We start from the raw sequence: 111,253 nt of genomic DNA, 5'->3' as shown, positions 1-111,253 counted from the left end.
CACGATCGGTGAGCGAGAGAACCGTGAGCGGCCCGCCGACGACGAGCACGAGCACGGCGGCCGCCGTCGCCAGCCGGATCACCTTGCGCCGGCGGCCCGCCTTGGCGGCGTCCGCGAGCAGCATCCGCAACACCCGGGGGCCCGGGCCCTTCACGGGCGGGTCGGGCCAGCTCTTCTTGACCATGTCCAGGATGTCGGGCAGGTGGTACATCTCCACCAGCTCGACCTGACAGTCGGGGCACTCCAGCAGATGTGCCTCGAACCTGGCGTGATCCTCCTCGCCCAGGACGCCCAGCACGTAGGCGGCGATATCCGTGTGGACCGCTCCGGACACCTCGCTCACCCCCGCTCCTGCAGCGCCCTGCGCAACGCGCGCACAGCATGGTGGATCCGCGATTTCACCGTACCCGGCGGAACCCCCAGCGTCGCCGCGACCTCGTTCACGGTGCGGTCACGCAGGTAGGTCTGCTGGACTGCTTCACGTTGTTCCGGGGAAAGATTGCGCAGGGCCTCGTAAACGATCATGGCCGCGAGCGTCTTCTCCGATTCGTCCGGTACTCCGATCGAATCCGACTCCAGTTCCTCCACCTCTTGAGGGCGGGCGCTCCGGCTCCGCCAGCCGTCGATGACGATGCGCCTGGCCACGGTGAACAGCCAGGCGCGCAGCATTTCCGGCTGCCGGTCGAGTTTGCCGGCGTTGCGCCACGCCTTGATGAGCGTCTCCTGGACCACGTCCTCGGCCCACTGACGATCGTGGCCGGTCAGCTTCAGCACGAACGCCATCAGGCTCGATCCGAACTCCTGGTACAACGCCCTGACGAGGTCGTCATGCCCGTTCGACGCGGGTTCATGATCGACCATTGGTTGCAGTATCCGAGAGTGGCGTCCCACGCGGCACATCTTTGTGGGATCAGGGGCGATAAGTCCAGTACCAAAACCGTTCCGGCCCGGCTCACCGGGCGGGGGAAAGTTTTTTGAACCGTTCTCTCCCCGTGACCGTATCCCCTACCGAAGACCCCGACCCGGCGCTGTCCCCCGCACCGCCGAATCCACTGTGGATCTTGACTGTCCACAGTGGAATTGAAGCTGCCTGCACACCATCTCCCCGCGGTGATGGCGTTCTCCTCTGCCCCGACAGGAGGATTTCCGTGAACCCCGTGTCACGCTCGGTCATACCCCTGCCCTACATCCTGGCCGCGGTCGCGCTGACCGCCGCCTGCACCACCGGTACCGCGGGACCGAACGGCTCGCCGGGAGCGGCCTCCACCGCCGGAACGGCGCAGATCCCGGGAATGCCCGACCCCGCGGCCGAACCCGCCCCCGGTGTCACGGCGGCGACCCTGTTCGACCTCGGGCCGATCGTCACCGACACAAACGGCTTCACGCTTTACCGCTACGACAAGGACACGGTGAATCCGCCCAAGTCGAATTGCACCGAAACCTGTGCGCGGACCTGGATTCCCGCCAAGGCGGGCGCCGACCTCGTGGTGACCGGGATCGATCGTGCCTTGGTCGGCACCGTGACCAGGGACGACGGCACCGAGCAGATCACGCTCGCGGGCTGGCCGCTCTACCGCAACGCCAAGGACGCGATGCCCGGCAACACCGGCGGGCAGGGTGCCGACGACGCGTGGTTCCCCGCCAAACCGGACGGGACGAAAGTGCTGCTCACCGCCGAGACCTGGCAGGCCGATGACCTCGGCATCTGACCTCCCCAGACTCGCCCGCCCGCTGATCGTCCTGCTGACCGCGGCCGTGGTGAGCCTTTTCGGCGCGGTAGGCGACGCGCACGCCCAAGACCTCTCCGCGGCGGACAAGAACCTGATCGTCAACGTCAAACTGGCCGGGCTGTGGGAAATGCCCGCCGGGATGTGGGCGCAGGAACGCGGGAAGAGCAAGCGGACCCGCGAAGTCGGCCGGACGTTGATGATCGACCACGGCAGGCTCGACACCGCGACGCACGCCATCGCCGACCGGTTCGGCATCGCCCTGCCAGCCGAGCCGTCGGATCAGCAGTCCGCGTGGCTCGGCGAGATGAAGGCCGCCCGCGACGACACCGAGTTCGACCGGATCTTCGCCAACCGGCTCCGGTACGCGCACGGCGTGCTGTTCCCCATCATCGCGCAGGTCAGGGCCGGTACCCGCAACGACGTCGTCCGCGACTACGCCACCACGGCCAACCAGGCGGTGCTGCGGCATATGACCCTGCTGGAGAGCACCGGCGTCGTCGACCAGTCGCTGATGCCGGAAGCCCCGGCGCCGCAGTCGAATTCGGCCAACGCCGCGATGGACGTCGGCTTCGGCGATCTCGTGCTCGGCCTGCTGCTCGCGGTGGTGCTCGGCGGCGGACTGTTCTTCGCCATCCGGACCCTGCGCAGCAAGAACACCCGGACCCGCAAACGCGCGGCCGCCCTCGAACCGGATCCGGTTCCCAGTGCCCCAGGAGAGATCAATGTATGACCAGTGGTCCGAGGTGGTGATCGTGCTGACCCAGAAAGCGGACACCGACCCCGGCATCAAGGGCATGGCGCAGACCTCCGCCCGGATCTCGTACGGCTTCATGTGCCTCACCCTGTGCTGGGGCGTGTTCACCGCGACCGGCTGGATCAAGTCGCTGACCGGGCGAAAGGCGCTGCGCAACTCGCATATGGTGCTCGGCATCCTGACGCTGTCGTTCGGCGTCGTGCACGCGATGTCGTTCCTGTTCCTGCCCGACGGTTTCACCCTGGCGCAGATCACGATCCCGCTCCTGCCCGGCACACTGGCGCGGCACGAGCTCGGCGTCGTCGGGCTCGAGGTGATGCTCGCCGTCGCGCTGACCGGCGGGATCAGCCGGTTCAGTTCCTATCGGCGCTTTCTGTGGATCCACCGCCTCGCCTATCCGGCGGTCGCGATCACCGCGCTGCATTCGTTCTTCGGCGCCATGGCCAACGGACATCTCGGCCTGTTGTGGTTCGGCGGGATCACCCTGCTGGTCCCCGTGGTGCTGCTGACCGCGCTGCGGTTCACGCCGACCCGGTACCTGGAACGGCTGGGCCTGGTCGAAGAACTGGTCTGAAGACTTGGAGAGACGAAAAATGATCTTCGGAAGCATACGGCGTGGCACCCGCGTCAGCGTCGACAACGAGCGGTGCGAGATCTTCGGCTTCTGCGAGATGGAGGCGCCGTCCACCTTCAAGATCGGACCGGACGGCAAGCTCCGCATCCGCCGGATGGTCGACCGGGACGGGCTGGACCAGGCCATCTCCGCCGCGCGGCTCTGCCCGAAACAAGCCATCAGAGTCAAGGGAGAAGGGGCGTACGACGATGAGTGACGGAGATCGGATCGTCATCGTCGGCGCGGGCGTCGCCGGGCTCCGCTCCGCGGAACGGTTGCGGGAGCTCGGTTTCGACGGCGAGATCGTGCTGGTCGGCGACGAGCCGCGGAAGCCGTACCACCGGCCGATGGTGTCGAAGGAGCTCATCACCGGCGGGGTGAAACCGGTGGCCGCGAGCCTGGAGCCCTACGTCGACCTGGACGTCCACTGGCGGCTCGGCACCCGCGCGACCTGGCTGGACAGCAAGGAACGCACGGTGCATCTGCCCGGCGGGGAATCCCTTTGGTACGACGGGTTGATCATCGCGACCGGCGTCTACCCCCGGCATCTGCCCGGCTCGCCGCGCCACGATCCCCGGGTCCGGGTACTGCGCACAGTGGAGGATTCACTGGCCGTCCGGAGGGCTTTGGGCAACAGCAACAAGTCCGTCGTGGTGATCGGCAGCGGCCTGATCGGGAACGAGTTCGCCGCGTCGATGCGGTACATGGGCCGGGACGTCACGCTCATCGGTCACGCGAAGGCGCCTTTGCACCGCTTCGGGGAGCGGATCGCGTCGGCGCTCACCAAGGAGCATCAGCACCATCGCGCCAAGCTGGCGATGAACACCGAGGTGCGGAACTGGATCAGCACCAAGGAGACGGTCGGCCTGCACTTGACCAACAACCAGTTCCTGGTGGCCAGTTGCGTGGTGCTTTCGATCGGCAGCGTGCCGGCCGTGGACTGGCTGCGCGGGTCGGAGCTGACCATCGACGACGGTGTCCTGTGCGAAGCGACCCTGTTCGCCACCGGGGCGGAGGACGTCGTGGTCGCCGGTGACGTCGCGAAATGGCCGAACCTGCGGATCGACGAGACCCCGCGGCGGGTCGAGCATTGGATGAACGGCGTCGAATCCGGGCGCGCGGCGGCGGAAAGCCTGATGCTGGGCCGCGGCAACGCGCGGCCGTACACGCCGCTCCCCCGCGCCTGGTCGTCCCTCTACGACGCGCGACTGCAGACCGTCGGGATGCCTTCGCTGGGCAAGGACACGATCGAACTTTCCGACGGGGTCACCGGTTTCGTCCGCGACGGCAGGCTGATCGGCGCGGCGGGCTGGGACCGGCCGAAGGCGATGATCCACTGGACCGCCGAACTCGACCGGCGGCTGCCGGTGCCCGAGCCGGTGTTCCCCGCGCCCGCCGAACCCTCGTTGGCGGCTACACCCATCGGCGAGGACATTCTCGCTCCCTTCGAGCGGGACTTCCTGTCCGAGACGCCGACCGAGGCCGTCCCCGTACTGGAAAGGATGCCCTGGGCTCGCGTTCCCGCCGGGTGACCCGGGAGCGTGAACGGACCGGGGCCGCGCGCGGCGGCCGCGGTCCCCTCAGGTGGCGGTGGGTAGCTGGGCCTCCGCACCCACCGCCACCCCCTGGGGACGCCGGGAGGTACCGGGACCGACGGTGATTCGGGCTCCGTCGGGTACCGCCCTCCGGGCTCCCCGTATCCGGTCGGGGCCCTTCCAGGCTTGACTCACCTGGGAGGGCCCCACTCACGAGGACGGCGGCTTCACGACCACCGTGTCGTCCGGCCCGACCACACGCCCGTCGGAGGCGTGAATCTCCAGCCCCCGCAAGGGAAGCCGGCCGTCGCGGTCCACCAGTTCCGACCGCGGCTCCCCCTCGGCGAAGAAGTGCGCCTCCCCCCATTGCCGCAGCGCGACGATCACCGGGAACAGGTCTCGCCCCTTCGGCGTCAGGACATACTCGCTGTACGTGCTCCCGTCCGAGGCCGGGACCAGGTCGAGCACTCCGTGCCCGACGAGCGCCCGCAGCCGGGCGGACAGGATGTTCTTCGCGACACCGAGGCTGCGCTGGAACTCCCCGAAGCGGCGGACGCCGTCGAAGGCGTCGCGCACGATCAGGAGTGACCACCAGTCGCCGATCGTGTCGACCGAGCGCGCCACCGGGCAGGAGGCTTCGTCGAACGTCGTCCGCTTCACCATGGTTGCATCTTACAACCGCAGTGCTCTACCGTCAGAGTGGTAGCAAGTTGAAACCATCTGGAGGATCTGTGCACCGCGGTGTCGTCCTGTTGTTCGCCGTGGCCGCCGGGACGGCCGTCGCCACCATCTACTTCGCCCAGCCGTTGCTCGTCACCATGGGCACCGACCTCGGCATCGCGTCCTCGACCGTGGGCGGCATCGTCACGCTCACTCAGTTCGGCTACGGACTGGGCCTGTTCCTGCTGGTCCCGCTCGGTGACCTGCTCGACCGGCGGCGGCTCGTCGCCGGCCTGCTGACGCTGCTGGCGATCGCCGAACTGGTCGCCGCGACCGCCCCGACCGGGATGGTGCTGTTCGCCGGGATGGCGGCGATCGGCGTGCTCGCGGTGGTCACGCAGCTCCTGGTCGCGTTCGCCGCGTCGCTGGCGGAACCCGGCGAACGCGGACGCGTGGTCGGCCTCGTGACGACCGGCGTCGTCCTCGGGATCCTGCTCGCGCGCACGGTGTCCGGCGCGCTGGCCGACCTCGCCGGCTGGCGCGCGGTGTACGTCGTGTCCGCGGGTGTGACCGTGGTGATCGCGATCGTGCTGTATCGCGTCCTTCCCGCCACGGCCCCGGGAAAGGCCATGGGCTACGGGCGGTTGCTGCGGTCCACGTTGTCCCTTTTCGCCGAGGAGCCCGTCTTCCGGACACGCGGCATACTCGCGCTGCTGATCTTCGCCGCGTTCGGCACGTTGTGGAGTTCGGTCGCCTTGCCGCTCAGCGAGGACGGTCTGTCGCATACCGCCATCGGCGCGTTCGGGCTGGCCGGGGCCGCGGGCGCGCTGGCGGCGGCACCCGCAGGACGGCTCGCCGATCGCGGCCGGGCGCGGTGGACGACCGGGCTCGCGCTCGGTCTGCTCCTGCTTTCCTGGGTGCCGCTGGGTTTCACCCGCACGTCATTGTGGGCGCTGGTGGTGGGCGCGATCCTGCTCGACCTGGCCGTCCAGGCCGTGCACGTCACGAGCCAGACCCTGATCTACCCGCTCCGGCCGGACGCCGGAAGCAGGTTGATCGGCGGGTACATGATCTTCTACTCCGTCGGCAGCGGCCTGGGCGCCATCGGCTCGACCGCCGTTTACGCCGTCGCCGGCTGGACGGGCGTCTGCCTGCTCGGCGCGCTGTTCAGCGCGTCGGCACTCGCCGTGTGGGGAGTCAAAGCCGCTCGATGATCGTGACGTTCGCCGTACCGCCGCCCTCGCACATCGTCTGCAACCCGTAGCGGCCGCCCCGCCGCTCGAGTTCGTGCAGCAGGGTCGCGAACAGTTTCGTCCCGGTCGCGCCGATGGGATGACCGAGAGCGATCCCGCCGCCGTTGACGTTGACACGGTCCGGATCGGCGCCCGTCTCCTCGATCCACGCCAGGACGACACTCGCGAACGCTTCGTTGACCTCGAACAGGTCGATGTCGTCGATGCTCAGCCCGGTCTTCCGCAGCGCGTGCGCGGTCGCCGGGATGGGCCCGGTCAGCATCCACACCGGATCGGCCGCCCGCACGGAAAGGTGGTGGATCCTGGCGCGCGGGGTCAGCCCGTGTTCCTCGACGAACTTCTCCGACGCGATGAGTGCCGCGCTGGCACCGTCCGAGATCTGACTGGCCACGGCCGCGGTGATCCGGGAACCCTCGCTCAGCGGTTTCAGCCCGGCCATCCGTTCCCTGCTGGTGTCGCGCCTGGGCCCCTCGTCCAGGGCGGCACCGGCGAACGGGGTGATCTCGGCGGCGAAGCGGCCTTCGTCGATGGCCGCGATCGCGCGCTGATGGCTGCGGAAGGCGAACTCCTCCATCGCCTCGCGGGTCAGGTCCCAGTGCTCGGCGATCATGTCGGCACTGCGGAACTGCGAGACCTCCACGCTGCCGTACCGCTCCTGCCAGCCCTTCGAGCCGGAGAACGGATCTTCGAAGCCGTACTCACGTCCGGCCAGCATCGCCGCGCTGATCGGGATGGCGCTCATGTTCTGCACGCCACCGGCGAGAACGAGGTCCATCGTCCCGGACAGCACCGCCTGTGCGGCGAAATGCACGGCCTGCTGGCTCGAACCGCACTGCCGGTCGATCGTCACGCCCGGCACGTGGTGCCCGAAACCCGCCGCGAGCCACGCCGTGCGCGCGATGTTCCCCGACTGCGGTCCGAGCGTGTCACAGCAGCCGAGGATGACGTCGTCGACCAGGTCGGCCTCGACGCCCGCTCGTTCGACGACGGCCTGGATGACGTGGGCGCCGAGGTCGGCGGAATGGATGCCGCTCAGCGCTCCCCCGCGTTTGCCGACCGGGGTCCGGACCGCGTCCAGTACATACGCCTCACCCACGTTTCCTCCTTTTGGTTGCGATGCCGTCCAGCAGGATCCCGAGGTACTGCTGCGCGACGTCGTCCGCGCTCAGCGTGCCGCCGGGGTTGTACCAGCGCACCGCCACCCAGACGGTGTCGCGGATGAACCGGTAGGTGAGTTCGACGTCGAGGTCCTCTCGGAACACGCCGGCCGCGATGCCGTCGGTGAGGATCCCGTTCCACAGTTTGCGGAATTCGGTGTTGCGGTCGTTGAGGTAGTCGAACCGCGGCAACTGCATGAGGTGCTTCGCCTCGGATTGGTAGATCGCCACCTCGGCCGGCCGCCGGTGAATGGATTCGAACGACGCCACGACGACGGCTTCGAGGGTTTCCCGCGGGCCTTTCCCTTCCGCGACGATCTCGGCGTAGGCGCCGAAGAGTTCGTCGAGAAATCCGGTGAGGATCTCGTCGGCCATCGACTCCTTCGAGTCGAAATGGTGGTAGAGACTGCCCGAAAGGATGCCCGCCGCGTCCGCGATGTCCCGCACGGTGGTGGAGACGTAACCGCGCTCGGCGAACAGCTTCGCCGCCAGGGCGAGCAGTTCGGCGCGGCGGGACCCTGGACTGGCTTTCATTGCTACCTCACGCATGCTGGGAACTCACGGACACGACCTCGCCGGTGAGGTACGACGAGTACTCACTGGCGAGGAACACCATCACATTCGCCACTTCCCACGGTTCCGCCGCCCTCCCCGAGACCTCCCGCGCGGTGAGTTCGGTGAGCAGTTCCTCGCTGGTCACCTTGGCCAGGAACGGATGCATCGCCAGGCTCGGCGCGACCGCGTTGACCCGGATGCCGTGTTCGGCGACGTCGACGGCCGCACACCGGGTGAGCGCCATGACTCCCGCCTTCGCGGCCGCGTAATGGGCCTGCCCGGCCTGCGCGCGCCAGCCGATCACCGACGCGTTGTTGACGATCACGCCGCCGTCACCTTGCGCGATGAACCGGTTCACCGCGGCCCTCGTCGCGCGGAACGTGCCGTTGAGGGTCACGTCGATGACCCGGGCCCATTCGTCGTCGGCCATGTCCACAATGGACTTCGTGCCGCCGAGCCCGGCGTTGTTGACGAGCACGTCGATCCGGCCGTAGTGCGCGGCGGCGCCGTCGATGAGCGCCTGCACCTGCTCTTCTTGCGTGACGTCGCAGGGAATCGCGTGGACGTCACCGAGCTCGGCCGCCTTCTCGCCGAGACGCCGCTCGTGCCAGTCGCTGATCACGACCCTGGCACCTTCCTCCAGCGCGCGTTTCGCCACCGCGGAACCGATCCCGGTGCCGGCCGCCGCCGTCACCACGACCACCTTGTCCCGCAGGAGGTTCGCCCCCTCGGGGTACTTCGGTACCGGGATCACGGGCGTACCTCCCTTGGCAGGCCGAGCACCCGCTCGGCGATGACGTTGCGCTGGATTTCGTTGGAGCCGCCGTAGATCGTGTCGGCGCGAGTGAAGAGGAAGAGCCGCTGCCAGGGGTCGAGCCCGTCTTCCGCGAGCATTCCCCGCGCGCCGCGGACGAGCATCGCGAGCTCCCCGAGGTCACGATGCCAGTTCGCCCAGACCAGTTTGGACACTTCGGCCACGCCCGGTGAAGCGTCGCCGAGAGTGCGGATCGCCTGCGCCCGCATGACCTCCAGGCCGACCCAGGCGCGGTCGATCCGTTCGGCGATCACCGGGTCGTCCGGCGCGATCCTGGTGAGTTCTTCGAGTTCCCGGCGGAAGCCGACCTGCTGCCCGAGCGTCGCGACACCACGCTCGAAGGCGAGGGTGCCCATCGCCACGCGCCAGCCGTCGCCGGGTTCCCCGACCACGAGGTCCTTCGCCGTGCGGGCGCCGTCGAAGAAGACTTCGTTGAACTCCGAGGTCCCGGTGAGCTGCCGGATCGGCCGGACCTCCACTCCCGGCTGTCGCATCGGGACGAGCAAATAGGACAGTCCTTTGTGGCGTTTCGAGCCGGGCTCGGTGCGGGCCAGGACGAAACACCAGTCGGCGACGTGCGCGAGAGACGTCCACACCTTCTGGCCGTTCAGCACCCACTCGTCGCCTTCGAGGGTCGCCGTGGTCGCCACGGCGGCGAGATCGGAGCCCGCGCCGGGTTCGGAATAGCCTTGGCACCACAGTTCTTCGACCGCCACGATCGGGGGCAGGAAACGCTTCCGCTGCTCCGGAGTGCCGAACGCGAGGAGAGTGGGGCCGAGGAGTTCCTGTGCCAGGTGACTCACCCTCGCGGGCGCGTTCGCCCGCGCGTACTCCTCGTGAAAGACGACCTGCTGTTCCAGCGTCGCGCCCTGGCCGCCGTGCTCGACCGGCCAGCCGACGCAGGTCCAGCCCGCCGCCGCGAGGCGCCGCTCCCACTCCACGCGTTCGTCGAAGGCCTCGTGCTCCCGCCCCGGACCGCCCAGGCCGCGCAGTTCCGGCGGCAGGTTTTCCGCCAGCCAGGTGCGCACACGGTCACGGAAACCGTCTTGAGCCACGCCTGCCTCCTCTAGCCAAACCAGAGCCTGGTGCGTAGGCTACCCTACCAAGCACTTGCTAGGGAGACTTCGATGACTGAAGGAACCATCCCGGCGGCGCTCGACAGGGCCGCGGAGCGCTTCACCGGGCGGGAAGCGCTGGTCGACGGCGAAGTCCGGCTCACCTATGCCGAACTCGCCCGACGGGTACGGCAGGCCGCGCGGTTCTTCGAGGGCCACGAACGGGTCGCGATCTGTTCCCCCAACACCTGGCACTGGGTCGTCGCCGGGCTTGGAGCGCTGTACGCCGGTGCGACACTGATCCCGGTCAACACCCGTTTCACCGCGCGCGAGACCGTCGACGTCCTTGAGCGCGCGAAGGTCTCCGCGCTGGCGATCACCGGCACGTTCCTCGGCACCGACCGGCTGGCGGATCTCGGCTCTTCCCGGCCCGGCACCATATTGCGCATCCCTGTCGAAGGCACCGAGGAACCCGTCGACGGCGTCACGGAATGGGACGCTCTCTCCGGTCTTGACAGTGAGTTCGTCAGTCCTGCACGACCCGGCGACGTCAGCGACATCCTGTTCACCTCCGGGACCACCGGCCGCAGCAAGGGCGCGATGAGCAGCCACCGGCAGGCGCTGAGCGTCGCCGAAGCCTGGGCGGAGTGCGGTGGCTTGACCGAAGAAGACCGGTACCTCGTGATCAACCCGTTCTTTCACAGCTTCGGGTACAAGGCGGGGATCCTCGCGGCGATACTGCGGGGCGCGACCCTGCTGCCGCAGCGCACCTTCGACGTCCGGGAAACCCTGCGCCTCGTCGAAGCCGAGCGCGTCACGGTGCTTCCCGGCGCGCCCACGATCTACCAGGTCCTGCTGGACGCGCCCGAACGCGGGAACCACGACCTGTCCAGCCTGCGGCTCGCCGTCACCGGCGCCGCCACCGTACCGGTCACGCTCGTCGAGCGGATGCGGACCGGCCTGGGAATCGACACGGTGCTCACCGCGTACGGCCTCACCGAAGCGGTGGTGGCCACGATGTCCCGCCCCGAGGACGACGTCGAACTGGTGGCGAACTTCTCCGGCCGCGCGACGGCAGGCTTCGAGGTGAAACTCGGCGAGCACGACGAAGTCCTGCTGCGCGGGCCGAACGTGATGCTCGGCTATCTCGATGATCCGGACGCCACCGCGAAGGCCGTCGACGCCGAAGGCTGGCTGCACACGGGCGATGTCGGCGTGCTGAACGAACGCGGGTATCTGAAGATCGTCGACCGGATCAAGGACATGTACGTCTGCGGTGGGTTCAACGTCTACCCGGCCGAAGTCGAGCAGGTGCTGAGCCGCCTGGCCGGCGTCGCCGAAGCCGCCGTCGTCGGTGTGCCGGACGAACGGCTCGGCGAGGTCGGCAAGGCCTTCATCCAGCTCAGTCCCGAGGCTTCACTGTCCACAGAGGACGTACTTGCCCATTGCGAAGGCCGGTTGGCCAACTACAAGACTCCTCGATTTGTCGACTTCGTGGCGGAGCTTCCGCGAAACCTGTCGGGGAAGGTACTGAAACGCGTGTTGCGGGAGGAGAACGGATGACCGTCGAGTACGAGCGGCGCGGGCCGGTGGCCGTCGTCACGATGAACCGGCCGGAGTACCGGAACGCGCAGAACTCGGCGATGACCTACGCGCTCGACGCCGCGTTCACCCGCGCCGTCGACGATCCCGAGGTCAAGGTGATCGTGCTGGCCGGGGCGGGCAAGCATTTCTCCGCCGGGCACGACATCGGGACACCGGAACGGGACGTGGACGTCTCTTTCGAGCGCAAGGCGGTGCTGTGGTGGGACCACGTCGGCGCCGAGGGCGGTGATCAGCGGTTCGCCCGCGAGTCGGAGGTCTACCTCGGCATGTGCCGCCGGTGGCGCGAGATCCCGAAGCCGACCATCGCGAGTGTGCAGGGCGCGTGCATCGCGGGGGCGCTGATGCTGGCGTGGGTATGCGACATGATCGTCGCCTCCGACGACGCGTTCTTCGCGGACCCCGTGGTGCGTATGGGGATTCCCGGTGTCGAGTACTTCGCGCATCCCTGGGTCCTCGGTCCGCGCGCGGCCAAGGAGGTGCTGTTCACCGGTGAGCGTTTCACCGCACAGCAGGCCAAGGAGTGGGGCATGCTGAACCGGGTCGTCCCGCGCGCCGACCTCGAAACCGAGACGATGGCGCTGGCGGAGAAGATCGCGGTGATGCCGCGGATGGGGCTCGCGCTCGCCAAGAAGGCCGTCAACCAGGCCGAGGATCTGATGGGTCTCCGGTCCGGAATGGACTCCGTGTTCGGGCTGCATCACTTCGCGCACGCGCACAACGCCGAGGTTTCCGGCGGCGACTCGCTGGGCGGGCAGGACGCGCGGTCGATGCGGGACGCGAGTTCGTGATGAACCTCGAACTGGACGAGCGGACACTCGCCTTCCGCGACGAAGCACGTGCCTGGCTCGCCGCGAACGTCCCGGCCGAGCCCTTGAAATCGTTCGACACCGCCGAAGGATTCGCTCAGCACCGCGAGTGGGAGTCCCGGCTGGCCGACGCCCGCTGGTCGGTCGTCTCGTGGCCGCGCGAACTCGGCGGGCGGGACGCGAGCCTCCTGGAGTGGGTGCTGTTCGAGGAGGAGTACTACGCGGCGGGAGCGCCGTCGCGGGTCAACCAGAACGGCATCTTCATGCTCGCGCCGACGTTGTTCTCCCATGGCACGGAGGAACAGCAGGCCCGGATCCTGCCGAAGATGGCGCGTTCGGAGGAGGTCTGGGCGCAGGCGTGGTCGGAACCCGAGGCGGGCAGCGACATCGCCGCCCTCCGGAGCACCGCGACCCGCTGCGACGGCGGCTGGCGGGTCAGCGGGCAGAAGACGTGGAGCTCGCGGGCGGCGTTCGCCGATCGCGCGTTCGGCCTGTTCCGCAGCGACCCGGAATCGGCACGGCACAAGGGCCTCACCTATCTGATGGTGGATCTGCGGTCCGAAGGTGTCACCGTGCGGCCGATCCCCCAACTGGACGGCGAACCGGGGTTCGCCGAGATCTTCTTCGACGACGTCTTCGTCCCCGACGAGGACGTGATCGGCGAGCCGGGCGAAGGCTGGCGGGTCGCGATGACCACGGCGAACAACGAACGCGGCCTTTCCTTGCGCAGCCCCGGCCGGTTCCTCGCCGCCGCCGACCGGCTGGTCTCGCTCTGGCGGGACGCCGGGCGCCCCGCGCACACCGCGGACCGGGTCGCCGACGCGTGGATCGGCGCACGGGCCTACCAGCTGTACACCCTGGGCACGGTCACCCGGCTCTCCGGCGGCGCCGAGCTCGGGCCCGAATCGAGTGTCAACAAGCTGTTCTGGTCACATCTCGACGTCGCGCTCCACGAAACCGCGCTCGACATCCTCGGGCCGGACGCCGAACTGCGGGGCGCCTGGAGCGACGGCTGGCTGTTCTCCCTCGCGGGCCCGATCTACGGCGGGACCGACCAGATCCAGCGGTCCATCGTCGCCGAACGGTTGCTCGGCCTGCCGAAGGGGGCTCGATGAGATTCGCACTCTCCGGCGAGCAGGAGCAGTTCTCCCGCAGCCTGAACGATCTTCTGTCCGGTGTGGACACCGACTCGGCCAACCGCGCCTGGGCGGCGGGCGATCCCGGCCCCGGGCTCAAGATCTGGCGGCGTCTGGCGGAACTCGGCGTGACCGCGCTGGCGGTCCCCGAGAAGTACGACGGGCTCGGCGCCACACCGGTGGATCTGGCCGTCGGCTTCGAACGACTCGGCTACCACTGCGCTCCAGGGCCGTGGACCGACACCGTCGCCGTCCTGCCGTCCTTGCTCGACGACGAACTGCTGACATCGGTCGCGTCCGGTGAGACGCTGGCATCGGTCGCCTATGCGCCACACGTGCCGTACGCCTTGGATTCCGACGTCGCGGACGCTCGTCTCGCCGTCGAGAACGGCAGGCTGCGCGCGTTCACCCCCGGCTCACTTCTGTCCTCTGTGGACAGTTCACGGCGGCTGTTCCCGCCGGTGGCCGGGGACGATCTCGGCACGGCGTTCGACGCGGACCGCGCGTTCGAACTGGGCTGTCTCGCCACCGCCGCGCAACTCCTCGGCGCGGGACGGTGGCTGCTCGACACGTCGGTCGCCTATGCCGCGCAACGCAAGCAGTACGGCCGCGAGATCGGCGGCTATCAGGCGGTCAAGCATCTGCTCGCCGATGTGGCGACCGCGCTCACGCTGGCGGAGCCGCTGCTGTTCGGCGCGGCCGTCACGCTGGACCGGCGGGACGTCTCCGCGGCCAAGGTGGCGTGTGGCGACGCCGCGCACCTCGCCGCCCGGACGGGGCTGCAGGTGCACGGCGCGATCGGCTACACCGCGGAACACGCGCTGGGCCTGCGCCTGACCAGGGTCCGCGCGCTGGTCGGCGCCTGGGGCACGCCACGGTTCCATCGGGAGCGGGTGCTGTCATGACGTTCACCGCCGAGCAGGACGCGCTGCGGGACAGCGTCCGGAAACTGCTGGACCGGGAAGCGGATCCCTGGCCGGAACTGTGCGAACAGATCGGTGTGGCGGCGCTGGCCGTACCCGAGCGGTTCGGCGGGCTCGGCGCCGGGACGGCGGAACTGCAGGTGGTCGCCGAAGAACTGGGCAGGGTCCTCGCCGACGTCCCGTTCCTCGGCTCGGCCGTGCTCGCCGTGCACGCGGTACTGGCCACCGGGAACGATGAAGCCTCCGAGCGTCTGCTCCCCCGCCTCGCCGAAGGCACCGTCGGCGCGGTGGCCTGGACCGACGCCGACGGCCGGTGGGACGACACGCCTGCCTGCCGTGTCGTCGGCTCCGCCGTCGAGGGTGAGGCGCACTATGTCCTCCACGGCGACGAGGCGGAGATCCTCCTGGTCGTCGCCGACGGCTCGCTGTACGAAGTCTCCGATGCCCGGCGGGTGCGGACTCCGGCGATGGACGAATCCCGGCGGCTGGCCCGCGTGAGCTTCGAGCGCGCTCCCGCCCGGCTACTCGGCCCCGTCGACCTCGGCGCGCTGCGAGATGTCGCGTGTGCCGTCCTGGCCGCCGAACAGGCCGGGGCCGCGGCGCGGGCGTTCGAGTTGACGGTGGAGTACAGCAAGCAGCGGCACCAGTTCGGCAGGCCGATCGGCGGTTTCCAGGCGTTGAAGCATCGGATGGCGGATCTTCACGTCCTGGTGGAGACCGCGCGTTCGGCGGCCTACGCGGCTCCGGAGTCGAGCAGGCTGGCGGCGGTGGCGAAGGTGCACTGTTCGGAGGCGCTGGCGACGGTGGCGGGCGAGATGATCCAGCTGCACGGCGGGATCGCGATCACCTGGGAGCATCCGGCGCATCGCTATTTCAAACGGGCGCATGGCGCGGCGCGGTTGTTCGGCTCGCCCGGGGAGCACCTCGGGAGGGTGCGGCCGCCGTTATCGTGACGCCCCTTCGTCTAATCCAGGAACCGGGTGACGGCGCGGATCCGATCGCCATCGAGGGTGAGGACCATCAGTCCGGCGGGGGTCTCGCCGTGGCGGCAGCGGAAGGCGGGCTGGTTGTTCGCCCGTGCCGGCGTCATGGTGAAACGCTCCACGGGAACGGCCATGGTGACACGGAGGAAACCGGCGATCGCTTCGAGTCCGTGGTACTCGTGCGGGGCCGGCGGCATGGCGAGCCAGGCGTCGTCGGTGAGCAGGCTGAGGACGCCGTCGAGGTCGCCCGCGGTGAAAGCGTCGGCGAATCGCCTGGTCAGCTCGCGTTCCTGAGGTGACGGCCGGTGCCCGGCGCGCTCGCGATGCTTGTCGAGGGAGGCGCGGGCGCGCTGAAGGATGCCTTTGACCGCCGTCTCGGTGGTGCCGAGCATGCTCGCGACCTCACCGGCGGGAAAGCACAGGACGTCACGCAGGACGAGCGCGGCGGCTTGTCTCGGCGGGAGGAGCTGGAGGCCGGTGATGAAGGCGAGCTCGATCGCCTCCCGGGTGCCGTAGCGTGCTTCGGGCCCGGGCTCGCTGTCGGCGACGCGCTCGAGGAGCTCGTCCGGGTACGGCTGTAACCAGGTCATCTCGCCGCGACGGCTCGGCTCGGGCGGGTCGAACGGCGGCACCGGCTCCAGAGGGCGACGGCGGCCCGCGTCCCTCAGTGCGTTGAGGCAGCGGTTGGTGGCGATGCGGTACAGCCAGGTGCGGAGCGACGAGCGTCCCTCGAAGCCGTCGAGGCCTCGCCATGCGGCCAAGAGCGTCTCCTGAACGGCGTCCTCGGCGTCGGTGAGGGAGCCGAGGATCCGGTAACAGTGCAGGTGGAGCTCGTGCCGGTACGTCTCGGCGAGCTCGCGAAACGGCTGGTCGTCCGTTGCTCTGGTGCTCACAGGCCGATCCTTTCGCGGCGCACCGTTCCGTTCGGGGCGGGGGTGGTGTCTGACGAGGTGAAGACCGACGAAAGGAACCATCATGACCAGTCCAGCCTTGGCTGTCGCGCTCTCCTACCACCGCGCGTGGACCGGCAAGGACTTCGAAAAGGCGATGACCTACGTCGCCGGCGACATCGTCTGCCACACACCCGGCGGGCCGCTGGCCGGTGCCGAGGCGTTTCGCGGGTTCATGGGCCCGTTCACCGAGATCCTCACCGGGTCGACCCTGCTCTCGGCGTTCGGGGACGAGACGACGGCGTTGCTGATGTACGACACGGCGACCCTGCCGGTGGCGAGCGCGCCCGGGGCCGAGTTGCTGACGGTGCGGGAGGGAAAGATCGTGGAGTTGCGGATCGTGTTCGACCGAGCTCCTTTCGATGCGGCGCGGGAGGCTGCTGCGCGGTCCTAGCTGCCGCGGTCACCTCAGTGGCGCGTGAAGGACTCCTTCCCTCGGCTCAGCGAAGGGAAGGGGGCCTTCACGCGCAGGGTTTCCGGGCGAACGCTCCCTGGGTGTCATCAGGACCCGCCCGCCTCATGGCTCCCACGGGGACAGGCGCCTGGGCGCGCCGGTGTCGCCGCCCGGCGGGTTTCCGGGTGGCCACAACGCACGGTCACCGCAGGGCTCTCAACCGGACGAGCTCTGGGCAGGCCGCGGCGACAGCCCGGAGTACGTCGGGATGGCCACAGGACCTGCCCAGCCCCTTGGCTCCCCGACCGGGCCGGACCTTGGGCGTGCCGGTGTCGCCGCCCGGTGTGTTTCCGGGTGGCTTCAAGGGTGTGTGTGGGTTAGAGGGGTGGGGTGTTGTCGTCCGGTGGTTGGGGTCGTGGGTGGTGGAGTGGTTCGGGGGTGGTGGTGTGGGTGTGGCCGGTGGGGGTGGTGATGGTCATGCCGCCGTTGCCGGTGGGGTCGGTGGTCCAGCCGGGTTCTTCTTTGAGCATGTTGTGGATTTTGCAGGCGGTGTGGCAGTTGTGGTGGTCGGTGTTGCCGTGGGATGCCCAGGTGGTGATGTGGTCGATCTCGGAGAACGCGGCGGGGCGGTGGCAGCCGGGGTGGGTGCATTCTTGGTCGCGGGCTGTGATGAGTCGGGCGAGTGAGGCTGGTGGCCGGTAGGTGCCGGGGCTGGCTTCGAGGAGTTGGCCGGTGGCGGGGTCGGTGATCAGCCGGGACCAGGTCGAGGTGGGGTCGGTGGCGATCTCCCGGGTGAGCCAGCCGGGGATGGGTCCGTAGCCTGCCAGGGTGGCGGGGTCTTCACGGGCGCCGGTCAGGGTGAGCAGGTCGACGTAGACGTGGATGTGCGCGCGAGGGGTGCCGTGCCCGTCCTCGGCCAGGAGCCGTTCGGCGAAAATGTCCGCACGGTGCTGATCCAGCGTGCGGGACTTGTCGGAGTGGCGGCGGGCCTTGGCCGCGCGGGACAGCGAGGCGTACACCGAACTCGCCACTTCGGCGGGAAGATAGCCAGACAGCTTCGACATGGTCTCGTCTTCGTGTTCCAGCGAGACATGCCGCAGCGCGCGTTTCCGCTCGGCGCGTTCACGGTAGCCGTCGGGGTCGAATTTCTGCACCGCGTGATCCACCGATTTCCGGATCGCCGTGGGATCACGGTCGGCGAGCCGTTTGGTCATGAACGCGTCCACCAGTGCGGCGACCTCGTCGGAGACCTCACGGGTCAACTGGCTGACCTTCGACGCCTTGTACAGATCGATGTCACCCTTCTCCAGCGCCGCCAACGTGTTCGGCAACCGCGCCACCAAAGCACACGAGGTCTCGACCAGTAGATACGCCTGATTACGAGAGACCGAGAAGGCCAAAGCGACCTCCTCGGTCACCGATCTTCGCGAGCCACCCACCGCGGCGAACCCGGCTATCGAATGCACCTGCCGCCCCTGCGCACGACGAAGCACCACCTCTTCGTCGTACGCGGCATCGAGAAGACGAGCGGCTTTCGGATTGAAAGCAAGAGACTGGGTCATAACCATGATCATACTCGAACGTAAGTTCGATCACCACTGAATCCGCGGGGGTGGTTTCAACTGGTGAGTGCACCACTTCTAGTCTGGCAACACTTTGCTGAACGCTTCGATCGGCTTAAGCCAGCCCAGCGTCTGCCCGTGGCCGGTCGTCGAGTTCGTCTGCGATGGCATCGAGTTCGTCCTGTGAATACCCGGATAGGTCGGTTCCTTTGGGAAGGTACTGGCGCAGCAATCCATTGGTGTTCTCGTTGCTGCCGCGTTGCCAGGGCGAGCGCGGATCACAAAAATACACCGGCATGCCGGTGGTCATGGTGAACTTCCTGTGGCCGCCCATCTCGCCACCCTGGTCCCAGGTGACGCTGTTCTTGACAACGTCAGGCAAGGTGTTCATCTTGGCGGCCAGCCGAGGGGCCACATTCTCGGCCATGCGATCATGAGGAATACGCACCAGCATGACAAAACGAGTGCGCCGTTCGACCAAGGTCGCGATCTGCGACTGATTGTTCGCGCCGACGATCAAATCGCCTTCCGGAAGCCCGGCACGGCACGATCCTCGACCACCTCCGCCCGCAACGTCCCTTCGCCTGTACGAACAACGCCTGATAAATCGCTTCATGTGACACCCAGCGAGAATGATCCATCGGATGGTCGAGCCGCAACCTGTACGCGATCTGCATCGGCGACCACTTCTTCCGCAGCCCCTCAAGTGGTTTCAACTGGGTGACTGCACCGCCTCTAGTCTAGTAACACTTTGCTGAACGCTTCGATCGGCTTAAGCCAGCCCAGCGTCTGCCGCGGCCGGTCGTCGAGTTCGCCCTGTGAATACCCGGATAGGTCGGTTCCTTTGGGAAGCTACTGGCACAGCTATCCATTGGTGTTCTCGCTGCTGCCGCGTTACCAGGGCGAGCGCGGATCACAAAAACACCGGCATGCCCGTGCCAGGCACGGTGTTCATCGGCCGGCATCACACAGCGCCGTATGCCACTTCCTCTCGCCGACAGGCGCCGACGGTTCATTCCCCTCGAATCGGTTCTTCAGCTGGCCAGGCGGGCACGCAGGACGTCGAGTTCGGTCTCGGACAGGCCGTTGCCCAGGAGGAAGTCGGGCATCGTCAACGACGTGATCGTCGAGGTCAGCGATGCTTCTATGGTGGTGTTCCTGGTGGCGAGCAGCTCGGTCACCGCGGCCAGTTGGTCACGGGCACCGAGTTCGTCGTACCGCGGTTTCATTCGGTCGTAGGTCAGCAGGTAGTCGGCGATGATCTCTTCCGGAGAGGCTCCGGCCAGTCTGAGCAACACCAGGGCAAGGAGTCCCGTCCTGTCCTTGCCGCCGGCGCAGTGGAACACCACGCAGCCTGGAGCGGCATGGGCGATCGCCCGCACGGCGGCGACCACCGGCTCGGGGTGTTCGGCGAGCATCGCCGGGAAGTACAGCGGCGAGGACAAGTGGTCGATGTTCTTCCAGTGCTCGTAGAAGGGGGTACCGATCGGGTCGAGCGGGGCATGCACGGTCGTGATCCCCGCCGGTCTAGGCGCACGGTCCGGCTCGCGCTCGTCGGAATCGCGCAGATCGACCACCGTGCGGACCCCGTAGGCCCAGGCCGTCGCCCACCCGGCCTCGCTCAAGCGTGTCGGCGCCTCCATCCGGACGACCGCCCCCGGCCTGACTCGCCCCAACCCGCTCAAGTCGCGGACATTGACACACCCATCCCAGGAAAGCTCTCTGTCACCGGTCATGGTCATAAGACGCGTCACGCCTGCTCTCGGTTGACACACTCGCTGGTTCATTGCCCACCGAGCGCCCGCCTCCACACCCGCTCGAACTCCTCACCACCGATCCTCGACGCCACGAACTCCCGCTGCGCGTTGATCTCGGCAAGAGGCGGAACAGGGATCTCTCCCAAACCTGTGCCGCCGACCTCGCGCTCCTCGTCGGCCCAACCGAGCCTGCCGTCGCGGAATCGCTCCACTTTCCGGCGCTCATAGCCGTCGAGGCCGACCTCGCTGAGGATCTCCACAGGCTCCTCGGCGAATTCGTGCACCCACACGACCCGCAGGTACCACAGCCGCGCCCTGACCATCACGACCCCAGGGTAGGGCCAACCCCCGCACCAACCCACCGGCGCACCGCATTCACCCCGGCCCCGCCCGGAACCAGACTCACAACGGTGACCGCAAACCTCCGCACAGGCAGCGATTTCGCCCGCCTGTCCCGCCGCGTCAGCGAAGCGGGCCTCCTCGACCGCCGCCCCGGCTACTACGTCTTCCGCATCGGCCTGGTCGCCACCCTCTTCGTCGGCGGCTGGATCGCCTTCTTCGCGATCGGGGATTCCTGGTGGCAACTGGCGATCGCCGTGTTCCAGGCGGTGATGTTCGGCCAGATCGCCTTGCTGTCTCACGATCTCGCGCACCGCCAGGTGTTCCGCACCCGCCGTCCGAGCGAGATCGCCGGCCGGATCGCGGGCAATCTCGGTGTCGGCATGAGTTACGGCTGGTGGATGGACAAGCACACCCGCCATCACGCGAACCCGAATCACGAGGATCTCGACCCCGACGTCGATCCGGACATCCTCGTGTGGTCGAAGGACCAGGCGCGCGCCAGCAAGGGACTTCCGCGGTTCATCGGCCGCTACCAGGCGTTCCTGTTCTTCCCGTTGCTCACCCTCGAAGGCCTGAACCTGCACTTCTCCGGTATCCGCGCGGTGTGGAAGCCGGGCCTGCGACGGCGCGGGCTCGAAGCGGCCCTGCTACTGACGCATTTCGCGCTCTACTTCAGCGCGCTGTTCGTGGTCCTCTCGCCAGGCAAGGCACTCGTCTTCTTCATCGTCCACAAAGCACTGTGGGGTGTCTACATGGGATCGATCTTCGCGCCCAACCACAAGGGGATGCCGATCCTGTCCGGCGACACCGAGCTCGACTTCCTGCGCAAGCAGGTGCTCACGTCCCGCAACGTCCGCGGTGGCCGGGTCGTCGACGTCGCGCTCGGCGGGCTCAACTACCAGATCGAGCACCACCTGTTCCCGAGCATGCCTTCACCGCATCTTCGCCGTGCCCGGCCCATCGTCCAAGAGTACTGCGCGGAAATCGGCGTCCCGTATCACGAGACCGGCCTCATCGAGTCGTACTCGCTCGCGTTGCGGAGTCTGCACGAAGCGGGTGAGCCGATCCGACTTTCGTCGGGTTCACCGGCTGAGACGCCCACCGGACGCCGTTGACACTCCAGATACGGCTTCTTACGTTCAGTGCATGTCGCCCCCGAAGATCTTCCCCGGCGCCACCCTGCATCCAGAACCGTTCCCGCGGGCCCTGCGCGCGGCGATCACGGCCAGCGGGCTCCCGCTGGACCGGATCCGCCATCGTCTCGAACTCCGCGGCGTCTCCATCAGCGTGCCGACGCTGAGCCACTGGCAGTCCGGCAGACGGAGACCGGAACGCCCGGAATCGCTCCGGGCGCTCGCCGAACTCGAACAACTGTTGTCCTTGCCGCCGTTGGCCTTGCGCTCCTTGCTCGGCCCGCCCCGGCCCCGCGGACGAAAGAGCTCGGTCCCGGCGCAACGCCGGGACCGAGCCACCACCGAGGGAACCTACCCGACGTAGAGCGTGCGGTTCGGGCTACCGCTACCGGGGTTGGTGACCTTCCCCGGAGTCGAAGCGCTGATCAGCGCCTGAGCGACCTGCGCCGCGGTGGCGCCGGTGTGCGAAGACAAGTACAGCGCGGCGGCACCGGCCACATGCGGCGCGGCGAACGAGGTGCCGTTACCGGTGTAGGTCGCGGTGTCGCTGTCCTTCCAGGCCGAGGTGATCGAGACGCCGGGCGCGAACAGGTCGATCACCGAGCCGTAGTTGGAGAAGGAAGCGCGGCGGTCGGTGCGGTCCGCCGCGGCGACCGTGAGCGCCTCGGTGACCCGGGCCGGCGAGGTGTTCGCGGCGTTCACGTTGGAATTACCGGCGGCGATCGCCCAGGTGATACCCGCCTTGATGGAGTTCCGCACCGCGGTATCGAGCGCAGTCGACGCGCCGCCGCCGAGGCTGGCGTTGGCCACGGCGGGCTTCGTGGCGTTCTTGGTGATCCAGTCGACGCCCGAGATCACGCCCGCGGTCGTGCCGCTTCCGTCGGAACCGAGCACGCGCACCGGATACAGCGAAGCGCCCTTGGCGACACCGTATTTCGCACCGGCGATCGTGGCCGCGACATGGGTACCGTGACCGTAACCGTCGTCCGCGTTCGTGTCATTGTCGACGAAGTCGTAACCCTGCTTCACCCGGCCGCCGAAATCGGTATGCGTGGCACGGATCCCGGTGTCGAGAACGTAGACGTTCACATTCGAAGCGGTCGTCGAGTAGTTGTACTTGCTGTCGAGCGGAAGATTGCGCTGATCGATGCGGTCGAGCCCCCACGACGGCGGATTAGTCTGCGTCGCCTCGGCGCGCAGGACCTTGTTCTGTTCCACGAAGGCGACCGCCGGATCGGCCGCGAGGCGTTTGGCCTGCCGTTCCTTCAGCGCCACCGAGAAACCGCTGATGCCCTGCGTGTACTGCCGTCCGATGGCGCCCCCGAACTTGCTTGCCAGCGAAGGCTTGTCGGCGGTCGACCCGTCCTTGAGCACGACGATGTAGCTGTCGGCGACGGTGCCTTCCGCGCCTGCGCCGACGATCGCACCCTCGGCCGCCTGTGCCGGCGTCACGCCTGCCAAGACCGTGACGACGGCGGCCGCCAATCCGATTCCGGTCAGTCTGCGAGAATTCACGTTGCTGTCCCCATTCCTTGGTGAGCTTCCGCCGAAAACGCTAAGCGGAAGCCACGGGAAAGGACAGCTTTACATTTTTTCAGTTTTACATTTTTACAGTTCCAGTTAAAGCCAATCGTCCGGACGCGGCCACGGCATGAGCGCGGCGAGCGCGTCCGTCACCGGTTCGGTCACCGTGTACCGCCCGCGATGGAACAGCAGCGGCCGATCGTCCGAAGGTTCCCCGAGCGCGGTGACCCGGCCGACGACGACGTAGTGGTCCCCCGCCTCGTGCACGGCTTCGAGCGTGCAGTCGATCCACGTCAAAGCCCCGGTCAGCAAAGGAGATCCGGACGGGGCGGGCGTCCAGTCGACCGACGCGAACTTGTCCGCGCCCCGCGCCCCGAACACCGCGCTGACGTCTTGCTGGTCTTCCGCGAGCACATTGACGGCGAACCGGCCGGACTCGGCGAGCACCGCCCACGTCCGGGAAGTCTTGGCAGGACAGAAAAGCACCAGCGGAGGATCCAGCGAAAGCGCCGCGAACGACTGGCAGGCGAAGCCCACCGGCGCCGTGCCGTCGTGCCCGGTCACCACCGCGACGCCCGTGCAGAAATGCCCGAGCACCGTGCGGAACCGCGCCGGATCGATGTCCGCGCCGAGGTCCGTCACCGGGGTCACGACTGCCCTGATACTCGATGTGCGCCGACTGAAAAGTCGTGTCCCCACAACGAAACCGCCGTACTTTCTCGGGCGATCCAGCTCTCGTCGTCCACCTGACGCCCCTCGCAGCCGTATTCGACATCGAAGCCGCCGGGGGTCTTCATGTAGAACGAGAGCATCAGATCGTTGACGTGCCGCCCGAGGGTCGCCGACATCGGCACCTTCCGGCGGATGGCCCGATCGAGGCAGAGACCGACGTCGTCGGTGTTCTCCACTTCAACCATGAGGTGCACGATGCCGCTCGGTGTCGGCATCGGCAGGAACGCGAGACTGTGGTGACGCGGGTTGCAGCCGAAGAACCGCAGCCAAGCCGGTGCGCCGTCGGCGGGCCTGCCGACCATCTGCGGCGGCAGCTTCATCGAGTCCCGCAGCCGGAATCCGAGCACGTCACGGTAGAAGCGCAGGGAAGCCTCATCGTCGTGTGTGGACAGGACGACGTGCCCGAGCCCCTGCTCGCCGGTCACGAACTTGTGCCCGTAGGGGCTCACCACCCGCCGATGCTGCAGCGCGACCCCGTGGAACACTTCGAGCGTGTTACCGGAAGGGTCCTCAAAGGACACCAGGCCGTCGACCCGGCGATCGGCCAGCTGATCCGGTGTACCTTCCTTGTACGGCACCGAATGCGCGTCGAGCGACGCCCGGATCTCGTCGAGTTCGCCGGCGTTGGCGACCTCCCAGCCCGCGACGGCGAGCCTGTCGCGCTCGCCGGGGAACACCACCAGCCGCGCCGGGAAATCGTCCATGCGCAGGTAGAGCGCTTCCGGATTCGTGCCGGAACCCTCGACCATGCCGAGGACCTTCAGCCCGTACTCACGCCACGCGGCCATGTCGGTGGCTTCGATACGCAGGTAAGCGAGCGAACGGATACCCATCAGGAGGCTCCCAGGAAGTCGAGTGCCAGCCGGTTGAATTCGTCGAACTTCTCCAGCTGCGCCCAGTGCCCGCAGCCGCCGAACACGTGCAGCTGGGCCCGCGGGATCGTCTTGAGCGCGAGCAGCGCGCCGTCGAGCGGGTTGACCCGGTCTTCCCGCCCCCAGATCAGGAGCACACGTTGGCGCAGGCGATGTGCCTCGCGCCACAACATGCCCTCTTCATAGGTGTCGGGCTGGGCGAACGACTTCCCCATCGCCTTCATCGCGGCGAGGGACTCGGGCGCGCTCGCGGCGGCGAACCGCTCGTCGATCAGTTCGTCGGTGATCAGCGACTGGTCGTGCACCATGATCCGCAGGAAGGCTTCGAGCTTTTCGCGGCTCGGCCCCGGCGGGGCACTGAACCGGCCGAGGTTCTTGATGCCCTCGGTCGGATCCGGCGCGAACAGGTTCACGCTCAGGCCGCCCGGCCCCATCAGGACCAGGCGCCCGGCCCGCTTCGGATGGTTGAGCGCGAGCCGCACGGACGTCCCGCCGCCGAGCGAGTTCCCGACGAAATGCGCCCGCTCGATACCGAGTTCGTCCATCAGCCCGACCACGGCGTCCGCGCTGTGCCGGAAGTACTGCGGATGCTCGGTCGGTTTGTCCGACCGGCCGAACCCGGGCTGGTCGATGGCCAGCGTCCGGTAGTTCTTGCCAAATACCGGCAGGTTCCGGCCGAAGTTGCTCCACGCCGACGCGCCGGGCCCGCCGCCGTGCAGCAGGATCACCGTCTCCGGATGTTCCGCGCCCGCCTCGTGGTAGTGCAGCTTGAGTCCACCTTGGACGGTGACGTACTTGCCTTCGGTCATCAGACCATCGCATTCTCGACGGGCAGCCCGAAGGCGCCGGTTCCGAACATGACGTAGGCGCGCTCGGCGTCGTTCGCCGCGTGCACCCGGCCGGCGTGGGCGTCGCGCCAGAACCGCTGGATCGGGGTTCCGGCCTGCAGCGCACGACCGCCGGAGTTCTCGAAAAGCCTGTCGATCGCGAAGATCGCGCGTTCCGTGCCGCGGACCTGGTCGCGGCGGACCCGCAGCCGCGTCGGGAACGGGAGCTTCTCCCCCTTGCACGCCAGCTGGTACAGCTCGTCGATGTTGTGCGTCAGCTGGAGCCAGGCCGCGTCGATCTCGCTGGCCGCCTCCGCGATCCGCACCTTCGCGAACGGGTCCTCTTTGGACTGTTCGCCCGCGTACGCCGCACGGACCCGCTTGCCCTGGTACTCGACGTGCGCGTCGTACGCGCCCTGCGCCATCCCGATGATCGGCGCGGTGATCGTGCTCGGATGCACCGAACCGTACGGCAGCTTGTACAGCGGTCCGGGGTTGATCTCCTGCCCGGGCGTCTTGCACTTCGACGTCGCGATGAAGCTGAGCGCGCGGTGCTTCGGGACGAACACGTCGTTCACGATGATGTCGTTGGACCCGGTGCCACGCAGGCCCACGGTGTCCCAGACGTCTTCGATCGTGTAGTCGGAGATCGGCACCAGATAGGTGCAGAAGTCGACGGGTTTCCCGTCCTTGAACGTCGGACCGCCCAGCAGCACCCAGGTCGCGTGGTCGCAGCCGGAGGAGAAACTCCAGCGCCCGCTGAGCCGGTAGCCGCCGTCGACGACGTCCGCCTTGCCCATCGGCGCGTACGACGAGGAGATCCGGACGTCGGGGTCGTCACCCCAGACGTCCTGCTGCGCCTGCGCCTCGAACAGGCCGAGGTGCCACGGGTGGACGCCGAGGATGGAGGCGACCCAGCCGGTGGACCCGCACGCGCTCGCGACGAGTTTGACCGCGGTGTAGAAGCTCACCGGGTCGACTTCGATGCCGCCGAACGTCTTCGGCTGCAGCATTTTGAAGAACCCGGTCTCCTGCAGGGATTTGACGGACTCCTCGGGAACGCGCCTGGCGTCCTCCGCCTCCTGCGCCCGTTCCCGCAGGACCGGCAGCAGCTCCCGGATCCCCGCGATCACGTCCTGCGCGGCGTGCTCGCTCATATGCGTTCCCTCTCTCGCCATACTCCGTGAACCGGATCCAAGACTAGAACACGTTCTCGTTTTTGTCGACCGATCCCCGGTCGAGCGCACTGTGCAGTCCGGCACGCCGACCGGAAAACACACAGTCGGCCAGCGACAGACCGCTCACATAGGACCTAGAACAGATTCCCACCGCGGTCCGGCCCGCCGCGTACAGACCACGAATCGGGACACCCGCCCCGGACCGGACCGCGCCGGTCTCCTCGTCCACGACCAGACCGCCCAGCGTCAGCATCGGGCACGGGTAGCCGAGATTCGGCTTGATCGAGACGTCGATCAGCGAATACGGCGCCCGGTCCAGCGGCCGCGCGAACTCCGCGGGTTTGCCCGCCGGATCCGCACCGGAACGCGCGGCCTCGACACTGGCGGCCAGCCCGCCCGGATCCACGCCCGCCTTGCGCGCGACCTCGTCCAGCGACCCGGCGACGACCCGTTGCCGCAGGAGATAGCGCACCTGAAGCCCTTGGAACCATTGGCTTTGCCCGCGTGCGTCCCGTTTGACCTCTTGGACGATGGCGTCGTCGACCAGCAGCCAGCCGCGTCCGCCGTGCTCGGCGATCATGCGTTCGCCGACGGCGGCGCCGTACCGGGATTCGTCGATGATCCGGCCGCCCGTCTCGTCCACAAGGAGGCCGCCGAGGAACGCCGACGGCGGGGTGATGAACCGCCAGGCGGAGATCCGCCCGAGTTCGGCGGTGGCCCCGCCCGCTTCGACACCCATCCGGATGCCGGATCCGTCGTCGGCGGAGGTCCCGAGCGCCAGCCCGCCCCGGTACGCGGGCGCGTGCTCGCGCACCATCTCGCGGTTCGCGATGAATCCGCCCGCCGCGAGAACAACCCCGCGAGTGGCGGAAATCCGCAGCTCACGACCGTATCGGCGTTCGATCCGCTCCACCCGCCGGTGCAACGACTTCCGCAGCGACGGCACGTAGATCCCCGGTTTCGCGGCATACGCGGACAGCTTCCGATGCGTGGCCCGCACGCGAGCGGGAGCGTCCCGCAAGGTGGACACCACGACGCCGGTCACGGTCCCGTCGGCGTCCACGATCAGGCTCCGTGCCGCCGTCTGCGGCAGCACCTGGATCCCGCGGTTCCGGACGGCGTCGGCCAGGCGTTTCATCAGCAGTTTCCCGGAGGTGCCGGGCCCCTTGACACGATGCCCGCGCGGCGCCGGCTTGGCCGCGTCGCGGAAGCCGCCCGCCGCCTCGCTGCCCGAGTAATACAGATAGTGCTTGTCGCTCGGATAGGAGGTCTTGTAGGGACAGAGGCTGCCCTCGAAAGGGACACCTTCGCCTTCCAGCCAGGAGATCATCTCCGTACTGCCCGCGCAGAACCGCCGCAGGGTCTCCTCGGAGACGACGTCGCCGACCTCGAGCCGCAGGTAGTCGTACATCGCGTCGACGCTGTCGTCGACACCCGCGTCCCGCTGCTGCGCCGTCCCGCCACCGGCGTAGACGACACCGCCGCTGACCGCGCTCGCGCCACCACCGGAGAACCGGTCCAGCACGAGCACCCGGGCACCGGCGTCGGCCGCTTCGATCGCCGCGCAGGCGCCCGCCGCACCGAAACCCACGATCACCACATCCGCGACGAGGGAGTCCATGGCCCCACCCTAGAACTAGAACACGTTCTCGTCTATGGTGACTGGAGCAGCACGGATGCTGCTACCTGCTTCCTACAACGTGTTTCAGGTGAGGGGCGTATGGAGTACGACGTGATCGTGGCGGGCACGGGTGCCGCCGGGATGACCGCCGCACTGTCCGCAGCCCACCGGGGACTCTCGGTCCTGGTCGTGGAGAAGGCCGCCCACTTCGGCGGCTCCACCGCACGCTCCGGCGGCGGCGTCTGGATCCCCGGCAACCACGCGCTGCGCGCCGCCGGGATCTCCGAACCCCCGGAGCGGGCGCGCGAATACCTCGAAGCGATCGTCGGTGACGTGGTCCCCGCCGAACTCCGGTCGGCCTTCCTCGACCGCGGCCCCGAGGTCCTGTCCTTCGTCTGCGACAAGACGCCGTTGCGCTTCCGCTGGGTCCGCGGCTACTCCGACTACCACCCGGAGGCCCCCGGCGGGCGCGCCGGCGGACGATCGGTCGAACCGGTCGCGTTCGACGGCAACCTGCTCGGCCCGGAACTGGCGAATCTGGAGCCGCCGTACAGCGCTCCCCCGCTGGGCGCGCCGATCACCCAGGCGGACTACCGGTGGCTGAGCCTGCTCGCCCGGCATCCGCGCGGCATCCTCCGCGTGCTGAGCCTCGGCGGCCGCTGGCTCGCGGGCCGGATCCGCCGTCAGCGGCTGCTGTCCATGGGGCAAGCGCTTGCGGCCGGGCTGCGCGAGGGGCTCCGGCGGGCGGAAGTCCCCGTCTGGCTGAACACACCCCTGGTGGATCTGGAGATCGAAGGCGACCGGGTGACCGGCGTAGTCGTACGCCACGAGGGTGAGGACAAGACGATCCGCGCGCGGCTCGGGGTCGTCCTCGGCGCGGGCGGGTTCGAGCGCAACGAAGAGATGCGGGTCAAGTATCAGCGGGCGCCCATCGGTACGGAGTGGACCGTCGGCGCGGAAGCCAACACCGGCGACGCCATCGACGCCGGGCTCAAACTCGGCGCGGCCGTCGATCTGATGGACGACGCCTGGTGGGGTCCGTCCATCCCGCTCACCGGCGGCCCGTGGTTCGCGCTCGCCGAGCGGTCACGGCCGGGCTGCCTGATGGTCAACGCGCGGGGCGAGCGCTTCGTCAACGAGTCGGCGCCCTACGTCGAGGCCGTGCACGCAATGTACGGCGACGGGGACGGGCCCGGTGAGAACATCCCGACCTGGCTGGTGTTCGACCAGCGCAACCGCAACCGGTACATGTTCACCGGCCTCGGGCCCCGCCAGCCGCTGCCCGGCCGCTGGTTCAAAGCGGGCATCGCGGTCAAAGCGAGCACCATCGCGAAACTCGCCGAGCGGATCGAGGTCCCGGCCGACGCGCTGGAGAACACCGTGCGCCGGTTCAACGGCTTCGCGAAAAGCGGCGTGGACGAGGACTTCCACCGCGGGCGCAGCGCGTACGACCACTACTACGGCGACCCGCGGAACAAACCCAACCCGAGCCTGGGCCCGCTGGACGTCGCGCCGTACTACGCGGTGAAGATCGTGCCCGGCGACCTGGGCACCAAGGGCGGATTGAGGATCGACCCGCACGCGCGCGTCCTGCGCGAGGACGGGTCGGTGATCGACGGGCTTTACGCGGCGGGCAACACGAGCGCGGCGGTGATGGGCCGCACCTACGCGGGCCCCGGCGCGACGATCGGCCCGGCGATGGTGTTCGGCTACCTTGCGGCCGAGCACCTCGCGCAGCAAGATCACACCAAAGCGGGAGGCAGCCGATGACGACGGAATCCGTACGGCAGATCGACGCGGGCGCACCCCCTGCGCGGTTCGCGCGCGGCTGGCACTGTCTCGGCCTCGCCGAGTCGTTCCGCGACGGGAAACCGCACGCCATCACCGCGTTCGGGACGAAACTGGTGGTCTTCGCCGATTCGTCCGGCAAGCTGAACGTACTCGACGGGTACTGCCGTCACATGGGCGGCGACCTCACCCAGGGCGAGGTCAAGGGCGACGAGATCGCCTGCCCGTTCCACGACTGGCGCTGGAACGGCAACGGCAAATGCGTGTCGATCCCCTACGCCAAACGGGTTCCGCTGCGGGCGCGGACGAAGTCGTGGCAGGTGCTGGAGGAGAACAAGCAACTGTTCGTCTGGCACGACCCGGAGGGCAACCCACCGCCGGAAGGCGTCGTCATCCCCCGGATCGAAGGCATCTTCACCGGCGAGTGGAGCAACTGGACCTGGGACTCGGTGCTCATCGAGGGCTCCAACTGCCGCGAGATCATCGACAACATGGTCGACATGGCGCACTTCTTCTACATCCACTACGCCTTCCCGACCTACTTCAAGAACGTGTTCGAAGGTCATATCGCCACGCAGTACCTGAACACGAAGGGCCGCCCGGACAAGGGCATGGCGTCGAACTACGGCGGCGAGGAGAACCTGCTGCGGTCCGAGGCGTCGTACTTCGGCCCGTCGTACATGATCAACACACTGCTCAACACCTACCAGGGTTTCGAGATCGAGAACGTGCTGATCAACTGCCACTACCCGGTCACCGAGAACTCGTTCGTGCTGCAGTGGGGCGTGAGCGTGAAGAAGTTCGAGGGCGTCTCGGACGAGCACGCGGACAAGATCGCCGGGAAGTTCGCCAAGGGTATCGGCGTCGGTTTCCTGCAAGACGTCGAGATCTGGCGTAACAAGACCCGGATCGACAACCCGTTGCTGTGCGAGGAGGACGGGCCGGTGTACCAGCTGCGCCGCTGGTACGACCAGTTCTATGTGGACGCCGCCGACGTCACCGAGGACATGACGCGGCGGTTCGAGTTCGAAGTGGACACCAGCCGCGCCAACGAGGTCTGGGCGGCGGAGGTGGCCGAGAACCTGGCACGGCAGCAGGCGGAAGAGGCCGGGGTGTGAAGCCCGAGACCGTCGAATTCCTCACCGCCGGGCTGCGGCCGCTGAACTGCCGCTCGTGTGGGACGTGCGTGCTGGTCAAGAAGAACAGCATGCAGCACACCAGCATCCAATGGACGAGTGACGCGTCCCGGAGCTGCCCGGTGTTCGCCGAGCAGAAGGCTTCCGGGGCGCAGACCGCGTTGCTCGACACCTGCGGCAATCTCAGCGAAAGCATCGACGCCGCGTTGAAGGACGGCCTGCTGGAGGTGCCCGAATGAGCGGTCCCGTCACCGTGACCGTGGCCGAGGTGATCACCGAGACGGCCGACGCGCGCTCGATCGTGTTCGAGATCCCGGCCGAGCACGCCTCCGTTTTCGCTTACGCCCCAGGGCAGTTCCTCACCGTACGGGTGCCGAGCGAGCGGACCGGGTCGGTGGCCCGTTGCTACTCGCTCTCCAGCGCGCCGCACGAGGATCGGGTGCAGGTCACCGTCAAGCGCACCGCCGACGGCTACGGGTCGAACTGGCTGTGCGACAACCTCCAGGCCGGGCAGGAGGTCCAAGTCCTCCCACCGGCCGGGGTGTTCAGCCCCGCGTCGCTCGACGAGGATTTCCTGCTGCTCGCGGGCGGCAGCGGTATCACGCCGGTGATGTCGATCCTCAAATCCGCGCTGGAGCGCGGCACCGGCAAGGTGGTGCTCCTGTACGCGAACCGCGACGAACGGTCGGTGATCTTCGCGCGCGAACTGGCGGACCTCGCCGCGAAACACGCGGACCGGCTGGTCGTCACGCACTGGCTGGAGAGCCTGCAGGGGCTGCCGGCCGAGGCGCATCTGCGCGCACTGGTGGCGCCGTACACCGCGTACGAGGCGTTCATCTGCGGCCCTGGGCCGTTCATGGACGCGGCGCGCACGGTGCTCAAGGAGCTCGGGCTGCCGCGCAAGCGGATCCACCTGGAGCGGTTCCTGTCGCTGGGCGGGAACCCGTTCGAGGTGGCCGAGCCCGTCGCCGTCGAAGAGGCCGAGACCCCGGCGTCGGTCGAAGTCACCCTCGACGGCGAGACCAGGAACCTCGCGTGGCCGCGCCGGACGAAACTGCTGGACCTGTTGCTGGAAAAGGGTTTCGACGCGCCGTACTCGTGCCGCGAGGGCCAGTGCAGCGCGTGCGCCTGCCGGATCACCTCCGGCGAGGTGAAGATGCTGAACAACGAGGTCCTCGACGGCGACGACATCGCCGAAGGCATCGTGCTGGCATGCCAGTCCCTGCCGCTGACCGACGAGGTCACCGTCACCTACGAGTAGGAGTTCCCCCGTGCCCATCGATCCTTCGGTCGCGATCGGCGCCGACCTCGGCGAGGTGAGTTTCGCCTGGACCGCGTCGGACGTGCAGCTCTACCACCTGGCACTGGGCGCCGGCGCCGACCCGATGAGCCCGCGCGAACTGCGCTACACCTACGAAGACGGCCTCCAGGTGCTGCCGACGTTCGCCACCGTGGCGGCGAACCTGCGCGTGTTCGAGCCACCCGCTGTCTCGTTCCCCGGCGTCGAGGTCGACCTCGGGAAGGTGTTGCACGGCAAGCAGGAAGTGATCGCGCACCGGCCCATCCCGGTCTCGGGGAAGGCCGTGGCGCGGACGCGGATCGTCGACGTCTTCGACAAGGGCAAGGCGGCCGTGATCGTGAACGAGACGGTCGCCACCGATTCGGACGGGACTCCTCTGTGGACACTGCGGTCGAGCATCTTCGCTCGTGGTGAAGGAGGTTTCGGCGGCGAACGCGGCCCGTCCGACCGGGCAGAACCCCCGTCGCGGGAGCCGGACGCCGTCATCGACACCCCGACGCTGCCGCAGCAGGCGCTGCTCTACCGGCTCTGCGGGGACCGGAACCCCCTGCACGCCGATCCCGCGTTCGCCGCGGCGGCCGGGTTCGACAGGCCGATCCTGCACGGTCTGTGCACCTACGGCGTCATCGCGAAGGCGGTCACCGACGAATTCCTCGACGGCGACACCGCCCGCGTCGCGTCGTTCTCGGCCAAGTTCGCCGGTGTCGTCTTCCCCGGCGAACCGCTGCGGACCCGGGTCTGGCGCGAGCCCGCCGGGCTGCTGATCGCGACCACGGCGCCGGACCGGGACGACGCGCCCGTCCTTTCCGACACTTTCTTGACCACGACAGACTGAATCATCGTTCCCGCAGGTAGCGGCTCTGGCTAGACTCGGCCGAGTGCGCCCCTTGATCTCGGACCCGTATGCCGAACTCGGCCGGGACTACGCGCGATCGAGACGGCCGGACCCCCGTGTCGCCGCCGCCATCACCGCGGCCCTCGGCGACGCCCGCTCGGTGGTCAACGTCGGGGCCGGAGCCGGTTCCTACGAGCCGGAAGACCGCGACGTGGTGGCCGTCGAGCCGTCACGGCGGATGATCGCGCAGCGTCCGGCCACGGCGGCCCCCGCCGTCCAGGCCTGCGCGGAAGGGCTGCCCTTCGCCGACTGCGCCTTCGACGCCGCGCTGGCGGTGCTCACCGTCCACCACTGGACGGACGTGACCGCCGGGCTGGCCGAGTTGCGGCGCGTCTCCCGTCGCCAGGTGATCGTGACCTGGGATCAGGCGGTGTTCGCGCGGTTCTGGCTGGTGCGGGACTACCTGCCGGAGATCGCCGAACACGAGAGCAGGCTGGCCTGCCTGGACCGGGTCGTCGAAGAACTGACCGCGGCGGGCCCGGCACCGGCGGTGGCTCCGCTGCCGGTGCCGTCGGACTGCGTCGACGGATTCCTCGGCGCGTATTGGCGCAGGCCGGAGGCCTACCTGTCCGAACGCGTGCGCGCGGGGATGTCCGGGGTGGCCCTGCTGGACCAGAACGTCGTCGCGACGGCGGTCGAGCGGCTGCGCGCCGATCTCGCGGACGGGCACTGGCACCGGCACCACGTCGGGCTGCTCGGCCGGACGGAACTCGATCTGGGCTACCGGCTCGTCATTACGTGACCGAGTACACAGTGGACACTCTCGCGGCGTGAACGGCGGTCGACCTCGGGAGCGAGGCATGGTATTCATGGCTCTCGTGACGGCAGGGACGGGAGCGGCATGACGACGGAGTACTTCGTGGTCCGTGGCCAGGTGGAGAAGGGCGATCAGCGGGGCAGGGAACTGGGCTTCCCGACCGCCAACATCGCGCTGCGCGACCAGGACGGCCAGGTCGGCGACGGAGTGTGGGCGGGCTGGGCCGAACGCGCCGACGGCACCCGGATCGCGGCTGCGGTCTCGGTCGGCAGGCGGCCGACCTACTACGGCGCGGACGGCTACCGGCTCGTCGAGGCGCATCTGCTGGACTTCAGCGGCGACCTCTACGGCGAGGTGCTGACCGTATGGCTGGGCCACCACCTGCGCGAGCAGGAGGCATACCCGTCGTCGGAGGCGCTGATCGTCGCGCTCAACAAGGACATCGCCGACGCTCGCAAGTGGGCCGAGGAGAATCCGGCCGGCGGTTTGCCGGACGCGGGTGCCGCGGAAGCCGGTGTCGTGCGGCGCGTCCCGCTCGGTTCCTAGACCGCCGCGCCCAGCAGCATGTAGCCCATGCCGAGCCCCATGATCACCCGGCACACCCGCCGCGACGTCTGACCGGAGGCCGAGGCGCCCCGCGTCGCCAGCACCCCGGCGCGCACGGCGTCCGCCGCGAAATACGCGGCCACGGCACCGAAGATCAGCGAAAGCCACAACGCGGAAGTGCCACCGGGGCCGGACATCACCAGCCACGGCCCGTGGGTCACCTCGCTGTGCGGCATGAACGTCACCATGAACAGCATCGCGACGGCGGAGACGGCGTGATGCCCGCACGACGAGTGCCCAGAGCGCCGCCCCTTCCACCACGAGACGGCGAACCAGCCGGCGGTCAGCGCCAGCACCGCCTGCCAGCCCGCCGCCGGGATCGGGCCGCCCACCGGGGACAGCATCGCGACCATGGCGACGACGAGCAGCAGTTCGGCCAGGTCGCCGTTGCGGACCGCCGCGCCCTGCCTGCCGTAGTCCAGCCGGACGAGTCTCAGCACGCAGGGCAGGACGAGCGCGGCGAACACCGCGGTCAGGGTCCACGCGACGACGATCGGTCCAGACATGGCACCTCCCGGCCGGTAACCCTTTCACCGTGGCAGGTACCGCTCTAGTACACCATCGGGCATTGAGGTGATCTCAGCCCGCGGTCAGGACCAATCCGCTCGTGGGTACGCCGGTGCCGGCGGTCACCAGCACGCGCGCGGCCCCGTCGACCTGGTTGACGGCGTCGCCCCGGAGCTGCCGGACCCCTTCGGCGATCCCGTTCATCCCGTGGATGTAGGCCTCCCCCAGCTGCCCGCCGTGCGGGTTGAGCGGGAGCTTCCCGTCCAGTTCCAGGGTGCCCCCGCCGATGAAGTCCTTGGCCTCGCCCTTCCCGCAGAAGCCGAGTTCTTCCAGCTGCATCAGGACATAAGGGGTGAAGTGGTCGTACAGCACGGCGAGGTCCATGTCGCCGGGGCCCAGCCCGGACTGCTCCCACAGCTGCCGTCCCACCACCCCCATCTCGGGCAGCGCCGGCAGATCGTCGCGGTAGTAGCTGGTCATCACGTACTGGTCCGGCCCGCTCCCCTGCGCGGCCGCCGCGATCACGGCGGGCCGGTGCCGCAGATCGCGCGCCCGCTCGGCGCTGACGATCACCAGGGCGACCCCGCCGTCGCTCTCCTGGCAGCAGTCCAGCAGGTGCAACGGTTCGGCGACCCAGCGGGAGGCCTGGTGCTCTTCGAGCGTGATCGGCTTGCCGTAGAACCACGCCTGAGGGTTGGTCGCCGCGCGGGCGCGGTCGACGACGGCCACCCGGCCGAAGTCCTCACTGGTCGCGCCGTACTCGTGCATGTAGCGCCGGGCGAGCATGGCGACGGTCGCCGCCGGGGTCGCGATGCCCATCGGATAGTGGAACGCGTTGTCGACGCCGGACGAGTTCACCTGCCCCGCCGCGGCCGAGGACACCTGACCGAACCGCATCCCCGACCGTTCGTTGAACGCCCGGTACGCGACGACGACGTCCGCGACCCCGGTCGCGACGGCCATCGCGGCCTGCTGCACGGTCGCGGCCGCGGCCCCGCCGCCGTAATGGATCCGGCTGAAGAACTTGAGTTCGGGGATGGCCAGTTCCCGCGCGACGGCGATCTCACTGTTGCCGTCCATGGTGAACGACACCAGACCGTCCACATCGGACGGATCGAGCCCGGCGTCGCTCAGCGCGCTCGAAACCGCTTCCGCCGCCAGCCGCAGTTCACTGCGCCCGGAATCCTTCGAGAACTCCGTCGCACCGATCCCGGCGATGGCCGCCCGTCCGGAGAGGGTCATCACTCGCCTCCCAACGTGATCGCCACGGTGCCCACCACGTGCTCGCCGAGACCGTCCACACCGGACACCGAGACCACGACGTCGTCACCGTCCCGTTCCGTGACCCGGCCGGTGAAGGTCAGCGTGTCGTAGGCGTAGCAGGGCACACCGAGCCGGATCTTGATCGATCGCACGAACGCCTCCGGGCCCGCCCAGTCGGTCACGAACCGTTGCACCAGGCCGGTGTCGGTGAGGATGTTGAGGAAGATGTCCTTCGAGCCGCGCTGGACGGCGGCGTCGCGATCGTGGTGGACGTCCTGGAAATCCCGCGTCGCCAGCGCGGTGCTCACCACGAACGTCGGGGTGGCCTCGATCGTCAGGGGCGGCAGCTCGGTGCCGACCGAACAGTCCTTCATCGCGCGACCCTCCAAGCGGGCAACGTCAGTTCCTCGTCGATCTTCACGAAGGCCGCCTCCACCGGGAGTCCGATGTGGACGGTCTCGGGATCGGCGTCGAGCAGCTCGCCCATCACCCGGACGCCCTCCTCCAGTTCGACGAGCGCGACCACGAACGGCAGATCCTTGCCGGGGACCTTCGGATGGTGGTGCACCACGTAGCTGTAGACCGTTCCGCGGCCGCACGCGACGACATAGTCCGGCTTGGCGTCGAAATCACCGTCCGGCGGCATGGGCCCGGGCGGATGCCGCAGCGTCTCGCCCCACCGCTGGATCCGCAGCTCCCCTTCCCGCAGACCCGCCCAGAAGAACTCCGTGTCCTTGCTGATCACCGGCCGTAGCACGGGCGCGGCCGCCGCCTTGGCGGGCGCGGCACCCGGCGGACGGAACTTCAGCACCCGGAACACCATGTCCGCGACGGCCTCGTCGCCGACGTACCAGGTGGTCTTCGTCGTCACGAACCAGCCTTCGCCCAGCGCGGTGCGTTTGGGCCCGACCACGCTTTCGAGTTTCGCGGTCGCGGCGACGCGTTCGCCGTGCCGCAGATACCGGAAGTAGTTCTGTTCGGAGTTCGTCGCGACGACCGAGGTGAACCCGGCCTCGTCGAGCACCTCCATCATCGCACCGAGCGGATCGTCCGACGCCCTCGTCCCGTGCAGCCCGCCCATCGTCCACACCTGCGCCATCGCGGGCGGCGCGACGAGTCCCTTGTGGACACTCGTGGCGGCGAACTCCTCGTCGACGTACACGGGATTGCGGTCGCCGATGGCTTCGACCCAGTTGTTCACCATCGCCTGGTTGACCGCGTCACGCGCGGCCCTCGGCGCGGATTCCCCGCGCGCGGCGATCCGTTCGGCCGCCTCTTGGATGCTCATCGCGGCACCCTCGGCAAGCCGAGCCCCGCGGTGGCGATCAGCTCGCGCTGGATCTCGCTGACGCCGCCGCCGAAGGTCAGCACCAGATTGCGTTTGGCCACCACGTCCAGCCATTGCGCCAGTTCCGCGGTTTCGGCGTCGGCCTGGTCGCCGTGTCGCGCCACGATCTCCTCCAGTTTCCTGGTCAGCCGCTGGATGCGCTCGGAGCCGACGATCTTGGTGGCCGACGCGTCGGCCACCGCCACCGGTCCGGTCGCCGACGACGCCGCGACCTGCCAGTTCAGCAGTTCGTTGATCCGGGCGGTCGCCAGGGTTTCGGCGAGTACGGCCCGGACGTCGGGCAGCTGGAGCAGCGGCGTCCCGTCCGGGGTCTTCCTCGACGCCGCCCACTCGCGGACGCGGTCGTGGAGACCGCCGATCCGCCCGGCGGGGCCGAGCATGACGCGTTCGTGGTTCAGCTGCGTGGTGATCAGCCGCCAGCCCTCGTTCTCCTTGCCCACCAGCATGTTCGCGGGCACCCGGACGTCCGAGTAGTAGGTGGCGTTCACGTGGTGGGCGCCGTCGCAGGTGATGATCGGCGTCCACGAATAGCCCGGGTCGCGGGTGTCCATGATGAGGATGGAGATCCCCTTGTGCCTGGGCGCGGCGGGATCGGTGCGCACGGCCAGCCAGATGTAGTCGGCGTCGTGCCCGCCGGTGGTGAAGATCTTCTGGCCGTTGACGACGTACTCGTCCCCTTCGCGCACCGCCGTCGTGCGCAGGGCCGCCAGATCCGTTCCCGCGTCGGGTTCGGTGTAACCGATGGCGAAATGCACCTCACCCGCGAGAATCTTGGGCAGGAACAGGGATTTCTGCTCCTCGGTGCCGAACGCCTGCAAAGTGGGCCCGACGGTTTGCAAGGTCACCGACGGCAGCTGGACGTCGGCCCGGGCGGCCTCGTCGACGAAGATATGCTGCTCGATCTCGCCGAAGCCCCGGCCGCCGTATTGTTCCGGCCAGCCGACGCCGAGCCGGCCGTCACGGCCCATCCGGCGCACGATCTCCCGGTACACCGGCCCGTGCCGCTCCCGCAGCATCGCGCGCCGCTCGTCGGCGCTCACCAGCCCGGCGAAGTACTCACGCAGTTCGGAGCGCAACTCGTGTTGCGCCGCGGTCAGTTCGATCAGCATTCTCACCCCGCCACCAGTTCGCCCAGAGCGGCCAGCCGATGCGAGGCGCCGCCGAGCGTTCGTCCCAGATCCTTGACCGCCGACGAGAACCGGTGCAGCGGATACGTTTCGTCCACGCCGATCCCGCCGTGCAGGTGATGGCAGACGGCCAGCGCCGCGGGCGCCTCCTCCGCCAGCCAGTAGGCCGCGATGTCGAGCTCCGCGTCGGCGTCGAGCCCCGCCGCGAGCCGCCAGACCGCCGACCGCGCGGCCAGCTGGACCGTCCTCGAAGCGACGTAGACGTCCGCGATCTGTTGCGCCACCGCCTGGAACGCCGCCAACGGGCGCCCGAACTGCTCGCGTTCGCCGACGTGTTTCGTGGTCAGCGCGAGCGCGCCGGCGAGCAGCCCGTCGCCGAACGCCACGGCGCCCGCGAGCGCGAACCGGTGCAGCGTGGCGATCGACTCGCCAGGGCCGTGCCCGTTGAGGAGATCGGCGTCGGTGACGGTCACCGAATCCAGCGTCATCGTGTAGTCCGGTGTGCCGGAAGAGGTTCTCGTCGGACTCAGGGTCACGCCGTCCGCGCGCGGATCGACGAGGAAGACTCCGGAGCCACCGGGCAGCGAGGCGGGCGTCAGGATCCGGGTCGCTTCCGCCGCGAACGGCACGCCGACCTTGACCCCGCTCAGCCGCCAGTCCCCCGCCGATTCCGCGACGGTCGCGGGCCGGGCGGTGAACGGCGCGGAAGGTTCGTGCAGCGCGGCGGTGAGCACGGATTCACCGGCGGCGACCGGCGGGAGCAGCGCCGAACGCTGGTCCGGCCCGCCGAGCGCGGCGACCGGCAGGACACCGAAGGCCAGCGACGCCAGCCCCGGCGCCGTCGAGGCGACACGGCCGAGTTCGGTCAGCACCAAGGCGACTTCGGCGACGCCCAGGCCGTCGCCGCCGAGTTCGGCGGGCAGCGCCAGTGCGAGCAAACCGGCGTCGGCCAGCGCACGCCACGCGTCCGCGGGCTCACGCTCCTTGCCGAGCACGCGCGCGGCCAGCGCGGTGACCTCGGTCTGCGTCTCGTCGAACTGGAAGTCCACACTGGCTCCTCACCGGGGCGAACGGGCACAATATTGAAACCTGTTCTAGTCTTAACCGGAAGGAGCCGCGACGGCAAGGGGGGAGGATCTAGGAGGTGGCCTCGATCAGTTCCGCGAGCGCGTCGGCGAAGTGGTCGGCGAGCGGCCACAGATCACCGGTGAGTTCGCGCGCGCCGAGCAGGCCGACGTCGACCCTGCCCGCGTTGGACAGCACGGTGATGTTGAGCCCGGCGCCGTGGAACACCGGTCCGAGCGGGTAGAGCCCGGTGATCCGGCAGCCCAGCAGGTACAGCGGCATCGGCGGACCGGGCACGTTGGAGACCACCAGGTTGTGCACCACCGGATGCCGTTCGGCCAGCCGCAGCGCGGAATACGCGCGAACCGCGAGCCCGAACATGGTCGCCGCCGAGAACTGCGCCCAGTCCTGGAGCATGTCCGCGTCGATGTCGTGGTGATGGTCCTTGGACAGCCGGTTCGACTCCGCGAGCATGAACACGCGCGCGGCGGGATCCTCCAGATGGGTGGGCAGCGACGCGAAGAACGCCGAGACCTTGTTGTTCCCGTGCTCGCGTTCGGTGCGTCCGTGTACCGAGACCGGAACGGTCGCCACCAGCGGATCCTCCGGCAGTTCGCCGCGATCTCGCAGGAACTGCCGCAGGGCGCCGGCGACCACGGCGAGGACGACGTCGTTGACGGTCACCCCGAAGGCGTTCTTGATCCGCTTGACGTCGTCGAGGTCGAGAGAGGCATAGGCGACGCTGCGGTGCGCGGTGATCGTCCCGTTGAACGACGTCCGCGGCGCCGTGAACGGGACCGGCATTCCCTTGCCCTGCAACGCTTTGCCCAGCCACCTCGGCACGAGTTCGAGCAGGCCGGGGAGCAGTTTCGCCACCTCGACCGGACGTTTCGCGAACGACGTCAGCCCAGCGCCGAACAGCGCGCGCCTGCCGGGAACGTCCGCGTTGCGGCGTTCGTCCTGTGCGATCTCCGGCGGCGGGGCGTCCGGTTCGAGCCCGGCGAGAGAGGCGATGAGGCTGGCGCCGCCGACCCCGTCGACGCTGGCGTGGTGCATCTTCAGCAGGACCGCGATCCCGCCGTCCGCCAGGCCTTCGATGACGTACAACTGCCAGAGCGGCTGCGTCCGGTCCAGCCGTTGTCCCGCGATGTGGGCGCAGAGTTCGGCGAGTTCCCGCCGGTCACCGGGCGCGGGTACGCCGATGCGGTGAACGTGGGCTTCGAGGTCGAAGTCGTCGTCCTCGACCCAGACCGGATGCGCCAGGTTCCAGAGTGGATTGTGCAGCTTGCGCCGGAACGCCGGGATCAGCTCGACCCGTTCGGCCAGTTTCTCCTTGAAGCGCTCGAAATCGTAGCCACCGGGCATGGTCGAACCGTCCAAGGTGAGCAGCCCGCACACGTGCAGTACCTGGGCAGGTGTCTCCAGGTAGAGAAAACTCGCGTCCAGACCACTCAATCTCTGCATGAGAATCACCTTAAGTGAACTTTGCAACCCGTTCTAGGTGGTCACCCGGCGGTAGGATCGGTGGCCATGCAGCCGAGTTTCGTCCTCCGCCAGGCACTCCAGCTCGCGCTCACCGCGAACGCGCTGAAGCCGCCGAGAGGTGCCCGGACGGCGGTCCCGGCGTTCTTCGCGGGCTGGCTCACCGGGGAACTCGCCCCGCATCTGCTCGCGCTCACCGCGGCCGACGCGGCGGCACACGTCGCCCGGCACCGCGGCGGGTCGAGCAAGATCGGGCTCGCCCTCGCGGCGGCGTCGGCGGCCGGGCTCGGCACGCTGATCGCGCAGTCCCAGCGAGCGCGCGGCGAGATCGAGACAGCGCTGACCGAAGGCATCGGCGAGGCGTACGCCGACGAACTCGAGCACCCGCCGAGCCCGACCGACCTCGCGACTCCGTGGGGCCAGCTGGCCATGCCGTTCCGCATGCGCGACCCCGAGGTCCGGCGGACCCGCGACATCGCCTACGCGCCCGGCGGGAAGCGGTTCCTGCTCGATGTCTACGCCCCGCGCGAACCGGTCACCGGCGCGCCGATCCTGCTCCAGGTGCACGGCGGCGCCTGGGTGATCGGCAACAAGGACCAGCAGGGCCTGCCGCTGATGCTGCACATGGCCAAACGCGGCTGGATCTGCTTCGCGATCAACTACCCGCTCTCCCCCGCCGCCCGCTGGCCCGCGCATATCGTCGCCGCGAAACGCGCGCTGGCCTGGATCCGGGAGAACGCCGAGGCCTACGGCGGCGACCCGTCCTTCGTCGCCGTCACCGGCGGATCCGCGGGCGGGCACCTCGCCGCGCTGCTGGCACTGACCGCCAACGACCCGGCACTGCAGCCCGGCTTCACCGAAGCCGACACGAGCATCCAGGCGTGCGCCCCGCACTACGGCGTGTACGACTTCGCCGCGACCAGCGGACGACGCTCCAGCCAGACCCGGCTGAAAACGCTCATCGCCCGGCACGTCTTCGAGGCGGACCGGGATCCGGTGAACTTCCTCGACGACTACATCGCGGCATCCCCGCTCGACCGCATCACCGAGGACGCGCCGCCGTTCTTCGTCATCCATGGCGTCCACGATTCGCTGGTTCCGGTGGGCGAAGCGCGCGAATTCGTGCGGCGCCTGCGGGACAAGTCCCAGCATGAGGTCGCGTATGCGGAGATCTCCGGCGCGCAGCACGCCTTCGACGTCTTCCCCTCGATCCGCAGCGCCCATGTGGTGCGTGGGGTGGAACGGTTCCTGGAATGGAGTTACCGCACCTGGCGGCGGCGCCAGGGCACCTCGTAGTGGGTCCCTCCAAGTACATGAAGGCCCCCTTCCTTGCGCTAGACGCAAGGAAGGGGGCCTTCATGTACTGCAGCTGCGAGCGAAGGGCAGCGGTGGGGCATGAGGTCAGGGTGGATAGATCACGTCGGTCGGCCGGGCGGAAGACGGGCCGTCGACCCGCCAGCCTTCGCCGTCGCGCACGAACCGGTACCACCGTTCGTCACGGCCGTAGCGCAGTTGCAGATCGCCCTGGGTGATCCGGTTCCGCCAGGTCTTGGGCTCTCCCGGCAATCCCGACTCGGCGAGGTCCGCCCTGGCCTGGGCGAGCGGCGCCTGCCCCGGCCGCCACACCTCCCGGACCACCGTCATCCCGCCCCTGCCAGCCTCACGCCAGGCCTGCGCCCACAGGGCCAGATCCCGCACCGCCACCCCGGCCGCTTCGGCGAGCTCGGCGACCAGGTGCGGCTCGCTCGCCGCCGCGCGGCGCGCGAGGTCTTCCTCGAACGTCAGCTCCACTTCCCGCTCGGGCCCCATGACCAGCAGCTCCCAGGCCCTCGCGGCGGCGTCGGCGGCCAGCTCGACGAACATCTCCCCGCTCCAGCCGGTGCGATGCGGCGGGTCGAGGTCGAGGACCGCGGGCGGCCCGACCGTGCCCGGGACGGCGGGCCGCGGCGGCAGCGCGGCGATCCGCCGGGTGTAGGCCCGCCTCGGGTCCACCCCGGGCGCTGCGGGGGCGCGCACCCGCTTGCCCGGCTCGCTCGCGGGCGCGCGGCGGGACCGCAGTTCCGCGAGCACGGCCTCCCTCGGCCTGCCGCGCAACAGGAACAGCACGAACGGATCGGCGTCCACCTCGTCCGCGACCAGGTAGTACACCGCGGCGACGTGTTTGCACGGGTTCGCGCTGTCCGGGCAGGAGCACTTCGGGCGCAGATCGCCGGGGCCGGGCAGCAGATCCGCGCCGGCGGTCCGCGCGTCCTCGGCCAGCTCGCCGGGCAATTCGCCGTCGAGGAGGGCGGCGACGTGCCCGAGCCGCGAGCCGACCATGCCGAGCAGGCTCTCCCACTGCGGCTCGGTGAACGCCCGCATGTGGATGGTCACCCGGTACGGCACCGCCCGGCTGCCCTGCACCCAGGCCGTCACCTCGCCCGCGCCGACCGCGAGCTTGCTGACGGTGCCCTTCCGCGCGTACGTCCGGCCTCGCGGCAGGCGGTTCGGGTCGAGTTTGGCGCGCTCCTCCAGTGCCTCGACCCACGCCTTGCCCCACCACGTGTTACCGAAGGTGCGCCGTTTCCGGCCGGTCACGCCGGGCATCACGTTTCCCCGAGCCGGACCAGATCGGCCAGTTCGTCGTCGGACAGCTCGGTGATCCAGTCCTCACCCGCGCCGATGACCGCGTCGGCCAGCCCGCGTTTGGTCTCCAAAACCTTGGCGATGCGCTCTTCGAGCGTGCCTTCGGCGATCAGCCGGTGCACCTGGACCGGCCGGTCCTGCCCGATCCGGTACGCGCGGTCGGTGGCCTGGTCCTCGACGGCCGGGTTCCACCAGCGGTCGTAGTGGATCACGTGGGTGGCCTTGGTCAGGTTGAGCCCGACCCCGCCCGCCTTGAGCGAGAGCAGGAACACCGGCACCTCGCCGGCCTGGAACCGGGCGACCATGTCCTCCCGGACCTTGGGCGTGCTCGATCCGGACAGCAGCATCGTCGGCAGCCCGCGTTCGGCCAGGCGTTTCTCCAGCAGGCGGCACAGCTGGACGTACTGGCTGAACACGAGCACGCTGTCGCCCTCGTCGAGGATGACGTCGAGCAGCTCTTCGAACGCGGCGAGTTTGCCGGACCGGCCGTGCAGCACCCCGGGTTCCTTGAGGTACTGCGCCGGGTGGTTGCAGATCTGCTTGAGCTCGGTGAGCAGTTTGAGCACCTGCCCACGCCGGGCCACCCCGTCCAGTTCGCGGATCATCGCGAGGTTCTCCCGGACCACGGCCTCGTACAGCGTCGTCTGTTCGGCGGTGAGCGGGACGAACCGGTCGGTCTCGGTCTTGCGCGGCAGCTCGGGGGCGATATCCGGATCGGTCTTCTTGCGGCGCAACAGGAACGGCCGGACCGTCGTGGCCAGCCGTTCGGTGGCGGCGACGTCACGGTCGCGTTCGATCGGGCGGGCGACCTTGCGGCGGAACCCGTCGAGCGAACCGAGCAGGCCCGGCGTCGTCCAGTCGATGATGGACCACAGTTCGGTGAGCCGGTTCTCCATCGGCGTCCCGGTCAGCGCGACCTTCGCGGCGGCCGGGATCTTCCGCAATTCCTTGGCGGTGGCCGAAAGCGGGTTCTTGACGTGCTGCGCCTCGTCGGCGGCGATCATCCCCCAGTCCACTTCGGACAGTGCTTCGCGATCGCGGCGGAGCACGCCGTACGTGGCGAGCACGACCTCGTCCGGCGCGACCTCGTCGAGATGCCGTCCGCCACCGTGGAACCGGCGCACCGGGATATCCGGCGCGAACCGGGCGAACTCGCGTTCCCAGTTGCCCAGCAACGACGTCGGGCACAGGACGAGCGTGGGGCCCTCGCCGCGCGGGCGGCGGTGCAGATGCAGGGAGATGAGCTGGATCGTCTTGCCGAGCCCCATGTCGTCGGCGAGGCAGGCGCCGAGACCGAGCCCGGTCATCGTCGCCAGCCAGCCGAGTCCCGCCTTCTGGTACGGCCGCAGGGTGGCCCGCAGTCCGGCCGGCTGCTCGATCGGTTCCGCGGCGCTTTCGCGGATTCGCTGGAGCAGCCCCGTCAGCGCCGAAGGGGCGGTGAACTCGACCTTTTCGCCGTCCAGCTCCAGTTCCCCGGTGAGCGCCGCGGCCAGCGCCTCGGCCCCGGACAGCTTCTTCGCCCGGTGGGCGCGCACCTTGGCGATCAGCCGCGCGTCGACCTTGACCCATTTGCCCCGCAGCCGCACCAGCGGCCGCTTCGCCTCCGCGAGCGCGGTGACCTCGGCGTCGGTGAGGTCCTCGCCCCCGAGACTCATCCGCCAGCGGAACCGCAGCAGGCTCTTGAGCGTGAACTCGGGCCCGGTGACGCTGCCCGGAGCCTGCGTCGCGCTCGCCTTCGCCTTGAGCTCGCCCGCGAAGAGGTCTTTCGGCCACTGCACCTCGATGCCGGCACCGCCCAGCGCCGCGTCCCCGTGGGTCAGCAGGTCGACGACCTCGTCGTAGTCCAGCGCCAGTCCGGTCGGCGCGGCGGACTGGAGCATGCGGCCGAGCGGCGCCCATGCCCTGGCACCTCGGCGCAGACCGAGCAGCAGTTGCGTCTCGACCTGCTCACCCATGCGTTCCAGCACCGCCTCCGGCGCGTCCCACAGTGTCGCCGCCTCGACGATCAGGCTCGGGTCGGCGGCGCTCCGCACGGCGAGGACGGCCTCGAACGCGGGCTCGTCCTCGGGGTCTTCAGGTTCATGGACCTCCATGCGCAGGACGAGATGCGCGCCCTGGGCCTGCCGGGCGCTCAGTTCCGCCAGCCACGCGGCGCCGTCCGGCCCGACCAGTGTCGGCTGGGCGGCCGCGAACGCCGGACCGCCCGCCGCGACGCTCGCGGCGGGCGTGCGGACCAGCACGTCCGCCGTCGCGTCCCAGAGCGCGCGGATCAACGACTCCGGCGAATGCAGCCGGATCCGCTTCAGCCCGGACAACGGCAGCGCGTGCGCCTCGGGCGGCAGCGCGGCGGCGAGCCCGCGCAGCATCTCCTCGTCGGCGACGTCGAGCGGGCCGACCCGCCACGAATCCACCCCGCCGGGTGAGGCCGCGGGCAGCAGCCTGCCGCGGGCGATGAGGTTCACCCCGGCCTCGGCGACGGCCGACCACGCGGCGATGGCCGGGCTCAAGTCGCCCTCCGCGGTGAGCAGCCGCGGAATCGCGCGTGACAACGGGACGAGCGCCGCGTCGACCTTCGTGCGCCGGAAGACCTTGCCCGCCGGAAGCACGAGTTCGATCGCGGTGTCACCCGCTACGCCGTCTCCCCAGAGCGCCAGCACTCCGTCCCGCGGGGGATCCGAGGGGACGAAGGTGGCTTGGGTTCCTGTGCCGAACTCCACGACCCGCACGCTAGAGCACGGGACCGACATCCCTCGGGCGGCGGTGCTATGAACGGTCCGTTCCTTGCAAATTTTGCAAGGAACGGACCGTTCATAGCGCGCGGAACGGGCGTGACAGGGACGTTCAGGACCGGGGCAGCCCCAGCAACCGCTCGGCCGTCAGCGACAACAGCACCTGAGTCGTCCCGCCCGCGATGCTGAGGCACCGGGTCAGCAGGAACTCGTGCTGCGCCGGGTCGCCGTCCACGAGAGCGCGCTCACCGAGCGACTCCAGCGCGAACTCCGCCACCGCCTGCCGATGCCGCACGCCCAGCAGCTTGCGCACACTCGACTCGGCGCCCGGGTCTTGCCCGTCGAGCCGCCGCAACGTCGCCCGCAGGTCCAGCACCGAACACGCGCTGCCGTCGGCGATCAGCGCACCGAGTCCCTCCAGATCGGCGCCCTCCCCCGAAGTGGCGAGCAGGTTCTCGACGCCCTCTCCCACCGCCGAGCCGCTCCCGAGGGCGACCCGCTCGTTCGCCAGCGTCGTCCGCGCCAGCCGCCAGCCGCCGTCGACCTCCCCGACCACCATCTCGTCCGGGACGAACACGTCGTCGAGGAACACTTCGTTGAAGACGGCGTCGCCGGTGATCTCGCGCAGGGGCCGCGTACTGATCCCGTCGGCGGTCATGTCGACCAGGAAGTAAGTGATCCCCTTGTGTTTCGGCGCGTCCGGATCGGTACGCGCCAGGCAGATCCCCCAGTCGGCTTCGCGCGCGAGCGAGGTCCACACCTTCTGGCCGTCGAGCAGCCATCCGCCCTCGACGCGCCGGGCCGTCGTGCGCAGCGACGCGAGATCCGAACCCGCCCCCGGCTCGCTGAACAGCTGGCACCAGGTGATCTCACCGCGCAAGGTGGGTACGGCGAACCGTTCGCGCTGCGCCGGGGATCCGTGTTCCAGCAACGTCGGCACGGCCCAGCCGCCGATGACCAGATCCGGACGGCGGACACCCGCGCCGTCGAGCGCGGCGTCGATCCGCAGTTGCTCGGCGGCCGTGGCTCCCCTGCCGTACGGTGCCGGCCAATGCGGGGCCAGCAGCCCCGAATCGGCCAGCGCTACCCGCCGCTCCGGCTCGGGCAGGGCGGCGATTTCGCCGACCAGGTCACGAAGTCCGGCGTCCTCACCGACGTCGACGCCCAAGGTCCGGCGATCACCGCGCAGCGCGAGTTCGGCCGCGCGACGGCGCCAGCGGGCGGAACCGCCGAGCCACTGCCGCAGGGCGACGGCGCGGCGCAGGTAGAAGTGCGCGTCATGCTCCCAGGTGAATCCGATGCCACCGAGGACCTGGATGCAGTCCTTCGCGTTGGCCACGGCCGCGTCGAGCGCGTAGGCCGCCGCCGTCGCGGCCGCGAGGGAGTGCTGCGCGGGGTCTTCGGCCGCCCTCGCCGCGTCCCACGCGAGCGCGTCGGTGGCTTCGGCCCGGCACAGCATTTCCGCACACAGATGCTTGATCGCCTGGAACGACCCGATGGGACGGCCGAACTGCTCCCGGACCTTCGCGTACTCGACAGCGGTCCGGAGGCACCATCGGGCGATCCCCGCCGCTTCGGCGGCACCGAGCGTGGCGGCGTAGGCGTCCACCGGCAGTGCCTCGAAAACCGCTTCGGCCCGCACCTTTTCGCATTGGACCCGGCCGACCGGCCGCGAGAGGTCGAACGGCTCGCTCCGCTCGATGTCCATTCCGGACGCTCCGGGCGCGACGAGCGCGGAGACGGCGCCGTCGGAAACGAGCGTCCACGCCGACGGGTGAACGTCGAGCGATGGCCCCGACTCGCCGTCGACCACCGAATCCGCGATTCGGAAACCGTTGCCGAGCACCACGGCCAGCTGTTCGGTCCCGTCCGCGAGACCGGGCAGGATCTCCTTGGCGGTCTGGGGAACCGTCGCGAGCAACGCTCCACCCAGCACCGTCCCGAGAACAGGGCCGGGTACGAGCGCTTCGGCCGCTTCGGCGAGTCCGGCGGCCAGATCGGCGAGCGTGCCACCGGCGCCGCCGACGTCTTCGGGAATCGCCACGCCGAACAGGCCGAGTTCGGCCAGCCCTGGCGGCGGCTCGGCGATCCGGCCACTTCGGACGGCGTCGACGGGACGGGCCGAGGCCGCCCAGGCGCGGATCGACGCGGCCAAGGCCGCCTGTTCTTCGGTGAGCGCGATCGACACGGGTGAGACCTCCTCGCCGGACCTACCCGCGAGTGTAGAACGTGTTACAGTTTCTTGCCCAGTGGGTCACGTCTTGAACAGTTCGTCCGCTTAGGTACGCTACGTGAGGAAAGTGGAACAAGTTCCGGCGAAGGGGGACGTGGCGATGCCAGGGAAGGCCAAGACGCCCACGAGCGCGAAGGCGCGAAGCGGCAACGGTCTCTCCGCGCTGGGCGGCGAGGAACTCGGCTCCGCGGCCCAACGCGACCGGCGGCGCCGCATCATCGACGCGACCCTGACGCTCGCCGCGAAGGGCGGGTACGACGCCGTCCAGATGCGGGCCGTCGCCGAGAAGGCGGACGTCGCGCTCGGCACGCTGTACCGCTACTTCCCCTCGAAGATCCACCTGCTGGTTTCCGGGCTGGCCAGGGAATTCGAGCGCGCGCAGGAGAAACTCGACCGCGCGGCCATCCCCGGCGACACCCCGAGCGAGCGGCTGATGTTCGTCCTCGGCCGCAACACCCGGCTGATGCAGCGGGATCCGCACCTGACCGAAGCGATGGTCCGCGCGTTCATGTTCGCCGACACGACCGCGGCCGCCGAGGTCGAACAGGTCGGGCGGCTGATGGAGAACATGTTCGCCAAGGCCATGGGCATCGAGGACCCGACCGAGGCCGATCGCGACATCTTCCACGTCATCGCCGACGTCTGGATGGCGAACCTGGTCGCCTGGGTGACGCGGCGCGCGTCGGCGGCGGATGTCGCGAACCGGCTGGAACTGTCGGTGCATCTGCTGCTGGACAAGAACGTCTGAACGCTATGAACGGGACGTTCCTTGCAAATTTCGCAAGGAACGTCCCGTTCATAGCGCACGCTAGGCGGTGAGCTTCGGCAGCACGTCCCGCCCGAAGGTCTCGATGAACTCGTCCTGGTTCCGCCCCACGTTGTGGATGTAGATCCGGTTGAAGCCGGCGTCGACGTATTTCTGCAGCGCCGCGCGGTGCACGTCCGGGTCGGACGAGACCACCATGCGCCCCTCGAAGTCCTCACGCCGCACCAGTTTCGCCATCTGCGCGAAGTCGAACGGCGAGCGGATGTCGGCCTTCGGGAACTTCATGCCGCCGTTGGGCCACTGGTCGAGCGCGTTGGCCCATGCCGTCTCGTCGTCCTCGGCCCACGACAGGTGCACCTGCAGCAGCTTCGGCATCGAGTCCGGGTCCTTGCCCGCCTTGCGCGCGCCGGTGCCGAAGTTGTCGAGGATCCCCGCCAGCTTCTCGATCGACGCGCCCGGCGTGATCAGCCCGTCCGCGAGTTCGCCGGTCTTGCGCGAGGTGTACGGACCGGCCGACGCGATGTAGATCGGCGGCGGCTCGTCCGGCAGCGTCCACAGCCGGGTCGTGTGCAGCTTGAAGAACTCGCCGCTGTGCTTGACATCCTTTCCGGTGAACAGCTTCCGGATGACCTCCAGCGCCTCGAACATCCGCCGCACACGCTCCGGCGCTTCGGGCCAGTAGCCGCCGATGATGTGCTCGTTGAGCGCTTCGCCGGACCCGATACCGAGCCAGGTCCGGCCCGGGTAGGTCGCCTCCAGCGTCGCCGCGGCCTGCGCGACCATCGACGGGTGCAGCCGGAACGACGGGCACGTCACGCCCGGCCCGAGGTCACCCGTGGTGTTCTCCGCCAACGACGCGAGCACGCTCCACACGAAGGACGCTTCACCCTGTTGAGGGACCCACGGCTGGAAGTGGTCGGCCGCCATCTGCCCGGAGAACCCGTGCTGTTCGGCCAGCGCGGCCAGCCGGATCGACTCGCGAGGCGAGAACTGCTCCAACGCCGCGGCCAAGCCGATTTGAACCTCAGTCACGCCTGCTGCCCCTTTCGAAAGCTCTCGGCGACCTTCGCGAACTGGTCGAGTAGTTCCAGTGTCGCCGCTTCGGGCTCGGTCGGCAGGAAGAGCGTCGCCTCGTCGACGCCGCCCTCGACGAGCTTGGCCAGCGCGTCCTCTTCCGGGGTGGCGCCGAAGGCCGAGAACTTGATGTCGCCGCGCCCCTGGTCGGCCAGCCACTGACGTGCCCGGCGGAGCTCCTCCGGCGGGGTGTGCGCGTGCGGCAGCCACCCGTCGCCGTACTTGGCGATCCGCTCCATCGCCTTCTGCCCCGCGCCACCGATGTAGATCGGCGGATGCGGTTTCTGCACCGGCTTCGGCCACGCGAAGATCGGGTCGAAGTCGACGTGCTCGCCGTGGAATTCGGCCTCGTCCTTCGTCCAGATCTCCTTCAGCGCGGCGAGTTGCTCGTCGACGAGCGCGCCGCGGGTGCGCGGATCCGTGCCGTGATTGCGCATTTCCTCCCGGTTCCACCCGACGCCGACGCCGAAGACGAACCGGCCTCGCGAAACCAGGTCCAGCGAAGCGACCTCTTTCGCCGTGTGGATGACGTCGCGCTGCTGAAGCAACGCGACGCCCGTCCCCAGCTTCAGGGTCGACGTGGCCCCGGCGGCCGCCGTCAGCGCGACGAACGGGTCCAGGGTCCGGTAGTACACGCGCGGCAGCTCGCCGCCGCCCGGGTACGGCGTTTCCCGGCTGACCGGGATATGCGAATGCTCCGCGATGTGGAGCGAGCTGAATCCGCGCTCTTCGGCTGCTGCGGCGAGGACGTCCGGCCTGATGCCTTCATCGGTGACGAAGGTGGCGATTCCGATCTCCATGTCCAGCAACTACCCGGACACGCCCCGCGATATTCCCGCGCCGCTACACGTTGCGCCGGTACTGCCCGCCCACCTCGAAGAACGCCTCGGTGATCTGGCCGAGCGAGCACACCCGGGCCGCGTCCATCAGGACACCGAACAGGTTGCCGCCGCGGGTCGCGGCCTCGCGCAGCGTCTTGAGCGCGACCTGTGCCTCGGCCTGGTGGCGGTGCTGGAAGTCCTCGAGCCGCTCCAGCTGCGAACGCTTCTCGTCCTCGGTCGCCCGCGCGAGTTCGACCTCGACGTCGTTCTCGCCGCCGTTCGGGTTGCGGAAGGTGTTGACGCCGATGATAGGCAGCGTGCCGTCGTGCTTCTGGCGTTCGTAGAGGATCGACTCGTCCTGGATCTTGCCGCGCTGGTAGCCGGTCTCCATCGCGCCCAGCACGCCGCCGCGCTCGGAGATCCGGTCGAATTCCAGCAGCACGGCCTCTTCGACCAGGTCGGTCAGCTCGTCGATGATGAACGAGCCCTGCAACGGGTTCTCGTTCTTCGACAGGCCCCACTCCTTGTTGATGATCATCTGGATGGCCATCGCGCGCCGCACCGAGCTCTCCGACGGCGTGGTGATCGCCTCGTCGAAAGCGTTGGTGTGCAAGGAGTTCGCGTTGTCGTAGAGCGCGCACAGCGCCTGCAGCGTGGTGCGGATGTCGTTGAAGCTCATCTCCTGCGCGTGCAGCGACCGGCCGGAGGTCTGCACGTGGTACTTGAGCTTCTGCGAACGCTCGTTGGCGCCGTAGCGCTCCCGCATCGCGACCGCCCAGATCCGGCGCGCGACCCGGCCCAGCACCGAGTACTCGGCGTCCATGCCGTTGGAGAAGAAGAACGACAGGTTCGGCGCGAAGTCGTCGATGTTCATCCCGCGCGCGAGGTAGCTCTCGACGTAGGTGAAGCCGTTCGACAGGGTGAACGCCAGCTGCGAGATCGGGTTCGCCCCGGCCTCGGCGATGTGATAGCCGGAGATCGACACCGAGTAGAAGTTCCGGACGCCGTGCTCGATGAACCATTCCTGGATGTCGGCCATCATGCGCAGGCTGAACTCGGTGGAGAAGATGCAGGTGTTCTGCCCCTGGTCCTCCTTGAGGATATCCGCCTGCACGGTGCCGCGGACGTTGCGCAGCGCCCATTCGCGCAGTTCGGCGGCCTCGGTTTCGGACGGCTCGCGGCCGTGTTCGGCCTTGAACGCCTCGACGCGCTGGTCGATCGCGGTGTTGAGGAAGAACGCGAGGATCGTCGGCGCCGGCCCGTTGATCGTCATCGACACCGACGTGCTCGGCGAGGTCAGGTCGAAGCCGTCGTAGAGCACCTCCATGTCCTCCAGCGTCGCGATGGAGACGCCCGAGGTGCCGACCTTGCCGTAGATGTCGGGGCGGGTGTGCGGGTCGTGCCCGTACAGCGTCACCGAGTCGAAGGCAGTCGAAAGGCGCTTCGCGTCGGAATCGGCCGACAGGAGCTTGAACCGCTTATTGGTCCGGAACGGGTCGCCCTCGCCGGCGAACATCCGCGCCGGGTCCTCGCCCTCGCGCTTGAACGGGAAAACGCCCGCGGTGTAGGGGAAGTATCCGGGCAGGTGCTCGCGGCGCAAGAACGACAGCAGCTCGCCGGATTCGGTGTAGCGCGGCAGCGCCACGCGCGGGATCCGGTTGCCGGACAGCGTGTCGCGCCAGAGCTGGGTGTGCAGTTCCTTGTCGCGGATCTTCACGACGAGCTCGTCGGCGCGGTAGGACTCGGCGAGCTCCTGGAAGCGGGCGAGCAGGTTCGCCGATTCACCGTCCACATCGGACTCGGCGGCGGCGAGCAGGCCGTCGAGCGCGTCGGTGCTCGCGTCGACGGCGGTCAGCGCCTCCTTGGCGGCGGCGAGGTGCTCGCGTTTGCGCAGCGCGGCGACCTGCTGCTCGGTCTTGGCGTGGTAACCGCGGACGGTCTCGGAGATCTCCGCGAGATAGCGCGTCCGGTTGGCCGGGATGATCGTGCTGGCGTCGGTGGAGACCTTGCCTTCGACCTTCGGGAGCACACCCGCCGAAACGGTCAGCCCGCGTTCGGCGAGGGTGTCGCGCAGGTGCTGGTAGAGCGCGGTGACACCGTCGTCGTTGAACTTCGCGGCACTGGTGCCGTAAACCGGCATGTCCTCGGGCGAGGAGCTGAAGGCCTCGCGGTTGCGCACGAGCTGGCGCGCGACGTCGCGACGGGCGTCTTCGGCGCCGCGGCGCTCGAACTTGTTGATCGCCACCGCGTCGGCGAAGTCGAGCATGTCGATCTTCTCCAGCTGCGACGCCGCGCCGAACTCCGGCGTCATGACGTACAGCGACTGGTCAACGTAGTCGACGATGCCGGCGTCACCCTGGCCGATACCGGGCGTCTCGACGATCACGAGGTCGAAGCCCGCCGCCTTGCAGGCGAGGATGGACTCGGAGAGCCCGGTGGGGATCTCGCCGCTGGTGGTCCGCGTGGCGAGGGAACGGAAGTAGACCGGGCTGCCGTCGAGGCAGTTCATCCGGATGCGGTCGCCGAGCAGCGCTCCCCCGCCCTTGCGGCGCGACGGGTCGACGGCGAGCACGGCGATGCGGAGCTTGTCCTCCTGGTCCAGCCGGAAGCGGCGGATCAGCTCGTCGGTGAGCGACGACTTGCCGGAACCACCCGTCCCGGTGATGCCGAGCACCGGCACGGTCCGCGACTTGGCGGCCTCGGTGATCTTGTCGAGCAGGTCCCGCGGCAGCGACTCGCGCTGAAGCTGGGTGATGACGCGGGACAACGCCGGGATGTCACCCGAAAGCAGTTTGTCCAGCGAACCGGGCGACTGCGCCGCGAGGTCGGTGTCGCAGGCCTTGATCATCAGGTTGATCATGCCCGGGAGGCCCATCTCGTAGCCGTCCTCGGGCGAGAAGATCCGCGCGACACCCCGCGAGTGCAGCAGGTCGATCTCCTCGCGGACGATGACCCCGCCACCGCCGCCGAACACCTTGATATGCCCCGCGCCGCGCTCGTTGAGCAGCTCGACCAGGTAGCTGAAGTACTCGACGTGCCCGCCCTGGTAGGCACTGATGGCCACCCCCTGGACGTCCTCGGCGATGGCCGCGGTGGCGACCTCGTCGACCGACCGGTTGTGCCCGAGGTGCACGACCTCCGCGCCCTGCGACTGCAGGATCCGCCGCATGATGTTGATGGACGCGTCGTGCCCGTCGAAGAGGCTCGACGCCGTCACGAAGCGAACGGGGTTCACGGGCCGGTGCAGGTCGCTGCTCATCCCTCCAAAATACTAGGACTTCCTACTGTTTTAAACCCATCCTCTTGCGTGACGGCGCTCTCACTCGTCCTTGACAGATCAACTCGCACCAGTATATTCAACCTAAAGGTTAAACAACCGATTGATTGAGCAGCGATGACCACTGATCAGCTCAGCGCCACGTTCGCCGCCTTGGCGGACCCCACCCGGCGGGCGATCCTCGCCCGGCTGGCCACCGGCGAGGCCAGCGTCAACGAGCTGGCCGAACCCTTCTCGGTCAGCCTCCAAGCCGTCTCGAAACACCTCAAGGTCCTCGAACGCGCGGGCTTGATCAGCCGGAGCCGCACGGCGCAATGGCGGCCCTGCCGGCTGGAGGCCGCCCCGCTCGGCGAAGTCTCCGACTGGGTCGAGCACTACCGGCGCTTCTGGGAAGGCGGCTTCGACCGCATGGAAGAACACCTGGCCGAACTTCAGAAAGGCGAAACCGATGCCTGAGACCACCACACTGCCGTCGATCGTCTCGGCCGACGAGTGGCAGATCGCCCGAGACGCGTTGCTGGCCAAGGAAAAAGAACTCACCCGTGCCGCGGACGCGATCGCCGCCGAACGGCGACGGCTGCCGATGGTCCGCTTCGACAGCGGATACGAGTTCGAAGGCCCCCAGGGCAAGATGACCCTGCTGGACCTCTTCGAGGGACGACGTCAGCTGATCGTCTACCACTTCATGCTCGGACCCGGGCAGAAGGCGGGCTGCCCCGGCTGCTCGATGCTCGTGGACAACATCGGTCACCCCGCCCACCTGCACGCCCGCGACACCACGCTGTACGTGGTCGCGCCGGCGACGCTGCCTGAGATCGAGCGGTACAAGGAGCGAATGGGCTGGACCATGCCCTGGGTCTCGACCCTCGGCGACTTCAACCCCGACTGCGGTGTCGACGGCGGGTTCGGCATCAGCGTCTTCCTGCGCGACGGCGACGACGTGTTCCGGACCTACTTCACCACCGGCCGCGGCGCGGACCAGTTGGTGGGGACGCTGCGCTACCTGGACCTGACGCCACTCGGACGGCAGGAGGCCTGGGAGGAGGCCGGTCAAGGGACCGACGGCCCCGGGCACTGGTGGAAGCGCCACGACGAGTACTGACGCATTCAGTCCTCTGAATCCGGGGAGGGGATGTCGAGAACCCCGCGTCCGCTCCGACCCCTCGGTGTCCGGCGCCCGGAAGGCAGGCGCCACACCGAAGGGATCAAGCCATGCGCAAGCTCGTCTACGCCGTCCACACCTCGCTCGACGGCCGCATCGAAGGCCCGGGCGGCGAGTTCGACTGGGCGGAGATGGGCTCCGACCTGTCCGGCCACTCCAAGGAACTCACCGACCGCGCCGACACCCTCGTCTACGGGCGGCGGGTCTGGGAGATGATGTCGTCGTACTGGCCGGAGGCCGAGACGATCTCGGACCACCCGCACGACCTGGAGTACGCCCCGATCTGGCGTGAGACGCCGAAGATCGTGTTCTCCCGGACGCTGGACAAGGCCGGCTGGAACACCGAGGTGGTCGGCGGCGACCTCACCGAGCGGGTCACCGAACTCAAAGGCAGGCCCGGTAAGGATCTGCTGCTGATGGGCGGCGCCGGACTCGCCACCGCGCTGTCGGACCGCGGCCTGATCGACGAGGCCCACGTCGTCGTGCACCCGGTGGTACTCGGCGGCGGCAAGCAGGTGTTCGCGGGCGGAGTGCGCACGGACCTGCGGCTGACCGGCACCCGCACGATGGACGGGCGCGCGGTACTGCTCACCTACGAAAAGGCGTGAAACCTGGGCGGCAGCCCCTACGCTGCCGCCGTCAGGATCACCTCGCGTTGCTCGCCCGCAACGCGATCCACTGCCGCATCGCGTATTCGACCAGCGTGATCAGCGTCTGCTTCGTCGACTCCCGCTCCCGGGCGTCACACCGGACGATCGGGATGTTGGGGTCGATCGACAGCGCTTCACGCACGTCGTTGATGTCGTGCTCGAGGATGCCGTCGAAGGTGTTCACCCCGACGATGTAGGGCAGGCCCCGGTCCTCGAAGAAGTCGATCGGCGCGAACGAGTCGGCCAGCCGTCGCGTGTCGGCCAGCACCACGGCGCCGATCGCGCCGCGGACGAGGTCGTCCCACATGAACCAGAACCGCTGCTGCCCGGGCGTGCCGAACAGGTAGAGGATCAGGTCCGCGTCCAGGGAGACCCGGCCGAAGTCCATCGCGACCGTGGTGGTCGATTTGTTGGGCGTCTGGTCGAGGTTGTCGATCCCCCGACTGGCGTCCGTCATCATCGCCTCGGTGGTGAGCGGGACGATCTCCGACACCGAACCGACGAAGGTCGTCTTACCCGCACCGAAGCCACCCGCCACGACGATCTTCGCGGATGTCATGGTCGGGGGCGCGGTTTCCCGCGGTGCCTTAAAGCCGACGGAGTCCACTCAAAACCCTTTCCATCAACACCAGATGTGCCTCGGCGCCGTCATTGCCCGAAATCGTCTTGTGCACGCTGACCAGTCCCGCGTCCGCCGCGTCGCTGATCAGCACGCGTGCCACACCCAGCGGTACACGCAGGGTCGCCGCGATCTCGGCGACCGAACGCGGGGTGCGGCACTCCTCGATGATCGAGACACACTCGATCTGGTCCGCGGCCACCGCGGGGAGGCTACCCGCGACGACATGGTCCTTGGTGGAGATGAGGGTCTCCAGCTCGAGAGCGTAGTTCGCCTTGGTCCGGCCCCCGGTGAGGGCATAGGGCCGGACGATCGCCGTCTCTTCGAGCGGCGACGGCGTCTGCTCGAAGACGGCGGGCATGATGAACTCGCCGCTGGGTGGGCCCGGGTCGAAAAGGCCACCTGGTCTCGGCCCGACGGCACCTGCGCCGCTGTCGGGTGGAGAGGCAAGTGAGGTCACGCGGTCTCCTTGATCGGTCGGCTGCGGGACTGCCGATTCCCCGGCGGCGTGTGCTCCGCCCGGCTGGGAATCCTCTGACTGCTTGTTCTTCTTGCGCTTCCGACGACCACGGCCCGAATCCAAGGTGAAGCCGTTCAGGACGTCGGCGAAGGTGCCGTCGTCCCGTGAACCGGCAGGATTGGCAGCCCCCGCGTGCGGAGGCTGGTGCTCACCCGTCTCCGGCGGTTCGCCGAAGGATCCGGATCCGGTGCTCATCGGGACATCATCCCACCGGTTCGCCGATCAGCGACCCACCGGCGCCCTGCAATTGTGCGCGGAGTTCCGGCGTGAGGATCTGGCCGACGCGATCGACGAGCATCGTCATCTCGTAGGCGACCTGTCCGATGTCGCAGTTGGGGGCGGCGAGGATGGCCAGGCAGGAGCCGTCGCTGATGGACATCAGCACCATGATGCCGAGTTCCATCTCGACGACGGTCTCGTTGACCGCGCCCGCCTCGAAGCAGCGCGCGGCACCCTGGGTCAGGCTCACCAGGCCGGAGGCGACGGCGGCCAGCTGATCGGCGCGGTCCAGCGGGAGCCTGCTGGACGCCGTGAGCAGGAGGCCGTCCGCCGACACGACCACGGCGTGCGCCACTCCGGGTACCCGCTCGGCGAAGTCATTCACCAGCCACCCGAACTGGTTCTGCTGGGGCTGGGCCGGGTTCGGCGAGGTCATTCACCCTCCAGGGTTTCGTGGTTGGCTTCGGTCGCCTGGGCTGTGTGGTGCCGTCCGCGCTGGATGCCCTGCTGGAAACTGCTCAGGCGACCGCGCACGTCGTGCGCGTCTCGCTGTGGTCGGGGGGTGACCGCCCCGGCGGGCGGTCCCGCGCTGCCCGGGAGCAGCTGCTCCCCGCGACGGCGCCTGGGTAATCCTGCCGAAGTCGTCCGCGAGGGCACGGACTGGGACACCGCTTGGGCGGCTTTCCAGCCTTCGTCGGAGCCGAAGTTCCAGGCGTCCGTCCGCTCGGTGGCGGCGACCGGCTCCGGTTCCGGGCTCGCTGCCTGCGGTTTCCGGCTGGGCAACGCGGCGGGCGGGGCCGCCGGACGCTCGGCCGTTTCCGGCGCCTTCGCGGGCTCAGGTGTCTTCGACGACTCCGGGGCCTTCGAGGGCTCAGGTGCCTTCGCGGGTTCCGTGGCCGCTGCCGGCTCGGGCTTCGTGTCCGGCTCGGCGGCGACAGGCTCGGCGGCGACCGGGGTGGCCTTGTCCGCCGCTTCCTTGCGGCCTCGTTTGACGCCCTGCTGGAAGCTGCTCAGCCTGCCGCGCACGTTCGCCGGGTCGCGGACCGGCAGTTCCGATTTGGCGGCGGGTTCGGCGGCCGGTACCGACGACGCCGCGCTGCCCGGCAGGAGCTGCTCGCCCTTGCGGCGACGCGGCAACCCGGCCTGGGTGAACGTCGACGGGGCGTTCTGGGAGACCTCCTGCACCGTGCGGAAGGCCTTGTCGCTGGCGAAGTCCCAGCTGCGGGCCTCTTGCTCGGCGGTGGGGGCGGCCTCGGCCTTCTTCTCCGCTTCGGGTTCCTTCGCCCCCGGCTTCTCCTTCTTGGCCGCGGGTTCGGCCGCGGGCTTTTCCGGAGCGGGAGCGGGCGAACGGAACCACGCCGAGAGCATCTCGTCGAAGATCGGGGTCGTCTCCGATTTGGGCGCTGCGGTGGGGGCGGCCGGGGCCGGGGCGGGGGTGGCCGCCTGGTTCCACCACTCGCTCAGCGTGGTGTTGTTCTTGGCCTCGAACAGTTCCTTGCCGCTGGGCAGATCGCCTTCCGCCGGGGCGGGCTTGTCCGCCTCTTTGGCGACCGGCTCGGGCTCGGCGGCGGGTTCCGGTTCGGGACGGCGGGGCTCCGGCGCGGGCGGCTGGGCGGGCGGCGGTGTCGTCTCGTCCTTGGGGATCGGGCTGAACAGCGCCGTTCCCGAGATCTCCAGATCGGACGGCGGCCGCGGCTCCTGGGAGCGGCTGTGCCCGTTCACCCCCGGCTTGGCGTGACCGGCCAGGTCGTTCGCCGACGGCCACCGCTCGCCGCCCTGCGAGGGCACGCTCGGCATCGCCGGGCGTGAGCCGTTCGTGGGGCGCTGGCGGCGGGGCAGGCCGCCCGGCTGCTGCGGCGGCAGCGGCGCGAGGCGCTGGGTGATCGGGCCGGTCGCGGGGCCGGGGTCTCCGCCGGGCGGGACCATCACCAGATCCGCCGGAACCGAGACGGTGGCGCGCACACCGACGATGTCCTTGCCGCCGTGCAGCGAGACACCGATGCGGTGCCTGCTGGCCAGCCGTCCGACGACGAACAGGCCCATCCGGCGCGAAGTGGTGAGGTCGACGTTGGGGGCCTCGGTGAGCCGGGCGTTGGCCTCGGCGACCTCGGCCTCGTTCATCCCGATGCCCTTGTCGAGGATGTCGATGCCGAACGAGCCGTCTTCGACGAGCCTGGTCGCGACGGTCACCTGGGTCTCCGGCGCCGAAAACGCCGTGGCGTTGTCGAGCAGTTCGGCGATCAGGCGCATCAGATCGTTGGCCGCGTACCCGACCAGCCGCACCGGCGGCGGGTTCTGCACGGTGACCCGTTGGTACTGCTCGATTTCGGAGACCGCCGCGCGCACGACGTCGGTGGCGGAGACCGGCTGACCGGACCGCCTGCCCGGCTCGGCGCCGGAGAGGACCATCAGGTTCTCGTTGTTGCGGCGCATGCGGGTGGCGAGGTGGTCCAGCTGGAACAGCGTGGCCAGCTGGTCGGCGTCCTCTTCGTCGCGCTCCAGCCGCTCGATCAGCTGCAGCTGCCGCTGCACGAGGCTCTGGCTGCGGCGGGAGAGGTTGACGAACACGTTGCTGTAGCCGGTGCGCATCGAGGCCTGCTCGGTGGCCAGGCGCAGCGCCTGGTGGTGCACCTTGTCGAAGGCCCTGGCGACCTCGCCGATCTCGTCGTCGCCGCCGACCGGGACCGGCAGCACGTCGGTGCCCTGCGAACGGCCCTCCTGGATGTTGCGGACCGCGTCGGGCAGCTGCTTTTCGGCGACGTCGAGGGCGCTGGTGCGCAGCACCTTCAGCGAGCGAAGCAACTGGCGGGTGATGAGGAAGACGACGGCGACGGCGAGCACCATCGCACCGAACAGCAGGACCGCGAGCAGGCCCGCGCCGCTGCTGGCGTCGTCGACCAGTTCGGCCGACACCGCGCTCGTCTCGGCGCCGAATTTGTTCGCGACCTCGCCGACCTTGCCGATCACCGCGGTCGACGCGTCGGTCCAGCCCTGCGCGGACAACGTGCGGAACGCTTGCGCCGAAGGGGTTCCCTGCTCGCCGAGCGCGGTTTTCGCGAGCCTGTCACGGTTTTCCATCGCCTGGTCGGTGACGGCGGCGCTGAATTCCTGTCGCTGCTGTTCCGAAGCGGCGGCGCGGAAGTCGGTGAGCCGGTCGGTCAGCCGGAGTTCGGCGGTGCGCAGCTGGTCGAGCTCGCTCGGCGCGAGGCTCGACCGCGCGATGCCGAAGGAGACCAGCGCCTGGCTCAGCGACAGTTGTTCCTTCATCACGGCGAGGTCGTGCAGCGCCGTCGGGGTGCCGCCGAGGTCGTCCTGGCTGGCACCGGCGGCCAGCGCGGTGTCGAGGGCGAGCAGCGCGGTGGTCACCTCGGTGTACTCGCCGATCGCCTGGACGGGGTCGAGCTGCCCGGAGGACGCTCGCTGCCGGATGTCGGGCAGCCGGTCGAGCTGGGCGGCCGCCGCTTCACGCGCCGGACGGAGCGACGGCTCGTTCTCCACGGCCCGGGACGCGGCGGCACCGTAGAGCGGGATGGCGGTGTCGACGTCGGCTCGGGCCGAGCCGAGTTCCAGGGTCCCGCCGACGGTGCCGGTGGTCAGCCCGGCGGCGGACTGGGTGCGTTCGCGGCCGAGGCCGTCGGCGAGGGTGCGGATGTGCCCGCTCAGCGCGACGAAGCGATCGAGCCGCTGGTAGCCGTCGGACCGGCCGACCTGGCCGGCGATGGTGGCGATACCCAGCGCGAGCGCGATGAGGATCGGCACCAGCGTCACGGCCGACAGCTTCACCGGCAGGCTCCAGTCCCGCCAGCGCACGAGCGTGCGCCAGCCGGTGGCCCACCGAGATGGCCGGGGAGTGCGTCCCAGCAGCTCCCCGACCGGCACTTGGCCTTCTCCTGCAACGGTCACGTAGGTGACTCCCTGTCCGGCGTCCTGGCACGGTCTGAGGCGTCCGTTCCCGCGAGATACCTGCCTGCGGGGAACTCGACCCCGGCCTGACCACGTGATCGATCGCGACGTGAGGGACCCTGTCCGGCGATCCCAATGTTCCCAGTGTTCCCAGTGTGCCCGGGAGCACCGGTCCGCTTCGGGAGGTCTTGCACCTGCACGTGCAGGTCGCAACCTGCGAAGTGCATGGTCGTCGAGATCAACTTTTCTTTGCCAATCGATCACTGCGGGTCGGCCGGGCCAAAGAATCGTACACCAATCCGGGTGCCGTCAATTCCGTTCAGTACACGGGTGCTGACCAGCGAAAAGTGTGCTTCCGAACGATCTGTGGGGCCCGAAAACCGCCCGAGCGTCACAAACGAGGGAATTCCGGTTACGGGTTGCGCGGATACACAGGGTGCCCTAATCACCCGATCAGCCTACGTACGGTAGCCACGTCGCCCGGTCGAACTACTTTCCGTGCCCCCAACGGGTGGGTCAAGCCCAAATATGTGCCCGATGTTGTGGCCTTGCCACCCACGCCGGTTCGATGTCGCCCGACATGGTGATTTCTTTCGAGGCACCCGGTGAAGCGGGGGATCTTCCCCGGTCCGGGATGGCGGGCACGGTATCGAAACCCGGTGCCGCCCGGTAGCGAAACTACGATCTGTCACCAAATTGAGGGACAGAGCGTGGTCGTCGTCCGTCGTTTGCCGCAGTGGGCCGTTCGGGCGACGACCCCGTGTGACAACCCTGCTCACTATTACGAGTGATAAAGCCCGGTCATTCCGGCCGAAACGATTTCCGGGAACACTAATACGAGGGGAAACCGAAATACCGGCTCTTGCCTTCGTGGAACCGGGGTCGCCTATTCAGAGCGGGTGTAGCCGTAGTTAGTATGTGCGCTCCCCGTACCGCGCCACGGATGCAAGCCCCGGAGGAACCCATGCCCGACGTCGCGCGTCCCTACGCGGCGAGCAACGCCCTGGAGGACACCGGGCAGATGCCCGCGCTGTTCGTCCGCGAGCGCCAGTCCACTCCCCCGCCGCCGCGCCCCGCCGGCCCGGACTTCGACCGGATCCAGCACGGCAAGGAGTTCGTCGCGCTGCGCAAGACCTTCCGGCGGTTCGTGTTCCCGATGAGCCTGCTGTTCTTCACCTGGTACATGACGTTCGTGCTGCTGGCGGCCTACGCCCACGACTTCATGAGCCGGAAGGTGTGGGGTGAGGTCAACGTCGGCATGCTGCTGGGGCTGGGCCAGTTCGCCAGCACGATCCTGATCACGGTCGCGTACCTGAAGTTCGCGAAGAAGCGGCTCGACCCCAAGGTCGAGGCGCTGCGGGCCGCCGCCGAGGCGGGTGGGCGATGAGCATCCCCGACAACAACCCGGCGCTGAACATCGCGGTGTTCGCGCTCTTCGTCGCGATCACCCTGTACGTGGTGTACCGCGTCAGCACGCGTAATTCCTCCACTTCGGACTACTACGCGGCGGGAAGCGCCTTCACCGGACGCCAGAACGGCATCGCTCTTTCGGGTGACTTCCTCTCGGCGGCGTCGTTCCTCGGTATCGCCGGGGCGATCGCGATCCACGGCTACGACGGCTTCCTGTACTCGATCGGGTTCCTCGTCGCGTGGATGGTCGACCTCCTGCTGATCGCGGAGCTGCTGCGCAACACCGGCCGCTTCACCATGGGCGACGTGCTGAGCTTCCGGATGAAGCAGCGCCCGGTCCGTGCCGCGGCCGCGACGTCGACCCTGGTGATCTCCTTCTTCTACATGCTCGCGCAGATGGCGGGCGCCGGTGGCCTGGTGGCGCTGCTGCTGGACATCCACGGCGGTATCGGCCAAGCGCTCGTGATCGGCGTCGTCGGCGTCGTCATGGTGCTGTACGTGCTGGTCGGCGGGATGAAGGGCACCACGTGGGTGCAGATCATCAAGGCGACCATCCTGCTGCTGACCGGCGCGCTGATCACCGTGTTCCTCTTCGGCAAGTTCGGTTTCAGCTTCTCGAACCTGCTCTCGGCCGCCGCCGACAACAGCCCGCTCGGTGACGAACTGCTGGAGCCGGGCGGCTCCTACGGCAAGAGCGAGGTCACGAAGCTCGACTTCGTCTCGCTGGCGCTGGCGCTGGTCCTGGGCGCCGCCGCGCTTCCGCACGTGCTGATGCGCTTCTACACGGTGCCGAACTCGCGCGAGGCGCGGCGCTCCGTGGTGTGGGCGACCGCCTGTATGACGATCTTCTACCTCTGCACGCTGGTCATCGGCTTCGGCGCGGCCGCGCTGGTCGGCCCGGAGGCGATCAAGAACGCGCCCGGCGGGGAGAATTCGGCGGCGCCGCTGCTCGCGCTGAACATCGGCGGCACCCTCCTGCTCGGCATCGTCTCGGCGGTGGCCTTCGCGACCATCCTCGCCGTCGTCGCCGGGCTGACGATCACCGCTTCGGCCTCCTTCGCCCACGACGTGTACGCCAACATCTTCAAGCGCGGCAAGGCGGAACCGGCCGCGGAGGTCCGCGTCGCACGGCTGACCGCGGTCGCCGTCGGGGCGCTCGCGATCATCGGCGGCATCCTGGCGAACGGGCAGAACATCGCGTTCCTGGTGGCGCTCGCGTTCGCCGTCGCGGCGTCGGCGAACCTCTCGACGCTGCTGTACTCGCTGTTCTGGAAACGCTTCAACACCACCGGAACCCTGTGGGGCATCTACGGCGGGCTGATCGCCAGCCTGGTGCTCGTGTTCTTCTCGCCGGTGATGTCCGGGGCCGCGGACTCGATCGTCAAGAGCGTCGACTTCCACTGGTTCCCGCTGAAGAACCCGGGCCTGGTGTCGATCCCGTTCTCGTTCCTGTGCGGGTTCGTGGGCACCTTCGTCGGCCGGTCGAAGGCCGATCCGGTCAAGCACGCCGAGATGGAGGTGCGGTCCCTCACCGGGATCGGCTCCTGACGCGCGCGCCATGAACGGTCCGTTCCTTGCAAATTTCGCAAGGAACGGACCGTTCATTGCATCCGGAGGCCGTCCAACACGATCGTGAGCAGCCGCTTCGTGTCCTCTTCCGAAGCCTTGCTCGCCGCCGAACCCAGCCCGTGGCCGAGCCGCAGGATGTCGACACCGGCGACGTCGGCCCGGAGCACTCCCTCGTCCTGCGCCGCCTTCACGATCGTGTCGGCCGCGGCCCGCAACCGTGACTGACACCAGCCGAAGACCTCGGAGCCTGCGTCGACCGACGCCTTCAGCGTCATCGCGAGCCCGTGCTTCTCGATCACGTAGATGACGTGCGTGGCCAGCCAGGTTTCGAGCGCCTTCCCCGGCGGCAATTCGTCGAGCAGGTCGTACGCCTGCTGCGCCAGCCCGTCGATCTCATCGCGGTAGACGGCCTCGATCAGCTTGTCGCGCGTCGGGAAGTGGCGGTACAACGTGCCCGCGCCGACCCCGGCGCGTTTGGCGATGTCGTCGGCCGGCACGTCCACGCCGTCGGCGGTGAACGCCTCCTTCGCCACGGCCACGATGCGCTCGTAGTTGCGCCGCGCGTCCGCACGCATGGGGCGGGCCGGATCGGCCGTGACCATCTGCACCTCCTCGGGCGACGAAAACGGAGACGTTCTCCGAATTCACTTGCGTAAGCGGAGACACTCTCCATATCATCGCTCACGACCTCAAGTGGAGAGTCTCTCCGCTTCATCTCGTTACGTCTTTGGAGTATTCCTTGACCGAACGAACCCTGCGTGCCGAGCCTAGGCCGGACACGGCCGGGGCCCCACCACCTCCGCACCGGCTGGTCCTCCCGATCATCCTGACCTGCCAGCTCATGCTCATCCTCGACGCGACGGTGATGAACGTCGCGCTCCCCCGCATCCAGTCCGAACTGGGCTTCACCGACACCGGCCTGTCCTGGGTGATGACGGCGTACAGCCTGGTCTTCGGCGGTTTGCTGCTGCTCGGCGGCCGCGCGGGCGACCTGTTCGGCCGTCGCCGGACGTTCGTCGTCGGCGCGGCCGTGTTCACCGCCGCCTCCCTGCTCGGCGGCCTCGCCGGCTCGGCGGAGCTGCTGATCGCCGCCCGGGTCGCGCAGGGCGTCGGCGCCGCGCTCGCCGGGCCGAGCACGCTGGCGCTGATCACCAGCACCTTCACCGAAGCCAAGGCGCGGGTGCGCGCGCTGGCGTTGTTCTCGGCGATGTCCAGCAGCGGTTTCGCGATCGGCCTCCTGCTCGGTGGCCTGCTGACCGAATGGATCTCGTGGCGCGCGGCGCTGTACATCAACGTCCCGTTCGGGCTCGCGATCGTCCTGCTCACCTCGCGATACGTGGCCGAGCCGCCCCGGCGGCGCGCCAGGCTGGACCTTCCCGGCGCGTTCACCGGCACCCTCGGTGTCGGCTCGCTCGTGTTCGCCTTCACCCACGCCGCGTCGCACGGCTGGGGCGACACGATCACCCTCGGCAGCCTCGCCGCCGGGCTGGCGTTGCTGGCCGCCTTCGTCACCATCGAGACCAGGGTGAGCGAGCCTTTGATCCCGTTGCGCCTGTTCGCCGAACGCGACCGGGCCGCGGCCTACGTCAACTTCTTCCTCGGGCCGATGGCGATGATGTCGATGTTCTTCTTCCTGACCCAGTTCCTGCAGGACATCGCGGGTTTCGCCGCGTTGGAGACCGGCTTCGCGTTCCTGCCGATGGCGGTCTGCATGTTCCTGCTGAGCAGGCTGATCCCGAAGCTGCTCCCCCGGTTCGGGCCGAAACCGCTCGCGCTGACCGGCACCGCGCTGATGACCGGCGGGGTCGTCTGGCTGACCACACTGACCACGGACAGCGGCTACTTCTCGCATCTGCTCGGGCCGATGCTGCTGATGGGCGTGGGCGCGGGGCTGGCGTTCTCCCCGCTCAGCGTGATCATCATGGCGACGGTGCCCACCGACGACGCGGGTGCCGCGGGCGGTGCGTTGCAGACGTTGCAGCAGGTCGGGGCGACCTTGGGACTGGCGATCCTGATCACCGTGTTCGGTGCGGTGACCCGGACCCCGTCCGGGAGCCCGGCGGAGACGACCGTCGACGGGATGACCGCGGCCTTCACCGCCGCGGCCGTGGTGACAGCGGTGTCCTTCCTGGTGGCGCTGACCTTCCGGCGCCGGGCTTAGTGGTCACCGCCGGAAGTCCTCCGGGGGTCTCGACGGCCCAGCTTCCTGCTGGACGCACGGCCGAAAGGCCCGAGTACAACCCGGTACGAGGACCTTCCGGCCGCACGCCCAGCAGAAACCTGGATCCGCCGAATACCCCCGAAGGACTTCCGGCAGTAACCACTTAGAGCTTCGCGCCCGCCTGGACCTTGTGCGTCACCTTGCGCTCCATCACGAACGAGAAGAACGGGATGCAGCCGGCGATCAGCACGAGCAGGGTGCCCTTCATCGACCAGCGGGCCTTGATCGCGAGGTCGACCGCGAGCAGCAGGTAGATCAGGTAGAGCCCACCGTGGACCATGGGGATCATCTTCACGAACTGGGGAAGTTCCACGCTGAAGACGTACTGCAGCAGCATCTCGGCGACCAGCCCGAGGAGGGCCACACCGGTGGCGTACGCCGCGACGCGGAACCGGATCAGCGGTCCGCCCAGCGAGACCGGGCGGGCCGGGGCGGCGTCGTCAGTTCGGGTGGTCATAGGGTCTCGAACCTCTCTGGGGACTACTTGTCGCGGGCGTTGAGTTCGCGCAGGTACTTGTTGTACGCGGCGAGCTCGTCGTCCTCGGGGGGCGGCGGCACCGGGGCACGCCGCTGCCGGGGCGCCGGCACCTCGGGCACGGCGGTCTCGGCCACCGTCTCCTGGGCGTCGGCTTCGGCGGCGCGGCGGCGGAGCTTGCGGATCCGCCAGAACATGAACGCGGGGAACAGCCCGAACAGCGGCCACTGCAGGACGTAGCCGAGGTTCTGGAACGTCCCGCTCGCCGAGGAGAACCGCTCCCACTGCCACCAGGCGAGCCCGCAGCACAGCGCCAGGCTCACCAGGCAGACGCCGGCGATGCCGAGACGGCGCAGGATGACGGGCGAAGCGGACACACATCGACGCTAGCACTGGGTGCGCGGCGAATCGTCGCCGACCTGGGCGCTCGGGACCTTGGTCCCGGCTGTTCCTTCCGGTCCCGCGGCGTGCCATGAACGGTCCGTTCCTTGCGAATTTCGCAAGGAACGGACCGTTCATGGCACGCGCGAGGTCACGAGGCGGCGGCCACGGACTTCGCGTAGCCGTCCGCCAGCCCGAAGACCTTCTGCGCGTACTCGGTCGAGTTGTTGTACGACAGGATTCCCTGCCACCACCCCGAGGCGGCCGACATGTCGCGGTTGTTCACGCACAGGTAGCGCGCCGCCGCGAGCGTCGCGTCGTCGATCTGCTGCGGGTCGCCGACGCCGTCGCGGTTGCCGTCGGCGGCATACCGGCGCCAGGTGCTGGGGATGAACTGCATCGGGCCGACCGCGCGGTCGACGGCCGCGTCACCGTCGAACTGACCGCCGTCGGTGTCGCCGATCGCCTTCACGCCGGGCGACCCGTCGAGCGGGACACCGATGATCGGCTTCGACGGCCGTCCGTCCTGGCCGAGGACGGCGCCGCCGTACTGGCCGTGGTTCGACTCGATCCGGCCGATACCCGCCAGGGTCGCCCACGAGATCTTGCAGTTCGGCTGCATCTGGCGCATCGCCAGTTCGGCGTTGCCGTAGGCGAGCAGCGCCCTGGCCGGGATGCCGGTGGCCTGGGCCGCCCGCTCGGTCCAGGCGGTCAGCGGGTCCTTGCCCGGCTTCGGCTGCGCCTGCTGGGGCGAGGTCTGCTGAGTGGTACCACCCGCGAGGGTGGCGTTGACCGGGGCGACCGAACCGGGTTTGACGTCCGCCGCCTTGACCTGCAGCGCGGGGATCTCCATCGTCGTCGGGCTCGCGACCGGGGCGGACGCCTTGGTCACCAGCCAGATCCCGCCCCCGGCGAGGCCGAGCACGGCCAGCACGATCACCAGCCTGCCGAGTACCGCGGCGCCCACCCCGCGTCGTGGCGGAGCGGGCGTGGCCGGGTCGTCGACGAGCTCGTCGTTTTCGGGGGTGGTGCGCACGAAGCGAGTCCTCCAGCGTGGGCGGCGATCACGACCGATGCTCGAACAACGAGCCCGCGCAGGTTAGCGTTACGCGGTAGCCGAGATCGCCCCTGCCACGCCGGTTCACCCGCGCGTGCGAGAAGTTCTCATCAGGCGGACTTCTGCTGCCTCGCCAGCCGCGCCACGCACCAGGCCGGGGCGCTGCCGCGGCGAAGGTGCTGCAAAACGGTCATCGGGCCGAGACGGCGGCTCAGGTCGGACGGGGCGAGCCCCGCCGCGCGGTAGTCGAGCGCGCGCTGGTCGAGCGGGCTGATCCCGGCGTCCCACCAGGCTTCGGCCTCGGCGACGCCACCCACCATCTGCCACCAGCCGGCGGCCGCGACGAGCAGGTCCCGCGGGACCTCCGGGAGACGACGGCTCATGGCGTCGAGGTAGCCGGGGTCGGCGGCCTCGACCGGCGCCCAGCGCGCCTGGCCGGACTGCTGACGCTGGCCCGGGATTCCGGGAGCCTGCCTTGGCACGTCGGCCAGCCACGCCGACGCGATGCGGTCGGCCTCCTGCTCTTCGGGGGTCTGCTCACGCTCGGCCGCCCACTGCCGGATCAACGCATCGACTCCGGGATCTCCGGTCATCCCTGCCTCCTCATGATTCCCCGACTGACAAGTCCTGACTTACTTGCCCGGCTGGAAGTTCCCGCTGCCCTGGGGCTTGCACCTGCGGAAACTCCTCGCCCAGGAGGCCGGCTCCGGCGCCTGGAGGACCAACCGATCACGCAATGTGAGCACCGTAGGGGCGCGGAGGTCTTTTCCGCCAGAGCTTCCAGGGCACGAATTCGTCGACCAGCGGGTTTTCGGGGGCAATCCACCCGGATGGTCGAGTCGTGCGACCGAAATCCGAGACGGGTGACGCTGAGTGATAACCGCAGGTGGCTGCGCACGGTGATCACCGGCGTCGCCGAGGACACCGATGATCACCGGAACGAGGGATCAGGAGAAGAGGCTCCGGACGAACGTCACGATGGCTTCGGCACCGGACCGGAGCCAGCCGAGGGCGGTGTGGACGGCATCGGCGGATTGCGTCGGCCTGCTGATCAGAAAGAAGAGCACGAGCGCGACGACGGCGATCACGAGGAATTTCTTCAAGCCGGGCGACATGGCTCCATCCCATCACACCGTAGTGTCCAGACGATGACTCCGCGCGCACTGCGGACTTTGTCACCACTTTAAGGAGAATCGGGCCCTGTTGCCCACCCGTATTCGCCTGAGGGAGCGATCGATGAGCGAAAACGTTCTCGTCCACCGGGAAGGGCCGGTGACGACGATCACGCTGAACCGCCCCGAGTCCCGCAACGCGGTGGACGGGCCGACCGCGGCCGCGCTGGCGGACGCGTTCCGCGCGTTCGACACCGACGGGGAGGCCGCGGTCGCCGTCCTCACCGGTTCGGGTGACGCCTTCTGCGCCGGAGCCGACCTGAAGGCCGTCGGCACCGGCCGCACCAACTCCCTCAGCCCAGCGGGTGACGGGCCGATGGGCCCGACGCGCATGGCCCTGTCGAAGCCGGTGATCGCCGCGGTCCGCGGGCACGCCGTCGCGGGCGGGCTGGAACTGGCGCTGTGGTGCGACCTGCGGGTCACCGACACCACGGCCGTCTTCGGCGTTTTCTGCCGCCGCTGGGGCGTGCCGCTCATCGACGGTGGCACGGTGCGCCTCCCCCGGCTGATCGGCCACTCGCGGGCGATGGACCTGATCCTCACCGGCAGACCGGTCGACGCCGACGAGGCGCTCGCCATCGGACTTGCGAACCGGGTCGTGCCGGACGGCGAGGCACTGGCGGCCGCGCAAGCGCTCGCGCGCGAACTGGCCGCGTTCCCCCAGGCGTGCCTGCGTGCGGATCGCAAGTCCGCGTACGGCCAGTACGGGCTGACCGAAGACGAGGCGATGCGGGCGGAGTTCTCGAACGCGCTGATCGGCGGCGGGCTCGCGGAAGAGGCCGTCGCGGGCGCCAGCCGGTTCAGTGACGGTGCGGGGCGTCACGGCAGTTTCGACGGCCGGCGGCCCTAATGTCTGCCGGATGACAGAAACCGGAGTCGCGCTCAGACCGGTGTCCGAAGAAGACCTGCCGATGCTCGAAGCGCTCACGAACGATCCACGGGCCGCGGGCCCGTTCGAGTGGCACGGCTGGCACGACCCGCATTTCCTGCGCCGCCGCTGGTCCGAGACCGGCATGCTCGCGGCGGACAACGGGATGCTGATGATCGAGCTCGACGGGCAGCGGCTCGGTTTCGTCTCGTGGCACAAGACCAGGACCGGCTCGACGTCGTACTGCTGGAACGCCGGGCTCGTGCTCATCCCCGAGGCACGTGGCCACGGCTACGGGACCGAGGCCCAGCGGCAGCTGGTCCGGTACCTCTTCGCGCACACGCAGATGAACCGGGTCGAAGCGTCGACGGAGGTCGGCAACGTCGCCGAGCAGCGCTCCCTGGTGAAGGCGGGCTTCACCAGGGAGGGCGTGCTGCGCGGCTACGGGTTCCGGGACGGGGCCTGGCGCGACCACGTCCTCTATTCGGTGCTGCGGTCCGATCTCGACGTGGGCTGAAAGCGGGGCCTGAGTGGCGATTCGGGCTCGGGCCAAGGGTGTTTTAGGTACCTACTGAACTTTGGGTGCGACCTTCACCATGCCCAGTACATGAAGGCCTCCTTCCTTGCGCCAGGCGCAAGGAAGGAGGCCTTCATGTACTTCAGCTGCCCAACCCAGCCGGGGCCGAAGGCTCCCTTCGCCGCATCAGTCGCGGGAAAGTCCCCTTCAGCTCACGCGATGGTGCCCGCGGCCCTGAGCCGTTCGATCCCGTCGGCGTCCACGCCGAGTTCGGCGAGGACCTCGGCGGTGTCGCCGCCCTTGGGCCGCGGCGGTTCCGGCGTGTCGGCCGGTGTGCGGTCGAACCTCGGCGCGGGAGCGGGCTGCAGCATGCCGCCGACGTCGACGAACGTCTTGCGCGCGACGTTGTGCGGATGCGACGGCGCCTCCTTCGGGGAGAGCACCGCCGTCAAGCACGCGTCGGTGCCCTCGGCCTTCGCCACCAGTTCGTCGCGGGTGTGCTTCGCGACGGCCTCGGCGACGATCTTGCGCAGCTTCGGCCACTCGTTCTTGTCGACGTGGACCGGGGTCTCCTCGGGGTCGAGCCCGAGCACCTTCACCAGATCGCCCCAGAACCGCATCTCGATCGCGCCGATGGCGACGTATTTGCCGTCGGCGGTCTCGTAGGTGTCGTAGAACGGCGCGCCGCCGTCGAGCATGTTCTCGCCGCGCCCGCCGGACCACAGCCCGGAGTCCAGCAGTCCGTGCAGGCTGGTGGTCAGCAGCGCGGCACCGTCCACCATGGACGCGTCGACGACCTGTCCCTTGCCGGACGTCTGGCGTTCGAACAGCGCCGCCAGCACGCCCATCGCGAGCAGGAGGCCGCCGCCGCCGAAGTCACCGACGAGGTTGAGCGGCACCACCGGCCGCTGCCCGGCGTGCCCGATGGGTTCGAGCGCGCCGGAGATGCCGATGTAGTTGATGTCATGCCCGGCGACGGTCGCCAACGGGCCGTCCTGGCCGTAGCCGGTCATCCGGCCGTAGACCAGCCGCGGGTTGCGGGCGTGGACCTGCACCGGTCCGATGCCCATCCGCTCGGCGACACCGGGACGGAAACCCTCGATGAGCACGTCGGCGTCGTCGGCGAGTTTCAGCACCAGTTCGACCCCCTCGGGGGTCTTGGTGTTGATCCCGATCGACCGCCTGCCCCTGGCGAGCGGATCGTTCGGGAACCCGATGACGTCGTTGCCGGGTGTCGCCCGGTCGATCCGGACGACCTCCGCGCCGAGATCGGCGAGGATCGTGCAGGCGAACGGCGCCGGGGCGAGCCCGGCCAGTTCGACGACCTTGAGCCCGCTCAGCGGGCCGGCCTTCTTCGCCACGTCTTTCCTTCCTGCGCCAACGGTTTCCTACAGCGTGCGGGAGATGATTTCCTTCATGATCTCGCTGGTGCCGCCGAAGATCCGGGAGATCCGGATATCGGCCCACGCGCGCGCGATCGGGTACTCGGTCATGTAGCCGTAGCCGCCGAAGAGCTGCAGGCAGTCGTCGACGACCTTGTTGACCCGTTCGGTGGTCCACAGCTTCGCCATCGCCGCTCCCTGCACGTCGAGTTCCTTGCGCAGATGCCGTTCGATGCACTGGTCGAGGAAGGCACGGGACACCGCGGCCTCGGTCGCGGCCTCGGCGAGCTTGAACTTGGTGTTCTGGAAGTTGTAGACCGGACGGCCGAAGGCCTGGCGGTCCTTGGTGTAGGCGATGGTCTGGTCGATCGCGGCCTCCATCCCGGCGACCGCGGTGACGGCGATGATCAGCCGTTCCTGCGGCAGCTGCTGCATGAGCTGGATGAAGCCGAGACCTTCCTGGGCACCAAGGAGATTGGCCACGGGGACGCGGACGTCGTCGAAGTTCAGCTCCGCGGTGTCCTGGCCCTTGAGGCCGATCTTGTCGAGGACGCGGCCGCGGCTGAAGCCCGGGGTGTCGGTTTCGACGGCGATCAGCGAGACACCCTGCGCGCCCGCGTCCGGGTCGGTCTTCACCGCGACGACGACGAGGTCGGCGTGGAAACCGTTGGTGATGAACGTCTTCGCGCCGTTGATCACGTAGTGGTCGCCGTCGCGTACCGCGCGGGTCTTGATGTTCTGCAGGTCCGAACCCGTGCCGGGTTCGGTCATCGCGACCGCGCCGACCATCTCGCCGGAGGCGAACTTCGGCAGCCACGCCTTCTTCTGCTCCTCGTTCGCGTACTCCAGGATGTAATGCGCGACGATTCCATTGTGGACGGTGACGCCCCAGGCGCTGTCGCCGGACCGGGCCTGCTCTTCGTAGAGCACGGCCTCGTGGGCGAACGTGCCGCCGCCACCGCCGTACTCCTCCGGGATGGACAGTGCGAGCAGGCCGACCTCGCCCGCCTTCGTCCACAGCTCGCGGTCGACCTTCTTCTCGGCCGCCCAGCGCTCCTGGTTCGGCACGAGTTCCTTCTGGCAGAAGGTCCGGGCGAGATCCCGGAGGTCTTCGAGCTCCGTCGTGCTCCACGAACTCTTCTGGATCTGCAAGGGCACGGCCAACGCCTCCTGATCGAACCTGGAAAACATGACGCTTAGGATGTAAGTTCTATTCGGAATGTACATCCGTACCGAGCTGCACGTAAAGGGGGCTGGATCCGGTGAGTGTGCTCGGCAGGACCCATCGCACCCAGGCCGAGCGACGGGAGCAGACCCGCACCGCACTGCTCGACGCGACCATCGACTGCCTCGTCGACCTCGGTTACGCGCGCACCTCGGTGCAGGAGATCTGCGCCCGCGCCGGTGTCTCGAAAGGCGCCGTGCAGCACCATTTCTCCGCGAAGGCCGAGCTCATGGCCGCCGCCGTCGCGCATCTGACGGAGAAGCTGCGCGGACGCCTCGCGACGTCGATCTCGGAGCTCCCCGGCGGCGCCTCGGGGGTCGCGGCGGCGATCGACCTGCTGTGGGAGGGCTACTCGGGCACGCTGTCCACGGCCGCCACGGAACTGTGGGTCGCGGCGCGCACCGACCCCGAACTCCGCGAGGCGATCCGCCCGGTCGACCGGGCGCTGGGCCGCTCGACGCTGGAGCACGTCACCGCGGTCGCCGGCGATCTCCCGAAGGAACGCGCGGAGATCCTCTTCTGGCTGACCGTGAACCTCACCCGCGGACTGGCACTGGACGCCGAACTCGGCGGTGATCCCCAGCGGCGGCGGCAATTGCTCGACGAGTGGAAGCGCGTCGCGGTCATGTTGTACGAGGACACCTCCGCGTAGCACGCGCGAAAGTCCTTGACCAGAGCACAGGTGACACTTATCTCCTCGGCCGATTCGTGATGGAATTCCTTGCTGGCCAACAAAACCGGCGGAGGAGCCGATCATGAGCGCGCCGCAGCAGCAGCCGTACCAACCGACTGGCCCGTTCAGCGCAATCCCGCCGTCCGCCGCGCCGCGCCCGCCGTCCGACGCGCGGCTCCCTCGCCTTTTCGCCGCGATGATGGGGGTTTTCGCCGGCCTGCTGGTACTTCTCGCGACTTTTCTCCCGCAGTCGACGTACGAACAGATTTCCGAGGGCAAGCCGGTGTCGAAATTCGCCGAAACCGGCTGGACGCGGACCTTCGACATCGAACCCTCGGCCGAAGAGAAGGAGTTCTACGACAAGACGCATGTCGCCCGCTACGGCATCCCGCTGTCGGCCGCCGCGCTGACACTGTTCGCGGGGGCGGCGGTGGGTTTCGCCACGTACCGGCGGAGTTCGACCTCCATCGCCGCGACGACGTCGAGGACACTGCTGGTCGCCGGCGGGGCGGGGACCGCGATCGGCGTCTGGATGCTCGGCATGGACATCTCCGCGAGCCTGAGCTTCGGGCAGGACACCGGCCGCTTCGTCTCGCGTTATGGGACCGGCAGCGGTTTTTGGATCCTGCTCGCGGGCGGGCTCGTGGCGTTGCTCACCATCGGACTGGCGATCGTGGCCAACCGGCGTGAACCGGCGCCGCCTCGGCAAGTCCCTTACCCGGTCGCCTACACCCCTTACGCGCCCGGCGTCCCCCAGCAGCAGTATCCGCGGCAACAGCAGCCGCAGCCCTACGAGCCGCCGTCTCCCCCGACACCACCCGCGGGGTCCGCGTTGCAGCAGCAGGACATCCTGCGCCCGTCGCCGGACAACCCGCCACGACCCGACAATACGTGAAACATATTCATATCAGCGGTGCACGGTCTCCATACCGGCAGTATGCTGTACTCGTCGGTAACACCTGGGCTCTGCGTGGCGCCTCCCCGGCTCCGCGCGGCATGGAACGGAGACGGCATGACGAGCACGACACCGGCGAGCGCGGGCAACCACACCGAAGGGCCGGCCACCATCGGCGACGTCCCCGGCGCCCCCGCCATGGCGAGGGCGGAGCGGCTCGTGCGCCGGGTCGTGGGCGGCGCGGATTCGGCTCCCGTCCAGATGCGCGCACCCTTCACCGGGCAGCCGATCGCGACCCTCCCCCAGGCCACCGACGCCGACGTCCGCGCCGTGTTCGACCAGGCAAGGGAAGCTCAGCGCGCGTGGGCCGAGCGGCCGGTCGAAGACCGCCAGCGCATCCTGATCCGCCTGCACGACCTCGTCCTGAAGCGCCAGGAAGAGGCGCTCGACCTCGTGCAGATCGAGGCGGGCAAAGCCAGGATGGACGCCTTCGACGAGGTCAGCGCCACCGCCCTCGTGGCCGCCTACTACGGCAAGCACAGCGCGAAGTTCCTTTCGCCGCGCCGCGCCGCCGGGCTGATCCCGGTGCTGACGAAGGTCGGCGAGATCCGGCACCCCAAGGGCGTCGTCGGGATCATCTCGCCGTGGAACTATCCCCTCGCGCTGACCGCGATGGACGTCCTGCCCGCGCTCGCGGCGGGCAACGCCGTCGTGCAGAAACCGGACAACCAGACCGCGCTTTCGGCGCTGTGGCTGCAGGAGGTCGCCGAGGAGGCCGGGCTGCCCGCCGGTGTCTGGCAGATCGTGCTCGGCCGGGGCTCGCGGATCGGCGACGCCCTGGTCGAAGAATCGGACTATCTGTGCTTCACCGGATCGACGCCCACGGGTAAGGGGCTCGCCGCGAAGGTGGCGGAGCGGCTGACGAGCTACTCGCTGGAACTCGGCGGCAAGAACCCGATGATCGTGCTGCCCGACGCGGATATCGCCAAGACCGCCACGGGCGCGGTGACCGCGTGCTTCTCCTCCGCGGGGCAGCTGTGCGTCTCGGTCGAGCGCATCTACGTCCACGAGTCGATCCGCGAGGAGTTCACCCGCGCCTTCGTCGCCAAGACCGCCGCGCTGCGGCTCGGCGGCGCCCTGGATTACCAGGCACAGATGGGATCCCTGACCTCCGAGGCCCAGCTGGAGACGGTGTCGGCGCACGTCGAGGACGCCCGGTCCAAGGGCGCGAAGGTGCTCACCGGCGGCAAGGCCCGGCCCGACCTGGGCCCGCTGTTCTACGAGCCGACCGTGCTCACCGACGTCACCGAGGACGTCAAGCTGTTCGCCGAGGAGACTTTCGGGCCGGTCGTGTCGATCTACGGCTACACCGACGTCACCGACGCGATCGAGCGCGCCAACGACACGAAGTTCGGGCTGAACGCGAGCGTCTGGTCGCGCAACGGCCGGGCGGGCTGGGAGGTCGCGGCGCGGCTGAAGGCCGGGACCGTCAACGTCAACGAAGGCTTCGCGGCGACCTTCGGGACCGTGGGCCTGCCGATGGGCGGGATGAAGGAGTCCGGAGTCGGACGGCGCAACGGCGCCGAAGGGCTGCTCAAGTACACCGAGGCCCAGGCGATCGCGGTGCAGCGCGGGATGCCACTGCGCCCCGGCAAGGGAATCCCGCCGAAGCTGTGGGCGCGAGGCCTGAGCGCGGGCCTGAAGGCCCTTCGCCGCCTCCCCCGCCGCTGACCCCCTTCCGCATTTCGTCCTCTGAACGCGGTACTTGCACACGCAAGGAACGCATTCAGAGGACGAAACGCGGCTAGGAGGAAGAAGACGGCGCGGCCAGCAAGCCCCGGTCGTAGGCGATCGCGACGGCCTCGGCCCGGCGGCTCGCGCCGAGTTTCGCCATCACGCGCGAAAGGTGGACGCTCACCGTCTTCTCGCTGATGTACAGCTCCTCGCCGACCTGCCGGTTGGTCCGGCCGAGCGCGACACGCTCCAGCACGTCGCGTTCGCGATCGGTGAGCGGGTCGACGACGTCACGCCGCGGCGCCACGGCCTCTCCGGGGAGCTCGACGCGCGCCCGGTGGCTGAGCTCCCGGACGGCTTCACGCAGCGGGCAGGCGCCCAGCCGATCGGCCACGGCGTGCGCGGCCAGCAGCTCCGACGCGGCGAGCGCGGTGTCGCCGTCCGAGGCCAGCAAGGACTTCGCGTGCTGCAGGCGGCACATGGCCTGCTCGTACACCGCGCCGTACCCGAACGCCTCGACCGCCTTCGCCCACAACTCGGGATCCCCCGCGCCGCGCAGGCAGGAGCCGAGCGCCTCCAGCCGGGCGAGCCACGCCAGCGCCTCCGGGCCCAGCGACACCGAACGCGGGATGCCGTGTTCGGCGCAGTGACGGCCGTGGGCGAGCAGCTTCTCGCCGGCTTCCACCGCGGCCTCGGCCGTCGCCAGATCGCCGCGCACCCGGGCTGCGGCGGCCTGGGCGACGGCCGCGGTGAGGCCGTGCACGCTGATCCGGATCCCGCCGAGCAAAGCGGGTTCGACCTCTTCGAGCCAGTCGATCAGTTCCCGCGCCTGCCGCACCGCGCCCGCGTGGTCGCCTCGCCACGACGCGAGCTGGATCGCGGCGTCGGCCGAAGCGAGCGCGATCGAGTAGTCCGCGCTCCAGTGCTGACGCAGACTCGGCAGGATCTTGTCCGCGTCCGCGAACCGGCCGCGGCCGACGACGAACTGCGCCCAGATCCCCAGGAAGCGTCCGGCGACGACACTCGACACCCCGCGGCCCGCGCGGCCGGCGTCGTCGTCTTCCGGCCAGTCCCCGCTGACGTACCGCAGCGTGAGGTGTTTGGTCCGCAGCTCGATACCGAACGAGCTCCAGGTCAGCCCGGTCTCCTTGGCCCGCTGGATGCCCTTGGCGTAGTACTTCAGCGCGGACCGGATCTCGGCCCGGTCGTCGTAGCTCAGCCCGAGGAAGTGCAGCGCCCGCAGCTCACCGTTGAGCGCGCCGGAATCCCTGGCCTTCCGCTCGGCCTCGCGCAGCCGCTCCCGCGCCAGCTCGACGTCGCCCGCCGAATCGGCCAGCGTCCCGAGCGAAACCAGCGCCGCCGCCTCCGCCCCGCCCGCACCGACCGCTCTGGCGTCGGCGACCGCGGCCAGCGCGCACTGCAGCGCCTCGTCGTGCCTGTCGATCAGCCGCAGGATCCCGGCGCGGGTGGCGAGCACCCAGGCCCGCGCGGCACTCGCCTCGGTGTGTTCGACCAGCTCCCAGGCCTTGTCGATCGCCTCGACGACCTCGTCGAGCGTGCCGTCGACCGACAGCAGCGCCTCCGCGTGCCGTCGCCAGACCTTGGCGGCCCGCTCGTTGCCGGTGTCCGGGCCGAGGGCCTCGGTCGCGGACCGCGAATAGGCGACCGCGCGCTCCGGCTCCCCCGACGTGCTCGCGAAATACGACGCCTCGTGCAGGAGGCGCAGCTCGTCCACGTCCGACGGCCGGTCCGCCGCGGGCACGGCGTCCCAGATGGACAGTGCCTGCTCGACGTGCCGCAGCGCGGAACCGGGCGCGCCCAGCTTCTCCGCCTCGTCCATCGCGCGCAGCAACGCGGCCAGCGCGGAGACGAAATCCTTGCTCTCGAGGCTGTGGTGCGCGAGCCGCGCCTGCTGGCCGCGGCCCTGTGCCCGGTCGCGGATCCGCGCCGCGTACGCCGCGTGCATGCGCACCCGCTCCCCCGGCAGCAGGTCGCCGTACACCGCTTCCTGCAGCAACGCGTGGCGGAAGGTGTAGAAACCGTTCTCGATCACCAGTACGTGATGCTGCACGGCCTCGCGCAGCGCCTCGTCGAGTTCGAGCTCGTCCAGCCCGGAGATCTCGGCGAGCGCGGCGTGCGCCACCGCGTCCTTCGCGACCGAGACCACGCGCAGCACCCGGCGCGTGATCTGGGAAAGCTGCTCCACCCTGGCGAGGAGGACCTCGGCCAGCCCGGCGGGGAGTTCACGGCAGTCCTTCGCGGACGCGAGCAGCTCCTCGACGAAGAACGGATTGCCCTCGGACCGGGCGACGATGTCGGCGATCATGTCCTGGCCGATCGGCTCGTCGGCCAGTGCCTCGACGAAGGCGCGCGCGTCCTCGGCGCCGAACAGCTTGACCTCGACGCGTTCGACCGCGCCCAGCCGGACGACCTCGGACAGCAGCGCCCGGAGCGGATGCCGCCGGTGGACGTCCTCTTCGCGGTAGCTCGCCACCACCAGCAGCCGTTGGGTGCGCAACCTCGTCAACAGGAAGGACAGCAGGTTCCGGGTGGAACCGTCGGCCCAGTGCAGATCCTCCAGGAGGATCACCACGGGCCGGCGCTGAGCGATGACGGTCAGCACCCCCAGTACCGCGTCGAACAGCTGGAGCTGGCCGAGGTCCTGCTCGGGACCGAGCCGTTGCGTCGACACCCGTTCGCTCGCGGTGAGCTGACCGTCTTCGATGGCGGGGTAGTCCTCCGCCTGCTGCATCTGCGGGAGCAGCCTGCCCAGCGCCGGCCGGGCCCGGACCGCGGCCGTGACCGCGGGATCGGAGGTCGTCGCCAGCGGCGCCAGCGCCTCGGCGAACGGAAGATAAGGAAGACCGCCCTCGTGGACGTCGATACAGCGCCCGGTGAGCACCAGGGCGCCCGCGCCCGCGGCGTACTCGCCGAGCGCGGTCAGCAGGCGGGTCTTGCCGACGCCGGCGTCACCGGAGAGCAGCACCGCGCCGGCCTCGGCCCGTTCGGCACGGGCGAAGGCGGCGCGGAGCTGCCGCATCTCCTGTGTGCGGGCGACGATCGGGATTCCGGAGCCAAGACGGGGCACGAGGTGCATTCTTGCCTACCGGGCCGACAACTTCGCCTGTGTTTTCGCCGAGAGCTTCATCGCACTCGACCTCTACCGGGTGATGTCGCCGCTGCGGGCGGGCACCTGCCGGGCCTCGCGGCGCTCCTGGGCGGGCACGTGGACCTCGGCGCGCTGCGCGCGGACCCGCTTGCTCGCCCGGCGAGCCCGCTCGACCCACACGCTGCGGCCGGCCCGCTGGAGCTCTTCCCGCCGGTACTCGATCTCGGCCAGTACGCCGGTGAGAAGGGCGTCGTTCGTATTCATCACTGTCTCCCCTTAGGAACTTCACTGCCTTGTTGGTAATGAAGAGATTCGTCCTGAGGGGTGCCCTGAGGCATCGGGTGATCACCTACACCCGGACGTGATTCGACCCCTTACGCCGGCCCATCCCCTGCTCGGGGGGCGTAAGGGGTCGAGTTCGTAGGTATCTAGCCGTGATCCGGGCCACTCGCGCGCACAGCACCGAGCAGCCCGCGCCAAGCCTGCGGCGAGAGGCGGAAGGCACCTCCGTCAGGGTCCTTGGAGTCCCTCAACGCGGCACCGGAACCGGTGAAGGCGACCTCGACACAGTCGTTGCCGCCACCGCTGTGGCTGCTCTTGAACCACCGGGCCTGGGAAAGGTCATCGTTGGGCGTCATGCTCCCCACTCCTTACTCGTTCTCCAGGGACTTCGAGCACTCCGAGTCCCGTTACTGCGGTGTCTCCGGAAGGGCCGCCTGTTCGGCGAACCTCCCGGCGGCCTCGGCGATCACCTCGACCGAGTCGTCCGGCTTCAACGCGGCGGCACGCAGATGGTCGAACATCAACGTGTATCGCCGGACGTCCGGGGGTTCCTCCAGATAGAGCCCGCTGGAGGTGCTGTCGACGTAGACCACGTCGGTGTCGGCCAGTTCGGGGAAGCCCATGACGAGGAACGGACCCTCCATCCCGGGATGGGCACCCGCGCCGAACGGCACGATCTGGACGGTGACGTTCGGCTGGGCCGCCATCGTGACCATCCGGTACAGCTGTTCCGCCATCACCTCGGGCCCGTCGACCACGCGGTGCAGGACCGCTTCGTCGATGACGGCCCAGTACTCCGGGGGCGAGGGGTCGGTCAGCAGCTCCTGCCGCGCCATCCTCGCCGCCACCCGGCGCCTGATCTCGGCGTCCTCGGCGTCGGGCCGCATCGCCCTGATCACGGCCTTGGCGTAGCGCTCGGTCTGCAGCAGCCCCGGCACCAGCAGCGCCTGGAACGCCCGCAGCGAACTCGCGTCCGCCTCCAACCCGACGAAGGTGCCGGTGAACACCTCGTTGTACGCATGCCACCAGCCGCGTTTACGGGCTTCCCTGGCCAGCTGGACGAGCGCTTCCTGCTCGTCACCGGCGATGCCGTACAGCTCGAGCATGTCGCGCGCGTCGCGCGGGGTGACGCCGACGTGCCCCGTCTCGATGCGGCTGACCTTCGACGCCGAGCATTCGAGCTTCTCGCTCACCTCGTCGATGGTGAGGTCGGCCGCTTCGCGCAACCGCCTCAGCTCGCTCGCCAGCCGCCGGCGGCGCACGGTGGGCCCCTGACCCCTCGTCATCACGGCACCTCCACAAGCTGTCCGAGCACCAACGATCGCGACACGGCGAGGAGAACAGTGTTCAGTAACCCCGCACGAAGCACATCTAACCAGCCCGAGACACATTCGGTGAGATGGTCACACGACCATTTTCACCCACGCCCCGACTTTCATCCTGCAATTTGCAGATTGCCGTTGTAGGTTGAGCATCGTGCAACGCGGTACGCCCGCCTCACCGGCGTCAGCGGATCCGCTCGCGGCACGGGCGCGGGGTCGCGAGCTGCACCGATGGGTTTCGGAAGGATACCCGTCGAAGCCGGATTCACCCCCGGTGCAGGGCCGGAGCCGTCCCCCGATCGGTTCCGGCCCTCCCTTTATGTCCACACCCATTCGGTAATACTCTGGCTCCAGATGTTAATTCGTTTCACCATTCCCTCTAAAGGGTGGACAAGACGGCATCTTCGATGCGGAACGTCACCGTTCACACGACTCGGAGAAGCCCTTCCTGAACGACGGTGGCGATATGCGTTCCGTCCGCGGCGAAGAACCGGCCGGTCGCCAGCCCCCGGGCACCCGACGCCGTCGGCGACGCGCTGTCGTAGAGGAACCACTCGTCGGCCCGGAACGGGCGGTGGAACCAGAGCGCGTGGTCGAGGCTCGCGCCGAGCACCTTGTCGAGATCCCAGTAGACGCCGTGGCGCGCGAGGACCGAGTCCAAGAGCGTCATGTCGGAGGCGTAGGTCAGGACACAGACGTGCAGCAGCTGCTCGTCCGGGAGCTTGCCGTCGGCCCGCATCCAGACCTGGTTCCTGGCGGGCCGGTCGCCCGACTTCCTGGTCACCCACGGCGGATCGTTGACGTACCGCAGGTCGATCGGACGCGGCCGGTCGAGATGGCCCATGAAATAACCCTCGGCCCGTTCCTGCAGCGTCGGGAGCGACTCGGGGGCCGGGACGTCCGGCATGGCCTCGGAATGCTCGATACCGCCCTCGTCCTTCTGGAACGAGGCCGACAGGGAGAAGATCGCCTTGCCGTGCTGGATGCCCACGACGCGGCGGGTGGTGAACGAGCGGCCGTCGCGGATGCGGTCGACCTCGTAGACGATCGGGACGCTCGGGTCACCGCCGCGGATGAAGTACGCGTGCAGCGAGTGGACCTTCCGCTCCTCGGGGACCGTGCGGCCGGCGGCGACCAGCGCCTGCCCCGCGACCTGCCCGCCGAACACCCGCACCGGTGAGTGGGCCGGTGAGACACCGCGGAAGATGTTCTCCTCGATCTTCTCCAAGTCCAGCAGCGCGACCAGCCGGTCGAGCACGGGCTGGCCGCCTACTCCGCCGGCGTTGTCGAAACCGGCCGCGGCTTCCCTGGCCATCTCAGTCATGACCTGAACTTTAGGCCGTAAGGGTGCCTTGGGCCCGGGTGAGGCGGGACGTTTGTCGCGAAGGCCACCTTCGGGACACCTGGGACGCTAGGAACGGTCCGTTCCTTGCGAAATTTGCAAGGAACGGACCGTTCCTAGCGTTGGCAGGGGCGGCGGGGGTCAGGCGTGGTCGTCCTCGCCGAGGCGGTGCACCCGGATGAGGTTGGTCGACCCGACGGTCCCGGGCGGGGAACCGGCCACGATGACCACCAGATCACCCTTGGCGTACTTGCCCATTTCGAGCATCGCGTGGTCGACCTGCTGGATCATCTGGTCGGTGGAGCCCACCTTCGGCACGATCCGTGTCGTGGTGCCCCAGGTCATCGCGAGCTGGCTGCGGACGCTCTCCTCCGGCGTGAACGCCAGCAGCGGCAGCCGCGTGTGCAGCCGCGCGAGCCGGCGGACGGTGTCACCGGACTGTGTGAAGGCGACCAGCGCCTTGGCGTTCAGCCGCTCCCCGATGTCACGGGCCGCGTAGGAGATGACGCCGCGCTTGGTGCGCGGGACGTGCGACAGCGGCGGGACGACCGGCGAGTCGGTTTCGACGGCTTCGATGATCCGGCCCATGGTCTTGACCACGTCGATGGCGTAGCGGCCGACGCTGGTCTCACCCGAGAGCATGAGCGCGTCCGCGCCGTCGAGCACCGCGTTGGCGACGTCCGAGGCCTCGGCGCGGGTCGGGCGCGAGCTGTTGATCATCGATTCGAGCATCTGCGTCGCGACGATGACGGGCTTCGCGTTCTCGCGGGCGATCTGGATGGTGCGCTTCTGCACCAGCGGGACCTGCTCCAGCGGGAGTTCGACACCGAGGTCACCGCGGGCGATCATCACCGCGTCGAAGGCGAGCACGATCGCTTCGAGGTTGTAGACCGCTTCGGGCTTCTCGATCTTCGCGACCACCGGGAGGCGTCCCTTGCCGACGCGGTCCATCACCTGGTGGACCAGGTCGATGTCGGCGGGCGAGCGGACGAACGACAGCGCGATGAAGTCCACGCCGAGTTCCAGCGCGAACTCGAGGTCTTCGATGTCCTTTTCGGACAGCGCCGGCACGGAGACGTCCATCCCCGGCAGGGAGACGCCCTTGTTGTTGCTGACGGGGCCGCCTTCGGTGACCTCGCAGACGACGTCCGGGCCCTCGACCTGCTTGACCACGAGGCCGACCTTGCCGTCGTCCACGAGGAGACGGTCGCCGGGCTTCGCGTCGTCGGCGAGTCCCTTGTAGGTGGTCGAGACGCGGTCGTGCGTGCCCGCGACGTCCTCGACGGTGATGCGCACGATGTCGCCGTTGTGCCACTCGACCGGCCCGCCCGCGAAGGTGCCGAGACGGATCTTCGGCCCCTGGAGGTCGGCGAGGATGCCCACCGCGCGGCCCGATTCGGCGGCGGCGGTGCGGATGAGGTCGTAGACCTGCTTGTGGTCGCTGTGCGTCCCGTGGCTGAAGTTCATCCTCGCGACGTCCATCCCGGCGTCGACGAGTTGCCGCATCTTCTCCGGCGTAGCGGTCGCGGGGCCCAGGGTACAAACGATCTTCGCGCGTCGGCTCACGTTCGCACAGCGTAGTCCCTCATCGCGAGTACGTCTGTACCGATACCGAAAGTTCAAGAAAAGTGTCAGTTGACCTGGGCGAGCGGGAACCGCCGAACCCGGTTCGGCGGTTATCGGCGCGGCTTCTCGCTGGGGCCGACGCGATCCCGCGCCCATTCGTTGAACACGCGGACCTGCCGCCACGCCTTCCGCACCCGGTCGAGGGCGCCGCGTTCGTGCAGGATGTCGTCCGGCTCCCAGCCGCGGACGGCGTACACCGAGCGGTACTTCAGCAGGTCGATACGGGGATGGTCCTCGGCGAAGCCGCGCGGCTTCGATTTGAGCCTGTCCCCCTTGACCTCCCAGCCCGCCTTCTCCAGCTTCGCGAGGATCTTGGCGAGCTCGGCGCCCCGGAGTTCGGTGTCGACGGCCTTGCGGAAGCGGGCGAGCTGATCGGACTCGAAGTGGAAGCAGCCGCCGCCGACGCGCAGCCCGGCCGGGCCGACCTCGACGTAGTACGCGCCGCCGCCGCGGCCCTGCTCGATCACCGCGCCGCAGTGGGTCTTGTACGGCGTCTTGTCCTTGGCGAACCGGACGTCGCGGTACGGGCGGAAGACCTTGCCCTCGCCGAAGCCGTCGCCGAACTCCGGGACCAGTTCCGCGAGCAGCGCCTCCATCGGGGCGCGGACGTCGGTCTTGTACGTGGCGAGGTTCGCGTCCCAATAAGACTTGGAGTTGTCCGCTTCGAGACCGTCGTAGAAGTCGATGGCGTACTCGCCGAAACCCTCGAAACCCATGCGGTGACCGTAATCCCCGCCACCGACAGAAGCGCGTGAAGGGGGCCTTCACGCGCTTCTGCCGGAGAGAGGCTTACTTGGCCAGTGCGGTGATCAGCTCACCGTCGGCCGTGTCACCGGACAGCTCCCAGAAGAAGGCGCCGCCGAGCCCCTGGTCCTTGGCATAGGTGACCTTGCCGCCGATGGTCGCCGGGGTGTCGTAGCTCCACCAGTCGCTGCCGCATTTGGCGTACGCGGTGCCCGCGACGGTGCCGGTGGCCGGGCAGGTCGTCTTCAGGACCTTGTAGTCCTGGATGCCCGGCTCGGTGCCCGCCGCCGGACCTGTCGCGGTGCCGCCCGGGGCTTCCTGGGTGACACCGGTCCAGCCGCGGCCGTAGAAGCCGATGCCCAGCAGCAGCTTGTTCGCCGGGACGCCCTTGCCCTTGAGCTTCTGGATCGCGGCGTCGGAGTGGAAGCCGGCGGTCGGGATGCCCGCGTAGCCGGTCAGCGGCGAGTGCGGGGCCGTCGGGCCTTGCGCGGCCCAGGCGCCGAAGTAGTCGTAGGTCATGACGTTGTACCAGTCGAAGTACTGCGCCGCGCCGCCGTAGTCCGCGGCGTCGATCTTGCCGCCGTCGGTGCCGTCCGCGGTGATCGCGGCGGTGACCAGCTTCGAGCCGAACTTCTCCCGCAGGGCCTGCGCGAGGTTCTTGATCGCGGCCGCGCCGCTGGTGTCACACGAGAGACCGCAGGCGTTCGGGTACTCCCAGTCGATGTCGATGCCGTCGAAGACGCCGGCCCAGCGCGGGTCGTTGACGAGGTTGTAGCAGGACTCCGCGAACTTGGCGGGGTTCTTGGCGGCCTCGCCGAACCCGCCGGACCAGGTCCAACCGCCGAACGACCACAGCACCTTGAGGTTCGGGTACTTGGCCTTGAGCTTCTTCAGCTGGTTGAAGTTCCCGCGCAGTGCGCCGTTGTCCCAGCTGTCGGCGACCCCGTCCACACTGCCCGCGGCGTCGTAGAACTTGCTGGTCGCCGCTTCGGCGTCACCGAGCGCGCAGCCGCCGTTCGTCACGTTGCCGAACGAGTAGTTGATATGTGTCAGCTTGCTCGCCGAGCCCGACGTGTCGATGTTCTTCACATGGTAGTTCCGCTGGTAGACGCCCCATTCGGCGAAGTACCCGAGTACCTTGCCGACCGAGGCCTCCGCCGCTTCCGGCGCGGCGGTCGCCTGCTGCGCCGGAGCGGCGACGGCCAGCGCGCCGAGCGCGACGGCCGCGGCACCCACGATCGCGGTGAGCCTGAACGAACGGGACATGCGTTCTCCCTTCACGGTCACCGGCGGTGACGAGAGGACTGCGGCGGGACACGCACAAGCTAAGTGGACTAGACCACTCCGTCAATGGTTCAGACCAAGACTTTCGGATGGACATTTTCGAACATTCCTTGACGGAAATATGCCGCACGGGGCACATTTCCCGGATGATGCAGACTTTCGAGATCCTCGCCGAGCCGCGGCGGAGGACCATCCTCGACCTCTTGCGCGACGGCGAAAAGTCGGTCAACCAGCTGGTCGAGGTCCTCGAATTGAGCCAACCGGCCGTATCGAAGCACCTGCGCGTCCTACGCGAGGCCGGTCTGGTCACCGTCCGCGTCGCCGCCCAGCGCCGGTGCTACCGGCTCCGCCCGGAACCGCTCGCGGAGGTCGACGCCTGGCTCGCGCCGTACCGCCGGTTCTGGGAAGGACACATCGACGCGCTCGAACGGCACCTGGACGACGACAATCAGTGAATAGGTAACGGCTCGAACGTGATGCCGCAGTCGGCCGCGCGCCGCGTCCCCCAGTCGTAGAGCGCCTGGAGTGCGGGCCGTAACCGCTCCCCCTCCTCGCTCAGCCGGTACTCGACGTGCGGCACCCGGCCCTCGCGGCTCTCCCGGAGCACGAGGCCGTCCGCCTCCAGTTCGCGCAGATGCTGGGTCAGCATCTTCTCGCTGACGCCCGGCATCCGGCGCCGGAGTTCGCCGTACCGGTGCACTCCTTCCTTCAAATGCGCCAGGATCACCGGCTTCCACTTGCCGCCGATGACGTCGACCGCGAGTTCGACCGCGCAGTGGTACCGCTTCATCGCCGCTCTCCTTGGCACGCACCGAAAAGTAAGCGGTTGTCCCCGGCGATCCGGGGTGGTTGCCTTGCCGGACCGGAAGATCATCGCCGCTGGGAGGACCTTACGTGACCGAGACGCCGACGTTGTACGAATGGGCCGGCGGGCTGGCCGCCCTGCGCAGGCTGACCACCGTGTTCTACGGCCACGTGCTGAAGGACCCGTTGCTGGAGCCGGTCTTCCGCCACATGGACCCCGGCCACCCCGAGCACGTGGCGGTCTGGCTGGCCGAGGTGTTCGGCGGGCCGGAGACCTACAGCGGCGAACACGGCGGTCACCGGCACATGGTCGGACGGCATCTGGGCCGGGCCATCACCGAGGAGCAGCGCCGTCGCTGGGTGAACCTGCTCTTCGACGCCGCCGACGAGGCCGGGCTCCCGGCCGATCCCGAGTTCCGCTCCGCGTTCGCCGCGTACGTCGAATGGGGCAGCAGGCTGGCGGTGATGTTCTCCCAGCCCGGCCGCGAGGTCACCGTTCCCGAGCCGATGCCGAAGTGGGACTGGGGTAACCGCCCGCCCTGGCAGCCGCCGTCGGACTGAGGGCGCATAGTGGGGCGGTCGTGAAAGGAGGCCGCCGTGATCCGGGTGGACGGCCGGACCCTGCGCTGCGCGGACGTCGTGACCGCCGCGAACACCGAGGGCCCGCTGAGCATTGACGTTTCGATCGCCGCGCTGCGAGGCGCGGAAAGCGCGTGGAAGCTCGCCGAAGAACTGAGCACCCGCCGGATCGTCTACGGCCGCACCACCGGCGTCGGCGCGAACAAGGAGGATCCGGTCGGCGAGGGCGAGTCGCCGGATCACGGGCTGCGGCTGCTGCGCAGTCACGCGGGTGGCAGCGGCGACGTCATGGCCCCCGGTCAGACCAGGGCGATGATGCTCATCCGGCTCAACCAGCTGCTGGCCGGACGCGCCGGGCTCAGCCCCGACCTGATCAGGGCACTGGCCGAGGCGGTGCGGACCGGGGCACTGCCGCTCGTGCACCGGCTCGGCGCGATCGGCACCGGCGACCTCGCTCCGCTCGCGGAGACCGCGCTCGCCCTCACCGGCGAACGGCCATGGCTGGCCGGCGGTGTGCCACCGGTGCCGGTCCAGGCGGGCGACGCGCTCGCGTTCATGAGCAGCAACGCCGCGACGCTGGCCGAGGCGACCCTCGCGGCGATGCGGCTCGACACGCTGACGCGGGCGAGTCACGTCGTCGCGGCACTGACCTACATCGCGCTCGACGGGAACCCGGAGGCGTACGCGACCCCGGTGCACGAAGCGCGTCCGCACGCCGGGCAGGTCGCGTGCGCGGCGGAGATGCGGCGGCTGCTCGGGATGGAGGGGACACCCAAACCGGGCAGGCGTATCCAGGACCCGTTCGGGCTCCGTGCGTTCCCGCAGGTGCAGGGGCCCGCGCTGGACGCGATCCACTACCTGCGCGACGTCCTCGCGGTGGAGATCAACGCCAGCACCGAGAACCCGATGATCTCGACGGTGCACCAGGACGCCTATCACCACGCGCATTTCCACACCGCCTACGTGTCGACCGCGCTCGATCAGGTGCGCGCGACCGTCCACCAGGTCGCCGAGCTGTCGGTGGCCCGGCTGGGTGATCTGGTGGAGCCGGAGTTCACCGGGTTGCGGCCGTTCCTGGCGGCCGGGCCTTCGGGCAGCTCGGGCGTGATGATCCTGGAGTACGTCGCGCACGACGCGCTCACCGAACTGCGGCAGGCCGCGCTCCCGGCGACACTGGGCACCGCCGTCGTCTCACGCGGGATCGAAGACCACGCGAGCTTCTCCACCCAGGCCGCGCGGGCGGCGACCGCGGCCGGGGCGGCGTACCAGCAGGTGCTGGCGTGCGAACTGGTCGCGGCCGTCCGGGCGCTGCGGATGCGCAAGGCCGAGCTCGTCTCCCTTCCCGCGCGCGACGCCTACGAGACCGCCGCGGCCGTGCTCGACCCGAGCGTCGAGGACCGGCCGCTCACCGACGACATCGCCCGTGCCGTGTCCCTTTTGGACACCCTCGCGCGCGTCTGACCCCACGGGAGGTCAGCAGCACGTGCGGAAGGCGAGGGACCGGAGCCGGGCGTTCGTCGCCGCCGGCCGGTTCGCGGCGGCCTCGACGGCGTCGAGCATCCGCCGTCGCTCCGCCTTGTCGAGAACCCGGCCTCGGGTGATCACCGTGTCGATCTTCGCGATATTGCGGATGTCCGCGGCCGGGTCCGCGTCGAGCAGCACGAGGTCCGCCTCCTTCCCCACCACGACCGTGCCCGACGTTGCTTCCCTGCCAAGGAACTTCGCCGCGTCGGCCGTGACGGTCTTCAACGCCCGCACCGGTGAGAGCCCGGCCTCGACCAGGAAGGCGAGCTCCTCGTGCAGCCCGCTGCCGGGGAAGGTGTACGGATTGAGGCAGTCGGTGCCGCCGATGAGCCCGACGCCCGCTTCGTGCGCGACGCCGACCAGCCGCAGCGTCTCCTGGTAGTACCGCTCCTGGAGGGCGATGTCCGCCGGGGTCTTCGGCGCGAAGCGTTCGATGCCCATGGCCCAGCTCTCGCGCACGTCGGCGGGTACGTATTTCAGCCGCGGGTCCCGCTGATGGGTTTCGGCGGGCTGTGTGACGACCCGGTTGATCGTCAGCGTCGGCGAGTGCCAGGTGCCGTTGCACCGCAGCCGCTCGAAGTAGGCTCGCGCCACACCGCGGTCGTACGTGCCGACCGACTCGAACTCCAGCCGCCGAGCCAGGTTGAAGAAGTCCCGCGGCGCCGCGGGGTCGTAGGGCGTCGTCTTCAGCCTGGCCAGGATCTCGTCGCGCCGGGACGAACAGTGGATGGACACCCCGAAGAAATGCTCGAGGCTGTGCTGGCCGAGGTCGCTCGCCTCGAGGTGGGACAGCTTGTACGGCCAGTGCCCGGAGAACCGCAGGCCCTGGGCGCGGGCTTCGTCCGCGACCGCGCGCACGGCGACGGGCGAGAGGTAGGAGTAGGTCTTGACGAGTTCGGCGCCCGCGGCCTTCTCGGCGCGGACGACGGCGCGCGCTTCGGCTTCCGTCGAAACCTGGAGCACCGGCGGGCCCAGGAGCGTGACCGGTCCGTCGACGATCCCGCTCGCCAGCACGACGCGCGGGCCGAGCAGCTCACCGCGTTCGATCTTGCCCTTCGTGGCGCGGTTCTCCGCGTACCCCCACATTTCGCGGACGCCCGTGACGCCGTGCGCGAGGTGCAGTGGCGGGACGATGTCCTCAAGGTCCGCGCCGTGGGTGTGCATATCCCACAGTCCCGGGACGAGGTACTTGCCGCGGCCGTCGATCACCCGCGCGCCACCGGTTTCCGGCACCGGGCCGGAGCCGACCCAGGCGATCCGGTCGCCGACGAGCACGACCGAGACGTCACGCCGAGGGGCCGAACCCGTGCCGTCGATCAGCGTGACCCGGGAGATGACGACGATCGCGCCCGTTTCCGCGGCGGCCGTACCGGGCAGCAGCCCGGCGAACGCCACCCCGGTCCCGCCGGCGGCCAGCCACCTCAGGAACTCGCGCCTGCTGGACCCCATGAGCACCGCCGCCCTTCCACCCTGATCCCCCAGGTGGCCGATTCAACTCGCCACGATGGCGGGGCCGCAAGCAAAGTGAAGGCCCCTTACCCGAGGTCAGCACGATGTAAGGGGCCTTCTCCTGAATCAGGGCTCAGCCGAAGAAGACCTCGGCCTCTTCGTACCGCTCGACCGGGACGGTCTTCAGTTCGGCGGTCGCCTCGGCGAGCTTGACGCGGACGATGTCCGTGCCGCGCAACGCCACCATCACGCCGAAGTCGCCGTCGGCCACGGCGTCGACGGCGTTGAGGCCGAACCGGGTGGCGAGCACGCGGTCGTACGCCGTCGGGGTGCCGCCGCGCTGGACGTGCCCGAGCACGACCGCACGGGATTCCTTGCCGGTGCGGGCGGCGATCTCGTCGGCCAGCCAGGTGCCGATACCGCCGAGCCGGACGTGCCCGAAGGCGTCCTTCTCACCGGTCAGCAGCTTCTCTTCGCCGCCCTCGGGCAGCGCGCCCTCGGCGACCACGATGATCGGCGCGTACTCCTTCTCGAAGCGGCGCTCGACCCACGAGACGACCTGGTCGACGTTGAAATGCCGCTCCGGCACCAGGATCACGCTCGCGCCGCCGGCGAGGCCGGAGTGCAGCGCGATCCAGCCCGCGTGCCGCCCCATGACCTCGACGACCAGCGCGCGGTGGTGCGACTCGGCCGTGGTGTGCAACCGGTCGATGGCCTCGGTGGCGATCGAGACGGCCGTGTCGAAGCCGAAGGTGTAGTCCGTGGCGCCGAGGTCGTTGTCGATCGTCTTGGGCACCCCGACGACTCCGACGCCGTCGTCGGTGAGCCGCTTCGCGACGCCGAGGGTGTCCTCGCCGCCGATCGCGATCAGCGCGTCGACCTGCTGATCGGCGAGCACCGCCTTGATCTTGTCGACCCCGCCGTCGACCTTGTACGGGTTGGTCCGCGACGAGCGCAGGATCGTGCCGCCGCGGGTCAGGATGTCTTCGACGTCGTTCAGGCCTAGCGGACGGCTGTCCCCGGTGAGGGGGCCGTTCCAGCCGTTGCGGAACCCGACGATGTCCCAGCCGTGCACCTCGATGCCCTTGCGCACCACAGCGCGGATCACCGCGTTGAGTCCCGGGCAGTCGCCACCGCCGGTCAGCACACCGACACGCATGAGAAGCCTCCGTCTTGTGTTCCGTAGAGATGACAGTCACATGTCCCGATGCCAGCGTAGCGGCAGTTCTCTGGATCGGTGCAGGGCGGACCACCTCGGAAATCGGTCCGCGTGGCGGATGTGCTAGCTTGGCCCCGTGCAGCGCTATTTCTGGTTTACGAAGCCGGCCCCGGGTGGGCACGGCGGCGTGAACCTGCGCTGACCTCCACCCCGAGCCGGATTTCACACCGGCTCGGCGAGTTCCCGCGGGTCGGTATCCCTTTCGAAAGGAACCAGACCCGCGATGTCTCCCTCCGCTGACACCCTGATCGCCCTCGACGGGCACCGCACGGCGGCCATCAATCCGCTGCTGTCGCCCGCGATGCTGCGGCACGAACATCCGATGACGGCGGAAATCGCCGATACCGTCCTAACCGGGCGGGCCTCGGCCGTCGACATCCTCGACGGCCGGGACGACCGGCTCCTCGTCGTCGTCGGGCCCTGCTCCGTGCACGACGCGGACGCCGCGCTCGACTACGCCCGCCGCCTCGCCGCCAAGGCCGAAGAGCACCGCCGCGACCTGCACATCGTCATGCGCGTGTACTTCGAGAAGCCGCGGACCACGCTCGGCTGGAAGGGCCTGATCAACGACCCCGGTCTCGACGGCACCTACGAGGTCAACCACGGCCTCCGGATGGCGCGCAAACTGCTGCTCGACATCTCCGCGCTCGGCCTGCCGGTGGGCTGCGAATTCCTCGACCCGATCACCCCGCAGTTCATCTCCGACACCGTGACCTGGGGTTCCATCGGCGCGCGGACCGCGGCGAGCCAGGTACACCGGCAGCTGTGCAGCGCGCTGTCGATGCCGGTCGGGATCAAGAACTCGACCGAGGGCGACGTCCAGGTCGCCGTCGACGCCACCCGCGCGGCCGGTGCGAGCCACGTCTTCGCCGGGATCAACCCCGACGGGCTCGCCGCGCTCATCACCACCGCGGGCAACGAGGATTGCCACGTCATCCTGCGGGGCAGCTCCGCCGGCCCGAACTACGACCCCGCGACGGTGGCCGACACGCTGGCGCGGCTGGCGAAGTCGGGGCTGCCGGAACGCGTGATCATCGACGCGAGCCACGGCAACAGCGCGAAGGACCACGTGCGGCAGGCTGCGGTCGTCCGGGAGCTCGCCGGGCGGATCGGGGCCGGTGAGCGGGGCATCGCCGGCCTGATGCTGGAGAGCTTCCTGGTGGAAGGGCGCCAGGACCTGACGCTCGGCGAGGCGGCGTCGCTGACGTACGGGCAGTCGATCACGGACGCCTGCCTCGGGTGGGAGACGACTGCCGAACTGCTGGACATCCTCGCCGAGGCCGTCGACTCGCGGCGCTGAGCCCGTCCCGAACGCTAGGAACGGTCCTTTCCTCGCAAATTTTGCAAGGAAAGGACCGTTCATGGCGTTCGTGGGGTGCGTCGCCTCGCCGCTGGCCCTGGCAGCGCGCGAGTGTCATGAAAGGGTCGTTCAGGACATAAAACGTCCTGAACGACCCTTTCATGACATCCGAAGGCCACCAGCGCCCGAGAGGCGGCTTACCGGTGCCAGTAGGACTCGATGATCTGCCACCGCTGGTAGTTGTGCCGCGCGTCCGCCAGCGCGTCGTGCTGGTCGTCCGGGGCCGACGGCAGCTTCGGCTTGCCCGCGTCCTCCCAGCGTTGCCGCAGGTCACGGGTGAAGCGCGGCAGCTGGCGCGGCAGCGCGGGCATCGGCCCCCACAGCTGCGCCAGCGCGACGTGGTCGTAGGCGGCGAACCAGGCCCACAGTTCGATCCCGCCGGGCGGTTTGCCGAAGAACTCGAGCAGATCCGTGCGGATCTTCTCGCGGCTGCGCCACGCCGGGTCGGCAGGCGACGGGAGTTTCGGGAGCACGTTGTCGCGGACCCAGGGGCCGGCCTTGCCGGGGTCGAAATCGGTCGAGACCGCGTAGAACTCGCGGCCTCTTTCGTCCACGACACCGATCGACACCAGATCGATGGTCACGCCGTCCTCAATGAATTCGGTGTCGTAGAAAAAGCGCACCGGAGAACCCTAGTGGGGCCTCAGCCGACCTTGGTGTCCGGGATACGGGCGACGTCCTGGGCGGAGGGCTGCGCGGGCACCTTGGGGCGGAGTCCCGCCTCCTCGGCGGCGAGCAGTTCCTTCGCCTTGGCGGCGTAGATGTCGACGTACTCCTGGCCGGAGAGCTCCATGAGCGCGTACATGATCTCGTCGGTGATGGACCGCTCGATGAAGCGGTCGCCGGCGAGGCCTTCGTAGCGCGAGAAGTCGAGCGGCTTGCCGAAGCGGATCTCGAGGCGGCGCGGCCACCACATCTTCGAGCCGATCGGGTTGACCTTGTCGGTGCCGATCATGGCCACCGGGACCACGACGCCGCCGGATTCGAGCGCGATCCGCGCGACGCCGGTCTTGCCCTTGTACAGACGGCCGTCCGGGGACCGGGTGCCTTCGGGGTAGATGCCGAGGAGGTGTCCTTCACGGACCAGCCGGGTCGCGGTGTCGAGCGCGGCCTGCGCGGCGTTGCCGCCGGAGCGGTCGATCGGGAACTGGCCGACGCCGGTGAAGAACCACTTCTTCAGCAGACCCTTGAAGCCCTTCTCGGTGAAGTACTCCGATTTGGCCGGGAAGGTCACCTTGCGCTTGACGCGCAGCGGCATGAAGAAGGAGTCGGCCACCGCGAGGTGGTTGCCCGCCAGGATCGCGCCACCGTCGTCGGGGATGTTCTCCGCACCGACGACTTTGGTGGGCCACAGCGCCTTGAGCAGTGGCCCGATAAACACGTGTTTCATGAGCCAGTACAGCACTGCGAAAACTCCTCCTAGCAGCTCAACCCCTGTGCCCGATGGTCAAGACTACGAATCGCGCATCCCCGGCACAACGAAGTCCACCCGGTTACCCGTACCCAGCGACGGATCTCACATCGGATCCGGCCCGATTCCGGCAGTGGCCGGGGCCCCACAAGCCGCTCCGGTCGTGCGAACATAGTAGACCTACCCAGCTCTCACGGAAGGCGATCGCATGGCCGTCCTCGCCGGCGCGGAACCGTTCGCTCACACCGGTTCGACCGAAGCAGGGTTCCTGCTGTGCCACGGATTCACCGGCACTCCCGCGAGTATGCGGCCGTGGGGCGACCATCTGGCCGAAGCCGGTTACACGGTGCGCTGCCCGCTGCTCCCCGGCCACGGGACCCGGTGGCAGGACATGAACCGGACAGGCTGGGAGGACTGGTACGGCGCGGTCCGCGAAGAGCTGCTGGCGCTCTTCTCGACCTGCGAGACGGTGTTCGTCGCCGGGATGTCGATGGGCGGGACGCTGACGCTGCGGCTGGCCGAGGAGTTCGGCGACCGGATCGACGGCATCGTGCTGGTGAACCCGTCGGTCCTGACCCTGCGCTGGGACGCCAAGCTGCTGCCCGTCCTGTCGAGGATCCTGCCCTCGGTTCCGGGCGTGGCCAACGACATCGCGAAGCCGGGCGAGACCGAGCTGGCCTACTCGCGGACGCCCGTGCGCGCCGCGGCGAGCCTGGCGAAGCTGTGGAAACTCACCCGCGCGGATCTGCGCAAGGTGACCCAGCCGGTGCTCCTGCTCCACTCGGCCGTCGACCACATCGTGGAGCCGGTCAACTCCCGGGTGATCCTGGACGGGATCGGCAGCGACGACGTGACCGAGGTGGTGCTGGAGAACAGCTTCCACGTCGCCACCCAAGACCACGACGCAGGCCTGATCTTCACGCGTACGGTGGACTTCGCCCGGTCCGTGCGCCGGGCGGGACAGGTGGACGCCGGATGAGCAGAGGCAAGGACGGGCCGGAGGACGTCGACGCGACGTTCGCCGAGATCGTGGCCGACCTCCGCGCGGAGGGTGTCGGCCTGTTCCCGGAAGACGACCTGGAGAAGACGGCCGAGAAGCCCGCCGAGAAGGCACCCCGGCCCGAGCCGTCGGACGCCGAACCCGAACCGGGCTGGCGCGGCGGCGGCACCAGCTGGGACAAGACCCTCTTCGAGGACGACCCCGCCGGGTCGAGCGACGACGAGGGCCACTTCGTGCCGCCCGAGCCGCCTCCCCTGCCGCGTCCGCGCAAGGGCGCGTTCATCGTCCTGCTGTTCTTCCTGCTCGGCCTGCTGCTCCTGATCGCGCCCACCCTGATCGGCATGGGCACCCGGCTCGGCACCCCGCTCGGGATCCTCGCCCTCGCGACCGCGATCGCCCTGCTCCTGCTGCGGGTCCGCCAGGGGCCGCCGCCCGGCGCGGATCCGAACAACGGCGCCCAGGTCTGAGCTACCGGACAATTCGGCAGATGAAGATCGACTTCACTCCCTCGCGCCGGTCGACGGTCGGCGCGGAATGGGAACTCGCCCTCGTCGACCGGCGGACCGGTGAGCTCTCGTCGGTCGCGGAACAGGTGCTCGACGCCGTCCGTCCCGACGGTGAGGAGGAGCATCCGAAGATCAAACAGGAACTGCTGCTCAACACCATCGAGGTGATCAGCGGGATCTGCGACACGATCGCCGAGGTCAAGGCCGATCTGAACACCTCGCTCGACCTGGTGCATTCGGTGCTGGACCCGCTGGGCGTCGAGCTGTTCTCCGCCGGGTCGCATCCGTTCTCGACGTGGTACCAGCAGAAGGTCACCGACAAGGAGCGCTACGCCAAGCTCATCGACCGGACCCAGTGGTGGGGACGGCAGATGCTGATCTACGGCGTCCATGTGCACGTCGGCGTCGACCACCGGGACAAGGTCCTGCCGATCCTCGACGCCCTGCTCAAATACGCGCCGCATCTGCAAGCGCTTTCGGCGTCTTCGCCGTACTGGGGAGCGGAGGACACCGGGTACGCGTCGAACCGGGCCTTGATGTTCCAGCAGCTGCCGACGGCCGGGCTGCCGTTCCAGTTCCGGAAGTGGACCGAACTGGAGAGCTACGTCGACGACATGTTCACCACGGGCGTGATCGACCACTTCTCCGAGATCCGATGGGACATCCGGCCCGCCCCGCATTTCGGGACGATCGAGATGCGGGTGTGCGACGGGCTCCCGACGCTGGAGGAGGTCGGCGCGATCTCCGCGCTGACCCAATGCCTGGTCGACGACTTCAGCGCGCGCCTCGACGACGGCGAGATCCTGCCGATGCTGCCACCGTGGCATGTCCAGGAGAACAAGTGGCGCGCGGCGCGGTACGGCGTCGACGCGATCGTCATCCTCGACGCGGCGGGCAACGAGCGGCTCGTCACCGACGACACCTACGACCTGCTGGACCGGCTCGAACCGGTGGCCCGGCGCCTCGACTGCGTCGACGAACTGCGGTCGGTGGAGACCATCCTGGCCTACGGGCCCAGCTACCTGCGTCAGCGCGCGGTGGCGAAGCAGTACAACGGCAGCCTTCGCGCGGTCGTCGCTTCGCTCATCTCGGAGATGCGGAACGGGAAGATCGCTCGCCCTTAGCCGAGGTGTCCCAGAAGAGTGCCCGGGCCGAAGGTCGAAGCCCCCAAGGCCTCGACACGGGAACGCAGCTCTCGATCGGCGGTCACCACGACGACGTGGTCGTCCGGGCCCGCGGCACGGGCTTCACGCGCGACGGCGACGATCTTGTCGTCACCTTCGCCCTCCGCCTCGACGACCTCGACGCCCGGCACCGGCTCGACTCCCCGTGCCTTGCCCTCGACGACCAGCACGACCTTCGGCCACCACGACCATCCGCCGCCCCCGGGCAGCGCCGGGTCGGCGAGCCCGGTCTCGGACAAGGTCGCGAGCTTGTCCCGCAACCGTTCCGCGGCGCCGCGCCGGTCTCGCCACCAGCCGTCCGGCCGCGATCCGACGACGTTCGCGCCGTCGACCACCAGTACCAGCCCGCGATCCAAGTGTTCCCTCAATCCCGGCCACGCCGCCGCGAAGTCGCGATGCAGCCGGAAGCCCGCCACCTCGCCCGCGCGTACCCATCGCAGTTCCGCGCTCTCCGCGCTCTTCACCCTGGCCGAAAGCGGGCCGATCGGCGCGGCCAGGACCGTGGTGTAACGCCAGTTCCCGTGGTCGACGTGCGACGCGGCCAGCGGACGGACCCGGGCGGGCGGGATGTCGGCCTCCTCGTGCGCCTCACGGGTGGCGGCCTGACGCGGGCTCTCCCCCGCCTCGACGGCACCCCCTGGCAGCGCCCAGGTGCGTCCATGGTGGACCCACCAGGCCCGCCGCTGCAGCAGGACACCGCGTACGGGATCGGACAGCAGCAACCCCGCCGCGCCGTTCAAACCCCAGTGAAGATGCCCGAAGTCGCACTTCACGAAGCCGTTGCCGTCTTGCCGGGTCACGGCTTCAGCGTGTCACACCGATCTCGGCACCGGGAGCCTTCGCCGCGTCGACGGCGAGCGCGGCGGCGCCCACGATCGCCGAATCGTCGCCCTGGTGCGCGGCCCTGATCCGCGCCAGCGGACGGTGCCCGGCGCCGGTGATCTTGCCCGCGTAGTGTTCGCGGGCCTCGTCGAGGAACAGCGGAGCCGATTCGGACACGCCGCCGCCGATCACGATGAGCTCGGGGTCGAAGACGTCGGCGACCAGCGCCAGCCCCTCGGCCAGCCACTTCGCCAGCTCGGTCATCGCACGCTGGGCGATCGGGTCGCCGTCGCGGGCGGCCCCGGCGACCCGGCGGCCGGTGACCGAGCCGGGATCTCCCCTGGTCTCCCGCGCCAGCACGGTCGACCGGCCGGGATGCCGCGCGAGGAGTTCCACCGCCGTCGCCGCCAGCGCCGTCCCGCTGCAGTACCGCTCCCAGCAGCCGTACTTCCCGCATGGGCAGGGCCTGCCGCCGGGGACGACGGTCAGATGCCCGAGTTCCGGCGCGACGCCGTACGCGCCCCGGTAGATCTCGCCGTCGAGCAGGAGTCCCGCGCCGATCCCGGTACCGAGGGCGATCAGCGCGGCGACATGAGCGCCGCGGGCGGCCCCGAAGCGGTATTCGCCGACCGCGGCGGCGTTCACGTCGTGTTCCAGGGTCACCGGCAGGCCGACCCGCTTTTCGATGCGCTCGGCCACGGGCGCGGCACGCCAGGACAGATGCGGCGCGAACATCACCGTCCGCCGGTCCTTCGCGACGAACCCGGCGACCGCGAGCCCGACGCCCGACACGTCGTGCCGGTTGCGGAGGTCTTCGACGACCCCGGAGATGGCGTCTTCGAGCGCGTCCTCCCCGCTGGGTGTCCCGACCCTGGCCGTGTCCATCAGCGAGCCGTGCTCGTCCACCACGCCGGCACGCACGCTCGTGCCCCCGACGTCCACGCCTACCGTCAGCAACTCACTTCTCCCGGTCCGGCTGCCAAGCGTCGCGCCTGGTCACCGTGATGTGCTGGACCCGCGAAGCTCCCATCGGGACATCTTCGGCCGCGGGCTCCTTCCGCGCAGGCTGGAACCCCGGCATGTGCACGCCGGCCTCGGGTTCCCAGCGGTCGGCGAGCACCGCCCGCAGCAACGCGACGAGCTGGGCGGCCTGCTCCATCAGGCGTGCCACGAACTCGGGCCGTTCCCCTCGGAAGACCCCGACGATCGCGCAAAGCGGGCACCAACCGTCGGCATCGTGGTCGGTGCAGCCGTGCCCGGCGGAGATCAGGCCCTCCAGCCACGGTGCGGCGTGCTCGACGACCAATTCGACCAGGAGGCGGATCTCTTCGGCCAGTTCGAGCGGCTTCGATCCGGTGTACTCGTTGTTCTCGCTCACCCGGGTCCCCGGTTCCCGGCCAGGCTCACGACCAGGCCGTGCGCGTCGGATTCCGCACCGGTGATCCGGCACGGGCGCAACATCTCCGGCAGCGCGATCAGCCGCCGGAAACCGTCGACGGTGACGGCGAGATCATCGTCCACTCTGGCCAGGTCCACTTCGGAATCGCGATGCAACGGCACCGCGATACGCAGCTCGTAGCCGCCGTCCGATTCGGACACCTGCAGCAGCGGGGTGACACCTTTTTCGTTTCCTGCCAAGGGATCCAGCCCTTGATAGAGTTCGTACGCGATTTCCTGCAACGCCTCGATCCCCACCGGCTCGACGGCTCGATGCTCGACGGGTTTCACCTGTCCCGGCCCGAAACCCGCCTCGGCGAGTTCGGCGAGGACGGCGTTCTGCTGGGTGCGCCGGGTCCGCATCCACGTGGCCGCGGCGCCGCGCCAGAACCCCGGCGCGGGCATGAGCCGGTTGACGATCAGCCCGTCGACGCCGATTCCGCGCAGGGCAAGGGAACTGAGGGTGCGACGGGCTTCGGCGACGACGACGCGTTCCGGCGTCAGCACGAGCCGCACGGTGGTGGTGGCCGGATCGGTCAGCAGCGTGCGCAGCGACTCCAGATGCGCGCCGAGCCGCCGCACCGCGGACGCCGTCCGCCGCGCGCCGGGTTTGAACATCCTCGACAGGTAACCCGAGACGGCTTCGGGCAAGGCCAGCAGGCGCAGGGTTTCCGCGGTCGGCCCGCAGTCCACGACGACCGTCTCCCAGGGACCGTGCTCGGCGAGGCGCTGGACCTCGGTGAGGGCGAGGAGTTCGTCGACGCCGGGCACCACGGTGAGTTCTTCGGCGTCGAGCGAGTCGAGGCCCACTCCCGCGAGCGCCGCCTGCAGTTCCCGCCGGAGTTCGCGCCAGGTGCTGTCGACGAGGCCTCGGGTGTCGATCTGGGCGGCGTGGAGCAGCGTGTCCACTTCGGACGGTTCGCCGCCGAGCCGTCGGCCGAAGGCGTCACCGAGGGAATGCGCCGGGTCGGTCGAGACCACGAGCGTCTTCCTGCCCCGCCCGGCCAGTGCCGCCGCCGTCGCCGCGGCCAGCGTGGTCTTGCCGACACCCCCCTTGCCGGTGAACAGCAGGATCCGCATGCCTACCCTTCGACTCAGGATGCTTCAGCGCGCTTCTTGAGCTCCTTGAGCGCGGTGTCCATGACCATCTTCTCGGCCTTGCGGCGCAGCAGCCCGATCATCGGCAGCGCCAGCTCGACGGACAGCGTATACGTCACCTTGGTGCGTCCGGCGCCCAGCGCTTCGAGGGCGTAGCGGCCGTTCTGGGCCTTCTGCATCTGCCCCTTGACCAGGTGCCAGCTGACTCCGTGGCCGTCGGCGTCCCAGTCGTATTCGAGGGTGTAGACGTCCTTGATGGGCCCGGCGTCGAGGGTGAGTTTCACCTGCTTGGCGCGACCGTCGGCGTCCTCGCCGAGCACCTCGGTCTCCCGGACGGCCTTGGCCCATTCCGGGTACGCGGGAAAGTCGGCGATGACGGCCATGACCCGCTCGGGCTCGGCGTCGACCTCGATGGATTGCGTGGACTGCTCGGCCATGGAGTGAAGCCTAGAGCGTGTCGTGCGGTTCCCGGGCGGGCGGGTGACCACACGCGCGCGTTTTCTTTTCGCCGAAGGCCCGGATTCGAGGAGGCGGGCCGCCGATCGGCGTAAGGCGAGCATCGTGCCGGAGCCTCGGCCCGGCTGCTCGAATCCGGCAGCGCGCGCCCGACGAACAGGCTCTAGCCGGGACCGACCGTCACCAGCGAAGCACGTACGGCTGTGCGGTCTCTTTGAAGTGACCGACGTTACGGCATTCGGTCCTGCCGAGCCTCGTCCGCGGGATCAGCGGCTGGTGGACGTGCCCGAAGACCGACCAGCGCGGCTGCTGCTCGCGGATGAGGTCCACCAGCGCCGCCGAGCCGATCTCGGACCGCCGCGCGATCACGTCGTAGGTCAGCTCCGAGACGGCGGGCGGGATGTGGGTGCACAGGACGTCGACCTTCTCCAGCCCGGCGACCGCGGCGTCGTACTCCTCGCGGGTGCGCAGGTACGGCCGCCAGAAGCCATTGCGGCGCGGGACCACGTTCGGCGGGAGCAGCGCGCCGCCGATGAACCCGAACCGCAGGCCGCCGAACTCGGCGACCTCGCCGTCGAGGACGGTGATGCCGTCGCCGGCGAACTCGGGCCACAGCGAGGGGTCGTCGACGTTGCCGGGGGTCGCGAACGTCGGCGCGGTCAGCGCGCCGAACAGGACGCCGTACTGGTCGTGGATCGCCTCGCCGACGGCGGCGGCGGGATCGGCCAAAGTGGCCCACAACGATCGCGAGAAGGCAACGGTCTCATCACGAGTGCCCTCACGCCGCAGCCGCGCGAACTCGCCGACCTTCTCGGCGCCGAACAGCGCGCCCATGATGCCCTTGTCGTGCTCGCGGTAGTCGACGAAGTCCAGCAGGTCGCCCAGGACGATCAGCGCGTCGGCGCCGTCACCCGCGCGTTTGAGCGCGTCGGCGTTGCCGTGCACGTCCGACACCACGTGAACCCGCATGTTCTCCCCTGTGCTCCCCGTACCTACTCGCCCCGGGGACCGACCCCGGGCTCCCGCCCGTCCTCCAGGACCTCTTTGAGCCCGAGCGCGATCGCCTTGGCGGCACGGGCGCGGCGGTCGAACTCGCGGCGCAGCTCCCGCGGCGCCAGGCCGACCGGCTCCCCGTCGGGACCGGCGGGGGTGGCGCGCAGGAAGTAGTGCAGCAAGGTGCCGTCGAGCACCGGCTCGAGCCAGACCTCCATGGTACCGATCAAGGCACCGCGCACGGTCCAGCGCAATCCCTGTTCCCCGCGGTCGGTGTAGACCTCCAGGACGAGGTCCGGCCAGTAACGTGACCAAGATCGCGGATCGGCGAAAGCGGCGGCCACGGTGGAGGGCGGGACCACGAGGAAGGTCTCGTCGACGATGTCGAGAGCTGGCGGCGCCTGGTTCACAGCGGCAGAATGTCATGCCCTGGGTATGGCCGATTCGTCAGCATGGTCTTAAGGTGCACGGCACGCTAAGTTGACTGGCGGGTAACACCGGTCACACCACTTGCACGCGAACACGGAGGTTCCTCGTGCGCGAATACAGCGCCCCCGCCGCCAATCCGGTGACCGACGACGAGAATCTCGCCGACGTCGTCTGGGCGAACGCCGAGCGGTTCTCCGATGTCGTGAGTTTCCGCCGCCAGGTCGACGGTACCTGGTTGGACGTCACCGCCAAAGACTTCGCCGCCCAGGTTCTGGCCGTGGCCAAGGGAATGGCCCAGGCGGGCATCGCACCGGGCGACCGGGTCGGGCTCATGTCCAAGACCCGCTACGAATGGACCCTGATCGACTTCGCGATCTGGGCCGCCGGCGCGGTCACCGTCCCGATCTACGACACCTCGTCGGCCGAGCAGGTCCACTGGATCCTCTCGGACTCGGCCGCGAAGGCCGTGTTCGTCGAGACCGACGAACACCTCGCGACGCTGGAGTCCGTGAAGGGCCGCCTCGACGGGCTCGAGCACACCTGGCAGATCGAGGCTGGCGCCGTCGACCAGCTCACCGAGCAGGGCGCCGAGCTGAGCGACGACGACCTGCACGAGCGCCGCCGCACGGTGAAGGCCGGCGACCTGGCCACGATCGTGTACACCTCGGGCACGACCGGCCGCCCCAAGGGCGTCGAGCTGACCCACCGGAACCTCCTCGCCGAGATCCGCGCCGACATCGCCGCGTTCCCGCAGCTGATGGAGCAGGGCAACTCGCTGCTGGTGTTCCTGCCGCTCGCGCACGTCCTCGCCCGCGCCATCGCGGTGACCGCGCTCAGCGCGCGGGTGACCCTCGGGCACACCTCGGACGTCAAGAACCTCGTCGCCGACCTCGGCACCTTCCGGCCGACGTTCGTCGTCGCGGTGCCGCGGGTGTTCGAGAAGGTCTACAACGGCGCGAAGCAGAAGGCGCACGGCGACGGCAAGGGCAAGATCTTCGACGCCGCCGAAGCCACCGCGGTCGCGTACAGCCAGGCCCAGGACACCGGCGGTGCCGGGCTGGGGCTCAAGGTCAAGCACGCGCTGTTCGACAAGCTGGTCTTCAGCAAGCTCCGCGCGGCCCTCGGCGGCCGGTGCGTCGCCGCGGTGTCCGGCGGTGCCCCGCTCGGCGTGCGGCTGGCGCATTTCTTCCGCGGCATCGGCGTCCCGGTGTTCGAGGGCTACGGCCTGACCGAGACCTCCGCGGCGGCCTGCGTCGGCACGCAGGACGGGTTCCGCGTCGGCACCGTGGGCCGCCCGGTCGCCGGCACGTCGGTCCGGATCGCCGAAGACGGCGAGATCCTGTTGAAGGGCGACGTCGTGTTCGGCGGCTACTTCAACAACGCCCAGGCGACCGCCGAAGCGCTGGAGGACGGCTGGTTCCACACCGGCGACCTCGGCGAACTGGACAACGACGGCTTCCTCAAGATCACCGGGCGCAAGAAGGAGATCATCGTCACCGCGGGCGGCAAGAACGTCGCCCCGTCCGGGCTCGAGGACACCATCAAGGCCAGCCCGCTGGTCAGCCAGGCGATGGTCGTCGGCGACCAGCGGCCGTTCATCGGCGCGCTGATCACCATCGACGAGGAGTACTTCCCCTCGTGGAAGTCGCAGCACGGCAAGCCTTCCGACGCCTCGGTGTCCGATCTGGCCGACGACGCCGAACTGCGCGCCGAGATCCAGACGGCCGTGGACCAGGCCAACAGCGCGGTGTCGCAGGCCGAGGCGATCAAGAAGTTCACGATCCTCTCGAAGGACTTCACCGAGGCGGGCGGGGAGATCACGCCGAGCCTGAAGCTGAAGCGCAACATCGTGAACAAGAACTACGCGACCGACATCGAGGCCCTGTACAAGAAGTAGCCTTTCGCGCGTGAAGGCCCCCTTCCCTCGGCTGAGCCGAGGGAAGGGGGCCTTCACGCGCTTGGCGCTCGCAGTCAGTCGGCTAAACGCGAATGGTCTCGTCCCACTCGATGTGGTGCCGATAAAGCCAGTTCCGGTCCCGATCGGTAATCGTGCCCGAAGACACCGCCGCGCTGCTGGCCACCAGCTCCTCCACCCGCGCCCGCCGCAGCCGCTCGTAGGCCGCGAAAGCCGTTGGCGCGTCAGGAAGATCCCGCAAGCACTGGGCCAGCACGACACTGTCCTCCAGCGCCATCGACGCACCCTGCCCGGCGGCGGGCGACGCCGCGTGCGCCGCGTCGCCGACGAGCACCATCGTCGAGTTGAACCACACCGGTGTCGAGGGCACGTCGTAGGAATGTCCGCCGAAGACGTCGTCTCCGGTGGACTGGATGATTTCCGCGGCGGGCAACGGTTCCCCGTCGAAGGCGGCGAAAGCGGCCGAGCGCCATTCGGCCGGAGTCAGGCCGGAGCGCACTCCCTCGGCCGTGGGGAGCCGCGCGAACCAGTACGTCGAGCCGTCGGGCGTGCTCGTGTAGCCGAAGAAGGCGTGCAGGCTCTGGATCATCCGATAGAGGGAAGGCGCCTGCGGGATGCTCGTGTCGGTCGTGTAGCCGTAGACGACGTCGAGCCCCGTCGAACGCGGCGGCGGGCAGTCCGGGTCGATGATCGTCCGGACGACCGACCGCAGGCCGTCGGCGCCGATGAGGATGTCGCCCTCGGCCACGGAACCGTCCTCGAACCTGGCGATCCCCGGCGAGGCGGAAACCAGCCGCTTCCCGCGTTCGAAGGTGATCCCGCGTGAGATCACCTCCTCCTGCAGCGCGTGGTAAAGCGACGCTCGCGTCATCGTGCGCGGCCCGGCGAGACCGTCGATGTCGAAGGAACGTCGTTCGACGGTCCGCCCGTCCGGCGTCACGAGTTCCAAGCCCGACGCGCCGAAGGAGTTGTCGATCACCGGTGCCTCGGCGCCGATCGCGCGCAGGGCGTCCATGCCGTTGTGCATGATCGTCAGGAACGCGCCCGCGTCCTCGCCGCCGGACGAGTACGCCTCGTGGACGCTCGCCTCGATCCCGGCCCGTCGCAACGCCATCGCGGTCACCGTGCCGGAGATGCCGCCGCCGATGATCACTGCCTTCACCGCGAACCCCCTCCTCGTGTCGCCGACCCCCGACGGTACCGGGAAACGGCGACACGAGAGGGGGGATCACGCGCCGCCGCTGGCGACGATGTCGCCGTTGACGCCCTTGGGGAAGAATCCGCCCTCCTTCACCGCGCCCGGGTTCAGGTAGACGACGTTCAGCACCCGGTCGGCGCCGCGGCCGAAGCAGATGCCGTTGTGGTCGGTCGGCACGATGTTGGCCTGGTTGCCGAGCAGGACACCCTGGTCGTCGTCGCCGGGACCGTCGAGGGCGTCGCGCGCGTTGGAGATCTTGGCGGCCGCGTCGCCGAGTTCCCGGTCGAACAGCGCGGTCCGGATGGTGGCGGCGTGGTAGGCCTCGGCGGCCAGGATGCCGGCGGCCGCGTCGAGGAACGTCTTGTTGGTGATCAGCGGGGCGGCGCCCTTGTAGGCCGTCACGCCGACGTCCTCGAACAGGAACGCCGCGAGCAGGAAGTTCTTCTCGTTGGCGAACGGGTCGAACTGCTGGTACCCGCTGATCAGCCCGGCCGCCTTGGCCGCGGCGGTGAAGCTGTCCTTGAGGTCGATCTCGGGCCGCGACACCGCGGCCTCGCCCAAGGCGCCGCGCAGGAATTTGACGTGTGCGACCTCGTCGCCCGCGATCTCCTTCGCGAACTGGTGCAGCGCCTTGTCGTGGAACATCACCTTCTTGCCGCCGGCGACGCCGCCCTGGGTCCCGGCACCACCGGTGAGGTCGTCCGGCAGCCCGCGGCCATGGACGGCGAAGGAGTAGAACTCGGCTTCGAGGTACTCCAGGTTGAGCGCGAAGTTGAGGACGGCCGCGTCGCTGGGAGCACCCTCGGCGGCAGCGGCGTCACCCGTGGCCGAAGCGGACGAAGTGGCCTGAACGCCGAGGTAGGTCGCGCCGACGACACCGAGCCCCGCCGCGCCTGCGGCCTTCAGGAACCGGCGGCGATCCGTGCGGTTCTCCGCGCTGCGGGAGATCAGGGTACGAACGAAGGGCTTTCCGAACACGAGTGGTTCCTCTCGTCTTTGCGGTGCACACCCACCCACTCGGACGTTCGGAACCACTCGCGGCCCGGATTGGAGAAGATCTCGAACTTGTTTCTCACGACCCACTCGACCTGCGCGATACCCCGGCGATCGTGTCGCGAAAGCCACTTTCGGGACACCTGACGTCGCGAAAGTGGCTTTCGCGACATGCGCCTCGTCGGCAAGGCTCTCGGTGGTTCGGCGCAAAACGCCCGAACCGGCCGCAACTGCCCTGAAAGTGTCCCCTGTGGACGGTCAAGAAGCTGTCAGGCCACCGCGACGAGCCCCCGCCACCCACTTGACCAGCGGATAGGCGACTTACTTCTTCGTCGCCGCGGCAAGGCGAACGCAGACGGCGAGACCGCGGATGGCCTCTTCCACCTCGGCCAGCTCGGGGTACGTCGGCGCGATGCGGATGACGGCGTCCTCGGGGTCGTCGCCGTACGGGTGGGTCGCGCCGGCCGGGGTCAGGGCGATGCCCGCCTCCTTGGCCAGCCGCACGACCTCCTTGGCGGTCCCGGACGGGACGGTCAGCGAGATGAAGTACCCGCCGGTCGGCTTGGTCCAGGACGCGAGGCCCGATTCGCCCAGTTCCTTGGTGAGGATCTCGTCGACGGCCGCGAACTTCGGCCCGATGAGCTCGGCGTGCTTGCGCATGTGCTCGCGGACGCCGTCCTCGTCGCGCAGGAACAGCGCGTGGCGGAGCTGGTTGACCTTGTCCGGGCCGATGGTCCGCTTGCCGATGAGGCCGGTCCACCAGGCCAGGTTCGCCTCGGAGGCACCGAAGAAGCCGACGCCGCCGCCCGCGTAGGTGACCTTCGAGGTGGAGCCGAAGACGAACACGCGGTCGGCGTTACCCGCCTCGGTGGCCAGCGCGAGCAGGTCGGCCAGCGACGCCTCGTCCTCGGTGAGGTGGTGCACGGCGTAGGCGTTGTCCCAGAAGATGCGGAAGTCCGGGGCGGCCGTGGTCATCGTCGCCAGGCGGCGCACGGTGTCGTCGCTGTAGGTGACGCCGGTCGGGTTGCTGTACTTCGGCACGCACCAGATGCCCTTGATCGCGGCGTCCTCGGCGACGAGACGCTCGACGACCTCCATGTCCGGGCCGGTCTCGGTGAGCGGCACCTGGATCAGCTCGATCCCGAAGCGTTCGGCCAGCGCGAAGTGACGGTCGTAGCCCGGCACGGGGCACAGGAACTTGACGCTCGGCTCGTCGGCCCAGCGGCGCTCGGCGCCCGGGAGCTTGCTGAGGAAGGCCTGCACGATCGAATCGTGCATGAGCTCCAGGCTGGAGTTGCCCGCGGCGAGCAGCTGCTCGGCCGGGACCTGCAGCGGCCCGGCGAAGATGCGGCGGAGCTCGGGCAGGCCCTTGAGGCCGCCGTAGTTGCGGACGTCCGTGCCGTCCTCGGCCTTGCGCACATCTCCGGGGAGGGCGAGCAACCCGTCGGCGAGGTCCAGCTGGCGAGGGGACGGCTTGCCGCGGGTGATGTCCAGGGAGAGGCCACGGTCGACGAGGGCCGCGTAGTCGCGGCGGGCGCTCTCGACATCGACAGGTGCAGTGGTCATGCCTAACGCTAAACCCGGCGGAGGTCGGGCGTGAGACGAGGGTGGCCCTAGGCCCGCGCGCACAAGATCCGATAACGGTTCCGGCGCTTTTTTCATCGTTCGTAACGAGGCCAAATGCCCTATTGAACCGGCACCGTTTCCCGCATTCTCGGCAGTACGAGGAAAAGGGGAGAAAATGAGAGCGAAGAAGTGGGCAGCGGTGACGCTGATGGCGGCGGGAACACTGGCCGCGTGCGCGGTACCGAATCAGGGAACGGCGACTCCGGCCGTCACGGTGGCCGCTCCCCCGAACACGATCGTGATCCAGCCACCCGCGGTCGCCGCCCCGCCGCAGACGGTTTATGTCGCACCGCCCACGACACAGACGGTCTATCCCGCACCCTCGGTTCCCGTGGCACAAACGGTGATCGCCTTCTACGACGCGATCAACCGGCGTGATTTCCTCACCGCGTGGAATCTCGGCGGGCAACGGCTGGCGAAAGGCGGCACTTTCGCTTCCTGGTCCAGTGGATACGCGACGACTTCGTGGGCGGCCGTCACCGTGCGGAGCGTGCGCGGGAACACCGTGTACGTCGACCTTTCGGCGCGACAGAACGACGGTTCACTCCGCACTTTTTCCGGTTCTTACACCGTTTCCGGCGGCGTGATCACCGGCGCGAACATGAAACGCCTCTCCTGACGCCGCCGCTCCCGGCGGCGATGCGTGAGCGGGCCAAACGCCCGCCTGGTTCACTCCATGACGCGCGGAACGGGCAGCCGGGCCGAGGTGAGCTGCCGGGCCGCGATCAGCGCCACCGCGACGAGGAGCAGCGAACCACCGACGCTGAACAGCACCGGGGTGAGCGTCCAGCCACTTCGCTCTGCGTGCAGGGACGAAGCCGCCGCCGCGTAGCCTGCCGCGATCCCGATCACGGCACCGGAGATGGCGACGAGTCCAGCCTGTCCGGCCGCTATCCGGCGCCTGAGCCGGGGATCGGCACCCACGGCCGCGAGCACGGCGAAATCACCTCTGGACTCACCGGCCGCCAGCGCGACGCCGGTGATCACGATGGCGAGGGACAGCGCGACCGCGACCCCGGCGGCGATCTGGTTGACGGCCATGATCGTGCGGGGTTTCGGATCACCTCGCTCGACCGTCAGTTCCCCCGCACCCGCCGTTCCCCGCAGCAGCAGGGATCGCACCTCGTCCTCGAGTCCCGGCGTGGGGATCGAGGAGCCGCGGAACAGCATCGAGACATCGCCTCGAGGCTTAAGGCCGTACCGTTCCGCGCTCGCCTCCGACAGCAGCACCATGGGCGCGAGCTGGGTCTGCTGATTCCCGACGACCACGGCGGGCAGGGTGTGCCGCCGTTCCTCGGTCCGTCCTGGCTCCGGCAGCGAAGTGGCGCCGCCGACGCCGTCCACCGCCCCTGGTCGCAACGTGACCTTTCCCGTGTCGTCCCGCAGCGCCGGATTCAGGACCAACGCCGCGCCGGTGTCGAACGCAGCGGATTCGGTCGCGTCCGGGGGCCGCCCGATCAGCGCCGGCAGTGCACTGGGTGCCGCGGCCGCCACCACCGGCGCGGTCAAGGAGAACCCCGTCTGCTTCGCGCACTCGTCCACACTGACGTTCTGGGAGCCGCCGCGGAGGGACTGGTCGAGACAGCGCCGAAGGGTGCTGTCGGCCTGAACGAAACCTG

At 69.1% G+C, this 111,253-nt stretch carries 110 protein-coding genes and 1 pseudogene (2 of these 111 only partly in view); 43 read left to right on the top strand and 68 right to left on the bottom strand.

From position 1 onward, the window contains the following. A protein-coding gene (locus tag ACIBTM_RS33970) for an anti-sigma factor family protein (RefSeq protein WP_395881223.1) crosses the window boundary here: on the bottom strand, window positions 1–343 show its beginning. It extends 413 nt beyond the left edge of the window; the window shows 343 of its 756 coding nt (coding positions 1–343); it begins with the start codon at window positions 341–343; its stop codon lies off the left edge, out of view. Next, window positions 340–861, bottom strand: a complete 522-nt coding sequence (locus ACIBTM_RS33965) for a sigma-70 family RNA polymerase sigma factor (protein ID WP_233621466.1) — start codon at window positions 859–861, stop codon at window positions 340–342. The genes ACIBTM_RS33970 and ACIBTM_RS33965 overlap by 4 nt, the downstream gene beginning before the upstream one ends. A 287-nt stretch (window positions 862–1,148) precedes the next feature. Here ACIBTM_RS33965 and ACIBTM_RS33960 point away from each other — a divergent pair, with 287 nt between their 5' ends. The 5 genes from ACIBTM_RS33960 to ACIBTM_RS33940 are packed head-to-tail and all read left to right on the top strand — an operon-like array spanning window position 1,149 to window position 4,629. Continuing rightward, window positions 1,149–1,709 (top strand): hypothetical protein, encoded by a 561-nt coding sequence (locus tag ACIBTM_RS33960; RefSeq protein WP_395881222.1) that lies wholly within the window; start codon window positions 1,149–1,151, stop codon window positions 1,707–1,709. Then, window positions 1,693–2,460 carry a DUF4142 domain-containing protein gene (locus ACIBTM_RS33955; protein ID WP_395881221.1) on the top strand — a complete coding sequence of 256 codons (768 nt, stop codon included), beginning with the start codon at window positions 1,693–1,695 and terminating at the stop codon, window positions 2,458–2,460. Before ACIBTM_RS33960 ends, ACIBTM_RS33955 begins: the two co-directional genes overlap by 17 nt. Then, window positions 2,453–3,058, top strand: a complete 606-nt coding sequence (locus ACIBTM_RS33950) for a ferric reductase-like transmembrane domain-containing protein (protein WP_395881220.1) — start codon at window positions 2,453–2,455, stop codon at window positions 3,056–3,058. Before ACIBTM_RS33955 ends, ACIBTM_RS33950 begins: the two co-directional genes overlap by 8 nt. Window positions 3,059–3,077: 19 nt before the next feature. After that, complete coding sequence (locus tag ACIBTM_RS33945; RefSeq protein ID WP_007033644.1) at window positions 3,078–3,314, top strand: ferredoxin; 237 nt, start codon at window positions 3,078–3,080, stop codon at window positions 3,312–3,314. Further along, window positions 3,307–4,629: an NAD(P)/FAD-dependent oxidoreductase gene (locus tag ACIBTM_RS33940; RefSeq protein WP_395881219.1), complete on the top strand. Its 1,323-nt coding sequence runs from the start codon at window positions 3,307–3,309 to the stop codon at window positions 4,627–4,629. The genes ACIBTM_RS33945 and ACIBTM_RS33940 overlap by 8 nt, the downstream gene beginning before the upstream one ends. Window positions 4,630–4,842: 213 nt before the next feature. Here the strand turns inward: ACIBTM_RS33940 and ACIBTM_RS33935 are convergent, their stop codons facing one another. Beyond that, window positions 4,843–5,295, bottom strand: coding sequence for a winged helix-turn-helix transcriptional regulator (locus ACIBTM_RS33935; RefSeq protein ID WP_395881218.1), 453 nt, complete (start codon window positions 5,293–5,295; stop codon window positions 4,843–4,845). Window positions 5,296–5,363: 68 nt separating this feature from the next. Here ACIBTM_RS33935 and ACIBTM_RS33930 point away from each other — a divergent pair, with 68 nt between their 5' ends. Continuing rightward, window positions 5,364–6,506, top strand: a complete 1,143-nt coding sequence (locus ACIBTM_RS33930; protein ID WP_395881217.1) for an MFS transporter — start codon at window positions 5,364–5,366, stop codon at window positions 6,504–6,506. Here the strand turns inward: ACIBTM_RS33930 and ACIBTM_RS33925 are convergent. Genes ACIBTM_RS33925 through ACIBTM_RS33910 form a run of 4 tightly spaced genes read right to left on the bottom strand, consistent with a single transcriptional unit; the run spans window position 6,490 to window position 10,126 of the window. Next, complete coding sequence (locus tag ACIBTM_RS33925; protein WP_395881216.1) at window positions 6,490–7,641, bottom strand: acetyl-CoA C-acetyltransferase; 1,152 nt, start codon at window positions 7,639–7,641, stop codon at window positions 6,490–6,492. The two genes, ACIBTM_RS33930 and ACIBTM_RS33925, sit on opposite strands and share 17 nt — an antisense overlap. Further along, window positions 7,634–8,236 carry a TetR/AcrR family transcriptional regulator gene (locus ACIBTM_RS33920; protein ID WP_125687979.1) on the bottom strand — a complete coding sequence of 201 codons (603 nt, stop codon included), beginning with the start codon at window positions 8,234–8,236 and terminating at the stop codon, window positions 7,634–7,636. The genes ACIBTM_RS33925 and ACIBTM_RS33920 overlap by 8 nt, the downstream gene beginning before the upstream one ends. 7 nt (window positions 8,237–8,243) lie before the next feature. After that, window positions 8,244–9,011: an SDR family oxidoreductase gene (locus tag ACIBTM_RS33915; RefSeq protein ID WP_395881215.1), complete on the bottom strand. Its 768-nt coding sequence runs from the start codon at window positions 9,009–9,011 to the stop codon at window positions 8,244–8,246. After that, window positions 9,008–10,126: an acyl-CoA dehydrogenase family protein gene (locus tag ACIBTM_RS33910; protein WP_395881214.1), complete on the bottom strand. Its 1,119-nt coding sequence runs from the start codon at window positions 10,124–10,126 to the stop codon at window positions 9,008–9,010. The genes ACIBTM_RS33915 and ACIBTM_RS33910 overlap by 4 nt, the downstream gene beginning before the upstream one ends. A 72-nt stretch (window positions 10,127–10,198) precedes the next feature. On the opposite strand from ACIBTM_RS33910, the gene ACIBTM_RS33905 reads away from it, so the two are divergent. Genes ACIBTM_RS33905 through ACIBTM_RS33885 form a run of 5 tightly spaced genes read left to right on the top strand, consistent with a single transcriptional unit; the run spans window position 10,199 to window position 15,549 of the window. Beyond that, window positions 10,199–11,689 (top strand): FadD3 family acyl-CoA ligase, encoded by a 1,491-nt coding sequence (locus tag ACIBTM_RS33905; protein WP_395881213.1) that lies wholly within the window; start codon window positions 10,199–10,201, stop codon window positions 11,687–11,689. Continuing rightward, a complete protein-coding gene (locus ACIBTM_RS33900) occupies window positions 11,686–12,519 on the top strand; it encodes an enoyl-CoA hydratase (RefSeq protein WP_034317229.1) in 834 nt (277 codons plus the stop codon). Before ACIBTM_RS33905 ends, ACIBTM_RS33900 begins: the two co-directional genes overlap by 4 nt. Next, window positions 12,519–13,652 carry an acyl-CoA dehydrogenase family protein gene (locus tag ACIBTM_RS33895; RefSeq protein WP_395881212.1) on the top strand — a complete coding sequence of 378 codons (1,134 nt, stop codon included), beginning with the start codon at window positions 12,519–12,521 and terminating at the stop codon, window positions 13,650–13,652. Before ACIBTM_RS33900 ends, ACIBTM_RS33895 begins: the two co-directional genes overlap by 1 nt. Further along, entirely contained in the window at window positions 13,649–14,578 is a 930-nt protein-coding gene (locus ACIBTM_RS33890) for an acyl-CoA dehydrogenase family protein (protein WP_395881210.1), read from the top strand. The genes ACIBTM_RS33895 and ACIBTM_RS33890 overlap by 4 nt, the downstream gene beginning before the upstream one ends. Then, window positions 14,575–15,549, top strand: a complete 975-nt coding sequence (locus ACIBTM_RS33885) for an acyl-CoA dehydrogenase family protein (RefSeq protein WP_395881209.1) — start codon at window positions 14,575–14,577, stop codon at window positions 15,547–15,549. The genes ACIBTM_RS33890 and ACIBTM_RS33885 overlap by 4 nt, the downstream gene beginning before the upstream one ends. Window positions 15,550–15,560: 11 nt before the next feature. On the opposite strand, the gene ACIBTM_RS33880 is transcribed toward ACIBTM_RS33885, so the two are convergent. Beyond that, entirely contained in the window at window positions 15,561–16,472 is a 912-nt protein-coding gene (locus ACIBTM_RS33880) for an RNA polymerase subunit sigma-70 (protein ID WP_395881208.1), read from the bottom strand. An 82-nt stretch (window positions 16,473–16,554) separates the two neighbouring features. Between ACIBTM_RS33880 and ACIBTM_RS33875 the strand changes: the two genes are divergently transcribed. Further along, the gene (locus ACIBTM_RS33875; RefSeq protein ID WP_395881207.1) at window positions 16,555–16,923 is read left to right on the top strand and encodes a nuclear transport factor 2 family protein; all 369 of its coding nucleotides are present in this window, start codon (window positions 16,555–16,557) and stop codon (window positions 16,921–16,923) included. A 377-nt stretch (window positions 16,924–17,300) separates the two neighbouring features. Here the strand turns inward: ACIBTM_RS33875 and ACIBTM_RS33870 are convergent, their stop codons facing one another. The 5 genes and pseudogenes from ACIBTM_RS33870 to ACIBTM_RS33850 form a co-directional block, all read right to left on the bottom strand. Continuing rightward, window positions 17,301–18,341, bottom strand: coding sequence for a DUF222 domain-containing protein (locus tag ACIBTM_RS33870; RefSeq protein WP_395881308.1), 1,041 nt, complete (start codon window positions 18,339–18,341; stop codon window positions 17,301–17,303). A 259-nt stretch (window positions 18,342–18,600) separates the two neighbouring features. Next, window positions 18,601–19,005 (bottom strand): IS30 family transposase, encoded by a 405-nt coding sequence (locus tag ACIBTM_RS33865; protein WP_395881206.1) that lies wholly within the window; start codon window positions 19,003–19,005, stop codon window positions 18,601–18,603. 215 nt (window positions 19,006–19,220) lie between these two features. Continuing rightward, window positions 19,221–19,406, bottom strand: a pseudogene (locus ACIBTM_RS33860) (transposase); the annotation flags it as partial. Window positions 19,407–19,519: 113 nt separating this feature from the next. Next, entirely contained in the window at window positions 19,520–20,221 is a 702-nt protein-coding gene (locus tag ACIBTM_RS33855) for a tyrosine-protein phosphatase (protein WP_395881205.1), read from the bottom strand. Between the two features lie 47 nt (window positions 20,222–20,268). Further along, a complete protein-coding gene (locus ACIBTM_RS33850; RefSeq protein WP_395881307.1) occupies window positions 20,269–20,565 on the bottom strand; it encodes a DUF6881 domain-containing protein in 297 nt (98 codons plus the stop codon). Window positions 20,566–20,652: 87 nt separating this feature from the next. On the opposite strand from ACIBTM_RS33850, the gene ACIBTM_RS33845 reads away from it, so the two are divergent. Then, window positions 20,653–21,699 (top strand): fatty acid desaturase family protein, encoded by a 1,047-nt coding sequence (locus tag ACIBTM_RS33845; RefSeq protein WP_395881204.1) that lies wholly within the window; start codon window positions 20,653–20,655, stop codon window positions 21,697–21,699. 31 nt (window positions 21,700–21,730) lie between these two features. Continuing rightward, window positions 21,731–22,081, top strand: coding sequence for a transcriptional regulator (locus ACIBTM_RS33840; protein ID WP_395881203.1), 351 nt, complete (start codon window positions 21,731–21,733; stop codon window positions 22,079–22,081). Here ACIBTM_RS33840 and ACIBTM_RS33835 read toward each other — a convergent pair. From ACIBTM_RS33835 to ACIBTM_RS33810, 6 genes are all read right to left on the bottom strand, one after another. Next, on the bottom strand, window positions 22,069–23,232 hold the full coding sequence (locus ACIBTM_RS33835) for a S8 family peptidase (protein WP_395881202.1): 1,164 nt from the start codon (window positions 23,230–23,232) through the stop codon (window positions 22,069–22,071). The genes ACIBTM_RS33840 and ACIBTM_RS33835 overlap by 13 nt on opposite strands. A gap of 105 nt (window positions 23,233–23,337) precedes the next feature. Then, a complete protein-coding gene (hsaB, locus tag ACIBTM_RS33830; RefSeq protein WP_125675430.1) occupies window positions 23,338–23,892 on the bottom strand; it encodes a 3-hydroxy-9,10-secoandrosta-1,3,5(10)-triene-9,17-dione monooxygenase reductase subunit in 555 nt (184 codons plus the stop codon). Further along, on the bottom strand, window positions 23,889–24,806 hold the full coding sequence (gene hsaC / locus ACIBTM_RS33825; RefSeq protein WP_395881201.1) for an iron-dependent extradiol dioxygenase HsaC: 918 nt from the start codon (window positions 24,804–24,806) through the stop codon (window positions 23,889–23,891). Before hsaC ends, hsaB begins: the two co-directional genes overlap by 4 nt. Continuing rightward, entirely contained in the window at window positions 24,806–25,654 is an 849-nt protein-coding gene (hsaD, locus tag ACIBTM_RS33820; RefSeq protein ID WP_395881200.1) for a 4,5:9,10-diseco-3-hydroxy-5,9,17-trioxoandrosta-1(10),2-diene-4-oate hydrolase, read from the bottom strand. The genes hsaC and hsaD overlap by 1 nt, the downstream gene beginning before the upstream one ends. Beyond that, a complete protein-coding gene (gene hsaA / locus ACIBTM_RS33815; RefSeq protein ID WP_395881199.1) occupies window positions 25,654–26,829 on the bottom strand; it encodes a 3-hydroxy-9,10-secoandrosta-1,3,5(10)-triene-9,17-dione monooxygenase oxygenase subunit in 1,176 nt (391 codons plus the stop codon). Before hsaA ends, hsaD begins: the two co-directional genes overlap by 1 nt. Window positions 26,830–26,872: 43 nt before the next feature. Next, window positions 26,873–28,471 (bottom strand): FAD-binding protein, encoded by a 1,599-nt coding sequence (locus ACIBTM_RS33810; protein WP_395881198.1) that lies wholly within the window; start codon window positions 28,469–28,471, stop codon window positions 26,873–26,875. A 99-nt stretch (window positions 28,472–28,570) separates the two neighbouring features. Between ACIBTM_RS33810 and kstD the strand changes: the two genes are divergently transcribed. The 7 genes from kstD to ACIBTM_RS33775 all read left to right on the top strand — a co-directional run bounded on the left by kstD (window position 28,571) and on the right by ACIBTM_RS33775 (window position 34,893). Further along, the gene (gene kstD, locus ACIBTM_RS33805) at window positions 28,571–30,241 is read left to right on the top strand and encodes a 3-oxosteroid 1-dehydrogenase (protein ID WP_395881197.1); all 1,671 of its coding nucleotides are present in this window, start codon (window positions 28,571–28,573) and stop codon (window positions 30,239–30,241) included. After that, window positions 30,238–31,377 carry a Rieske 2Fe-2S domain-containing protein gene (locus tag ACIBTM_RS33800; RefSeq protein WP_395881196.1) on the top strand — a complete coding sequence of 380 codons (1,140 nt, stop codon included), beginning with the start codon at window positions 30,238–30,240 and terminating at the stop codon, window positions 31,375–31,377. Before kstD ends, ACIBTM_RS33800 begins: the two co-directional genes overlap by 4 nt. Beyond that, on the top strand, window positions 31,374–31,634 hold the full coding sequence (locus tag ACIBTM_RS33795; RefSeq protein WP_395881195.1) for a hypothetical protein: 261 nt from the start codon (window positions 31,374–31,376) through the stop codon (window positions 31,632–31,634). Before ACIBTM_RS33800 ends, ACIBTM_RS33795 begins: the two co-directional genes overlap by 4 nt. After that, window positions 31,631–32,656, top strand: a complete 1,026-nt coding sequence (locus ACIBTM_RS33790) for a 2Fe-2S iron-sulfur cluster-binding protein (protein ID WP_395881194.1) — start codon at window positions 31,631–31,633, stop codon at window positions 32,654–32,656. The genes ACIBTM_RS33795 and ACIBTM_RS33790 overlap by 4 nt, the downstream gene beginning before the upstream one ends. 10 nt (window positions 32,657–32,666) lie before the next feature. Next, window positions 32,667–33,530: a MaoC/PaaZ C-terminal domain-containing protein gene (locus ACIBTM_RS33785; protein ID WP_395881193.1), complete on the top strand. Its 864-nt coding sequence runs from the start codon at window positions 32,667–32,669 to the stop codon at window positions 33,528–33,530. A gap of 52 nt (window positions 33,531–33,582) precedes the next feature. Further along, window positions 33,583–34,332, top strand: a complete 750-nt coding sequence (locus tag ACIBTM_RS33780) for a class I SAM-dependent methyltransferase (RefSeq protein WP_395881306.1) — start codon at window positions 33,583–33,585, stop codon at window positions 34,330–34,332. Between the two features lie 99 nt (window positions 34,333–34,431). Beyond that, the gene (locus ACIBTM_RS33775) at window positions 34,432–34,893 is read left to right on the top strand and encodes a riboflavin kinase (protein ID WP_395881192.1); all 462 of its coding nucleotides are present in this window, start codon (window positions 34,432–34,434) and stop codon (window positions 34,891–34,893) included. On the opposite strand, the gene ACIBTM_RS33770 is transcribed toward ACIBTM_RS33775, so the two are convergent. From ACIBTM_RS33770 to ACIBTM_RS33740, 7 genes are all read right to left on the bottom strand, one after another. Beyond that, window positions 34,890–35,459, bottom strand: coding sequence for a DUF5134 domain-containing protein (locus ACIBTM_RS33770; protein ID WP_395881191.1), 570 nt, complete (start codon window positions 35,457–35,459; stop codon window positions 34,890–34,892). The two genes, ACIBTM_RS33775 and ACIBTM_RS33770, sit on opposite strands and share 4 nt — an antisense overlap. A 73-nt stretch (window positions 35,460–35,532) precedes the next feature. Then, on the bottom strand, window positions 35,533–36,702 hold the full coding sequence (locus ACIBTM_RS33765) for a lipid-transfer protein (protein ID WP_395881190.1): 1,170 nt from the start codon (window positions 36,700–36,702) through the stop codon (window positions 35,533–35,535). Beyond that, a complete protein-coding gene (locus ACIBTM_RS33760) occupies window positions 36,702–37,097 on the bottom strand; it encodes a MaoC family dehydratase (RefSeq protein WP_395881189.1) in 396 nt (131 codons plus the stop codon). The genes ACIBTM_RS33765 and ACIBTM_RS33760 overlap by 1 nt, the downstream gene beginning before the upstream one ends. Continuing rightward, window positions 37,094–38,011 carry a bifunctional MaoC family dehydratase N-terminal/OB-fold nucleic acid binding domain-containing protein gene (locus tag ACIBTM_RS33755; protein WP_395881188.1) on the bottom strand — a complete coding sequence of 306 codons (918 nt, stop codon included), beginning with the start codon at window positions 38,009–38,011 and terminating at the stop codon, window positions 37,094–37,096. The genes ACIBTM_RS33760 and ACIBTM_RS33755 overlap by 4 nt, the downstream gene beginning before the upstream one ends. Beyond that, window positions 38,008–39,180 (bottom strand): acyl-CoA dehydrogenase family protein, encoded by a 1,173-nt coding sequence (locus ACIBTM_RS33750; protein ID WP_395881187.1) that lies wholly within the window; start codon window positions 39,178–39,180, stop codon window positions 38,008–38,010. The genes ACIBTM_RS33755 and ACIBTM_RS33750 overlap by 4 nt, the downstream gene beginning before the upstream one ends. Window positions 39,181–39,182: 2 nt before the next feature. Continuing rightward, entirely contained in the window at window positions 39,183–40,247 is a 1,065-nt protein-coding gene (locus tag ACIBTM_RS33745; protein ID WP_395881186.1) for an acyl-CoA dehydrogenase family protein, read from the bottom strand. 88 nt (window positions 40,248–40,335) lie between these two features. Further along, entirely contained in the window at window positions 40,336–41,727 is a 1,392-nt protein-coding gene (locus ACIBTM_RS33740) for a wax ester/triacylglycerol synthase family O-acyltransferase (RefSeq protein ID WP_395881185.1), read from the bottom strand. Between the two features lie 66 nt (window positions 41,728–41,793). Here ACIBTM_RS33740 and ACIBTM_RS33735 point away from each other — a divergent pair, with 66 nt between their 5' ends. Continuing rightward, entirely contained in the window at window positions 41,794–43,041 is a 1,248-nt protein-coding gene (locus tag ACIBTM_RS33735) for an alpha/beta hydrolase (protein ID WP_395881184.1), read from the top strand. Window positions 43,042–43,146: 105 nt separating this feature from the next. Here the strand turns inward: ACIBTM_RS33735 and ACIBTM_RS33730 are convergent, their stop codons facing one another. The 3 genes from ACIBTM_RS33730 to ACIBTM_RS33720 form a co-directional block, all read right to left on the bottom strand. After that, window positions 43,147–44,331 carry an SWIM zinc finger family protein gene (locus tag ACIBTM_RS33730; RefSeq protein ID WP_395881183.1) on the bottom strand — a complete coding sequence of 395 codons (1,185 nt, stop codon included), beginning with the start codon at window positions 44,329–44,331 and terminating at the stop codon, window positions 43,147–43,149. Next, window positions 44,331–47,096 (bottom strand): DEAD/DEAH box helicase, encoded by a 2,766-nt coding sequence (locus ACIBTM_RS33725; RefSeq protein WP_395881182.1) that lies wholly within the window; start codon window positions 47,094–47,096, stop codon window positions 44,331–44,333. The genes ACIBTM_RS33730 and ACIBTM_RS33725 overlap by 1 nt, the downstream gene beginning before the upstream one ends. A gap of 115 nt (window positions 47,097–47,211) precedes the next feature. After that, window positions 47,212–49,287 carry an acyl-CoA dehydrogenase family protein gene (locus tag ACIBTM_RS33720; RefSeq protein WP_395881181.1) on the bottom strand — a complete coding sequence of 692 codons (2,076 nt, stop codon included), beginning with the start codon at window positions 49,285–49,287 and terminating at the stop codon, window positions 47,212–47,214. A gap of 145 nt (window positions 49,288–49,432) precedes the next feature. On the opposite strand from ACIBTM_RS33720, the gene kstR reads away from it, so the two are divergent. Next, window positions 49,433–50,080 carry a cholesterol catabolism transcriptional regulator KstR gene (kstR, locus tag ACIBTM_RS33715; RefSeq protein ID WP_395881180.1) on the top strand — a complete coding sequence of 216 codons (648 nt, stop codon included), beginning with the start codon at window positions 49,433–49,435 and terminating at the stop codon, window positions 50,078–50,080. A 60-nt stretch (window positions 50,081–50,140) separates the two neighbouring features. Here kstR and ACIBTM_RS33710 read toward each other — a convergent pair whose 3' ends face one another. Genes ACIBTM_RS33710 through icmF form a run of 3 tightly spaced genes read right to left on the bottom strand, consistent with a single transcriptional unit; the run spans window position 50,141 to window position 55,252 of the window. Next, window positions 50,141–51,130 (bottom strand): TIGR03557 family F420-dependent LLM class oxidoreductase, encoded by a 990-nt coding sequence (locus ACIBTM_RS33710; RefSeq protein WP_007033688.1) that lies wholly within the window; start codon window positions 51,128–51,130, stop codon window positions 50,141–50,143. Beyond that, complete coding sequence (locus ACIBTM_RS33705) at window positions 51,127–51,972, bottom strand: LLM class F420-dependent oxidoreductase (protein ID WP_395881179.1); 846 nt, start codon at window positions 51,970–51,972, stop codon at window positions 51,127–51,129. Before ACIBTM_RS33705 ends, ACIBTM_RS33710 begins: the two co-directional genes overlap by 4 nt. Window positions 51,973–52,015: 43 nt before the next feature. Then, window positions 52,016–55,252, bottom strand: a complete 3,237-nt coding sequence (gene icmF / locus ACIBTM_RS33700) for a fused isobutyryl-CoA mutase/GTPase IcmF (RefSeq protein WP_395881178.1) — start codon at window positions 55,250–55,252, stop codon at window positions 52,016–52,018. 135 nt (window positions 55,253–55,387) lie between these two features. Between icmF and ACIBTM_RS33695 the strand changes: the two genes are divergently transcribed. The 3 genes from ACIBTM_RS33695 (at window position 55,388) to ACIBTM_RS33685 (ending at window position 57,040) form a co-directional block, all read left to right on the top strand. Beyond that, window positions 55,388–55,726 carry an ArsR/SmtB family transcription factor gene (locus ACIBTM_RS33695; protein WP_395881177.1) on the top strand — a complete coding sequence of 113 codons (339 nt, stop codon included), beginning with the start codon at window positions 55,388–55,390 and terminating at the stop codon, window positions 55,724–55,726. Then, on the top strand, window positions 55,719–56,372 hold the full coding sequence (locus tag ACIBTM_RS33690; protein ID WP_395881176.1) for a DUF899 domain-containing protein: 654 nt from the start codon (window positions 55,719–55,721) through the stop codon (window positions 56,370–56,372). Before ACIBTM_RS33695 ends, ACIBTM_RS33690 begins: the two co-directional genes overlap by 8 nt. 110 nt (window positions 56,373–56,482) lie before the next feature. Continuing rightward, window positions 56,483–57,040, top strand: coding sequence for a dihydrofolate reductase family protein (locus ACIBTM_RS33685; RefSeq protein WP_395881175.1), 558 nt, complete (start codon window positions 56,483–56,485; stop codon window positions 57,038–57,040). Between the two features lie 37 nt (window positions 57,041–57,077). On the opposite strand, the gene ACIBTM_RS33680 is transcribed toward ACIBTM_RS33685, so the two are convergent. The 4 genes from ACIBTM_RS33680 to ACIBTM_RS33665 are packed head-to-tail and all read right to left on the bottom strand — an operon-like array spanning window position 57,078 to window position 62,319. After that, a complete protein-coding gene (locus tag ACIBTM_RS33680; protein WP_007033694.1) occupies window positions 57,078–57,641 on the bottom strand; it encodes an ATP/GTP-binding protein in 564 nt (187 codons plus the stop codon). Window positions 57,642–57,669: 28 nt separating this feature from the next. After that, window positions 57,670–58,416, bottom strand: a complete 747-nt coding sequence (locus tag ACIBTM_RS33675; RefSeq protein ID WP_395881174.1) for a DUF742 domain-containing protein — start codon at window positions 58,414–58,416, stop codon at window positions 57,670–57,672. Window positions 58,417–58,423: 7 nt separating this feature from the next. Next, window positions 58,424–58,876 (bottom strand): roadblock/LC7 domain-containing protein, encoded by a 453-nt coding sequence (locus ACIBTM_RS33670; protein WP_005166055.1) that lies wholly within the window; start codon window positions 58,874–58,876, stop codon window positions 58,424–58,426. Then, window positions 58,873–62,319, bottom strand: coding sequence for a nitrate- and nitrite sensing domain-containing protein (locus ACIBTM_RS33665; RefSeq protein ID WP_395881305.1), 3,447 nt, complete (start codon window positions 62,317–62,319; stop codon window positions 58,873–58,875). Before ACIBTM_RS33665 ends, ACIBTM_RS33670 begins: the two co-directional genes overlap by 4 nt. A 988-nt stretch (window positions 62,320–63,307) precedes the next feature. Between ACIBTM_RS33665 and ACIBTM_RS33660 the strand changes: the two genes are divergently transcribed. Next, window positions 63,308–63,730 carry a DUF485 domain-containing protein gene (locus tag ACIBTM_RS33660; RefSeq protein WP_395881173.1) on the top strand — a complete coding sequence of 141 codons (423 nt, stop codon included), beginning with the start codon at window positions 63,308–63,310 and terminating at the stop codon, window positions 63,728–63,730. Then, window positions 63,727–65,301: a cation acetate symporter gene (locus tag ACIBTM_RS33655; protein WP_395881172.1), complete on the top strand. Its 1,575-nt coding sequence runs from the start codon at window positions 63,727–63,729 to the stop codon at window positions 65,299–65,301. Before ACIBTM_RS33660 ends, ACIBTM_RS33655 begins: the two co-directional genes overlap by 4 nt. 53 nt (window positions 65,302–65,354) lie before the next feature. On the opposite strand, the gene ACIBTM_RS33650 is transcribed toward ACIBTM_RS33655, so the two are convergent. After that, window positions 65,355–65,924, bottom strand: coding sequence for a TetR/AcrR family transcriptional regulator (locus tag ACIBTM_RS33650; RefSeq protein WP_395881171.1), 570 nt, complete (start codon window positions 65,922–65,924; stop codon window positions 65,355–65,357). A 137-nt stretch (window positions 65,925–66,061) separates the two neighbouring features. Between ACIBTM_RS33650 and ACIBTM_RS33645 the strand changes: the two genes are divergently transcribed. After that, on the top strand, window positions 66,062–67,483 hold the full coding sequence (locus tag ACIBTM_RS33645; protein WP_395881170.1) for an MFS transporter: 1,422 nt from the start codon (window positions 66,062–66,064) through the stop codon (window positions 67,481–67,483). Between the two features lie 163 nt (window positions 67,484–67,646). Here ACIBTM_RS33645 and ACIBTM_RS33640 read toward each other — a convergent pair whose 3' ends face one another. From ACIBTM_RS33640 to ACIBTM_RS33620, 5 genes are all read right to left on the bottom strand, one after another. After that, window positions 67,647–68,000: a DUF3817 domain-containing protein gene (locus ACIBTM_RS33640; protein WP_395881169.1), complete on the bottom strand. Its 354-nt coding sequence runs from the start codon at window positions 67,998–68,000 to the stop codon at window positions 67,647–67,649. A gap of 23 nt (window positions 68,001–68,023) precedes the next feature. After that, entirely contained in the window at window positions 68,024–68,395 is a 372-nt protein-coding gene (locus tag ACIBTM_RS33635) for a hypothetical protein (protein WP_395881168.1), read from the bottom strand. Window positions 68,396–68,550: 155 nt separating this feature from the next. Next, window positions 68,551–69,435 (bottom strand): lytic transglycosylase domain-containing protein, encoded by an 885-nt coding sequence (locus ACIBTM_RS33630; RefSeq protein WP_395881167.1) that lies wholly within the window; start codon window positions 69,433–69,435, stop codon window positions 68,551–68,553. A gap of 131 nt (window positions 69,436–69,566) precedes the next feature. Further along, the gene (locus tag ACIBTM_RS33625) at window positions 69,567–70,049 is read right to left on the bottom strand and encodes a helix-turn-helix transcriptional regulator (RefSeq protein WP_395881166.1); all 483 of its coding nucleotides are present in this window, start codon (window positions 70,047–70,049) and stop codon (window positions 69,567–69,569) included. Window positions 70,050–70,403: 354 nt separating this feature from the next. Continuing rightward, window positions 70,404–70,571, bottom strand: a complete 168-nt coding sequence (locus ACIBTM_RS33620; RefSeq protein ID WP_364204249.1) for a hypothetical protein — start codon at window positions 70,569–70,571, stop codon at window positions 70,404–70,406. Between the two features lie 121 nt (window positions 70,572–70,692). Here ACIBTM_RS33620 and ACIBTM_RS33615 point away from each other — a divergent pair, with 121 nt between their 5' ends. Both ACIBTM_RS33615 and ACIBTM_RS33610 read left to right on the top strand, forming a co-directional pair. Further along, a complete protein-coding gene (locus ACIBTM_RS33615; RefSeq protein ID WP_395881165.1) occupies window positions 70,693–71,478 on the top strand; it encodes a crotonase/enoyl-CoA hydratase family protein in 786 nt (261 codons plus the stop codon). A 10-nt stretch (window positions 71,479–71,488) separates the two neighbouring features. Continuing rightward, window positions 71,489–72,013 carry a GNAT family N-acetyltransferase gene (locus ACIBTM_RS33610; protein WP_395881164.1) on the top strand — a complete coding sequence of 175 codons (525 nt, stop codon included), beginning with the start codon at window positions 71,489–71,491 and terminating at the stop codon, window positions 72,011–72,013. A gap of 212 nt (window positions 72,014–72,225) precedes the next feature. On the opposite strand, the gene ACIBTM_RS33605 is transcribed toward ACIBTM_RS33610, so the two are convergent. Both ACIBTM_RS33605 and ACIBTM_RS33600 read right to left on the bottom strand, forming a co-directional pair. Next, on the bottom strand, window positions 72,226–73,374 hold the full coding sequence (locus tag ACIBTM_RS33605; RefSeq protein ID WP_395881163.1) for a CaiB/BaiF CoA transferase family protein: 1,149 nt from the start codon (window positions 73,372–73,374) through the stop codon (window positions 72,226–72,228). A gap of 27 nt (window positions 73,375–73,401) precedes the next feature. Continuing rightward, a complete protein-coding gene (locus ACIBTM_RS33600) occupies window positions 73,402–74,553 on the bottom strand; it encodes an acyl-CoA dehydrogenase family protein (RefSeq protein WP_395881304.1) in 1,152 nt (383 codons plus the stop codon). Window positions 74,554–74,663: 110 nt separating this feature from the next. Here ACIBTM_RS33600 and ACIBTM_RS33595 point away from each other — a divergent pair, with 110 nt between their 5' ends. The 3 genes from ACIBTM_RS33595 (at window position 74,664) to ACIBTM_RS33585 (ending at window position 77,919) form a co-directional block, all read left to right on the top strand. Then, window positions 74,664–75,272 carry a TetR/AcrR family transcriptional regulator gene (locus ACIBTM_RS33595; protein WP_395881303.1) on the top strand — a complete coding sequence of 203 codons (609 nt, stop codon included), beginning with the start codon at window positions 74,664–74,666 and terminating at the stop codon, window positions 75,270–75,272. 103 nt (window positions 75,273–75,375) lie between these two features. Continuing rightward, on the top strand, window positions 75,376–76,188 hold the full coding sequence (locus ACIBTM_RS33590; RefSeq protein WP_395881162.1) for a hypothetical protein: 813 nt from the start codon (window positions 75,376–75,378) through the stop codon (window positions 76,186–76,188). Window positions 76,189–76,305: 117 nt separating this feature from the next. Beyond that, a complete protein-coding gene (locus ACIBTM_RS33585; protein WP_395881161.1) occupies window positions 76,306–77,919 on the top strand; it encodes a succinic semialdehyde dehydrogenase in 1,614 nt (537 codons plus the stop codon). Window positions 77,920–77,992: 73 nt separating this feature from the next. Here the strand turns inward: ACIBTM_RS33585 and ACIBTM_RS33580 are convergent, their stop codons facing one another. The 8 genes from ACIBTM_RS33580 to ACIBTM_RS33545 all read right to left on the bottom strand — a co-directional run bounded on the left by ACIBTM_RS33580 (window position 77,993) and on the right by ACIBTM_RS33545 (window position 87,613). Continuing rightward, entirely contained in the window at window positions 77,993–81,019 is a 3,027-nt protein-coding gene (locus ACIBTM_RS33580) for an AAA family ATPase (RefSeq protein ID WP_395881160.1), read from the bottom strand. A gap of 63 nt (window positions 81,020–81,082) precedes the next feature. Next, window positions 81,083–81,295 carry a hypothetical protein gene (locus ACIBTM_RS33575; RefSeq protein ID WP_395881159.1) on the bottom strand — a complete coding sequence of 71 codons (213 nt, stop codon included), beginning with the start codon at window positions 81,293–81,295 and terminating at the stop codon, window positions 81,083–81,085. Between the two features lie 164 nt (window positions 81,296–81,459). After that, window positions 81,460–81,669, bottom strand: a complete 210-nt coding sequence (locus ACIBTM_RS33570; RefSeq protein ID WP_395881158.1) for a DUF397 domain-containing protein — start codon at window positions 81,667–81,669, stop codon at window positions 81,460–81,462. 51 nt (window positions 81,670–81,720) lie between these two features. Further along, window positions 81,721–82,599, bottom strand: a complete 879-nt coding sequence (locus tag ACIBTM_RS33565) for a helix-turn-helix domain-containing protein (RefSeq protein WP_395881157.1) — start codon at window positions 82,597–82,599, stop codon at window positions 81,721–81,723. 460 nt (window positions 82,600–83,059) lie between these two features. Then, window positions 83,060–83,959, bottom strand: a complete 900-nt coding sequence (gene tesB, locus ACIBTM_RS33560; RefSeq protein ID WP_395881156.1) for an acyl-CoA thioesterase II — start codon at window positions 83,957–83,959, stop codon at window positions 83,060–83,062. 159 nt (window positions 83,960–84,118) lie between these two features. Then, window positions 84,119–85,543, bottom strand: coding sequence for a pyruvate kinase (pyk, locus tag ACIBTM_RS33555; RefSeq protein WP_007033718.1), 1,425 nt, complete (start codon window positions 85,541–85,543; stop codon window positions 84,119–84,121). Between the two features lie 110 nt (window positions 85,544–85,653). Continuing rightward, complete coding sequence (locus ACIBTM_RS33550; RefSeq protein WP_395881155.1) at window positions 85,654–86,319, bottom strand: DUF2461 domain-containing protein; 666 nt, start codon at window positions 86,317–86,319, stop codon at window positions 85,654–85,656. A 73-nt stretch (window positions 86,320–86,392) separates the two neighbouring features. After that, window positions 86,393–87,613 carry a glycoside hydrolase family 18 protein gene (locus tag ACIBTM_RS33545; protein WP_395881154.1) on the bottom strand — a complete coding sequence of 407 codons (1,221 nt, stop codon included), beginning with the start codon at window positions 87,611–87,613 and terminating at the stop codon, window positions 86,393–86,395. A gap of 164 nt (window positions 87,614–87,777) precedes the next feature. Between ACIBTM_RS33545 and ACIBTM_RS33540 the strand changes: the two genes are divergently transcribed. Continuing rightward, window positions 87,778–88,086 (top strand): ArsR/SmtB family transcription factor, encoded by a 309-nt coding sequence (locus ACIBTM_RS33540; RefSeq protein WP_395881153.1) that lies wholly within the window; start codon window positions 87,778–87,780, stop codon window positions 88,084–88,086. On the opposite strand, the gene ACIBTM_RS33535 is transcribed toward ACIBTM_RS33540, so the two are convergent. Continuing rightward, on the bottom strand, window positions 88,080–88,421 hold the full coding sequence (locus ACIBTM_RS33535) for a winged helix-turn-helix transcriptional regulator (RefSeq protein ID WP_395881152.1): 342 nt from the start codon (window positions 88,419–88,421) through the stop codon (window positions 88,080–88,082). The two genes, ACIBTM_RS33540 and ACIBTM_RS33535, sit on opposite strands and share 7 nt — an antisense overlap. A 104-nt stretch (window positions 88,422–88,525) precedes the next feature. On the opposite strand from ACIBTM_RS33535, the gene ACIBTM_RS33530 reads away from it, so the two are divergent. Both ACIBTM_RS33530 and ACIBTM_RS33525 read left to right on the top strand, forming a co-directional pair. Beyond that, window positions 88,526–88,996 carry a group II truncated hemoglobin gene (locus tag ACIBTM_RS33530; protein ID WP_395881151.1) on the top strand — a complete coding sequence of 157 codons (471 nt, stop codon included), beginning with the start codon at window positions 88,526–88,528 and terminating at the stop codon, window positions 88,994–88,996. Between the two features lie 36 nt (window positions 88,997–89,032). After that, the gene (locus ACIBTM_RS33525; protein WP_395881150.1) at window positions 89,033–90,475 is read left to right on the top strand and encodes an aromatic amino acid ammonia-lyase; all 1,443 of its coding nucleotides are present in this window, start codon (window positions 89,033–89,035) and stop codon (window positions 90,473–90,475) included. Window positions 90,476–90,487: 12 nt separating this feature from the next. On the opposite strand, the gene ACIBTM_RS33520 is transcribed toward ACIBTM_RS33525, so the two are convergent. Both ACIBTM_RS33520 and ACIBTM_RS33515 read right to left on the bottom strand, forming a co-directional pair. Then, window positions 90,488–91,987: an amidohydrolase family protein gene (locus ACIBTM_RS33520; RefSeq protein ID WP_395881149.1), complete on the bottom strand. Its 1,500-nt coding sequence runs from the start codon at window positions 91,985–91,987 to the stop codon at window positions 90,488–90,490. A gap of 133 nt (window positions 91,988–92,120) precedes the next feature. After that, on the bottom strand, window positions 92,121–93,146 hold the full coding sequence (locus ACIBTM_RS33515; RefSeq protein ID WP_395881148.1) for a 6-phosphofructokinase: 1,026 nt from the start codon (window positions 93,144–93,146) through the stop codon (window positions 92,121–92,123). Between the two features lie 283 nt (window positions 93,147–93,429). Here ACIBTM_RS33515 and ACIBTM_RS33510 point away from each other — a divergent pair, with 283 nt between their 5' ends. Beyond that, complete coding sequence (locus ACIBTM_RS33510) at window positions 93,430–94,506, top strand: 3-deoxy-7-phosphoheptulonate synthase (RefSeq protein WP_395881147.1); 1,077 nt, start codon at window positions 93,430–93,432, stop codon at window positions 94,504–94,506. A gap of 197 nt (window positions 94,507–94,703) precedes the next feature. On the opposite strand, the gene ACIBTM_RS33505 is transcribed toward ACIBTM_RS33510, so the two are convergent. Both ACIBTM_RS33505 and ACIBTM_RS33500 read right to left on the bottom strand, forming a co-directional pair. Further along, entirely contained in the window at window positions 94,704–95,189 is a 486-nt protein-coding gene (locus ACIBTM_RS33505) for a polyadenylate-specific 3'-exoribonuclease AS (protein ID WP_016332795.1), read from the bottom strand. Window positions 95,190–95,209: 20 nt separating this feature from the next. Continuing rightward, complete coding sequence (locus ACIBTM_RS33500) at window positions 95,210–95,971, bottom strand: 1-acyl-sn-glycerol-3-phosphate acyltransferase (protein ID WP_007033728.1); 762 nt, start codon at window positions 95,969–95,971, stop codon at window positions 95,210–95,212. A gap of 214 nt (window positions 95,972–96,185) precedes the next feature. Here ACIBTM_RS33500 and ACIBTM_RS33495 point away from each other — a divergent pair, with 214 nt between their 5' ends. Genes ACIBTM_RS33495 through ACIBTM_RS33485 form a run of 3 tightly spaced genes read left to right on the top strand, consistent with a single transcriptional unit; the run spans window position 96,186 to window position 98,607 of the window. Then, window positions 96,186–96,956 (top strand): alpha/beta hydrolase, encoded by a 771-nt coding sequence (locus tag ACIBTM_RS33495; protein ID WP_395881146.1) that lies wholly within the window; start codon window positions 96,186–96,188, stop codon window positions 96,954–96,956. Beyond that, entirely contained in the window at window positions 96,953–97,444 is a 492-nt protein-coding gene (locus ACIBTM_RS33490) for a hypothetical protein (RefSeq protein ID WP_395881145.1), read from the top strand. The genes ACIBTM_RS33495 and ACIBTM_RS33490 overlap by 4 nt, the downstream gene beginning before the upstream one ends. 20 nt (window positions 97,445–97,464) lie before the next feature. Continuing rightward, window positions 97,465–98,607, top strand: coding sequence for a glutamate--cysteine ligase (locus tag ACIBTM_RS33485; protein ID WP_395881144.1), 1,143 nt, complete (start codon window positions 97,465–97,467; stop codon window positions 98,605–98,607). Here the strand turns inward: ACIBTM_RS33485 and ACIBTM_RS33480 are convergent. The 7 genes from ACIBTM_RS33480 to ACIBTM_RS33450 form a co-directional block, all read right to left on the bottom strand. After that, the gene (locus ACIBTM_RS33480; protein ID WP_395881143.1) at window positions 98,604–99,467 is read right to left on the bottom strand and encodes an NUDIX domain-containing protein; all 864 of its coding nucleotides are present in this window, start codon (window positions 99,465–99,467) and stop codon (window positions 98,604–98,606) included. The two genes, ACIBTM_RS33485 and ACIBTM_RS33480, sit on opposite strands and share 4 nt — an antisense overlap. A gap of 4 nt (window positions 99,468–99,471) precedes the next feature. Continuing rightward, on the bottom strand, window positions 99,472–100,431 hold the full coding sequence (locus ACIBTM_RS33475; RefSeq protein ID WP_395881302.1) for an ROK family protein: 960 nt from the start codon (window positions 100,429–100,431) through the stop codon (window positions 99,472–99,474). Window positions 100,432–100,447: 16 nt separating this feature from the next. Next, window positions 100,448–100,867, bottom strand: a complete 420-nt coding sequence (locus ACIBTM_RS33470; RefSeq protein ID WP_395881142.1) for a hypothetical protein — start codon at window positions 100,865–100,867, stop codon at window positions 100,448–100,450. After that, complete coding sequence (locus ACIBTM_RS33465) at window positions 100,864–102,006, bottom strand: ArsA family ATPase (RefSeq protein ID WP_395881141.1); 1,143 nt, start codon at window positions 102,004–102,006, stop codon at window positions 100,864–100,866. Before ACIBTM_RS33465 ends, ACIBTM_RS33470 begins: the two co-directional genes overlap by 4 nt. Window positions 102,007–102,020: 14 nt before the next feature. Continuing rightward, on the bottom strand, window positions 102,021–102,461 hold the full coding sequence (locus ACIBTM_RS33460; RefSeq protein WP_125688204.1) for an SRPBCC family protein: 441 nt from the start codon (window positions 102,459–102,461) through the stop codon (window positions 102,021–102,023). A 199-nt stretch (window positions 102,462–102,660) separates the two neighbouring features. Beyond that, window positions 102,661–103,449, bottom strand: coding sequence for a metallophosphoesterase (locus ACIBTM_RS33455; RefSeq protein ID WP_395881140.1), 789 nt, complete (start codon window positions 103,447–103,449; stop codon window positions 102,661–102,663). Window positions 103,450–103,472: 23 nt separating this feature from the next. Then, the gene (locus ACIBTM_RS33450; RefSeq protein ID WP_395881139.1) at window positions 103,473–103,883 is read right to left on the bottom strand and encodes a polyketide cyclase / dehydrase and lipid transport; all 411 of its coding nucleotides are present in this window, start codon (window positions 103,881–103,883) and stop codon (window positions 103,473–103,475) included. Between the two features lie 125 nt (window positions 103,884–104,008). On the opposite strand from ACIBTM_RS33450, the gene ACIBTM_RS33445 reads away from it, so the two are divergent. Beyond that, window positions 104,009–105,799 (top strand): AMP-dependent synthetase/ligase, encoded by a 1,791-nt coding sequence (locus ACIBTM_RS33445; RefSeq protein WP_395881138.1) that lies wholly within the window; start codon window positions 104,009–104,011, stop codon window positions 105,797–105,799. 82 nt (window positions 105,800–105,881) lie between these two features. On the opposite strand, the gene ACIBTM_RS33440 is transcribed toward ACIBTM_RS33445, so the two are convergent. The 3 genes from ACIBTM_RS33440 to ACIBTM_RS33430 all read right to left on the bottom strand — a co-directional run bounded on the left by ACIBTM_RS33440 (window position 105,882) and on the right by ACIBTM_RS33430 (window position 109,574). After that, window positions 105,882–106,979, bottom strand: coding sequence for an FAD-dependent oxidoreductase (locus ACIBTM_RS33440; protein WP_395881137.1), 1,098 nt, complete (start codon window positions 106,977–106,979; stop codon window positions 105,882–105,884). Window positions 106,980–107,045: 66 nt separating this feature from the next. Next, a complete protein-coding gene (locus ACIBTM_RS33435; RefSeq protein WP_395881136.1) occupies window positions 107,046–107,993 on the bottom strand; it encodes a ferritin-like domain-containing protein in 948 nt (315 codons plus the stop codon). A gap of 336 nt (window positions 107,994–108,329) precedes the next feature. Further along, window positions 108,330–109,574 carry an aminotransferase class I/II-fold pyridoxal phosphate-dependent enzyme gene (locus ACIBTM_RS33430; RefSeq protein WP_395881135.1) on the bottom strand — a complete coding sequence of 415 codons (1,245 nt, stop codon included), beginning with the start codon at window positions 109,572–109,574 and terminating at the stop codon, window positions 108,330–108,332. Window positions 109,575–109,749: 175 nt separating this feature from the next. Between ACIBTM_RS33430 and ACIBTM_RS33425 the strand changes: the two genes are divergently transcribed. Beyond that, complete coding sequence (locus tag ACIBTM_RS33425; RefSeq protein WP_395881134.1) at window positions 109,750–110,253, top strand: hypothetical protein; 504 nt, start codon at window positions 109,750–109,752, stop codon at window positions 110,251–110,253. A 50-nt stretch (window positions 110,254–110,303) separates the two neighbouring features. Here the strand turns inward: ACIBTM_RS33425 and ACIBTM_RS33420 are convergent, their stop codons facing one another. Beyond that, window positions 110,304–111,253 carry the 3' portion of an FtsX-like permease family protein gene (locus ACIBTM_RS33420; protein ID WP_395881133.1) on the bottom strand. The gene runs 1,630 nt beyond the window's last position, so the window shows 950 of its 2,580 coding nt (coding positions 1,631–2,580); its start codon lies beyond the right edge, outside the window; it ends in the stop codon at window positions 110,304–110,306.

Origin of the sequence: Amycolatopsis sp. NPDC049868 (assembly GCF_044461365.1) — a bacterium.
Lineage (GTDB): Bacteria > Actinomycetota > Actinomycetes > Mycobacteriales > Pseudonocardiaceae > Amycolatopsis.
The sequence above is the reverse complement of the archived record's forward strand: the minus strand, read 5'-3'. Positions and strand labels throughout refer to the sequence as shown.

Coding starts and splice junctions, on each gene's coding strand:
- ACIBTM_RS33965 (WP_233621466.1), bottom strand. CDS start 861: ATGGTCGATCATGAACCCGCGTCGAACGGGCATGACGACCTCGTCAGG.
- ACIBTM_RS33955 (WP_395881221.1), top strand. CDS start 1,693: ATGACCTCGGCATCTGACCTCCCCAGACTCGCCCGCCCGCTGATCGTC.
- ACIBTM_RS33950 (WP_395881220.1), top strand. CDS start 2,453: ATGTATGACCAGTGGTCCGAGGTGGTGATCGTGCTGACCCAGAAAGCG.
- ACIBTM_RS33945 (WP_007033644.1), top strand. CDS start 3,078: ATGATCTTCGGAAGCATACGGCGTGGCACCCGCGTCAGCGTCGACAAC.
- ACIBTM_RS33940 (WP_395881219.1), top strand. CDS start 3,307: ATGAGTGACGGAGATCGGATCGTCATCGTCGGCGCGGGCGTCGCCGGG.
- ACIBTM_RS33935 (WP_395881218.1), bottom strand. CDS start 5,295: ATGGTGAAGCGGACGACGTTCGACGAAGCCTCCTGCCCGGTGGCGCGC.
- ACIBTM_RS33920 (WP_125687979.1), bottom strand. CDS start 8,236: ATGAAAGCCAGTCCAGGGTCCCGCCGCGCCGAACTGCTCGCCCTGGCG.
- ACIBTM_RS33905 (WP_395881213.1), top strand. CDS start 10,199: ATGACTGAAGGAACCATCCCGGCGGCGCTCGACAGGGCCGCGGAGCGC.
- ACIBTM_RS33900 (WP_034317229.1), top strand. CDS start 11,686: ATGACCGTCGAGTACGAGCGGCGCGGGCCGGTGGCCGTCGTCACGATG.
- ACIBTM_RS33895 (WP_395881212.1), top strand. CDS start 12,519: ATGAACCTCGAACTGGACGAGCGGACACTCGCCTTCCGCGACGAAGCA.
- ACIBTM_RS33890 (WP_395881210.1), top strand. CDS start 13,649: ATGAGATTCGCACTCTCCGGCGAGCAGGAGCAGTTCTCCCGCAGCCTG.
- ACIBTM_RS33885 (WP_395881209.1), top strand. CDS start 14,575: ATGACGTTCACCGCCGAGCAGGACGCGCTGCGGGACAGCGTCCGGAAA.
- ACIBTM_RS33875 (WP_395881207.1), top strand. CDS start 16,555: ATGACCAGTCCAGCCTTGGCTGTCGCGCTCTCCTACCACCGCGCGTGG.
- ACIBTM_RS33855 (WP_395881205.1), bottom strand. CDS start 20,221: ATGACCGGTGACAGAGAGCTTTCCTGGGATGGGTGTGTCAATGTCCGC.
- ACIBTM_RS33850 (WP_395881307.1), bottom strand. CDS start 20,565: ATGGTCAGGGCGCGGCTGTGGTACCTGCGGGTCGTGTGGGTGCACGAA.
- ACIBTM_RS33840 (WP_395881203.1), top strand. CDS start 21,731: ATGTCGCCCCCGAAGATCTTCCCCGGCGCCACCCTGCATCCAGAACCG.
- hsaC (WP_395881201.1), bottom strand. CDS start 24,806: ATGGGTATCCGTTCGCTCGCTTACCTGCGTATCGAAGCCACCGACATG.
- hsaD (WP_395881200.1), bottom strand. CDS start 25,654: ATGACCGAAGGCAAGTACGTCACCGTCCAAGGTGGACTCAAGCTGCAC.
- hsaA (WP_395881199.1), bottom strand. CDS start 26,829: ATGAGCGAGCACGCCGCGCAGGACGTGATCGCGGGGATCCGGGAGCTG.
- ACIBTM_RS33810 (WP_395881198.1), bottom strand. CDS start 28,471: ATGGACTCCCTCGTCGCGGATGTGGTGATCGTGGGTTTCGGTGCGGCG.
- kstD (WP_395881197.1), top strand. CDS start 28,571: ATGGAGTACGACGTGATCGTGGCGGGCACGGGTGCCGCCGGGATGACC.
- ACIBTM_RS33800 (WP_395881196.1), top strand. CDS start 30,238: ATGACGACGGAATCCGTACGGCAGATCGACGCGGGCGCACCCCCTGCG.
- ACIBTM_RS33790 (WP_395881194.1), top strand. CDS start 31,631: ATGAGCGGTCCCGTCACCGTGACCGTGGCCGAGGTGATCACCGAGACG.
- ACIBTM_RS33775 (WP_395881192.1), top strand. CDS start 34,432: ATGACGACGGAGTACTTCGTGGTCCGTGGCCAGGTGGAGAAGGGCGAT.
- ACIBTM_RS33770 (WP_395881191.1), bottom strand. CDS start 35,459: ATGTCTGGACCGATCGTCGTCGCGTGGACCCTGACCGCGGTGTTCGCC.
- ACIBTM_RS33765 (WP_395881190.1), bottom strand. CDS start 36,702: ATGACCCTCTCCGGACGGGCGGCCATCGCCGGGATCGGTGCGACGGAG.
- ACIBTM_RS33760 (WP_395881189.1), bottom strand. CDS start 37,097: ATGAAGGACTGTTCGGTCGGCACCGAGCTGCCGCCCCTGACGATCGAG.
- ACIBTM_RS33755 (WP_395881188.1), bottom strand. CDS start 38,011: ATGAGCATCCAAGAGGCGGCCGAACGGATCGCCGCGCGCGGGGAATCC.
- ACIBTM_RS33750 (WP_395881187.1), bottom strand. CDS start 39,180: ATGCTGATCGAACTGACCGCGGCGCAACACGAGTTGCGCTCCGAACTG.
- ACIBTM_RS33740 (WP_395881185.1), bottom strand. CDS start 41,727: ATGCAGAGATTGAGTGGTCTGGACGCGAGTTTTCTCTACCTGGAGACA.
- ACIBTM_RS33735 (WP_395881184.1), top strand. CDS start 41,794: ATGCAGCCGAGTTTCGTCCTCCGCCAGGCACTCCAGCTCGCGCTCACC.
- ACIBTM_RS33730 (WP_395881183.1), bottom strand. CDS start 44,331: ATGCCCGGCGTGACCGGCCGGAAACGGCGCACCTTCGGTAACACGTGG.
- kstR (WP_395881180.1), top strand. CDS start 49,433: ATGCCAGGGAAGGCCAAGACGCCCACGAGCGCGAAGGCGCGAAGCGGC.
- ACIBTM_RS33705 (WP_395881179.1), bottom strand. CDS start 51,972: ATGGAGATCGGAATCGCCACCTTCGTCACCGATGAAGGCATCAGGCCG.
- icmF (WP_395881178.1), bottom strand. CDS start 55,252: ATGAGCAGCGACCTGCACCGGCCCGTGAACCCCGTTCGCTTCGTGACG.
- ACIBTM_RS33695 (WP_395881177.1), top strand. CDS start 55,388: ATGACCACTGATCAGCTCAGCGCCACGTTCGCCGCCTTGGCGGACCCC.
- ACIBTM_RS33690 (WP_395881176.1), top strand. CDS start 55,719: ATGCCTGAGACCACCACACTGCCGTCGATCGTCTCGGCCGACGAGTGG.
- ACIBTM_RS33685 (WP_395881175.1), top strand. CDS start 56,483: ATGCGCAAGCTCGTCTACGCCGTCCACACCTCGCTCGACGGCCGCATC.
- ACIBTM_RS33680 (WP_007033694.1), bottom strand. CDS start 57,641: ATGACATCCGCGAAGATCGTCGTGGCGGGTGGCTTCGGTGCGGGTAAG.
- ACIBTM_RS33675 (WP_395881174.1), bottom strand. CDS start 58,416: ATGAGCACCGGATCCGGATCCTTCGGCGAACCGCCGGAGACGGGTGAG.
- ACIBTM_RS33670 (WP_005166055.1), bottom strand. CDS start 58,876: ATGACCTCGCCGAACCCGGCCCAGCCCCAGCAGAACCAGTTCGGGTGG.
- ACIBTM_RS33660 (WP_395881173.1), top strand. CDS start 63,308: ATGCCCGACGTCGCGCGTCCCTACGCGGCGAGCAACGCCCTGGAGGAC.
- ACIBTM_RS33655 (WP_395881172.1), top strand. CDS start 63,727: ATGAGCATCCCCGACAACAACCCGGCGCTGAACATCGCGGTGTTCGCG.
- ACIBTM_RS33650 (WP_395881171.1), bottom strand. CDS start 65,924: ATGGTCACGGCCGATCCGGCCCGCCCCATGCGTGCGGACGCGCGGCGC.
- ACIBTM_RS33640 (WP_395881169.1), bottom strand. CDS start 68,000: ATGACCACCCGAACTGACGACGCCGCCCCGGCCCGCCCGGTCTCGCTG.
- ACIBTM_RS33625 (WP_395881166.1), bottom strand. CDS start 70,049: ATGACCGGAGATCCCGGAGTCGATGCGTTGATCCGGCAGTGGGCGGCC.
- ACIBTM_RS33620 (WP_364204249.1), bottom strand. CDS start 70,571: ATGTCGCCCGGCTTGAAGAAATTCCTCGTGATCGCCGTCGTCGCGCTC.
- ACIBTM_RS33615 (WP_395881165.1), top strand. CDS start 70,693: ATGAGCGAAAACGTTCTCGTCCACCGGGAAGGGCCGGTGACGACGATC.
- ACIBTM_RS33610 (WP_395881164.1), top strand. CDS start 71,489: ATGACAGAAACCGGAGTCGCGCTCAGACCGGTGTCCGAAGAAGACCTG.
- ACIBTM_RS33590 (WP_395881162.1), top strand. CDS start 75,376: ATGAGCGCGCCGCAGCAGCAGCCGTACCAACCGACTGGCCCGTTCAGC.
- ACIBTM_RS33585 (WP_395881161.1), top strand. CDS start 76,306: ATGACGAGCACGACACCGGCGAGCGCGGGCAACCACACCGAAGGGCCG.
- ACIBTM_RS33580 (WP_395881160.1), bottom strand. CDS start 81,019: ATGCACCTCGTGCCCCGTCTTGGCTCCGGAATCCCGATCGTCGCCCGC.
- ACIBTM_RS33575 (WP_395881159.1), bottom strand. CDS start 81,295: ATGAATACGAACGACGCCCTTCTCACCGGCGTACTGGCCGAGATCGAG.
- ACIBTM_RS33570 (WP_395881158.1), bottom strand. CDS start 81,669: ATGACGCCCAACGATGACCTTTCCCAGGCCCGGTGGTTCAAGAGCAGC.
- ACIBTM_RS33565 (WP_395881157.1), bottom strand. CDS start 82,599: ATGACGAGGGGTCAGGGGCCCACCGTGCGCCGCCGGCGGCTGGCGAGC.
- tesB (WP_395881156.1), bottom strand. CDS start 83,959: ATGACTGAGATGGCCAGGGAAGCCGCGGCCGGTTTCGACAACGCCGGC.
- ACIBTM_RS33550 (WP_395881155.1), bottom strand. CDS start 86,319: ATGGGTTTCGAGGGTTTCGGCGAGTACGCCATCGACTTCTACGACGGT.
- ACIBTM_RS33545 (WP_395881154.1), bottom strand. CDS start 87,613: ATGTCCCGTTCGTTCAGGCTCACCGCGATCGTGGGTGCCGCGGCCGTC.
- ACIBTM_RS33540 (WP_395881153.1), top strand. CDS start 87,778: ATGATGCAGACTTTCGAGATCCTCGCCGAGCCGCGGCGGAGGACCATC.
- ACIBTM_RS33535 (WP_395881152.1), bottom strand. CDS start 88,421: ATGAAGCGGTACCACTGCGCGGTCGAACTCGCGGTCGACGTCATCGGC.
- ACIBTM_RS33520 (WP_395881149.1), bottom strand. CDS start 91,987: ATGGGGTCCAGCAGGCGCGAGTTCCTGAGGTGGCTGGCCGCCGGCGGG.
- ACIBTM_RS33515 (WP_395881148.1), bottom strand. CDS start 93,146: ATGCGTGTCGGTGTGCTGACCGGCGGTGGCGACTGCCCGGGACTCAAC.
- ACIBTM_RS33510 (WP_395881147.1), top strand. CDS start 93,430: ATGTCTCCCTCCGCTGACACCCTGATCGCCCTCGACGGGCACCGCACG.
- ACIBTM_RS33495 (WP_395881146.1), top strand. CDS start 96,186: ATGGCCGTCCTCGCCGGCGCGGAACCGTTCGCTCACACCGGTTCGACC.
- ACIBTM_RS33490 (WP_395881145.1), top strand. CDS start 96,953: ATGAGCAGAGGCAAGGACGGGCCGGAGGACGTCGACGCGACGTTCGCC.
- ACIBTM_RS33485 (WP_395881144.1), top strand. CDS start 97,465: ATGAAGATCGACTTCACTCCCTCGCGCCGGTCGACGGTCGGCGCGGAA.
- ACIBTM_RS33465 (WP_395881141.1), bottom strand. CDS start 102,006: ATGCGGATCCTGCTGTTCACCGGCAAGGGGGGTGTCGGCAAGACCACG.
- ACIBTM_RS33460 (WP_125688204.1), bottom strand. CDS start 102,461: ATGGCCGAGCAGTCCACGCAATCCATCGAGGTCGACGCCGAGCCCGAG.
- ACIBTM_RS33455 (WP_395881140.1), bottom strand. CDS start 103,449: ATGCGGGTTCACGTGGTGTCGGACGTGCACGGCAACGCCGACGCGCTC.
- ACIBTM_RS33430 (WP_395881135.1), bottom strand. CDS start 109,574: ATGACCACTGCACCTGTCGATGTCGAGAGCGCCCGCCGCGACTACGCG.
- ACIBTM_RS33425 (WP_395881134.1), top strand. CDS start 109,750: ATGAGAGCGAAGAAGTGGGCAGCGGTGACGCTGATGGCGGCGGGAACA.